The sequence below is a fragment of the Prauserella flavalba genome, from assembly GCF_003202235.1.
GTDB lineage: Bacteria > Actinomycetota > Actinomycetes > Mycobacteriales > Pseudonocardiaceae > Prauserella_A > Prauserella_A flavalba.
In genome coordinates this window covers 1-111,891 of sequence record NZ_MASU01000007.1, presented here as the reverse complement: position 1 = coordinate 111,891, position 111,891 = coordinate 1, and the positions used below count along the sequence as shown (strand labels likewise).

Annotated in this window: 113 protein-coding genes, 1 tRNA gene and 3 pseudogenes (1 of these 117 only partly in view); 62 read left to right on the top strand and 55 right to left on the bottom strand. The window is 71.5% G+C overall.

The annotated features are described in order from the left end of the window. A protein-coding gene (locus BA062_RS19020) for an NAD(P)H-dependent flavin oxidoreductase (RefSeq protein WP_110338573.1) crosses the window boundary here: on the top strand, nt 1-85 show its final stretch. 1,028 nt of this gene lie to the left of the window's left edge; only the last 85 of its 1,113 coding nucleotides appear in the window; its start codon lies beyond the left edge, outside the window; it ends in the stop codon at nt 83-85. Here the strand turns inward: BA062_RS19020 and BA062_RS19015 are convergent. Next, complete coding sequence (locus BA062_RS19015) at nt 72-1,319, bottom strand: APC family permease (RefSeq protein WP_110338571.1); 1,248 nt, start codon at nt 1,317-1,319, stop codon at nt 72-74. The two genes, BA062_RS19020 and BA062_RS19015, sit on opposite strands and share 14 nt — an antisense overlap. Nucleotides 1,320-1,396: 77 nt before the next feature. Between BA062_RS19015 and BA062_RS19010 the strand changes: the two genes are divergently transcribed. Beyond that, nucleotides 1,397-1,870 (top strand): hypothetical protein, encoded by a 474-nt coding sequence (locus BA062_RS19010; RefSeq protein ID WP_245959900.1) that lies wholly within the window; start codon nt 1,397-1,399, stop codon nt 1,868-1,870. Nucleotides 1,871-1,890: 20 nt separating this feature from the next. Further along, nucleotides 1,891-2,364: an SRPBCC family protein gene (locus tag BA062_RS19005; RefSeq protein ID WP_110338567.1), complete on the top strand. Its 474-nt coding sequence runs from the start codon at nt 1,891-1,893 to the stop codon at nt 2,362-2,364. Nucleotides 2,365-2,437: 73 nt separating this feature from the next. Here BA062_RS19005 and BA062_RS19000 read toward each other — a convergent pair whose 3' ends face one another. The 4 genes from BA062_RS19000 to BA062_RS18985 all read right to left on the bottom strand — a co-directional run bounded on the left by BA062_RS19000 (nt 2,438) and on the right by BA062_RS18985 (nt 7,629). Beyond that, nucleotides 2,438-4,102 (bottom strand): fumarate hydratase, encoded by a 1,665-nt coding sequence (locus BA062_RS19000; RefSeq protein WP_110338565.1) that lies wholly within the window; start codon nt 4,100-4,102, stop codon nt 2,438-2,440. A gap of 339 nt (nt 4,103-4,441) precedes the next feature. After that, nucleotides 4,442-5,470, bottom strand: coding sequence for a sigma-70 family RNA polymerase sigma factor (locus BA062_RS18995; protein ID WP_110338563.1), 1,029 nt, complete (start codon nt 5,468-5,470; stop codon nt 4,442-4,444). Between the two features lie 246 nt (nt 5,471-5,716). Next, nucleotides 5,717-6,142: a D-aminoacyl-tRNA deacylase gene (dtd, locus tag BA062_RS18990; RefSeq protein ID WP_110338561.1), complete on the bottom strand. Its 426-nt coding sequence runs from the start codon at nt 6,140-6,142 to the stop codon at nt 5,717-5,719. Continuing rightward, the gene (locus tag BA062_RS18985; protein ID WP_110338559.1) at nt 6,139-7,629 is read right to left on the bottom strand and encodes a DUF7782 domain-containing protein; all 1,491 of its coding nucleotides are present in this window, start codon (nt 7,627-7,629) and stop codon (nt 6,139-6,141) included. The genes dtd and BA062_RS18985 overlap by 4 nt, the downstream gene beginning before the upstream one ends. Nucleotides 7,630-7,701: 72 nt before the next feature. On the opposite strand from BA062_RS18985, the gene BA062_RS18980 reads away from it, so the two are divergent. Both BA062_RS18980 and BA062_RS18975 read left to right on the top strand, forming a co-directional pair. Continuing rightward, entirely contained in the window at nt 7,702-8,976 is a 1,275-nt protein-coding gene (locus BA062_RS18980; protein ID WP_110339056.1) for a M20 family metallopeptidase, read from the top strand. A gap of 40 nt (nt 8,977-9,016) precedes the next feature. Continuing rightward, a complete protein-coding gene (locus BA062_RS18975) occupies nt 9,017-9,331 on the top strand; it encodes a DUF3099 domain-containing protein (RefSeq protein ID WP_110339054.1) in 315 nt (104 codons plus the stop codon). Here the strand turns inward: BA062_RS18975 and BA062_RS18970 are convergent. Both BA062_RS18970 and BA062_RS18965 read right to left on the bottom strand, forming a co-directional pair. Then, nucleotides 9,328-10,200 carry a carbohydrate kinase family protein gene (locus BA062_RS18970; RefSeq protein ID WP_110338557.1) on the bottom strand — a complete coding sequence of 291 codons (873 nt, stop codon included), beginning with the start codon at nt 10,198-10,200 and terminating at the stop codon, nt 9,328-9,330. The genes BA062_RS18975 and BA062_RS18970 overlap by 4 nt on opposite strands. Further along, nucleotides 10,197-11,096 carry a pseudouridine-5'-phosphate glycosidase gene (locus tag BA062_RS18965; RefSeq protein ID WP_245959916.1) on the bottom strand — a complete coding sequence of 300 codons (900 nt, stop codon included), beginning with the start codon at nt 11,094-11,096 and terminating at the stop codon, nt 10,197-10,199. Before BA062_RS18965 ends, BA062_RS18970 begins: the two co-directional genes overlap by 4 nt. Before the next feature lie 121 nt (nt 11,097-11,217). Here BA062_RS18965 and BA062_RS18960 point away from each other — a divergent pair, with 121 nt between their 5' ends. Beyond that, the gene (locus BA062_RS18960) at nt 11,218-11,466 is read left to right on the top strand and encodes a DUF3039 domain-containing protein (RefSeq protein WP_110338553.1); all 249 of its coding nucleotides are present in this window, start codon (nt 11,218-11,220) and stop codon (nt 11,464-11,466) included. On the opposite strand, the gene BA062_RS18955 is transcribed toward BA062_RS18960, so the two are convergent. Beyond that, the gene (locus tag BA062_RS18955; protein WP_110338551.1) at nt 11,433-12,629 is read right to left on the bottom strand and encodes a YihY/virulence factor BrkB family protein; all 1,197 of its coding nucleotides are present in this window, start codon (nt 12,627-12,629) and stop codon (nt 11,433-11,435) included. The genes BA062_RS18960 and BA062_RS18955 overlap by 34 nt on opposite strands. Nucleotides 12,630-12,841: 212 nt before the next feature. Between BA062_RS18955 and BA062_RS18950 the strand changes: the two genes are divergently transcribed. From BA062_RS18950 to BA062_RS18930, 5 genes are all read left to right on the top strand, one after another. Next, a complete protein-coding gene (locus tag BA062_RS18950) occupies nt 12,842-14,602 on the top strand; it encodes a DEAD/DEAH box helicase (protein WP_110338549.1) in 1,761 nt (586 codons plus the stop codon). Between the two features lie 442 nt (nt 14,603-15,044). Further along, nucleotides 15,045-16,178 (top strand): sugar ABC transporter substrate-binding protein, encoded by a 1,134-nt coding sequence (locus BA062_RS18945; protein WP_110338547.1) that lies wholly within the window; start codon nt 15,045-15,047, stop codon nt 16,176-16,178. A gap of 85 nt (nt 16,179-16,263) precedes the next feature. Next, nucleotides 16,264-17,037 carry an ATP-binding cassette domain-containing protein gene (locus BA062_RS18940; protein ID WP_110338545.1) on the top strand — a complete coding sequence of 258 codons (774 nt, stop codon included), beginning with the start codon at nt 16,264-16,266 and terminating at the stop codon, nt 17,035-17,037. A gap of 29 nt (nt 17,038-17,066) precedes the next feature. Further along, nucleotides 17,067-18,488: a sugar ABC transporter permease gene (locus tag BA062_RS18935; protein ID WP_110339052.1), complete on the top strand. Its 1,422-nt coding sequence runs from the start codon at nt 17,067-17,069 to the stop codon at nt 18,486-18,488. Nucleotides 18,489-18,513: 25 nt separating this feature from the next. Next, a complete protein-coding gene (locus tag BA062_RS18930) occupies nt 18,514-19,683 on the top strand; it encodes an ROK family transcriptional regulator (protein WP_110338543.1) in 1,170 nt (389 codons plus the stop codon). Nucleotide 19,684: 1 nt separating this feature from the next. Here BA062_RS18930 and BA062_RS18925 read toward each other — a convergent pair whose 3' ends face one another. Together BA062_RS18925 and BA062_RS18920 are read right to left on the bottom strand one after the other, a co-directional pair. Next, nucleotides 19,685-21,055, bottom strand: coding sequence for a PepSY-associated TM helix domain-containing protein (locus tag BA062_RS18925; protein ID WP_110338541.1), 1,371 nt, complete (start codon nt 21,053-21,055; stop codon nt 19,685-19,687). Nucleotides 21,056-21,192: 137 nt separating this feature from the next. Continuing rightward, nucleotides 21,193-21,372: a DUF7455 domain-containing protein gene (locus BA062_RS18920; protein ID WP_110338539.1), complete on the bottom strand. Its 180-nt coding sequence runs from the start codon at nt 21,370-21,372 to the stop codon at nt 21,193-21,195. 325 nt (nt 21,373-21,697) lie between these two features. Between BA062_RS18920 and BA062_RS18915 the strand changes: the two genes are divergently transcribed. The 3 genes from BA062_RS18915 to BA062_RS18905 are packed head-to-tail and all read left to right on the top strand — an operon-like array spanning nt 21,698 to nt 24,700. Continuing rightward, nucleotides 21,698-22,501 carry an EamA family transporter gene (locus tag BA062_RS18915; RefSeq protein WP_245959899.1) on the top strand — a complete coding sequence of 268 codons (804 nt, stop codon included), beginning with the start codon at nt 21,698-21,700 and terminating at the stop codon, nt 22,499-22,501. A gap of 38 nt (nt 22,502-22,539) precedes the next feature. Then, nucleotides 22,540-23,892 carry a type I glutamate--ammonia ligase gene (locus BA062_RS18910; protein ID WP_110338537.1) on the top strand — a complete coding sequence of 451 codons (1,353 nt, stop codon included), beginning with the start codon at nt 22,540-22,542 and terminating at the stop codon, nt 23,890-23,892. A 4-nt stretch (nt 23,893-23,896) separates the two neighbouring features. Next, entirely contained in the window at nt 23,897-24,700 is an 804-nt protein-coding gene (locus BA062_RS18905) for a DUF6885 family protein (protein ID WP_110338535.1), read from the top strand. Here the strand turns inward: BA062_RS18905 and BA062_RS18900 are convergent. Genes BA062_RS18900 through BA062_RS18890 form a run of 3 tightly spaced genes read right to left on the bottom strand, consistent with a single transcriptional unit; the run spans nt 24,693 to nt 28,013 of the window. After that, a complete protein-coding gene (locus BA062_RS18900) occupies nt 24,693-26,150 on the bottom strand; it encodes an amino acid permease (RefSeq protein ID WP_110338533.1) in 1,458 nt (485 codons plus the stop codon). The genes BA062_RS18905 and BA062_RS18900 overlap by 8 nt on opposite strands. Nucleotides 26,151-26,202: 52 nt before the next feature. Continuing rightward, on the bottom strand, nt 26,203-26,841 hold the full coding sequence (locus BA062_RS18895) for a response regulator (protein WP_110338531.1): 639 nt from the start codon (nt 26,839-26,841) through the stop codon (nt 26,203-26,205). Beyond that, nucleotides 26,838-28,013 (bottom strand): sensor histidine kinase, encoded by a 1,176-nt coding sequence (locus BA062_RS18890; RefSeq protein WP_110338529.1) that lies wholly within the window; start codon nt 28,011-28,013, stop codon nt 26,838-26,840. The genes BA062_RS18895 and BA062_RS18890 overlap by 4 nt, the downstream gene beginning before the upstream one ends. Nucleotides 28,014-28,123: 110 nt before the next feature. On the opposite strand from BA062_RS18890, the gene BA062_RS18885 reads away from it, so the two are divergent. Then, complete coding sequence (locus BA062_RS18885) at nt 28,124-28,330, top strand: hypothetical protein (RefSeq protein ID WP_110338527.1); 207 nt, start codon at nt 28,124-28,126, stop codon at nt 28,328-28,330. Nucleotides 28,331-28,385: 55 nt separating this feature from the next. Here BA062_RS18885 and BA062_RS18880 read toward each other — a convergent pair whose 3' ends face one another. After that, a complete protein-coding gene (locus BA062_RS18880; protein ID WP_110338525.1) occupies nt 28,386-29,795 on the bottom strand; it encodes an RNA polymerase sigma factor in 1,410 nt (469 codons plus the stop codon). A 173-nt stretch (nt 29,796-29,968) separates the two neighbouring features. After that, nucleotides 29,969-30,730 carry a polyphosphate--glucose phosphotransferase gene (gene ppgK / locus BA062_RS18875; protein WP_110338523.1) on the bottom strand — a complete coding sequence of 254 codons (762 nt, stop codon included), beginning with the start codon at nt 30,728-30,730 and terminating at the stop codon, nt 29,969-29,971. A 72-nt stretch (nt 30,731-30,802) separates the two neighbouring features. On the opposite strand from ppgK, the gene BA062_RS18870 reads away from it, so the two are divergent. Beyond that, nucleotides 30,803-31,639, top strand: coding sequence for an inositol monophosphatase family protein (locus BA062_RS18870; RefSeq protein WP_245959898.1), 837 nt, complete (start codon nt 30,803-30,805; stop codon nt 31,637-31,639). Between the two features lie 74 nt (nt 31,640-31,713). Here the strand turns inward: BA062_RS18870 and cei are convergent, their stop codons facing one another. After that, nucleotides 31,714-32,397, bottom strand: coding sequence for an envelope integrity protein Cei (cei, locus tag BA062_RS18865; protein WP_110339046.1), 684 nt, complete (start codon nt 32,395-32,397; stop codon nt 31,714-31,716). A gap of 449 nt (nt 32,398-32,846) precedes the next feature. Here cei and BA062_RS18860 point away from each other — a divergent pair, with 449 nt between their 5' ends. Next, nucleotides 32,847-33,155, top strand: a complete 309-nt coding sequence (locus BA062_RS18860) for a DUF4193 domain-containing protein (RefSeq protein WP_009153915.1) — start codon at nt 32,847-32,849, stop codon at nt 33,153-33,155. A gap of 110 nt (nt 33,156-33,265) precedes the next feature. Here BA062_RS18860 and BA062_RS18855 read toward each other — a convergent pair whose 3' ends face one another. Next, on the bottom strand, nt 33,266-33,760 hold the full coding sequence (locus BA062_RS18855) for a DUF3093 domain-containing protein (RefSeq protein WP_110338521.1): 495 nt from the start codon (nt 33,758-33,760) through the stop codon (nt 33,266-33,268). Nucleotides 33,761-33,784: 24 nt separating this feature from the next. On the opposite strand from BA062_RS18855, the gene dut reads away from it, so the two are divergent. Together dut and BA062_RS18845 are read left to right on the top strand one after the other, a co-directional pair. Next, the gene (gene dut / locus BA062_RS18850) at nt 33,785-34,249 is read left to right on the top strand and encodes a dUTP diphosphatase (RefSeq protein ID WP_110338519.1); all 465 of its coding nucleotides are present in this window, start codon (nt 33,785-33,787) and stop codon (nt 34,247-34,249) included. Further along, nucleotides 34,249-34,938 (top strand): DUF3710 domain-containing protein, encoded by a 690-nt coding sequence (locus BA062_RS18845; protein WP_110338517.1) that lies wholly within the window; start codon nt 34,249-34,251, stop codon nt 34,936-34,938. Before dut ends, BA062_RS18845 begins: the two co-directional genes overlap by 1 nt. A gap of 9 nt (nt 34,939-34,947) precedes the next feature. Here the strand turns inward: BA062_RS18845 and BA062_RS18840 are convergent, their stop codons facing one another. Next, nucleotides 34,948-35,667, bottom strand: a complete 720-nt coding sequence (locus tag BA062_RS18840; protein WP_110338515.1) for an alpha/beta fold hydrolase — start codon at nt 35,665-35,667, stop codon at nt 34,948-34,950. Between the two features lie 116 nt (nt 35,668-35,783). On the opposite strand from BA062_RS18840, the gene BA062_RS18835 reads away from it, so the two are divergent. Both BA062_RS18835 and BA062_RS18830 read left to right on the top strand, forming a co-directional pair. Next, nucleotides 35,784-36,161: an OB-fold nucleic acid binding domain-containing protein gene (locus BA062_RS18835; protein WP_110338513.1), complete on the top strand. Its 378-nt coding sequence runs from the start codon at nt 35,784-35,786 to the stop codon at nt 36,159-36,161. A 16-nt stretch (nt 36,162-36,177) separates the two neighbouring features. Next, complete coding sequence (locus BA062_RS18830; RefSeq protein WP_391361665.1) at nt 36,178-36,930, top strand: DUF3159 domain-containing protein; 753 nt, start codon at nt 36,178-36,180, stop codon at nt 36,928-36,930. Nucleotides 36,931-36,934: 4 nt separating this feature from the next. Here the strand turns inward: BA062_RS18830 and BA062_RS18825 are convergent, their stop codons facing one another. Further along, nucleotides 36,935-37,591: a potassium channel family protein gene (locus BA062_RS18825; RefSeq protein ID WP_110338511.1), complete on the bottom strand. Its 657-nt coding sequence runs from the start codon at nt 37,589-37,591 to the stop codon at nt 36,935-36,937. 167 nt (nt 37,592-37,758) lie between these two features. Next, nucleotides 37,759-38,424 carry a potassium channel family protein gene (locus BA062_RS18820; RefSeq protein ID WP_110339042.1) on the bottom strand — a complete coding sequence of 222 codons (666 nt, stop codon included), beginning with the start codon at nt 38,422-38,424 and terminating at the stop codon, nt 37,759-37,761. Between the two features lie 156 nt (nt 38,425-38,580). Between BA062_RS18820 and BA062_RS18815 the strand changes: the two genes are divergently transcribed. The 3 genes from BA062_RS18815 to BA062_RS18805 are packed head-to-tail and all read left to right on the top strand — an operon-like array spanning nt 38,581 to nt 42,327. Next, nucleotides 38,581-39,036, top strand: a complete 456-nt coding sequence (locus BA062_RS18815; RefSeq protein WP_110338509.1) for a GbsR/MarR family transcriptional regulator — start codon at nt 38,581-38,583, stop codon at nt 39,034-39,036. A gap of 37 nt (nt 39,037-39,073) precedes the next feature. Then, complete coding sequence (locus tag BA062_RS18810; protein ID WP_110338507.1) at nt 39,074-41,137, top strand: APC family permease; 2,064 nt, start codon at nt 39,074-39,076, stop codon at nt 41,135-41,137. After that, nucleotides 41,134-42,327, top strand: coding sequence for a class I SAM-dependent RNA methyltransferase (locus BA062_RS18805; protein WP_110338505.1), 1,194 nt, complete (start codon nt 41,134-41,136; stop codon nt 42,325-42,327). The genes BA062_RS18810 and BA062_RS18805 overlap by 4 nt, the downstream gene beginning before the upstream one ends. On the opposite strand, the gene BA062_RS18800 is transcribed toward BA062_RS18805, so the two are convergent. The 4 genes from BA062_RS18800 to BA062_RS18785 are packed head-to-tail and all read right to left on the bottom strand — an operon-like array spanning nt 42,324 to nt 46,067. Then, nucleotides 42,324-43,340, bottom strand: a complete 1,017-nt coding sequence (locus BA062_RS18800) for an L-idonate 5-dehydrogenase (RefSeq protein WP_245959897.1) — start codon at nt 43,338-43,340, stop codon at nt 42,324-42,326. The genes BA062_RS18805 and BA062_RS18800 overlap by 4 nt on opposite strands. 17 nt (nt 43,341-43,357) lie before the next feature. Next, entirely contained in the window at nt 43,358-44,110 is a 753-nt protein-coding gene (locus BA062_RS18795) for an SDR family oxidoreductase (RefSeq protein ID WP_110338503.1), read from the bottom strand. Nucleotides 44,111-44,122: 12 nt separating this feature from the next. Then, entirely contained in the window at nt 44,123-45,517 is a 1,395-nt protein-coding gene (locus tag BA062_RS18790; protein WP_110338501.1) for a GntP family permease, read from the bottom strand. Nucleotides 45,518-45,557: 40 nt separating this feature from the next. After that, nucleotides 45,558-46,067, bottom strand: a complete 510-nt coding sequence (locus BA062_RS18785; RefSeq protein ID WP_110338499.1) for a gluconokinase — start codon at nt 46,065-46,067, stop codon at nt 45,558-45,560. A 94-nt stretch (nt 46,068-46,161) separates the two neighbouring features. Here BA062_RS18785 and BA062_RS18780 point away from each other — a divergent pair, with 94 nt between their 5' ends. Beyond that, a complete protein-coding gene (locus tag BA062_RS18780; RefSeq protein ID WP_110338497.1) occupies nt 46,162-46,878 on the top strand; it encodes a FadR/GntR family transcriptional regulator in 717 nt (238 codons plus the stop codon). 105 nt (nt 46,879-46,983) lie between these two features. Here BA062_RS18780 and BA062_RS18775 read toward each other — a convergent pair whose 3' ends face one another. From BA062_RS18775 to BA062_RS18760, 4 genes and pseudogenes are all read right to left on the bottom strand, one after another. After that, nucleotides 46,984-47,565, bottom strand: coding sequence for a putative glycolipid-binding domain-containing protein (locus tag BA062_RS18775; RefSeq protein ID WP_110338496.1), 582 nt, complete (start codon nt 47,563-47,565; stop codon nt 46,984-46,986). Between the two features lie 127 nt (nt 47,566-47,692). Beyond that, nucleotides 47,693-49,168, bottom strand: a pseudogene (locus tag BA062_RS18770) (GMC family oxidoreductase); the annotation flags it as partial. A 43-nt stretch (nt 49,169-49,211) separates the two neighbouring features. Continuing rightward, nucleotides 49,212-50,631: pseudogene (locus tag BA062_RS18765) on the bottom strand (APC family permease); the annotation flags it as partial. 15 nt (nt 50,632-50,646) lie between these two features. Further along, on the bottom strand, nt 50,647-52,122 hold the full coding sequence (locus tag BA062_RS18760) for an aldehyde dehydrogenase family protein (RefSeq protein ID WP_110338492.1): 1,476 nt from the start codon (nt 52,120-52,122) through the stop codon (nt 50,647-50,649). Between the two features lie 148 nt (nt 52,123-52,270). Between BA062_RS18760 and dxs the strand changes: the two genes are divergently transcribed. The 4 genes from dxs to BA062_RS18740 all read left to right on the top strand — a co-directional run bounded on the left by dxs (nt 52,271) and on the right by BA062_RS18740 (nt 57,012). Further along, complete coding sequence (dxs, locus tag BA062_RS18755; protein ID WP_110338490.1) at nt 52,271-54,190, top strand: 1-deoxy-D-xylulose-5-phosphate synthase; 1,920 nt, start codon at nt 52,271-52,273, stop codon at nt 54,188-54,190. A 151-nt stretch (nt 54,191-54,341) separates the two neighbouring features. Further along, nucleotides 54,342-55,037, top strand: a complete 696-nt coding sequence (locus BA062_RS18750) for a response regulator transcription factor (RefSeq protein ID WP_110338488.1) — start codon at nt 54,342-54,344, stop codon at nt 55,035-55,037. After that, the gene (locus tag BA062_RS18745; protein WP_110338486.1) at nt 55,034-56,170 is read left to right on the top strand and encodes a sensor histidine kinase; all 1,137 of its coding nucleotides are present in this window, start codon (nt 55,034-55,036) and stop codon (nt 56,168-56,170) included. Before BA062_RS18750 ends, BA062_RS18745 begins: the two co-directional genes overlap by 4 nt. Before the next feature lie 17 nt (nt 56,171-56,187). Then, complete coding sequence (locus BA062_RS18740) at nt 56,188-57,012, top strand: aldo/keto reductase (protein ID WP_110338484.1); 825 nt, start codon at nt 56,188-56,190, stop codon at nt 57,010-57,012. A gap of 89 nt (nt 57,013-57,101) precedes the next feature. On the opposite strand, the gene BA062_RS18735 is transcribed toward BA062_RS18740, so the two are convergent. The 5 genes from BA062_RS18735 to BA062_RS18715 form a co-directional block, all read right to left on the bottom strand. Next, a complete protein-coding gene (locus tag BA062_RS18735; RefSeq protein ID WP_110338482.1) occupies nt 57,102-59,210 on the bottom strand; it encodes a 3-hydroxyacyl-CoA dehydrogenase NAD-binding domain-containing protein in 2,109 nt (702 codons plus the stop codon). Then, nucleotides 59,207-60,397, bottom strand: coding sequence for a thiolase family protein (locus BA062_RS18730; protein WP_110339038.1), 1,191 nt, complete (start codon nt 60,395-60,397; stop codon nt 59,207-59,209). Before BA062_RS18730 ends, BA062_RS18735 begins: the two co-directional genes overlap by 4 nt. Nucleotides 60,398-60,519: 122 nt before the next feature. Next, a complete protein-coding gene (locus BA062_RS18725) occupies nt 60,520-61,761 on the bottom strand; it encodes a ribonuclease D (protein WP_110338480.1) in 1,242 nt (413 codons plus the stop codon). 66 nt (nt 61,762-61,827) lie between these two features. After that, entirely contained in the window at nt 61,828-62,544 is a 717-nt protein-coding gene (locus BA062_RS18720) for a response regulator transcription factor (RefSeq protein WP_110338478.1), read from the bottom strand. Nucleotides 62,545-62,902: 358 nt separating this feature from the next. Continuing rightward, nucleotides 62,903-63,466 (bottom strand): DUF3000 domain-containing protein, encoded by a 564-nt coding sequence (locus tag BA062_RS18715; protein WP_168214017.1) that lies wholly within the window; start codon nt 63,464-63,466, stop codon nt 62,903-62,905. Between the two features lie 87 nt (nt 63,467-63,553). Between BA062_RS18715 and hemE the strand changes: the two genes are divergently transcribed. Genes hemE through BA062_RS18690 form a run of 5 tightly spaced genes read left to right on the top strand, consistent with a single transcriptional unit; the run spans nt 63,554 to nt 67,468 of the window. Beyond that, entirely contained in the window at nt 63,554-64,681 is a 1,128-nt protein-coding gene (hemE, locus tag BA062_RS18710; RefSeq protein WP_110338474.1) for a uroporphyrinogen decarboxylase, read from the top strand. Nucleotides 64,682-64,688: 7 nt separating this feature from the next. Continuing rightward, a complete protein-coding gene (gene hemG / locus BA062_RS18705; RefSeq protein WP_110338472.1) occupies nt 64,689-66,092 on the top strand; it encodes a protoporphyrinogen oxidase in 1,404 nt (467 codons plus the stop codon). A 4-nt stretch (nt 66,093-66,096) separates the two neighbouring features. Continuing rightward, nucleotides 66,097-66,789 (top strand): hydrogen peroxide-dependent heme synthase, encoded by a 693-nt coding sequence (hemQ, locus tag BA062_RS18700; RefSeq protein WP_110338470.1) that lies wholly within the window; start codon nt 66,097-66,099, stop codon nt 66,787-66,789. A gap of 15 nt (nt 66,790-66,804) precedes the next feature. After that, nucleotides 66,805-67,077, top strand: coding sequence for a FitA-like ribbon-helix-helix domain-containing protein (locus tag BA062_RS18695; RefSeq protein WP_245959896.1), 273 nt, complete (start codon nt 66,805-66,807; stop codon nt 67,075-67,077). Next, nucleotides 67,067-67,468 carry a type II toxin-antitoxin system VapC family toxin gene (locus BA062_RS18690; protein WP_245959895.1) on the top strand — a complete coding sequence of 134 codons (402 nt, stop codon included), beginning with the start codon at nt 67,067-67,069 and terminating at the stop codon, nt 67,466-67,468. Before BA062_RS18695 ends, BA062_RS18690 begins: the two co-directional genes overlap by 11 nt. Before the next feature lie 6 nt (nt 67,469-67,474). Here the strand turns inward: BA062_RS18690 and msrB are convergent, their stop codons facing one another. The 4 genes from msrB to BA062_RS18670 all read right to left on the bottom strand — a co-directional run bounded on the left by msrB (nt 67,475) and on the right by BA062_RS18670 (nt 70,575). After that, nucleotides 67,475-67,900, bottom strand: a complete 426-nt coding sequence (msrB, locus tag BA062_RS18685) for a peptide-methionine (R)-S-oxide reductase MsrB (protein WP_110338468.1) — start codon at nt 67,898-67,900, stop codon at nt 67,475-67,477. Nucleotides 67,901-67,910: 10 nt separating this feature from the next. Then, nucleotides 67,911-68,210 carry a hypothetical protein gene (locus BA062_RS18680; protein WP_110338466.1) on the bottom strand — a complete coding sequence of 100 codons (300 nt, stop codon included), beginning with the start codon at nt 68,208-68,210 and terminating at the stop codon, nt 67,911-67,913. Between the two features lie 35 nt (nt 68,211-68,245). Then, nucleotides 68,246-69,781 carry a serine/threonine-protein kinase gene (locus BA062_RS18675; protein WP_110338464.1) on the bottom strand — a complete coding sequence of 512 codons (1,536 nt, stop codon included), beginning with the start codon at nt 69,779-69,781 and terminating at the stop codon, nt 68,246-68,248. Between the two features lie 140 nt (nt 69,782-69,921). Further along, nucleotides 69,922-70,575 (bottom strand): TVP38/TMEM64 family protein, encoded by a 654-nt coding sequence (locus tag BA062_RS18670; protein ID WP_110338462.1) that lies wholly within the window; start codon nt 70,573-70,575, stop codon nt 69,922-69,924. A gap of 70 nt (nt 70,576-70,645) precedes the next feature. Here BA062_RS18670 and ligD point away from each other — a divergent pair, with 70 nt between their 5' ends. Then, on the top strand, nt 70,646-71,662 hold the full coding sequence (ligD, locus tag BA062_RS18665) for a non-homologous end-joining DNA ligase (protein ID WP_110338460.1): 1,017 nt from the start codon (nt 70,646-70,648) through the stop codon (nt 71,660-71,662). Nucleotides 71,663-71,738: 76 nt separating this feature from the next. Here ligD and BA062_RS18660 read toward each other — a convergent pair whose 3' ends face one another. Together BA062_RS18660 and BA062_RS18655 are read right to left on the bottom strand one after the other, a co-directional pair. Next, nucleotides 71,739-72,149 carry a pyridoxamine 5'-phosphate oxidase family protein gene (locus BA062_RS18660; RefSeq protein ID WP_110338458.1) on the bottom strand — a complete coding sequence of 137 codons (411 nt, stop codon included), beginning with the start codon at nt 72,147-72,149 and terminating at the stop codon, nt 71,739-71,741. Between the two features lie 49 nt (nt 72,150-72,198). After that, on the bottom strand, nt 72,199-73,473 hold the full coding sequence (locus tag BA062_RS18655; protein ID WP_110339032.1) for an AMP-binding protein: 1,275 nt from the start codon (nt 73,471-73,473) through the stop codon (nt 72,199-72,201). 57 nt (nt 73,474-73,530) lie between these two features. Here BA062_RS18655 and BA062_RS18650 point away from each other — a divergent pair, with 57 nt between their 5' ends. Then, nucleotides 73,531-74,370: an endonuclease/exonuclease/phosphatase family protein gene (locus tag BA062_RS18650; RefSeq protein ID WP_110339030.1), complete on the top strand. Its 840-nt coding sequence runs from the start codon at nt 73,531-73,533 to the stop codon at nt 74,368-74,370. A gap of 110 nt (nt 74,371-74,480) precedes the next feature. On the opposite strand, the gene BA062_RS18645 is transcribed toward BA062_RS18650, so the two are convergent. From BA062_RS18645 to BA062_RS18630, 4 genes are all read right to left on the bottom strand, one after another. Further along, on the bottom strand, nt 74,481-76,031 hold the full coding sequence (locus BA062_RS18645) for an alpha/beta hydrolase (protein ID WP_245959893.1): 1,551 nt from the start codon (nt 76,029-76,031) through the stop codon (nt 74,481-74,483). 73 nt (nt 76,032-76,104) lie between these two features. Continuing rightward, nucleotides 76,105-77,181 carry an ATP-dependent DNA ligase gene (locus BA062_RS18640; RefSeq protein WP_110338454.1) on the bottom strand — a complete coding sequence of 359 codons (1,077 nt, stop codon included), beginning with the start codon at nt 77,179-77,181 and terminating at the stop codon, nt 76,105-76,107. Between the two features lie 24 nt (nt 77,182-77,205). Beyond that, on the bottom strand, nt 77,206-77,523 hold the full coding sequence (locus BA062_RS18635; RefSeq protein ID WP_110338452.1) for a hypothetical protein: 318 nt from the start codon (nt 77,521-77,523) through the stop codon (nt 77,206-77,208). Between the two features lie 92 nt (nt 77,524-77,615). Further along, nucleotides 77,616-78,386 (bottom strand): pyrimidine reductase family protein, encoded by a 771-nt coding sequence (locus BA062_RS18630; protein WP_110338450.1) that lies wholly within the window; start codon nt 78,384-78,386, stop codon nt 77,616-77,618. A 60-nt stretch (nt 78,387-78,446) separates the two neighbouring features. Between BA062_RS18630 and zapE the strand changes: the two genes are divergently transcribed. Then, nucleotides 78,447-79,478, top strand: coding sequence for a cell division protein ZapE (gene zapE, locus BA062_RS18625; protein WP_110338448.1), 1,032 nt, complete (start codon nt 78,447-78,449; stop codon nt 79,476-79,478). Here zapE and BA062_RS18620 read toward each other — a convergent pair. Beyond that, nucleotides 79,413-80,051 (bottom strand): phosphatase PAP2 family protein, encoded by a 639-nt coding sequence (locus tag BA062_RS18620; RefSeq protein WP_110338446.1) that lies wholly within the window; start codon nt 80,049-80,051, stop codon nt 79,413-79,415. The genes zapE and BA062_RS18620 overlap by 66 nt on opposite strands. A 57-nt stretch (nt 80,052-80,108) precedes the next feature. Here BA062_RS18620 and BA062_RS18615 point away from each other — a divergent pair, with 57 nt between their 5' ends. Further along, on the top strand, nt 80,109-81,722 hold the full coding sequence (locus BA062_RS18615; RefSeq protein ID WP_210406927.1) for an ABC-F family ATP-binding cassette domain-containing protein: 1,614 nt from the start codon (nt 80,109-80,111) through the stop codon (nt 81,720-81,722). A gap of 49 nt (nt 81,723-81,771) precedes the next feature. Here BA062_RS18615 and BA062_RS18610 read toward each other — a convergent pair whose 3' ends face one another. Then, nucleotides 81,772-82,368 (bottom strand): TetR/AcrR family transcriptional regulator, encoded by a 597-nt coding sequence (locus tag BA062_RS18610; RefSeq protein WP_110339028.1) that lies wholly within the window; start codon nt 82,366-82,368, stop codon nt 81,772-81,774. A gap of 160 nt (nt 82,369-82,528) precedes the next feature. Here BA062_RS18610 and BA062_RS18605 point away from each other — a divergent pair, with 160 nt between their 5' ends. Together BA062_RS18605 and BA062_RS18600 are read left to right on the top strand one after the other, a co-directional pair. Then, nucleotides 82,529-83,383, top strand: a complete 855-nt coding sequence (locus BA062_RS18605; protein WP_110338442.1) for an NAD(P)H-binding protein — start codon at nt 82,529-82,531, stop codon at nt 83,381-83,383. A gap of 175 nt (nt 83,384-83,558) precedes the next feature. Beyond that, entirely contained in the window at nt 83,559-84,743 is a 1,185-nt protein-coding gene (locus tag BA062_RS18600) for an integrase core domain-containing protein (protein WP_110338440.1), read from the top strand. A 93-nt stretch (nt 84,744-84,836) separates the two neighbouring features. Here BA062_RS18600 and BA062_RS18595 read toward each other — a convergent pair whose 3' ends face one another. Both BA062_RS18595 and rocD read right to left on the bottom strand, forming a co-directional pair. Next, nucleotides 84,837-86,213: a DUF2252 domain-containing protein gene (locus tag BA062_RS18595; RefSeq protein ID WP_110338438.1), complete on the bottom strand. Its 1,377-nt coding sequence runs from the start codon at nt 86,211-86,213 to the stop codon at nt 84,837-84,839. 16 nt (nt 86,214-86,229) lie between these two features. Next, nucleotides 86,230-87,462, bottom strand: a complete 1,233-nt coding sequence (gene rocD, locus BA062_RS18590) for an ornithine--oxo-acid transaminase (RefSeq protein ID WP_110338436.1) — start codon at nt 87,460-87,462, stop codon at nt 86,230-86,232. 155 nt (nt 87,463-87,617) lie between these two features. Between rocD and BA062_RS18585 the strand changes: the two genes are divergently transcribed. Both BA062_RS18585 and BA062_RS18580 read left to right on the top strand, forming a co-directional pair. Then, entirely contained in the window at nt 87,618-89,696 is a 2,079-nt protein-coding gene (locus BA062_RS18585) for a S9 family peptidase (RefSeq protein ID WP_110338434.1), read from the top strand. After that, nucleotides 89,693-90,643 (top strand): LLM class F420-dependent oxidoreductase, encoded by a 951-nt coding sequence (locus BA062_RS18580; protein WP_110338432.1) that lies wholly within the window; start codon nt 89,693-89,695, stop codon nt 90,641-90,643. The genes BA062_RS18585 and BA062_RS18580 overlap by 4 nt, the downstream gene beginning before the upstream one ends. Here BA062_RS18580 and crcB (BA062_RS18575) read toward each other — a convergent pair. Genes crcB (BA062_RS18575) through crcB (BA062_RS18565) form a run of 3 tightly spaced genes read right to left on the bottom strand, consistent with a single transcriptional unit; the run spans nt 90,640 to nt 91,795 of the window. Then, on the bottom strand, nt 90,640-91,014 hold the full coding sequence (crcB, locus tag BA062_RS18575; protein WP_110338430.1) for a fluoride efflux transporter CrcB: 375 nt from the start codon (nt 91,012-91,014) through the stop codon (nt 90,640-90,642). The genes BA062_RS18580 and crcB (BA062_RS18575) overlap by 4 nt on opposite strands. Next, nucleotides 91,011-91,352: a DUF190 domain-containing protein gene (locus BA062_RS18570; protein WP_110338428.1), complete on the bottom strand. Its 342-nt coding sequence runs from the start codon at nt 91,350-91,352 to the stop codon at nt 91,011-91,013. The genes crcB (BA062_RS18575) and BA062_RS18570 overlap by 4 nt, the downstream gene beginning before the upstream one ends. Continuing rightward, nucleotides 91,352-91,795 carry a fluoride efflux transporter CrcB gene (gene crcB / locus BA062_RS18565; RefSeq protein WP_110339026.1) on the bottom strand — a complete coding sequence of 148 codons (444 nt, stop codon included), beginning with the start codon at nt 91,793-91,795 and terminating at the stop codon, nt 91,352-91,354. The genes BA062_RS18570 and crcB (BA062_RS18565) overlap by 1 nt, the downstream gene beginning before the upstream one ends. Nucleotides 91,796-91,838: 43 nt before the next feature. Here crcB (BA062_RS18565) and BA062_RS18560 point away from each other — a divergent pair, with 43 nt between their 5' ends. After that, the gene (locus BA062_RS18560; RefSeq protein WP_110338426.1) at nt 91,839-93,782 is read left to right on the top strand and encodes an aconitate hydratase; all 1,944 of its coding nucleotides are present in this window, start codon (nt 91,839-91,841) and stop codon (nt 93,780-93,782) included. On the opposite strand, the gene BA062_RS18555 is transcribed toward BA062_RS18560, so the two are convergent. Then, a complete protein-coding gene (locus BA062_RS18555; protein ID WP_110338424.1) occupies nt 93,728-94,735 on the bottom strand; it encodes a GlxA family transcriptional regulator in 1,008 nt (335 codons plus the stop codon). The genes BA062_RS18560 and BA062_RS18555 overlap by 55 nt on opposite strands. Nucleotides 94,736-94,831: 96 nt before the next feature. Between BA062_RS18555 and BA062_RS18550 the strand changes: the two genes are divergently transcribed. From BA062_RS18550 to glsA, 6 genes are all read left to right on the top strand, one after another. Then, nucleotides 94,832-95,512, top strand: a complete 681-nt coding sequence (locus BA062_RS18550) for a DJ-1/PfpI family protein (RefSeq protein ID WP_110338422.1) — start codon at nt 94,832-94,834, stop codon at nt 95,510-95,512. A gap of 159 nt (nt 95,513-95,671) precedes the next feature. Continuing rightward, nucleotides 95,672-96,262 (top strand): MFS transporter, encoded by a 591-nt coding sequence (locus BA062_RS18545; RefSeq protein WP_110338420.1) that lies wholly within the window; start codon nt 95,672-95,674, stop codon nt 96,260-96,262. A gap of 34 nt (nt 96,263-96,296) precedes the next feature. Then, nucleotides 96,297-96,370 (top strand) — tRNA-Pro (locus BA062_RS18540). Between the two features lie 166 nt (nt 96,371-96,536). Beyond that, nucleotides 96,537-97,475, top strand: coding sequence for a DUF5996 family protein (locus BA062_RS18535; RefSeq protein WP_110338418.1), 939 nt, complete (start codon nt 96,537-96,539; stop codon nt 97,473-97,475). Between the two features lie 40 nt (nt 97,476-97,515). Then, nucleotides 97,516-97,980, top strand: a complete 465-nt coding sequence (locus tag BA062_RS18530) for a VOC family protein (RefSeq protein WP_110338416.1) — start codon at nt 97,516-97,518, stop codon at nt 97,978-97,980. Between the two features lie 61 nt (nt 97,981-98,041). Next, a complete protein-coding gene (gene glsA / locus BA062_RS18525) occupies nt 98,042-99,040 on the top strand; it encodes a glutaminase A (protein ID WP_110338414.1) in 999 nt (332 codons plus the stop codon). Nucleotides 99,041-99,066: 26 nt separating this feature from the next. On the opposite strand, the gene BA062_RS18520 is transcribed toward glsA, so the two are convergent. Beyond that, entirely contained in the window at nt 99,067-99,726 is a 660-nt protein-coding gene (locus tag BA062_RS18520) for a DedA family protein (RefSeq protein ID WP_110338412.1), read from the bottom strand. Nucleotides 99,727-99,810: 84 nt separating this feature from the next. Further along, nucleotides 99,811-99,969, bottom strand: a complete 159-nt coding sequence (locus tag BA062_RS39880; RefSeq protein WP_168214016.1) for a hypothetical protein — start codon at nt 99,967-99,969, stop codon at nt 99,811-99,813. Here BA062_RS39880 and BA062_RS18515 point away from each other — a divergent pair. Then, nucleotides 99,946-100,287 carry a hypothetical protein gene (locus BA062_RS18515; RefSeq protein WP_110338410.1) on the top strand — a complete coding sequence of 114 codons (342 nt, stop codon included), beginning with the start codon at nt 99,946-99,948 and terminating at the stop codon, nt 100,285-100,287. The genes BA062_RS39880 and BA062_RS18515 overlap by 24 nt on opposite strands. Nucleotides 100,288-100,499: 212 nt before the next feature. On the opposite strand, the gene BA062_RS18510 is transcribed toward BA062_RS18515, so the two are convergent. After that, on the bottom strand, nt 100,500-100,799 hold the full coding sequence (locus tag BA062_RS18510) for a GNAT family N-acetyltransferase (RefSeq protein ID WP_110338408.1): 300 nt from the start codon (nt 100,797-100,799) through the stop codon (nt 100,500-100,502). Nucleotides 100,800-101,148: 349 nt separating this feature from the next. On the opposite strand from BA062_RS18510, the gene BA062_RS18505 reads away from it, so the two are divergent. From BA062_RS18505 to ribB, 11 genes and pseudogenes are all read left to right on the top strand, one after another. Then, nucleotides 101,149-101,679 (top strand): flavin reductase family protein, encoded by a 531-nt coding sequence (locus BA062_RS18505; RefSeq protein ID WP_110338406.1) that lies wholly within the window; start codon nt 101,149-101,151, stop codon nt 101,677-101,679. Then, complete coding sequence (paaK, locus tag BA062_RS18500; protein WP_110338404.1) at nt 101,676-102,998, top strand: phenylacetate--CoA ligase PaaK; 1,323 nt, start codon at nt 101,676-101,678, stop codon at nt 102,996-102,998. The genes BA062_RS18505 and paaK overlap by 4 nt, the downstream gene beginning before the upstream one ends. A gap of 41 nt (nt 102,999-103,039) precedes the next feature. Next, complete coding sequence (locus BA062_RS18495; RefSeq protein ID WP_245959891.1) at nt 103,040-104,338, top strand: MFS transporter; 1,299 nt, start codon at nt 103,040-103,042, stop codon at nt 104,336-104,338. A gap of 26 nt (nt 104,339-104,364) precedes the next feature. Then, complete coding sequence (locus tag BA062_RS18490) at nt 104,365-104,562, top strand: tautomerase family protein (protein ID WP_110338400.1); 198 nt, start codon at nt 104,365-104,367, stop codon at nt 104,560-104,562. 44 nt (nt 104,563-104,606) lie between these two features. After that, a complete protein-coding gene (locus BA062_RS18485; RefSeq protein WP_110338398.1) occupies nt 104,607-105,749 on the top strand; it encodes an LLM class flavin-dependent oxidoreductase in 1,143 nt (380 codons plus the stop codon). Further along, the gene (locus BA062_RS39875; protein ID WP_168214013.1) at nt 105,749-106,084 is read left to right on the top strand and encodes a hypothetical protein; all 336 of its coding nucleotides are present in this window, start codon (nt 105,749-105,751) and stop codon (nt 106,082-106,084) included. Before BA062_RS18485 ends, BA062_RS39875 begins: the two co-directional genes overlap by 1 nt. Further along, on the top strand, nt 106,081-107,451 hold the full coding sequence (locus BA062_RS18480; protein WP_168214012.1) for an amidase: 1,371 nt from the start codon (nt 106,081-106,083) through the stop codon (nt 107,449-107,451). The genes BA062_RS39875 and BA062_RS18480 overlap by 4 nt, the downstream gene beginning before the upstream one ends. Beyond that, complete coding sequence (locus BA062_RS18475) at nt 107,448-108,911, top strand: aldehyde dehydrogenase family protein (RefSeq protein WP_146240050.1); 1,464 nt, start codon at nt 107,448-107,450, stop codon at nt 108,909-108,911. The genes BA062_RS18480 and BA062_RS18475 overlap by 4 nt, the downstream gene beginning before the upstream one ends. Nucleotides 108,912-108,936: 25 nt before the next feature. Then, the gene (locus BA062_RS18470; RefSeq protein ID WP_110338392.1) at nt 108,937-109,392 is read left to right on the top strand and encodes a YybH family protein; all 456 of its coding nucleotides are present in this window, start codon (nt 108,937-108,939) and stop codon (nt 109,390-109,392) included. 9 nt (nt 109,393-109,401) lie between these two features. Next, on the top strand, nt 109,402-109,995 hold the full coding sequence (locus BA062_RS18465; protein WP_110338389.1) for a TetR/AcrR family transcriptional regulator: 594 nt from the start codon (nt 109,402-109,404) through the stop codon (nt 109,993-109,995). Nucleotides 109,996-110,027: 32 nt separating this feature from the next. After that, a pseudogene (ribB, locus tag BA062_RS18460) lies at nt 110,028-110,645 on the top strand (3,4-dihydroxy-2-butanone-4-phosphate synthase); the annotation flags it as partial. A 120-nt stretch (nt 110,646-110,765) separates the two neighbouring features. On the opposite strand, the gene BA062_RS41340 reads toward ribB, so the two are convergent. Beyond that, nucleotides 110,766-110,993 (bottom strand): Rieske 2Fe-2S domain-containing protein, encoded by a 228-nt coding sequence (locus BA062_RS41340; RefSeq protein WP_210406926.1) that lies wholly within the window; start codon nt 110,991-110,993, stop codon nt 110,766-110,768. A gap of 237 nt (nt 110,994-111,230) precedes the next feature. On the opposite strand from BA062_RS41340, the gene BA062_RS18450 reads away from it, so the two are divergent. Further along, a partial coding sequence (locus BA062_RS18450) for an IS256 family transposase (RefSeq protein WP_425452936.1) occupies nt 111,231-111,891 on the top strand: 661 nt, incomplete at its 3' end.

Below are 111,891 nucleotides of genomic sequence, written 5' to 3'. Positions count from 1 at the left end.
CAGGGCGGTCGCCGACGTGATCGCCGAGCTGACCGGCGACTTCGACGCCGCGGTCACCCGGCTCGACGGCATCAGGTCGGCCTGAGCGCCTGGCGCAGCAGGTAGGCCACGGCGCCGGTCGCGAGCACGAGCGCACCGGCCAGCACCGACGACAACGGAAGGCTGACCGCCAGCACCACACACCCGAGCAGGCCGACGGCCGGCACGAGCCGGCCGCGGCCGAGCGTCCACGCGCTCGCGTTGGCGATCGCGTAGTAGGCGAGGACCGCGAACGAGGAGAAGCCGATCGCGTCGCGCAGGTCGGCGACCGACACGAGCACGGCCACCACCACGCCCACGGCCAGTTCCGCGTGGTGCGGCACCGAGAAGCGCGGGTGCACGGCGGCGAGCGTGCGGGGCAGGTGCCCGTCGCGGGCCATCGCGAGCACCGTCCTCGACACGCCCAGCACCAGGGCCAGCAGCGCGCCGAGCGCGGCCAGTGCGGCACCGGCCCGCACCACCGGGGCCAGCCACGGCCACGACGTCCCGGCCGCCGCCCGCGCCACCGGGTCGGTCGCGGCGGCCAGCGCTGAGGGGCCGAGCACGAGCAGCAGCGCCGACGCCACCGCCGCGTACACCACCAGCACGATTCCGAGCGCGAGCGGCACGGCCCTCGGGATCGTGCGCTGGGGATCGCGTACCTCCTCGCCGAGCGTGGCGATCCGCGCGTAGCCCGCGAACGCGAAGAACAGCAGCCCCGCCGACTCGAGCACCCCGGGTGCGTCCGTGCCGGGGAACGGCGTGAGGCGCTCACCACTCGGGTCGCCGGTCAGCAGCATCGCGGCGACGGCGGCCGCCAGCACCAGCAGGCTCAGCGTCACCAGCACCGTCGCCGCCCCCGTCGAACGCTGCACGCCCCGGTAGTTCAGCGCCGTCACCGCCGCGACGGCGGCGACCGCGACGGCGCTGCGCCACGGCTGCTCCGCCCCCGGCGCGACGTAGACGGCCACGGTCAGCGCCATCGCCGCGCAGCTCGCGGTCTTGCCGACCACGAAGCCCCAGCCTGCCAGGTGCCCCCAGAACGGGCCGAGCCGCTCGCGGCCGTAGACGTAGGTGCCGCCCGAGGCCGGGTAACGGGCGGCCAGCCGCGCGGAGGACGACGCGTTGCAGTACGCCACCACTGCGGCGACGGCGAGCCCGAGCAGCAACCCGCTGCCCGCCGCGCCCGCCGCGGGGGCGAACGCGGCGAACACGCCCGCGCCGATCATCGAGGACAGGCCCACCGCGACGGCGTCGCCCGTGCCGAGCCTGCGGGCCAGCCTGCCCGGTTCAGCGGTCATGCCGTGCAACCTAACGCGTCACCGGTTACGTCTTCCCGACCAGGAGATGACCGATGAGCGGAAAGGGGAGATTCGTCGTGAGGTGGAAAGAGACGATGATCGGCGCCGCCGCGGTGCTGGTGCTCGCCACGGCGTGTGGCCAGCAGCAGGCGACACCGCAGGCACCCGCGGAGTCTCCTCCGGCCTCCCAGGAGCTCACCAAGGTGCCCGGCCGCAAACCGGCCGAACCACCCGCTCAGGACCAGGGCGGATCGGTCCCGGCCGCGCAGATCGACAGCGGCGCGCTGCCCAGGGGCTATCCCGTCGAGGTGTCGGCGGGGGAGGGCGGCACCCTCACGATCACCGGTCAGGAGGGCGGCTGCAGCCAGGCGAGCGCCGAGGTCGGCGAGCAGCGCGGCGACCGCGTCACCGTGACGATGGTGGAGACGAAGCCCGCGGACAAGAACACGATGTGCACGATGGACATGCGCTACCCGCCCATCACCGTCCGCCTCGACGAGCCGCTCGGTGACCGCCTGCTGGTGCTGAAGTACACCCAGCGCACGGAGTGAACACCGTTTAGGGTGGCGCCATGACACGCCGTCAGGTCTCCGTCACCACCACGGTCGCCGCCTCACCCGAGCAGATCTTCGACCTGCTCACCGACCCGGCCAAGCACCCGCTGCTCGACGGCTCCGGGACGGTCCAGGCCGCTCACGCGGGCAACCCGGACCGGCTGGAGCTCGGGTCGAAGTTCGGCATGGACATGAAGATGGGCGCCCCGTACAAAATCAGGAACACCGTGGTCGAGTACGAGAAGAACCGCCTCATCGCGTGGCGGCACTTCAACGGGCACCGCTGGCGCTGGGAGCTCGAACCCGCCGGCGAGGGCAGGACCTCGGTGACGGAGACGTTCGACTGGTCGACGGCGCGCATCCCGTTCCTGATCGAGCTCGCCCGGTTCCCCGCCAAGAACAAGGCCGGCATCCGCAAGACGCTGGACCGCCTGGCGGGCATGTTCGGCGAGAACGGCTCCCAGAGCTCCCAGACCTCCCAGGGTTCCTAGGGTTCCTAGGGCCAGGCTGCAGTGAAGGCCACCTTCACTGCGTTCAACGCAGTGAAGGTGGCCTTCACTGCGGTCAGCGGAACGAGATCTGCAGCACCGGCTCGGAGGTCTCGGCGAAGAAGTCGTTGCCCTTGTCGTCGATGACGATGAAGGCGGGGAACTCCTCGACCTCGATCTTCCAGACGGCCTCCATGCCGAGCTCGGGGTACTCCAGCACCTCGACCTTCTTGATGCAGTCCTGGGCCAGCCGGGCCGCGGGGCCGCCGATCGAGCCGAGGTAGAAGCCGCCGTGCTGCTTGCACGACTGCGTGACCTTGTTGGACCGGTTGCCCTTGGCCAGCATCACCAGCGAGCCGCCCGCGGCCTGGAACTGGTCGACGTAGGAGTCCATGCGGCCCGCCGTCGTCGGCCCGAACGAGCCCGACGCGTAGCCGTCCGGGGTCTTGGCCGGGCCCGCGTAGTACACCGGGTGGTCACGCAGGTACTGCGGCATGTCCTCGCCGGCCTCGAGTCGCTCGGCGATCTTGGCGTGCGCGATGTCGCGCGCCACCACGAGCGGGCCGGTGAGGCTCAGGCGGGTCTTGACCGGCAGCTGCGACAGCTGCTCGCGGATCTCAGCCATCGGCCGGTTCAGGTCGACGGACACGACCTCCTCGGACAGGTCGTCCTCGGTGACCTCCGGCAGGAACCGGGCGGGGTCGCGCTCCAGCTGTTCGATGAACACGCCGTCGGCGGTGATCTTCGCCTTGGCCTGGCGGTCCGCGGAGCACGACACGGCGATGCCGACCGGGCACGACGCGCCGTGGCGGGGCAGGCGGATCACGCGCACGTCGTGGCAGAAGTACTTGCCGCCGAACTGCGCGCCGATGCCGAACTGCCTGGTCATCTCCAGCACCTGCTGCTCGAGGTCCTGGTCGCGGAAGCCGTGGCCCAGCTCGGAGCCCTCGGTGGGCAGGTCGTCGAGGTAGCGCGCGGAGGCGAGCTTGGCGACCTTGAGGTTGAACTCCGCCGACATGCCGCCCACGACGATCGCCAGGTGGTACGGCGGGCACGCGGCCGTGCCGAGGCTGCGCAGCTTCTCGTCGAGGAACTTCGCGAGCCGCTTCGGGTTCAGGACGGCCTTGGTCTCCTGGTAGAGGAACGTCTTGTTGGCGCTGCCGCCGCCCTTGGCCATGAACAGGAACTCGTAAGCCGGGTCCCCTCCGCCATCCTTGTGGTACAGCTCCACCTGAGCGGGCAGGTTCGTGCCGGTGTTGCGCTCCTCCCAGAAGTTCACCGGGGCCATCTGCGAGTACCGCAGGTTGAGCGTCTGGTACGCCTCGAACACGCCCTTCGAGAGAGCCTCCTCGTCGGTGCCGCCCGTGAGCACGCCCTCGCTGCGCTTGCCGATCACGATGGCCGTGCCCGTGTCCTGGCACATCGGCAGCACACCGCCCGCCGAGATGGCGGCGTTGCGCAGCAGGTCCATCGCCACGAACCGGTCGTTGCCGCTGGCCTCGGGGTCATCGACGATCGCGCGCAGCTGGGTCAGGTGCGACGAGCGCAGCAGGTGCTGGATGTCGGTGATCGCGGTGCGGGCCAGCGTGGTCAGGGCCTCGGGCTCGATCTGCAGGAAGCGGCGCTCGCCCGCCTCGACGACGCGCACACCCTCCGTGGTCACCAGGCGGTACTCGGTGTGCGTGTCCTTGCCCAGCGGCAGGACTTCGGTGTGCTGAAACTGGGTGGTGGAAGAGGTCACAGCTCGGGCTCCGTCGCACGTGGTCAGGTCAGGAAAGGCTTCGACCGTACCGCGCGCCGTCACCGGGAGAACGGGACCCGTGCCCGTCCGCGACGCAGATCACCTGCGTGGAGCAGGGAAACACCCTGGAAATGCGGAAGGCCGGGCCCACCCCGACGGACCCGACCTTCCGGGGAAAGCGACCGGCACCGGAGCACCTGCCGCGAAGTCCTGACGCCCTGGGAGACGTGTGGGCGGCGGGGACGTTGCCCCGCCGCGCCCACGACCGTCTCGTGATCCACGTCATAAGTCAACGCGGCCTTCCGGGTGTTCCCGGGTGCCCCGGCGTAACCGTGCTGGTCAGCTGGCGTAGGCCCGCAGGCGGTCGGCCCGCTCACCCTGCCGCAGCTTGGCCATCACCTCGCGCTCGATCTGGCGGACGCGCTCGCGGGAAAGCCCGAAGTGCTTGCCGATCTGGTCGAGTGTGCGCGGCTGGCCGTCGTCGAGGCCGTACCGGAGGCGGATGACGTGCTGCTCGCGGTCGTCGAGCGTCGCGAGCACACGGCGCAGGTCGTCCTGCAGCAGGCCCGAGATCACGGCGCTCTCGGCGTCGGTGGCCTCGGAGTCCTCGATGAAGTCGCCCAGCGGGGCGTCCTCCTCGGTGCCCACCGGCATGTCGAGGCTCACCGGGTCGCGAGCGTGGTCGAGCAGGCTCGACACCTTCTCCGCGGCGATGCCCGACTCGGCGGCCAGCTCCTCGTTGGTGGCCTCACGGCCGAGCTGCTGGTGCAGGTCGCGCTTGATCCTCGCGAGCTTGTTGACCTGCTCGACCAGGTGCACGGGGAGGCGGATGGTGCGGCCCTGGTCGGCCATGCCGCGCGTGATGGCCTGCCGGATCCACCACGTGGCGTAGGTCGAGAACTTGAACCCCTTGGAGTAGTCGAACTTCTCCACCGCCCTGATCAGGCCCAGGTTCCCCTCCTGGATCAGGTCGAGCAGCGGCATCCCCCGGCCGGTGTAGCGCTTCGCGAGCGACACCACGAGCCGCAGGTTGGCCTGCAGCAGGTGGTTCTTCGCCAGCTGGCCGTCGCGGACCAGCGCGGACAGCTCGGCGCGGCGCTCGGCGGAGAGCTCGGTGGTGTCGAGCATGTGCTGGGCGAACACCCCGGCCTCGATCCGCTTGGCGAGGTCGACCTCCTGCGCCGCGGTGAGCAGCGCGGTCTTGCCGATGCCGTTCAGGTACACACGGACGAGGTCCGCGGCGGGGCCCTGTGCGTCGAGGTCGGGCTCCTCGGTGGGAACGGTGGCCACGTCGTCCGCGCGAGCGGCCATCGGGATGTCCCGCTCGCGGATCCCGCGGGCCTCACGTTCGAGAGTCTGGACGGACATTCTGCCTCCCCGGTCAACGGGCTGACGTGTGATGCGGACGCACGCCTGCGTTGCGCGTCGCACCGGAGAGCCTGTGGAACCCACCGGCGCGAGCCCAGCTTGCTGGCTGGACACCCGGATCAACGCCGGTGCGCGTCAAATCGTTCCCGGACCCCGGGCTGTGTTGGGCGCCTCACCTTGAGCAAAGCTGAGGTTTTCCTGAGAACGATGAGAGAGCTGTGGTCAGGGAGGTTTCCGGGACCTGGTCTAAACCTCGACAAGGACGGTGAACGGGCCGTCGTTGACGCTGTGCACGGCCATCATCGCCCCGAACCGCCCGGTGCTCACCGTCGCGCCGCGCTCCCGGAGCCGTTCCACGACCGTGTTCACGAGCTTCTCCGCCGCCTCAGGGCGGGCGGCGGCGGTCCACGATGGACGGCGGCCTTTCCGTGTGTCGCCGTACAAGGTGAACTGGCTGACCACGAGCAGCGGCGCATGCGCGGTCGCGCATGATTCCTCGTCACGGAGAATGCGTAGCTCGTGCAGCTTTCGCGCCATCGTGCCGGCCTGCTCCGGTGTGTCGTCTTTGTGAATTCCCAGCAGTACCAACAGGCCGGGCTCGTCGATCGCGCCGACGACCTCGCCGTCGACGGTCACGCTGGCCTCCGTCACGCGCGCCGCGACCGCCCTCATGCCACCACCTCGAGCATCCCGTGCCGCACCAGCTCGGCCACGATCGGCAGCGCGGCCCGCTCCAGCTCCGCCTCGTCCTCGTCGTGGGCGACCGCCAGCAACCCCAGCAGATCGGCGAGTGGCAGCACGCCGCGGCACCCGGCGAGGAGGGCCGTGGCCAGCTCGTCCAGCTCGTGCTGCCAGCCGGGCCCGTCGGTGCGGTGCAGCCGGGAGATCACGGTCCGCCAGCCCTCGTCGGACGGCTCCTCGATGCGTTCCAGCACCACCGTGTCCGGCACGCGGAACACCGTGTCCGCCAACTGGGACCCGTGGCCCCGCAACCACTCCACCCGGTCCAGCCATGCGGCGGCCTCGCCCCCGAGCGGGTCGTCGTAGGCCTGCCGCAGGTCCTCGCACACGATCGTGGGCGTGCCCTCCGTGCGCCGCAGCGTCACGAACCCGAAGCCGACCCCGGCCACGTCGTTCGCCGCGAACCAGTCGAGCCACGCCTCCGCCTTGGCCCGCCCCTCCGCCGAGCGCGCGTCGATGCCCGCGTCACGCAGCCACGTGCCGACGTACAGCGCGGGCTCCGCGATGTCGCGCTGCACGAACCACGCGTCGGTGCCTTTCGGCAGCCACCGGCTCACCCGGTCGGCCCAGTCCTCGCCCTCCACATGCAGCCACGACGCGAGCAGATGGCCCACCCCGCCCTCGGTCAGGAACGCGGGCAGCTGCCGCACCACCAGCGCGCTCGCGTCGTCACCGGCGAGCCCCGAGTCGCGGTACACGTAGTCGACGCGCGGCGGGCCCACCACGAACGGCGGGTTGCACACGATCTGGTCGAAGCGCCTGCGTGCGACCGGCGCGAACCACTCGCCCTGGACCAGCTCGACGTCCAGCTCGTTCAGCCGGAACGTGCCCTGTGCCAACCGCAGCGCCCTCGCCGAGACGTCCGTCGCCGTGACGCGCTGGGCGTGCCTGCTCCCGTGCAGTGCCTGCACGCCGTTGCCGGTGCCGAGGTCGAGCAGCGTGCCGACGGGACGGCGGCTGGTGGCCCTGATGAGGCTCAGCGACGCGTGCCCGACCCCGAGCACGTGGTCTTCCGGCACGGGGCCGCCGAGCTGGTCGGAGTCGAGGTCGGCCACGACCCACCACGAGCCCTCCTCGTCGCCGTGCGGGCGGACGTCGAGCCCCGCGCGCAGCCGCTCGCCGTCCGCGCGCAGCAGCCCCGCCGCGACCGCGTCCCCAAGGGGCAGCGACCCGAGCGCGGCGGCGACCTCGCGCTCCGGCACCGCCTCGCCGAGCAGGAAAAGCCTGATGAACGTGCCCAGTGCGCCCGCGTCGCGGCTCGCCCGCAGCGCCGGGACCGGCTCGCCGCGCCCGAGCGCGGCGTGCGCCTGGCCGCCGAGCGCCTCCACCACGCCGTCGGCGTCGTACCGGGCCGCGAGGAAGGCGTCACGCAGGCGGGCGCAGAGGTCCGCGGTCAGCTCGGGAAGATCATCGCTCACGGTGTGTCATCGTCCCACGCCGCCGCCCCGCGGCACCCGGCGAGGCGGGGCCCGCCGTGGTCAGATGGACGGATGGGGACCCGACCTGTGGAGCGCGTGCTGTCCGGGCTCGGCGCGCGGCTGCCCGATCTCGAACGCCTGTACGTCGACCTGCACCGCCATCCCGAGCTGTCCTTCCGCGAGACCCGGACCGCGGCGAAGCTCGCGGCCCGGCTGAAGAGCGCGGGCTACGAGGTGCACACCGGGCTCGCCGGCACCGGGGTGCTCGGCGTCCTGCGCAACGGCGACGGCCCGACGGTGCTGCTGCGCGCCGACATCGACGCGCTGCCGGTCGAGGAACGGACCGGGCTGGAGTACGCCAGCACCGAGCGCGCCGCGACCGAGGACGGCAAGGAGGTGCCCGTGATGCACGCGTGCGGGCACGACATGCACGCCACGTGGCTCTCCGGCGCCGCGGCCCTGCTCGCGGAGGCTCGTTCCGCGTGGTCGGGCACGCTGCTCGCGGTGTTCCAGCCGGGGGAGGAGTCCGGGGGCGGCGCGCGGGCGATGGTCGCCGACGGGCTGTTCGAACGGGGCGGCACGCCGGACGTCGTGCTCGGCCAGCACGTCACGCCCGGCCCCGCGGGCTGGGTGCTGACTAGGCCGGGTGTGCTCATGGCGGCCACCGACGCACTGCGCGTCACGCTGCACGGGCGCGGCGGGCACGGCTCCCGGCCGGAGACCACGGTCGACCCGGTGGTGCTCGCGGCGTCGGTGGTGCTGCGGTTGCAGACGGTGGTGTCCCGCGAGCTGGCCGCGACCGAGTCGGCGGTGCTCACCATCGGGTCCGTCCACGCCGGCACCGCGCACAACGTGATCCCCGACGAGGCGACGCTCGAGCTCAACATCCGTACGTTCGACACCCAGGTCCGCTCCCGCGTGCTCGCCGCGATCGAGCGCATCGTGCGCGGTGAGGCGCAGGCCGCGGGCGCGCCGAAGGAGCCCGAGCTCACCGAGCTGGCGTCGTTCCCGGTCACGGCCAACGACGAGAACGCCAACGCACGTCTGACCGCCGCCTTCCGGGAGCACTTCCCGGAGGGCCGCGTGTGGGACGCCCCGCTGGTCACTGGCAGCGAGGACTTCGGCGAGCTGGGCACCGCCGCGGGTGTGCCGTCGGTGTTCTGGCTGGTCGGCGGCCTCGACGAGCGGATGGTGCTCGACGCGATGAGCGCGGGCCGGTTCGAGACCGACGTCCCCTCGAACCATTCGTCCCGGTTCGCTCCCGTGCTCCACCCCACGCTGCGCACGGGTGTCGAGACGCTCGTCGCGGCCGCGCTCACCTGGCTGGTCTCCCCGGGTATCGCCTGAACGGGCGCGGTGGGAGCATGGACGGGTGGAGGTGAGGCCGGTGAACGAGCACGACAGGCATTCTGATCCGGTGCTGATCACCGCGGCGGCGCCTTCCTACGATGACGAGCTGGCCGCGCGCAAGCGCAAGTACATCCTCACGATGGGCCTGCGGTTTCCCTGCCTGATCCTGGCCGGCGTCTTCTACCACACCTGGTGGCTCGCGCTGGCGCTGCTGGTGCTGTCGGTGCCGCTGCCGTGGATCGCGGTGCTGATCGCCAACGACCGGCCGCCGCGCAAGGCCGAGGAGGTCAGCCGCTACCGGCGCGAGGCCAAGCAGCTCGAAGCCCGAGAGCACCGCGTCATCGACGGTTAGGCCGGCGGCTGCGCGCCGACCCTGCTGACCGCCAGCGACCCGAGCCGTACCCCCGCGCGCAAACTGTCCTCTGTGGACTCCCCACGCAGCCACGCGGCGAGCAGGCCCGCGTTGAACGCGTCGCCCGCGCCCGTGCTGTCGACGCACTCGGCGGGCTCGGCGGGCACCGTCACGATCCCGTCGGGTCCGACCCACGCCGCGCCGTCGAGCCCGGTGGTCACCACCACGGCTCCGGCCGTGTCCAGCAGCCGCGTCGCCGACTCGACGCCCTCCTGTCCCGTCAGCGCCCGCAGCTCCACCGCGTTGGGCAGCAGCACGTCCACGCCCCGCACGTCGGCGAGGAACGCCGCGGGGTCGGTGAGCAGGGCCGCCGACTGCGGGTCGACCGAGGTGGTCAGCCCCGCCTCGCGCGCGGCGGTCAGCGCGGCGAGCCCCGCCGGCCGCGAGGACGGGTCGAGCAGCACGTAGCCGGACAGGTGCAGGTGCCGCGCCCCGGTGAGTGCCGCGGCGTCGATGTCGGCGGGGGAGAGGCGGGCGTTGGCGCCGCGGTCGGGCAGCATGCTCCGCTGCCCCCCGGCGTCCACCAGCACCACGACGCAGCACGTCGGCGCCTCGGCATCCACCGCGAACGCGCACTCCACGCCCGCCGCCTCCAGCCCGGCGCGCACGGCGCGGCCGCCGAGGTCGTCCCCGATCCGGCCGACCAGCACCGGCTCGGTGCCGGCCGCACGCAGCCACAGCGCCGTGTTGGCCCCCGCGCCGCCCCCGGTCAGGCGCACCCGGGCCCGCGTGTCGCCGCCGTGCACCACGGGGCCGTCGTGCCTGGCCACCACGTCGAGGCCGGCATCGCCGACGACGACCACCTTCACGAGGCCAGCTCCACCGCCACCTCGGCCGCGAGCCGCACGTTGGCGACCACGAGCTCCTCGTTCGCGTCGAGGCTCGCGCCGCCGCTCGCGGTGTGGAAGTGCTCCAGCAGCACCGGCGTCACGTCGGCTCCGCTCACCGCGCGGGAGGCCACCAGCTCCAGGCCCTCGGCGAGCAGCCGGTCGTGCAGTTCCCTGTCCATTTCGGACTCCGGTGGGATCGGGTTCGCCAGCAGCACCCCGGAGTCGGCGAAGTGGCGGTGCGCCGACACGATGGCGGCCACCTGCGCGGGATCGTCCACCCGGCGCGGCACGGGCAGGCCGGACGAGCGCAGGTAGAAGCTGGGGAACTCGTCCGTGCGGTAGCCCAGCACCGGCACCGAGTTGGTTTCCAGCACCTCCAGCGTCGCGGGGATGTCGAGGATCGACTTCATGCCCGAGCACACCACCAGCACCGGGGTGCGCGCGAGCGCCCCCAGATCGGCCGAGACGTCCCAGGTCACCGAGGCGCCCGGCAGCGGCAGGTGCACGCCGCCCAGGCCGCCGGTGCCGAACACGCCGATCCCGGCGGCGTGCGCGAGCACCGCCGTGCTCGCCACGGTGGTCGCGCCGGAGCCGCCCAGGGCCAGCACGGGGCCGAGGTCACGCAGCGAGAGCTTGTCCAGCCCCGCGTCAGGCGCGCACACGCGCTCGAGCTGGACGGGGGAGAGGCCGACGAGCGCCTGCCCGTCGAGCACCGCGATGGTGGCGGGCACCGCGCCGGCGTCGCGAACGGTCCGTTCGAGCCGGCGCCCGACCTCCAGGTTGCGGCCCGGAGGCAGGCCGTGGGACAGGATGGTGCTCTCGAGCGCGACCACGGCGGTGCCGCCGGCCAGCGCGTCGGCGACCTCGGCGGACATGGCGAGGCGGTGGGGAGCTGGGCTGATCACGGTGAGCATCCTCGCCTACCGGGCGTGGCGGAACCGCCGGTGGGTGGTGATCGGGTCCTCCGGCCACCGGCTCATGCGGCATCATGGATGCGTGAGTACGCAGACTTTGCCTGAGGTGGACACCCGGCCCGAGGGTACCGACACCACCGACGACGACGCGCCGAAGATGTTCCACTACGTGCGCAAGAACAAGATCGCCGAGAGCGCGGTCATGGGCACGCACGTGGTGGCCCTGTGCGGCGAGGTGTTCCCGGTGACGAAGTCGCCGAAGCCCGGCTCGCCCGTGTGCCCGGACTGCAAGAAGATCTACGAGGGCCTGCCGCCCGGCGGCGGCGAGTAGCCCGCGTTCTCGGGCCTGGCCTGGTCGTCCGTTCCCGCCGGGGCGTCGTCCCCGGCGGGACGCTCGGCGGCTTTCTCGGCCTTCTCGGCCTTCTCGGGTTTCGCCGGCTCCTCGTCCTGCCCCGGCTTGCGGGGCCTGCGCAGCGGGATGGTGGTCCGCTGCCACAGGCTCATGCCCTCCTGCTGGCGCATGCGCTCGCTGGCCCGCTCCATCTCCAGCCTGCGCCACCGGCGCCGCTGCCGCCGCGTCATCTTCGCGGGCCACAACTCCTGGATCGCCGAGTTGAAGTAGGCCCCGGCCACGATCGCGAGCCCGATGAAGAACGTGAACAGCAGGAACGCGATGGGCGTCGCCAGCGCGCCGTAGGTGTAGCCCGTGGTCGTGATCCAGCTGATGTAGATCCGCAGGCCGACACTGGACAGCAGGAAGATCACCATCGCCAGCGCGGCACCCGGCAGCCCCCGGTGCCACGGCAGCTTGCGCGGCAGCGACACCTTGTAGAGCGTCGCGAGCGCGAGCACCAGCAGCACCGCGACAGTGGGGTAGTACAGCGTGCCGACCCACATCGCGATGGTCGGCCGCCAGTCCAGTGGGAAGAACTCCGGCAGCAGGTCCGGCCCGATCGCGATGATCGGCAGCCCCACGACCAGCAGCACCAGGCTCGCCAGGTACAGCAGCAGCGCGAAGATCCGCTGCCACACCTCGTTGCGCACGCCGTACTGGTCGTGGGCCACCGTGATCGCGTCGACGAACGACGACATCGCCGACGAGCCCGCCCACAGCGAGATCAGGAAGCCCACGGAGACGATCTCGCCCTTGCCCGTGGTGAGGATGTCGTCGACCGTAGGCTCGATGATCTGGTGCACGACGCTGCCGCTGAAGATCGTCTCCGAGAAGTCGATGATGTTGTCGTGGACCTGCCGGACCACGGTGTCGCCGAACCAGTCGCCGAGGAAGCCCAGGCTGCCCAGCAGGCCCAGGAGCAGCGGCGGGAGTGACAGCGTCTGCCAGAACGCGGCCTCGGCCGACTCGGAGAAGATGTTGCCGTCCCACGCCTTGCCCAGGGTGCGGCTGATCAGGCGAAGGGGTCCCTTGCGCCTGACCCTCGGCTCAGGCGCGTGACCGCCCTCGCCCTCCTGCTTGCCCGGGTCTCGCGTCTCCATCGCGCTTCAAGCATGGTCCATGGGCCGGAATTTGGCGCGCCGGGTCCCCGTGTCGTCGGCGTGCCGCCGGGCTGCGCTGTCGGTGGCGGCGGGTACGCTCGGCTGCGCGCCCTCACCGCGGACCCGGCACGGCAGCCGGGAACGCCTCCCGTGGGGGCCTTCGTGTGTCCGCGAACGGCGCGGGCCGGTCGGCGAGAGGAGTTGGAGCGTCGGTGTCGGATACGGCCCAGGCCCAGCACGGGTTCGCCGCACCCGAACCCCAGCACGACGCCACCGCCCGCCCCCTGCGCGCGTGGCAGCGCAGGGCACTCACGAAGTACCTCACGCAGAAGCCCAAGGACTTCCTCGCCGTGGCGACGCCCGGCGCCGGCAAGACCGTCTTCGGCCTGCGGATCGCCGCCGAGCTGCTCTCCGACCGCACCATCGAGGCGATCACGATCGTCACGCCGACCGAGCACCTCAAGCACCAGTGGGCGATCTCGGCGGCGGCGGCCGGCATCGCCATCGACTCGAACTTCCGCAACACCACGGGCGTCACCTCGTCCGACTACCAGGGCGTCGCCGTCACGTACGCGCAGATCGCCGCCCACCCGAACCTGCACCGGGTGCGCACGGAGAACCGCAAGACGCTGGTGATCCTCGACGAGATCCACCACGCCGGTGACGCCAAGTCGTGGGGCGAGGCCGTGTCGGAGGCGTTCACGCCCGCGGTGCGCAGGCTGGCGCTGACCGGTACGCCCTTCCGCAGCGACGACTCGCCGATCCCGTTCGTCACCTACGAACCCGACGCGGATGGCTCCCTGCGCAGCAAGGCCGACCACTCCTACGGCTACGCCGACGCGCTCGCCGACGGCGTCGTCCGGCCCGTCGTGTTCCTCGCCTACTCGGGGGAGGCGTCGTGGCGGACCAGCGCGGGCGACGAGTTCACGGCCCGGCTCGGTGAGCCGCTGACGGCGGAGCAGACGGCGAGGGCGTGGCGCACCGCGCTCGACCCCGGGGGCGAATGGGTGCCCTCGGTGCTGCAGGCCGCCGACACGCGGCTCACGCAGCTGCGCTCCGCGGGCATCCCGGACGCGGGCGGGCTGGTGATCGCCACCGACCAGGAGTCGGCGAGGGCCTACGCCAAGATCCTCACGCGGATCGCGGGCGAGCCGCCCGTGGTGGTGCTCTCCGACGATCCCAAGGCCACCAAGCGGATCGGCGAGTTCTCCGACTCGGAGGACCGCTGGCTCGTGGCCGTGCGCATGGTGTCGGAGGGCGTCGACGTGCCCCGGCTCGCCGTGGGCGTGTACGCGACGAGCGCGTCGACGCCGCTGTTCTTCGCGCAGGCGATCGGCCGGTTCGTGCGGTCGCGCAAGCAGGGTGAGACGGCGAGCGTGTTCCTGCCGAGCGTTCCGGTGCTGCTGGAGCTGGCGAGCGAGCTGGAGGCCGAGCGCGACCACGTGCTCGGCAAGCCCCACCGCGAGAAGGACGGCTGGGACGACGAGCTGCTCGTCGCCGCCAACCGCACCGAGGACGAGCCCGGCGAGGAGGAGAAGGCGTTCACGTCGCTCGGCGCATCCGCCGAGCTGGACCAGGTGATCTACGACGGGAACTCCTTCGGCACCGCGGTCTTCTCCGGCAGCGACGAGGAGCAGGAGTACCTGGGGCTTCCGGGGCTGCTGGAGCCGGACCAGGTGCGCGCGCTGCTGCGCAAGCGGCAGGAGGAGCAGCTCGCCGACGCCAAGCGGCGCAAGCCGCAGGCCGCGGAGGCGCCTGCCGCCGAGGCGGCGCCGAAGCCGAGGTCGGTGAGCGAGCGGATCCAGTCGCTGCGCAAGGAGCTCAACACCCTCGTCGGCGTCTACCACCACCGCACCCGCAAGCCCCACGGTGCCATCCACAGCGAGCTGCGCCGCATCTGCGGCGGCCCGCCCACCGCGATGGCCACGGTGGAGCAGCTCGAGGAGCGCATCGCCACCCTCCGCAGCTGGTAACCGCCCCGCGAGTCGTGCGTTCCCGTTCGCGAGTCGTGCGTTCCTGCTCGCGAGTCGTGCGTTCCTGCTCGCGAGTCGTGCGTTCCCGTTCGCGAGTCGTGCGTTCCCGTTCGCGAGTCCCCCGCTCTGGCGCGCGAGTTGCCCGCTCGAGCCCGTGAGTTGCCGCTCTGGTGCCCGAGTTGCCCGCTCGGGGGTCGAAACCCGGGTGCCGCGCCGTTCCTGAGCGCACGACTCGCGGTCCGGAGTGCACGACTCGCGGGCTGGAGTGCACGACTCGCGGGTTACCAAACCGTGTCCGCTACGGGTGTTCTTAATCGGTACAGAGGTCTTCCCGGCGCCGGTTCGGCGGGCATATGTTGTCGCCCACAACATTTGCGCGACGTGGCGCCGGCCCTTTCCGGGCCGCCGCTCGTCGGCTGGGAAATCCGGAAAGGTTCTACGGATGCGGACCAAGAGACCTCTTGCATTCGCCGCCGCCGTGCTGGGCGTTACGTTCACGCTCGCGGCTTGCGGTGCCAACACCGGGGGCGGCGACGAGGGCGGCGCGGGCGATACGTCCGCGCAGGAAGAAGCCGCCCCGAACGGCAAGGTCGGCGTGATCCTCCCCGAGACGGCCACCTCGGCCCGCTGGGAGGGCTTCGACAAGCCGATGATCGAGGAGGCGCTGCGCGCCGAGGGGTTCGACCCCGACGTGCAGAACGCCCAGGGTGACGTCCAGAAGTTCACGACGCTGGCCGACGGCATGATCTCCCAGGGCGTGAAGGTGCTCGTGATCGCCTCGATCAACAGCGAGGTCGGCAGCGCGGTCGCGGCCAAGGCCAAGAACGCGGGCATCCCGACCATCGACTACGACCGCCTCAACCTCGGCGGCGGCTCCGACTACTACGTCTCCTTCGACAACGTGAAGGTCGGCGAGCTCCAGGGCGAGGGCCTCGCCAAGGCGCTCGAGGGCAAGCGCGGCGCGCAGGTCATCGAGATCGAGGGCGCCCCCACGGACAACAACGCGACGCTCTTCCACGAGGGCCAGCGCAACGTCCTGCAGCCGCTGTACGACAACGGCACCCTCAAGCTCGTGCAGAGCCAGCCCATCGACGACTGGAACAACCAGAAGGGCGGCACGACCTTCGAGCAGATCCTGACGTCCAACGGCGGCAAGGTCGACGGCGTCGTCGCCGCCAACGACGGGCTCGCGGGCGCGATCATCACGGTGCTCAAGAAGAACGGCATGGCCGGCAAGGTCCCCGTGACCGGCCAGGACGCCACCCCGGACGGCCTCAAGGCCATCCTGCGCGGCGACCAGTACATGACGGTCTTCAAGCCCATCCAGGAGGAGGCCGAGGCGACGGCGAAGCTCGCCGCCGCACTGGCCAAGGGCGACACGGCGGCCGCCGACGCCCTGGCGAAGGACAAGAGCCACGACCCCGAGGGCAACCGCGAGGTCAAGTCCGTGCTGCTGGAGCCCTACCTGATCACGAAGGACGAGGTCAAGCGCGTGATCGACGAGGGCTACGTCAAGGCCAGCGAGGTCTGCACGGGTGATCTGCAGGCGACCTGCTCGGAGCTCGGGATCTCCTGACCCGGCCACCGATCACCGGGGCGGGACGCGCACCCCGACGCCGCGTTCCGCCCCGGCTCCACGGACCAGAACGACAGGGACAAGCATGAGTGAGCCCATCCTGCACATCACCGGCCTGAACAAGAGCTTCGGGCCGGTTCACGTCCTGCACGACATCGACTTCGACGTCCGTGCGGGTGAGGTCACCGCACTGGTCGGTGACAACGGGGCCGGCAAGTCGACGCTCGTCAAGTGCATCGCGGGCATCCACGGAGCCGACTCCGGCACGATCGAGTTCCAGGGCAGGGAAGTGCACATCCGCAGCCCCAAGGATGCCGCGCAGCTCGGCATCGAGGTCGTGTACCAGGACCTCGCTCTGGCCGACAACCTCGACATCGTGCAGAACATGTTCCTCGGCAGGGAGCGCGGCAGCGCGTGGCTGCTCGACGAGGCCAGCATGGAGAAGGCGGCGCGGGAGACCCTCGCGTCGCTGTCGGTGCGCACCGTGAAGTCCGTGCGCACCCCGGTCTCCGCGCTGTCCGGCGGGCAGCGGCAGACGGTGGCCATCGCGAAGTCGGTGCTGTGGGACAGCAAGGTCGTGCTGCTGGACGAGCCGACCGCGGCGCTCGGTGTCGCGCAGACCCGGCAGGTGCTGGACCTGGTCCGCAGGCTCGCCGAGCAGGGGCTCGGCGTGGTGCTGATCAGCCACAACATGGCCGACGTCTTCGAGGTCGCCGACCGCATCGCCGTGCTGTACCTCGGCCGGATGGCCGCGGAGGTCTACACCAAGAACGTCACCCACGGCCAGGTCGTGGAGCTGATCACCGCGGGCCGCTCCGGCGACATCGGACTCGCCCGTCCCGAGCACGCCGTGCTGTGAGCGGCACCGTGAACGAGAAAGAACCCACCATGACTCAGACCCCCACGGCGTCGTCGCCGAACACGGCGATCACCGACTTCGGTATCGACACCACCACCATGTCGACGTCCGAGGCCGTGCGCGACTACTTCTCCCGGCTGCGGGCGGGCCAGCTCGGCTCGCTGCCCGCGCTGCTCGGGCTCGTCGCGCTCGTCATCATGTTCGCCTCGCTGTCCGACGTCTTCCTGTCGCTCAACAACCTCGCGAACCTGCTCGCCCAGGGCGCCGGGCAGACGATCATCGCGATGGGCATCGTGTTCGTGCTGCTGGTCGGCGAGATCGACCTGTCGGCGGGCACGGCCTCCGGCGTCGCGGGCGCGGTGCTCGCGATGCACTTCGCCGAGAACGGGAACCTGCTGGGCGGCATGGGTTCCACCGTCTTCATCCTCTTCCTCGCCGCGCTGGGGCTCGGAGCGGTGCTCGCGATGCTGTTGCGCATCTGGGCCGGTGCCGCGATGTCCGTGCTGGGCATCGTGATCGCGGCGTCGGGCATGTCGGCCAACCCGTGGATCGAGATGCTGCTGGCGTTGTGCACGGGCACGGCGATCGGCTGCATCACCGGCTACCTCGTGTCCCGCATCGGCATGCCGTCCTTTGTGGTCACTCTGGCGCTTTTCCTTGCCTGGCAAGGAGTCATCCTGCAGTTCATCGGCGAGGGCGGGGTGATCGGCATCAGCAGCTCGCCGGTGCTGGACAAGGTCGCGAACGGTAACCTCTCGGTGCTCGGCAGCTGGCTGCTGTGCGTGGTCGCGGTCGGCGGGTTCGCGGCGGCGACGCTCGGCAGGCACTTCACGCGCCTGCGGCGCGGCCTGGTCACGCAGCCCACGTCGATCGTGCTGTTCAAGGTCGGCGGTATCGCGGCGATCGGCATCGCCGCCACCGCGCTGCTGACGATCAACCGCTCGCCCAACGACAACATCGTGATCACCGGTGTGCCGTACGTGGTGCCGATCGTGCTCGGCCTGCTCGTGATCGGGACCTACGTGCTGAACCGGACGCGCTACGGCAGGCACATCTACGCCGTCGGCGGCAACCGCGAGGCGGCACGCCGCGCGGGTGTCAACGTCACGAAGATCCGCGCGAGCGTGTTCGTGGTGTGCTCGTCGGTCGCCGCGCTCGGCGCGATCGTCTACTCGTCGAAGGTCGGCTCGGTGGACCCGCAGGCGGGTGGCCTGAACACCCTGCTGTTCGCCGTCGGTGCGGCCGTGATCGGCGGCGCGTCGCTGTTCGGCGGCCGGGGCCGGGTGTCCGACGCGGTGATCGGTGGGACCGTGCTCGCCGTCGTCGCCAACGGTCTGGGCCTGCTGCGGCAGCCCGCCGCGGTCGTGTCGATCGTGACCGGACTGGTGCTGCTGCTGGCCGCCACCGTCGACGCGCTGTCGCGCCGGCGGGCGGCCTCCGCGACACGATGAGTTCGGGTGATGGAACGATAACGTCGTGACCAGCACACCCGTTTCCCGACCAGACGAGGTGCGCCGGTACAACCGATCGAGCCTGCTCCGCCTCCTCCACGTGGGCGGCCCGGTCACCAGGGCCACCCTGGCGACCGAGCTCGGGCTGAACCGCAGCACCATCAAGACGCTCGTCGACGGCCTCGCCGAGGCGGGCGTGGTCGAGGAACGGGTGCCCCGGCCTGGCCGCGGCGCGGGCAGGCCGTCGCTGCTGGTGCTGCCGCAGCCACAGGCCGCCGTGGTGCTCGCGGTGGACGTCCAGGTGGAGCACGTGGCGATCGCGCTCGTCGGGCTCGGCGGGCTGATCCTCGGCCGTAACAGCTGGAACCTGCACGGCCGCACCGGCGAGCCGGGCGAGGTGATCACCCACGTGCTGGAGTCGACGGCGTGGCTGGCCGCCGACCTCGGCCTGAAGCCCGTCGCGTGCGGCATCTCGGTGCCCGGCGTGGTGCGGCGCTCGGACGGCCAGGTGCACGAGGCCCCGAACCTGCGCTGGTCGGAGGTCGCGCTCGGCGCGCGCATGTCGGCGGGCCTCGGCGTGCCCGTGGTGGTCGGCAACGACGCCGAGCTCGGCGCGCTGGCCGAGCACCTGCGCGGGGCGGCACGCGGCGCGTCGGACGCCGTGTTCGTGTCGGCGGACATCGGCGTCGGCGGGGGAGTGATCGCCCAGGGCTCGTCGCTGCGCGGCTCAGGGGGCTACGTGGGGGAGATCGGCCACATGGTCGTCAACCCCCACGGCCGCGCCTGCTACTGCGGCAACGTGGGGTGCTGGGAGACCGAGGTCGGCGAGGCGGCGCTGCGCAGGGCGCTCGCGCTGCCGCAGGACAGCCCGCGTGGCGCGATCGTCGTCGAGCTGCGCGAGCTGGGGCAGGATGCCGCCGCCTCGCTCGCGCGGCTCGGCGAGTTCGCCGAATGGCTCACGCTCGGCCTGGTCAACGTGGTGAACCTCCTGGGCCCCGAGCTGGTGGTGCTCGGGGACCTGTTCACGGCCCTGCCGCCCGCCCTGCTGGACCGCGTGGGCGAGGAGGTCCGCACCCGCAGCATGGTGAGCCGCGCGGTCGGCGGCGTGCGGATCGAGAAGTCCTCTCTCGGCGCCGACGTCAAGCTGCTCGGCGCCGCCGAGGCCGCCTTCGAAGGCGTTCTCGACAGCGTCTGAGTCAGGCCCGCACCCTCCGCCGCCACGCCAGCAGTACGTCGAGCACCAGGAACGCCACGAGCGAGACGCCCAGCAGCGGCAGGAACCAGCCGATCGTGACCGCGGCGGCGCCGAGCAGCACCAGTCCCCACGGCGGGATCCTCCGCCAGGCACCGCGCGGGAACGGCCTGCCGGCGCCGAACGCGGCGTCCCTCGTGGGCCTGCGCTGCCACCACATGCGGTAGCCGAGCACCACGAGCGTGAGCACGGCGACGCACACGATCGCGAGCACGAGCTGGTTGGGCAGGCCGAACAGCAGGCCCATGTGGGCGTCGATGCCCCAGCGCGCGAACTTGGCCATGAGCGGCCAGTCCTCGAAGCGCTGCACCTCGAGCACCTCGCCGGTGGCCGGATCGATCGCGGCCGCGTCCTGAGCCGAGGGCCAGCTCCGCTCGGTCCGCTGCACGACGTAGACCTCGCCCTCGGCCGACGGCGGCCTGATCTCCACAGGGTCGGCGAGACCGTCGTTGCGCGCCGACGCGAGCACCCGGTCGAGCCCGACGTCGGTGACCGGTGCCGCACCCTCGTGCGCGTGCCCGCTCGCGCCGTGCTCGGCGTGCTCCCCGGCCGAGGCCGACACCGACGGCGTCTGCCACGAGAGCGCCTCCCTGAGCTTGCCGACGTTCTCCCCGGCGAACTGCGACCACGTGAGCCCGGTGGCCGAGAGGAACAGCAGCACCAGCGCCACCCACGTGCCCGTGGCGCCGTGCCAGGACAGCGTGCGCTGCCTGCCCTTCGCCGCGCGGTCGGGCACGAGTCGCCTGCGGCGCCGCCTGCCCCACCACAGCGCCAGCCCGCCGAGCACCACGACCCACAGCCAGCTCGCGGCGAGCTCGCTGTAGACGCGGCCCACGTCGCCGAGGTGCAGACCACGGTGCAGCTGGTCCAGCCACGCGCGCAGCGGCAGCGCCTGCCCCGAGCCGTAGGTCTCCAGCACGCCCCGGACCTCGCCGTCGTGCGGGTTGACGAACACGGTGTGGTGGTAGCTCTCCGCGAGCCCCGGCGTGTCGAAGAGCACCTGTGTGGTGTCGGTCGGCGACGGCGAGGGCCGCACCGAGGCGAGTGTGCTGCCGGGCAGCTCGGCCCGCGCCGCGGCGACCTGCTCGCTCAGCGGCACCGACACCGGCGAGGCCGGGACGTGCAGCTCGTGGTCGTAGATCGCCTCTTCGAGCTGCGGCGCGAAGATGTAGAGCAGGCCCGTCAGCGCGGCGACCAGGATGAACGGGCCGACGAGGATGCCCGCGTAGAAGTGCAGCCGCAGCAGCAGTGGCCGGAGTGTCCAGCGGTTCGGCGGTTCGGCACGCGGGGTCTCGGTCTCGGCCTCGGTCGACATGCCTGACAGGTCGGCGGCCGGCCCGGTCCGGTTCCCGGAACCTCAGGGTGTGGTGCGAGTCACTGTGTTCCGGATAGCCGAACGGGCGGGGACCCTGGTGAGGATCCCCGCCCGTTCTCGCGGCTGATGGTGACGGCTCAGCGCTGGATGTCGGCTTCCAGCTCCTTGAGCTTGGCTTCGTACTCGCGGCCGTGGTGCCCGCAGAACAGCAGCTCGCCGCCGCTGGGGAGTACTGCGCGCATCTGTGCGGCTGCTCCGCAGCGGTCGCAACGGTCCGCGGCGGTCAGTTCGGGGCGGGTGAGCGTCGGTGAAGTCATTGGAGTCTCCCTCCGTCCCGGCATCGGCACGCCGATGCCATCAGTTCAGCCGCGATCACCTCGTCGGGCCGGGTGCCTTCCTCGGTGTTCGCTGCTTCCACTCTTGCAGACGTTTCGCCGCCCGCAAGTGTTCCCGCGTGTGTGGGAGGTGTGTCACGTCGATTTACCCCGGATGTCCTAGATCCATCCCGCCATGCAGGATGCGAACTCCACCCGCACCACGTTTCCCATGGTCAGGCACCATCGTTGCGTGGACATTGCGGCGTCGAAACGGCGGATCGACAGGCTTCCCGCCCCGATCTTGTTCGTTCTCAGCGGAATTTCGATGTACGTCGGCGCGGCGCTCGCGGTGTGGCTTTTCGACGTGGCGTCACCGTCCGGAGTCGCGTGGTTGCGCTGTCTGGGTGCCGCGGTGATCCTCCTGGCGTGGCGCCGCCCCGGCCGTGCGGCGTGGCGGGGCCGTCCGCTGCTGCTCGCGGGCGCGTTCGGGGTCGTGACGGCGGGCATGAACGTCGTGTTCTACGAGGCCATCGCCCGGCTGCCGCTCGGCACGGTCGTCGCGCTGGAGTTCGTGGGACCGGTCGTGGTCGCCGCGTTCGGCTCGCGGGGCCGCCGCGACATCGCGGCGCTGGTGTTCGTCGCGGTCGGCGTGGTCTGCATCGCCGACGTCCAGCTGCGCGGCAGCCCGTCGGGCGTGGCGTTCGCGCTGGCGGCCGCCGCGGCGTGGGCCGGCTACATCGTGCTGGGCAGGAAGGTCGCGCTCGGCGGCAACGGCATCGACAGCCTCGCCGTGGGCTTCGCCGTGGCGACCGCGCTGCTCTCGCCCCTGGCGCTCGGCACGGGCGGCGTCTGGGGTGCGCCGGACCTGCTGGTGATGGGCATCGGTGTCGGGCTGCTCTCCACCGTCGTGCCCTACGTGCTGGACCAGGTGGTGCTGCGGCGCGTCGGGCAGGCCCGGTTCGCGGTGCTGCTGGCGCTGCTGCCGGTGACGGCCACGGTGACCGGCCTGGTGGTGCTCGGGCAGGTCCCCAGCCTGCTGGAGGCGCTCGGCATCCTCGCCGTCGTCGCGGGCGTGGCCCTGCGCTCCCGCGACCCGGACGAGGGCACGGCGGTGCGCGAGCCGCCGTGATGCGTGACCGTGAGCGATCTCACTGGCAGGATGAGCCGATGAGCAAGGCGGCGTCGGCGGCGGCCAAGGACCTCGCGCTCGCCGGAGTGCGCGGCGTCCACCTCGCCTGGGCCGACAACAACGGCATCCCCCGCTCCCGGATCGTGCCCATCGGCGGCCTCGCCGACGCCGCGACGCGAGGCGTGGGCGCGACCACGCTGTTCGCCGTTTTCGACACCCACGACCGCATCACCTACGGCCATCCGGGCCTGAGCACGCCCTCAGCTGACATCCGGCTGTTCCCGGTCCTGGAGCGCCTGCGCAGGCTCGCGGGCCAGCCCTCGCTCGCGTGGGCGCCCGCACGGCAGGTCTCCGCCGACGGCTCGCCGTGGCCGTACTGCCAGCGCGCCGTGCTCGAACGCGTGGTCGCCGACGCGGCGGGCAGGGGCTTCGAGCTGCGCGCCGGGTTCGAGCTGGAGTTCGCCATCGCACCGGCCGGCAGCGCCGACATCGCTTCCTCGCCCGGTCACACGGGACCCGCGTACAGCCCGCACGCGCTGGTCGGCGTCGACGACTTCGTGGCGGGCCTGCTCCACGACTTCGAGGCCAACGGGCTGCCGATCGGCCAGCTGCACGCCGAGTACGGCCTTGCCCAGCTGGAGCTGAGCCTCGCCGCGACCGATCCGGTCTCGGCGGCCGACGACCAGCTGCTCGCCCGGCAGACCATCCACGCCGCCGCCCACGCGCACGGGCTGCGGGCGAGCTTCGCCCCGCTCGTCAGTCCGCAGGCCGCGGGCAACGGCTGGCACGTGCACACCTCGGTGCGGTGCAAGGGCCGCAACCTCCTCGCCGGCCGGGACCGGCCAGGACCCGACGCTGCGGCCTACGTCGCGGGCCTGCTGCGCGACCTGCCCGCGTTGACCGCCGTGACGGCTCCGAGCGTGGTGTCCACCGCCCGGCTGCGACCGGGCTACTTCGCGAGCGCGTTCACGTTCTGGGGCACGGAGAACCGCGAGGCGCCACTGCGGTACGTGCCGGGCACGGAGCTGCTCGGCGACGACCACGCCAACGTCGAGTACAAGCCCTGCGACGCCTCCGCGAACCCGTACCTGGCGCTCGCCGTGCTGTTCACCGCGGGGCTTGCGGGGATCGAGGACGGCCTCGAACCGCCCGCGCCGCTGGCCGGGGACCCCGGCACGTGGAGTTCCGGGGAGCGGCAGGCCGGCGGGGTGAGCAGGCTGCCCGCGTCGCCCGGGGAGCAGGCGACCGCGCTCGCCGCGTGCCCCCGTGTCGCCGGTGTGCTGGGGGCGGAACTGCTCGGCGCGTTCCAGGCCGTGCGCGCGTCCGACGCCGAGTGGGCGGAAGGCAAGCCGTTGCACGAGATCGTCGGCGCTCACCTGTGGCGGTACTGACGCCGTGCCGCTGTCCGACGAGGTGCGCCGGCTGCCCGGCGCGGGAACGGTGCTCGCGCTGGCCGCCGCCGAACGCCCGCAGAAGGACGAGCTGTGCGGCGCCTTCGTGGGTCTGGTCGCGTTGCGTGCGGGCGGAACCGGTGTGACCGACCAGGACGAGGTGGCGCTCGCGGCCGGCACCGTGCTCGCCGAGGGTGCCCCGTCCGGCAGCCTCCCGCCCGGGGAGAAGGGCCGCGCCGACTTCCGGCTCGCCCTGCCCCGGACGCCTGACCCCGCGCGGGCGGGAACGTCCGCGATCGGGGTGGCGCGGGCGATCGAGACGCTCTCCGGGGGCACGCTCGCGGCCGTGCCCGCGCGCGGCGAATGGTCGGCGTCCGTGCTGGCGTGGCTGCTCGGCGGTTTGCGCGAACTGCCGCTCGTCGCCGTCATCGCCAATGTGGACACCGCCGCGTTCGCCGCGCCCGACACCCCGCCGAGGGCGCTGCGCGACTACCTCGACACCGGTCTCGTTCCACTGTGGACGTCGCGCTGGCGGGTCGGCCACTTCGTGTTCGTCGCCGGCGTGCTGCCCGGCGCGGAGGGCACCCTCGTCTCCATAGTGGACACCTATGAGTCGTTGGGCGACAACGGGGTTCACCTGCAGCCGATCGGGCACGTCGCCGCGGCGCTGCGGCGCGAGGGCGGCGCGCCCGGTGGCCTGCTGCTCGTGGTGCCCGCCGCCGCGGCCGAGGCCGTCCGTGCGGTGGTGACCGGGTCGGGGCTGCGTGCCGAGCTGTGGGACAACGGCAGCCCCGCGCCCCTCACCTGAGCGACTTCTCCCGCTCCTCCACGGCCAGCCGCGAGTGCCTGCGCCCGTAGCACAGGTAGATCAGCAGGCCCAGCAGCAGCCACGCGCCGAACCGGATCCACGTCAGTACGTCCAGGTTCAGCATGAGGTAGAAGCACGCGAGCGCGGCCACGACCGGCAGCACGGGGGAGAGCGGCACGCGGAACGGGCGCCGCAGATCGGGCCTGGTGCGGCGCAGCACGGGCACCGCGATCGCCACGATGATCATCGCCGAGAGGGCGCCGATGCTGACCATGTCGGCGAGCTCGCTGATCGGGACGAACGCGGCGAGCAGGGCGATCAGCACCGCACCGCCGATCGTCACGCGGTGCGGGGTTCCCCAGCGCGGGTGCACCCGGCCCAGCGGCTTCGGCAGCAGCCCGTCGCGGCCCATCGCGTAGCCGATCCGGCCGATCGTCACCAGCTCCACCATCATCACCGACGTCAGGCCCGTGATGGCGCCGAGCGAGATGAGCGCGGCCACCCAGTGCTGGCCCACCGAGCCGAACGCGGCGGCCAGCGGTGCGCCCTCGTCGATGTCGGTGAACGGCACCATGCCGGTGAGCACGAGCGACACGCCGAGGTAGAGCAGCGCGCACAGCCCGAGCGCGCCGAGGATGCCGACGCGCAGGTCCTTGCTGGGGTTGCGGGTCTCCTCGCCGAGGTTGGCCAGTGCCTCGAACCCGGTGTAGGCGAAGAACACCACGGCCGCGGCGGTGAGCATCCCGGCGAGGCCGTACACCGACTGCTCCAGTCCGAGCGCGGCCTGCACCACCGGCTGGTGCAGGGTGCTCGTGCCGTCCTCGGCGGGTTGCGCAGGCGGGACGAACGGGGTGAGGTTCGCGGCCTTGACGAAGAAGGCGCCGACACCGATCACCAGCACGCACACGGCGACCTTGACGATCACGAGCGCGTTGGTGACCACGGCTGACTCACGGATGCCGACGACGGCGATCACCGTGAGCACGGCGATGATCACCACCGCGCCGAGGTTCACCACGGCGTCCTCGCCGAACAGCTCCTGCGGCAGGCCGAGCAGGTTCGCCAGGTAACCGGACCAGCCGCGGGACACCACGGCCGCGCCGAGCGCGAACTCCAGCAGCAGGTCCCAGCCGATGATCCACGCGAACACCTCGCCGAGGGTCGCGAACGCGTAGGTGTAGGCACTGCCCGCGGTCGGCACGCTGGAGGCCAGCTCGGCGTAGCAGAGCGCCGCGAGGCCCGCGACCACGGCGCCGATCAGGAACGACAGTGTCACCGACGGGCCCGCGTGGGTCTTCGCCTCGACGCCGGCGAGGGTGAAGATGCCGGTGCCGATGATGATCCCGACTCCGAAGCCGACCAGGTCCCGGCCCTTGAGCCGTCGCTTCAGCTCGCTCTTTTCCTGCCGTTGGAGAACGTCGTCGACGTTCAGCGTCCGGAAAATACCCACCCGCGACACGGTAATTCACGCCGGTGACCGCCGCTCGGCAACGTGATACCGCTCAACCACCCAGCTCGCTGGCCAGCAGCGCGGCCTGGACCCGCGAGTGCAGGTGCAGTTTGGTCAGCACGCGCGACACGTGGGTCTTCACCGTGGTCTCGCCGATGAACAGCTTCGCCGCGATCTCGGCGTTCGACAGCCCCTCGCCGAGACACGCGAGCACCTCGCGCTCCCGGGCGGTGAGGTGCTCCAGGCCCGCGGGCCGAGGCGGTGCGGGCGAGCTCCGGGCGAACGCGCTGATGAGCTTGCGCGTCACCTGCGGGGCCACCACGCCCTCGCCCGCCGCGACCAGCCGCACGGCCTCCACCAGCCGGGGCGCCTCGACCGACTTGAGCAGGAACCCGGCCGCACCGGCCCGCAGGGCGCCGTACACGTACTCGTCGAGGTCGAACGTCGTGAGCACCAGCACCTCGGCCAGGTTCTCGCCGACGAGCCGGCGCGTGGCGGTGATGCCGTCGACGTCGGGCATCCGCACGTCCATGAGCACCACGTCCGGCCTGAGTGCCCGGGCCTGCCGGACCGCCGCGGCGCCGTCGGCGGCCTCACCGACCACTTCGATCCCCTCGGCGCCGGAGAGGATCATCACGATGCCTGCCCTGATCGCGCCGTGATCGTCGGCGACGACGACACGGATACTCATGCCGTGGCCTCCGGCACCGGCAGCGCGGCGTGCACGCGCCAGCCCCGCCCGCCGGGCCCCGCCGCGAACGACCCGCCCACGGCGGCAGCCCGTTCCCGCATGCTCAGCAGCCCGGTCCCGGCCTCGCCCGCACGCGCGGAACCGGTGAGCTCGTTGGTGACCTCCACCGTGAGCACGCCGTCGGCGTGCCGGATCGTGAGCGTCGCGTTCGCGCCGGGCGCGTGCTTGACCGCGTTGGTCAGCGCCTCCTGCGCGATCCGGTACGCGGTGAGGTCCACGGCCGCCGGCAGCGGCGTGGCCGGGTCGAGATCGGTGTGGACGTCGAGCCGCATCCCGCTCGCCCGCGCCGACTCGGTGAGCCGGGAGAGCCCGGCGAGCCTGGCGGGTGCGGTCACCTCCCCGTTGCCGTGGTCCCGCAGCAGCCCGATCATCGTCCGCATCTCCTCCAGCGCGCTCACACTGTTCTCCCGCACCGATGTCAGTACCGTCCTCGCGGCCTGGGGGTCCGTTGTGGACAGAGCGGCCTCCGACTGCAGCGCGATCGCCGACAGGTGGCCGGCGATGACGTCGTGCAGATCCCGTGCCATGCGGGCACGTTCGGCCGCCACGGCGGCGTCGCGGTCCAGCTCGGCGATCCTCGCCAGCTGCGCCGCGTTGGCGCGTTCGGTCTCGGTCAGCTCGCGGTGCCACCGGATGTCGGTACCCCACCACACCGGAATCGCCACGAACGGCGTGTACACCACGATCACGAGCACCGCGATCCGCCAGTCGGGCACGAGCAGCAACGCGATCACCGACGCCGCGAGGGCGCCCACCGCCGTGAGCGTCACCATCGCCCTGCTCAGCCGCCGCGAGCCGTACAGCGTCGCCGCGTACAGCGCGTCCCCGAACGCCAGCAGCATCGGCACCGTGACCCCGAGGGCGGCGTCCACGGCCAGTGGCACGAGCGCCACGCACAGCAGGAGCCCCGGTGCGCGCCTGCGCAGCAACAGCAGCGAGCACAGCACGCCCAGCAGCGCGTACCGTGTCCACATCGGAATGTGCCCACCGCCGAGCAGCGAGTGCAGGCCCGCCGAGTAGAGCACGCCGCCGAGCCCGAAGTAGCCCGCGGCGATCACCGTGTCCTGGCCCCAGCGCGGCAGCCTGCGAAGCGGCTGGAAGTGCGATGGCACGTCACCATCACAGCACACCGCGCCGCAGCCCGGCGTCCTCCCAAGTGATGACGGCGGCCTCGTGCCCTTCGCCGATGCCTCGCCGCGCCCGCCGCCGCAGGCTGGGCCCCATGATCGAGGTTCTCGGAATCCTGCTCGTCGTCCAGGGCGTCGGCGGGCTCGTCAACCGGATCGCCGGCAGCAGCTCGGAGAGCTGGTTCGTGCAGCTGCACACGCTGCCGGACCCGCTGCACGTCCCGGCCAGCATCGCGATGGCCGTGCTCGGCGGGGTGCTCGCGACCATCGGCTCGGCCCGGCGCAAGAAGAACCCCTCGTGAGGGTTCCGGTGCCCGGAACCCTCACGAGGGGTGAGGGGGTCCTGCTGGTGGCGCGTCAGTCCAGGTAGTCGCGCAGCACCTGCGACCGCGACGGGTGCCGCAGCTTCGACATGGTCTTGGACTCGATCTGGCGGATGCGCTCGCGGGTCACGCCGTAGACCTGGCCGATCTCGTCTAAAGTCCTCGGCTGGCCGTCGGTGAGCCCGAACCGCAGCCGCACCACGCCGGCCTCGCGTTCGGACAGGGTCTGCAGCACCGACTGCAGCTGGTCCTGCAGGAGCGTGAACGACACCGCGTCGACCGCCACGACGGCCTCGCTGTCCTCGATGAAGTCACCGAGCTGCGAGTCGCCCTCGTCGCCGATGGTCTGGTCGAGCGAGATCGGCTCGCGGGCGTACTGCTGGATCTCGAGGACCTTCTCCGGGGAGATGTCCATCTCCTTGGCGAGCTCCTCAGGGGTGGGCTCGCGGCCGAGGTCCTGCAGCAGCTCGCGCTGGATCCGGCCCAGCTTGTTGATCACCTCGACCATGTGCACCGGGATACGGATGGTGCGGGCCTGGTCGGCCATCGCGCGGGTGATCGCCTGCCGGATCCACCACGTGGCGTACGTGGAGAACTTGAAACCCTTGGTGTAGTCGAACTTCTCGACCGCGCGGATCAGGCCGAGGTTGCCCTCCTGGATCAGGTCCAGAAACGCCATGCCGCGGCCGGTGTAGCGCTTGGCCAGCGACACCACCAGCCGGAGGTTCGCTTCGAGCAGGTGGCTCTTGGCCCGCTCGCCGTCGCGCACGATCCACTTGAGGTCGCGGCGCATCTGGGTGCTGAGCTTCTCGCCCTCGTCCTCGGCGACCCGCACCCGCTCGGCCGCGTAGAGCCCGGCCTCGATGCGCTTGGCGAGCTCCACCTCCTCCTCGGCGTTGAGCAGCGCGACCTTACCGATCTGCTTGAGGTAGGCGCGGACTGAGTCGGCCGAGGCCGTCAGCTCGGCGTCCTTGCGGGCCTGCCGCAGGGCCTCCGACTCCTCCTCGTCCCAGACGAAGTCGGGGTCGTTCGACGAGCGGGCCTTGGCAGGCGTGCCCGACTCCTCCTCGGCCTCGGACTCCTCGGAGTCCTCCTCCGTCACGGTCGCGTCGACGACGTCGACCTCCACCGCGTCGACGTCGAGGTCCGACAGGTCGACGTCCTCCAGATCGGCGGCGTCGACATCCTCGCTGAACTCGCCGTCCTCGCCCTTGGTCTTCGGCTTGTCCGACTTGGCGCTCTTGCGCGTCCTCGGGGACTTCGCGGGCGCCTTCTTCGCGGCCGACTTCTTCGCCGGGGTCTTCGCACCCGTGGCCGTGCCGTTCGCGGCCGCCGTGCTGTCCTCGGCTGTCGCTTCCTTGGCGGCGCTCGTTGTCTTCGTCGTCCCGCTTCGGGTTGCGGTCTTTGCGGCTGCCACGTACGCCCTTTCACAGCGGTCGATCATGACGAACCGGTACGCATGCGTCCCGGCTGCCTTAGATTCGGGGAACATACCCCGGCCTGCGGTTTTACCTCCCGCAGCCGAGGGCCGTGTTCCATTGTAACGACGATGCGGGCCAGCGTCGCCAGCGATCAACTTTCGCCTGGCGAGCCGGTGTGCCTCCGGGGGCGGCGCGGTCAGTGCTCGATGCCCTCCACGGCGGCCGCCGCCGCGCCCACGATCCCGGCGTTGTTCTGCAACGATGCGACCACGACGCGTGTCCGGATGTCGAGCAGCGGCACCCACTTCTCGGACTTCTTGCTGACGCCGCCGCCCACGATGAACAGGTCGGGCCAGATGAGGTTCTCGAGCACAGTCAGATAACGATCGACGCGCTTGGCCCACTCGGGGTACGACAGGCCCTCGTTGTCCTTCACCGACGCGGCGGCCTTCTTCTCCGCGTCGTGCCCGTCGACCTCCAGGTGGCCGAACTCGGTGTTCGGCACGAGCTTGCCGTCGTGGAACACGGCGCTGCCGATGCCGGTGCCGAACGTCAGCAGCGCGACCACGCCGTGCCGCCCGGCCGGGTCGCCGAAGCGCATCTCGGCCATGCCCGCGGCGTCGGCGTCGTTGAGCATGGCGACGTCGTCGACGTGCCTGCCCAGCCGCTTCGCGAACAGGGCGTCCGCGTCGGTGCCGATCCAGCTCGGGTCGATGTTCGCCGCGGTCTGCGCGACGCCCTTCTTGATGACGGCGGGCAGCGTGATGCCGACTGGGCCGTCCCAGCCGAAGTGGGCCACGATCTCGGCCACGACCTCGGCGACGGCGCCAGGCGTCGCCGGCTGCGGCGTGTCGATCCGCAGCCGGTCGCCGATCAGCTGGCCCTTCTCCAGATCGACAAGGGCGCCCTTGATGCCGCTGCCGCCGATGTCGATGCCGAAACCCCGGGTCGCCGTCATTGGCGTCGTCCCTTCCTATTCGATTCAGAAGCCATTGGCCGAGACTGTAGCCGGGTGTGGTCCCATGGTGGCGTGGGAGCCTTCGAAGCCACCGAACTCGACGCAGCCGAGGCCGCTGCCCTGACCACCGTCGCCGAGCAGGTCGCCGCCGAGGCCGCCGGGCTCGTCCTGCGCGCCCGCGAGTCCATGCTCGCGGGCCGCGCCGTGAGTGTCGACACCAAGACCAGCGCCACCGACGTGGTCACCGCCGTCGACCGCGAGTCGGAGCAGCTCATCCGTACCCGGCTCGCCGAGCTGCGCCCTGGGGAGCCGGTACTGGGCGAGGAGGAGGGTGGCCGGGCGGGCGACGGCGTCACGTGGGTCGTCGACCCGATCGACGGCACCGTCAACTTCCTCTACGGGCTCCCGGAGTTCGCCGTCTCCGTCGCGGCGCAGGTCGGCGGCGTGTCCGTGGCTGGTGCCGTCGTCGAGCCGGTGAGCGGGCGGCGCTGGACCGGCACGCGCGGGGCAGGGTCGTGGCTGGACGGCAGGCCGCTGCGGGTGTCGGAGCCGGAGCGGCTCGATCTGGCGCTGCTCGGCACCGGGTTCGCCTACGTGCCGGAGCGCAGGGCCCGTCAGGCGGAGCTGGTCGCGGGCCTGCTCGGCCACGTGCGCGACATCCGCAGGCCCGGCTCGGCGGCGCTGGACCTGTGCGCGGTGGCGGCAGGCTGGACCGACGCGTACTTCGAGCACGGGCTGCACCGCTGGGACTGGGCGGCGGGCGCCCTGATCGCCGCCGAGGCAGGCGCGGTCGTCTCGCTGCCGGGGGAGGACCCGGAGCTGGGCGTGGACGGCACGCTCGCGGCGGCACCCTCCATCGCCGACGCACTGCGCACCGCCGTCGTCAAATGCGGCGCGGGCGGAGTCTGACCACCCATTGATCGGCCCCCAAGGCCACCTTGGTTGCGTTCAACGCAACCAAGGTGGCCTTGGGGGCCGTTGGCTCAGCAGTGCTCGGGGCGGGTCTGGTCGAGGAGGGCCTGGTCGATGGTCGGGCCCCTGCCGGTCGACTGTTCCGAATCGCCGGTGCCGCGGTTCTGCGCCGACCACGCGTTGAGCCGGTCGAGCACGTCCCGTGCCGCCGTGGTCAGCCGCGCGTCGTTGAACGCGGTGCCGATCGCGAGGTCCACCGTCGCGTCCTGCCGGTTGTCCCGCACCAGCTCGAGGCACGGATCGACCAGCGCGACCGTGCGCGCCGCGCCTTCGCCGTTGGCGCCGTAGCGGATCTGGCCGTGGCAGTTCGCCTCGGCGCTGGCGTAGGCGGGGTCGTTCTCCGGCTCGGCGATCTGCGTGAACCCGAGCCGGCGCATACCCTCCGTGGTCATCGCGGCCTGGCCGCGCGTGCCGCTCGCGTTGAGCACCCGCACCGCCACGCGGTCCGGCGGCGTGGGCTGCGTGGCGTCGAGCGCGTCGTGGGGCTGCGGGGTGTAGGTGACGCCTCCGGTCGGAGTCGGCGACGGCTGACACCGGATCGCCTCTTCGAGGTCGGTGTTCGACGAAATGGCGTTCACCCACACGAACGCCGCCACGAGCCCCAGCACCCCGATCACGATCAGGGCAGGCAGCGGCTTGTACTTCCGGTACGGCTTGACCCGCCCGCTCCGGAAGCCCCCGTTCCCCGACACCACCGCGCCGTCCCTTCCGATCCCCGTCCGCACACGCCTTCGCCAGACACGTCGTTGCTGATCAGCCTAGGCGTTACAGGCTGAGCAGCGGAAAGCCCCATCGGATGGCACCACGCGGGCGCCGTGCGGGCAAGCGAACCATGCCGCCGGCCAGCCGCCCGATACCGCGGTGCACCCCGAATGGGTCACCGTACCGTTCGACCCGGGATTAGCCCTGTTGGGTGACGTATTTCAGGCCTTGGGTGACCTGTTTCGAGTTGGGGTACGCCGTGGGCTACCCTCTCCGGGCTCCGGGCGGGAAGTGAGTGTCTCGGGATAGAGACGACCCTCACTGTCTTTTCGGGCACAAACACGGGCGCTGGAACGTTGACCAGCGGCACGAAGGACTCACGAGCGGCGGGCTCGGGTGTCCGAAGTACTGATATCGAAGCTGATCGCAGGGGTGAAGGACAATGGCGACCGACTACGACGCTCCGCGCCGCAGCGAAGCCGACGAGCTTGCCGAAGACTCGTTGGAGGAGCTCAAGGCGCGGCGCAACGAGACGCAGTCCGGCGTGGTCGACGTGGACGAGGACGCGACCGCCGAGAACTTCGAGCTTCCGGGGGCCGACCTGTCGGGGCTGTCGGGTGAGGACCTGACCGTCAAGGTCGTGCCGAAGCAGGCTGACGAGTTCACCTGTTCGGTGTGCTTCCTGGTGCACCACCGCAGCCGCCTGGCCGAGGAGTCGGGTGGACGGCTGATCTGCCGCGACTGCGCCTGACGGACGACGCAGGCGCCTCGCGCGGGGGTGACGGCACCGGGAGGGGCTGGGGTTCTACGAAAGGGTGGTCGAGCGTGCGCTCGGCCACCCTGTTTCGTACCCGTGAACGCTCAGCCGGCTTCGCCGTGCCCGCGCAGCAGCTCCGCGAGCCGCTCCGGATGCCGCGTGCTGATCAGCCAGTACGGCGTGGGGTCCTCGGGGTCGGTGAGGTGGATCCGCACCATCGTGGGCACCCACCCGCGATGGGCGACGAACGCGGCGGGATCGAGTTCGGGGCCGAGCGCCTTGCGCTTGGCGGCCTTGCCGATCACCTCGACCTCGCCGACGAAACGCAGCGGCAGGTGCGCGTCGCCCACCCACAGCTCCCGCTCGGAGCCGCTGGTGACCGACACGGTGAGCCTGCCCATGCCCAGCAGCAGCACCACCACGACAGGCAGCAGGATCACGTAGGGCAGCCACGCCCGGACACCGGGGTAGCCCATGTGGATCTCGGCGGCCAGCAGCGCCCCGCCGAGCAGCGGCAGGGGCCAGCCCCACCACGACAGGTACAGGCGCTCCGAGTGCGCCAGGGCCGCCTTCGCTCGCGTACGTGTACTACTGCTCACGACGTCAGGGTAGTCTCGCGTGTCGTGTCCAGCGTGCAGGTCCTGCTCTCCCGCCTCGATCCCGGTGTCCCACTCCCCGCCTACGCCAGGCCCGGCGACGCCGGAGCCGACCTGGTGACCACGTCGGACGTGGTCCTGCAGCCGGGGGAGCGGGGCGTCGTGGGCACGGGCATCGCGATCGGGCTCCCGCCCGGCTACGCCGGGTTCGTCCACCCCCGGTCCGGCCTCGCGGCGCGGGTCGGGCTCTCGATCGTCAACACCCCGGGAACCATCGACTCCGGCTACCGGGGCGAGATCAGGGTGTGCCTCGTGAACCACGACCCGAAGGAACCGGTCGAGCTGTCGCGCGGTGACCGGATCGCCCAGCTGGTGGTGCAGCGGGTCGAGCACGCGGAGTTCGTGGAGGTCGCCGAGCTGGAGGGCACGGAACGGGGCGCGGGCGGATACGGTTCGACGGGTGGGCACGCGGCCCTCGGAACGGAGAAGTAGTGGGGATTTTCGGGCGTAAGCGCAAGGCCGGGCGCGCGCGGGACGACGAGTACACCGACGACGCGGCCTACGAAGACCACGACGGCTACGACGGCTACGACGGCTACGCCGACGACACGGACATCGAGGCGGAGGACGACGGTCCCGTCACGGGGCCCTACGACGTCGCCGACGCCCCCGACGACGGGCGCCCGCGCATGGACCTGGGGTCCGTGCGCGTGCCCGTGCCGGACGGCTCGCAGGTGCAGGTCGAGATGGACCAGCAGAGCGGCAACGTCCGCGCGGTGCACATCGTCACCGCCCACGGCCAGGTCACCGTCAGCGCCTACGCGGCGCCCCGCTCGGGCGGGCTGTGGACGGACGTGAGCGCCGAGCTGGCCGAGCAGCTGCGGGCCGATGGTGCGAAGGTGACCTCCGGCCGGGGCGAGTGGGGGACCGAGCTGTCGGCGATCGTCGGCGAGGTGGCGCTGCGGTTCGTCGGCGTGGACGGCCCGCGCTGGATGCTGCGTGGCGTGATCGCGGGCCCGCAGTCGCAGGCCGCGCAGGCGCCGATGGTGCTGCGGGACATCGTGCGGGAGTCGATCGTGGTGCGCGGCGACTCGCCGATGCCGGTGCGCACGCCGCTGCCGATCACGCTGCCCGAGTCCATCGCGGCGCACATCGCCGAGCGGCAGGCCCAGCAGGGCTGAGTCCCACCGTCAGGGCCGGGACGGCCCCGCGGTGAGCGCCCGCAGCCACGCGAGCACCGCGGCCCGGCCGAGCGCCTCGCGGTCGGCGCCGAACGCCGCGAGGCTCGTCTCGCACACGCTGGCCCTGGGCAGCGCGGCCGCCCAGGCGTGCGCCACCGACACGGGGTGCACCGGATCGTCCACGCACGCCGCGATGCCGACGGGGACGTCGAGCGCGCGCAGCCGGTGCAGCTCGGGGGCGCGGTGGGCGGCGGCGGAGCGCAGACTGCCCGCAAGCCCGTCGCCGTGCCTGCGCCACGCCCGGTCGAGCTCCCCGGCGAGCCACGGCGCGACGCCCTGGGTGGACGTGGCCAATGCCGCCTCGAGGCCCTCGCGCTCCACCAACTCGGCCGAGGCCCTCGCCGCGAGGGCGGCGGGCGCCTCTCCGGGGTCGCCGTTCCACGCTGGCAGGGCCACCAGTACCCCCGCACACCGATCCGGGTTGCGCAGCGCCCACTCGGCCGCCAGGTGGGCGCCGAGCGAGATCCCGCCCGCCAGCACGGGTCCCTCCACCGACTCGGCCCACTCGTCGAGCAGACCGAGGCAGCCGGTCACCACCGCGTCGCCGGGTGGCGGGGGCGGGGCCACGAACCCGACACCCAGCGCCCCCAGCGGACCCTCGAAAACGGAACGGACAAAAACCTCGTCCGACCCTGTTCCGGGCAGGACGACGGCGGTTGATCTCGGCATAACGGAGGTCACGTTGCGATACTGGCGGAAGTCGGCTTCCCTTGCTGCGACAGAGCTACGCTGAATACGCACGGGCCAATCAAGTCGGGGGCCCCGGAGCACAGGAGCAGGCGCCTATGTCCGCCAAAGAGGGCGGCTACTTCAGCCGGTTGGTTCGCAAACTGACCAGTGACATCGAGCAGCTGGACGCCGACGACCTTTCCGAGAAGTCAGAGGCCGGTGGCGCACAGCGCGCGTGTGACTGCCGGTCGGGCGAGGAAGTGACCGTGCTGGGCCGGTTACGGAGTGTTGATTTGTGTCCGGCCAGCGAAGCCGCCACTCTGGAGGCGGAGTTGTTCGACGGTACGGACGAGGTCACGCTGGTGTGGCTCGGCCGGCGCCGGATCCCCGGGATCGAGCCGGGGCGCACCATCAAGGTCCGCGGCCGGATGGCCGAACGCAACGGTCAGAAGGTGCTGTACAACCCGTACTACGAACTGTTGCAGACCACCTGAGTGAGAGTTTTCGCGCGTGACTGAGCCCGATCAGCCCGAACGGACCACCGAGGCGAAGGACGCCGCCAAGCAGGGCGCGGAGCCCGAGCGCGAGCCGACGCTGCTTGAGCAGATGGGCGGTGTCTCGGGGCTGATCTACTCGTCGGTCCCGGTGATCGTGTTCGTCCTCGCGAACAGCCTCTTCGGCCTGTCCGTCGCGATCTGGAGCTCACTGGGCAGCGCCGTGCTGATCACGGTACTGCGGGTCGTGCGCAAGGAGCCGTTGCAGCCGGCGATCTCCGGGTTCTTCGGCGTCGCCATCGCCGCGTTCATCGCCTACCGCACGGGCTCGGCCAAGGGCTTCTTCCTGTTCGGCATCTGGGCGAGCCTGGTGTACTGCGCTGCGCTCGTGCTGTCCGTGGCGGTGCGCTGGCCGCTCGCCGGTGTCGTGTGGAGCTACCTCAACGGCAGCGGCATGGCCTGGCGCAAGGACAAGCCCTCCCGCCTCGGTTACGACGTCGCCACGCTCGCGCTCGCCGCGGTGTTCGCGGCCCGGTTCGTGGTGCAGCGCTGGCTGTACGAGGAGGACTACACGGGCTGGCTGGCCTTCGCCAAGATCGCGATGGGCTATCCGCTGTACGGCCTCGCGCTGCTCGTCGTGGTGTGGGCCGTGCGCCGCTCCGACAAGCGGCTCAAGGAGCTGGAGACCGAGGAAGAGCTCACGGACGCCGAGATCGAGGCGCGGCTGCGCGTCAAGTACGGGGAGAGCCCCGCACCCGGCACGCAGTAGCGGCTCAGTACCCGAGCGCCTTGCGCACGTCGGGCTCCACGTCGGCGGCGGCGACGAGCAGCAGCTCGTCACCCGGCTCCAGCGGATCGTCCGGCTGCGGCACGATCACCCGGTCCCCGCGCAGGATCGTCACCAGCGCGGCGTCGCGGGGCAGCGCCAGGTCGCGCACCGGCGTGCCCGCCAGCGGCGTCTCCGACGGCAGCGTGAGCTCCACGAGGTTGGCCTGGCTCTGCCGGAACGTCATGAGCCGCACCAGGTCTCCCACGCTCACGGCCTCCTCGACCATCGCGGCGAGCATCCTCGGCGTCGACACGGCGACGTCCACGCCCCAGCTGTCGTTGAACAGCCACTCGTTGGCCGGGTTGTTGACCCTGGCGACCACGCGGCGCACCGCGAACTCCGTCTTGGCCAGCAGCGACACCACGAGGTTCACCTTGTCGTCGCCGGTCGCGGCGATCACCACGTCGCACAGCTGGATGCCGGACTCCTCGAGCGTCGACACCTCGCACGCGTCACCGAGCACCCAGTCGGCCTGCTCGACCGTGCCCGGCGTGAACTGGCCGGACTGCCGCTCGATGAGCATCACCTGGTGCCCGGCCTCGATCAGCTCCGACGCGATGGACCGGCCCACGGCGCCGGCACCCGCGATCGCGACGCGCATCAGTGTCCTCCGCTGGAAGTCGGTGGCGTGAGTCGGCGGATCCAGGTTTCCGCCGGCAAGACGCCGGTTCGTCCTCGTACTGGACCGTACTCGGGCGGACCGGCGACGCCCCGGGCGGGAAGCGGGGCCGGTGTATCGCGTGGCGAACTACCGTCGGGACACACGGTCTAGCTCTCTTCCTCGGGGCCGCGGGCGGCCACGCTCGTCACGTCCCCGACGGTGCCCGAGTGCGCGGCGACGTACACCGCGTCGTCGGCCTGCAGCACCGTCTTCGCGTCGGGCAGCACGCCGTTGCCGAACCGCATCACGAACGCCACGCGCGCGCCGGTGGCGTCCTCCAGCTCCCGGACGCTGTGCCCGATCCAGTTCTCGTGCAGGGGCAGCTGCAGCAGCGCCACGGTGCCCGTCGGGTCACGCCACGACGCGGCCACGCCCTCCGGCAGCAGGGTGCGCAGGAAGCGGTCGGTGGTCCACGGCACCGTGGCCACGGTGGGGATCCCGAGCCGCTCGTAGACAGCGGCGCGCTTCGGGTCGTAGATGCGCGCGACGACGTGCTCGACGCCGAAGGTCTCGCGGGCCACTCGCGCGGAGATGATGTTGGAATTGTCGCCGCTCGACACGGCCGCGAACGCGCCGGCGTGCTCGATGCCGGCCTCGATCAGCACCTGCCGGTCGAAGCCCATGCCGACCACCTGCTGGCCGTGGAAGTCGCTGCCGAGGCGTCTGAACGCCTCCCGGTCGCGGTCGATGACGGCCACGTCGTTGTCGAGCCGCTCCAGCGCGGCCGCCAGGGACGCGCCGACCCGGCCGCATCCCATGATCACCACGTGCACGTCCGGTGCCTCCTCCAGTGCGTCGGCGACTGCGCAGAACCTACCCCCGGAACCCTCCGCCCACGCGGCGAGGCCGGGAATCCACACTCTCAGCTTTCACGATGTTCGGAAGGTTGGGAAGGTTACGATGGCTGGTGAAGCGAAGAGCGGAGGAGCATGGCGGACGTACGGGACCCGGCCGAACGGATGGCCCTGACCCTGACCCGGCACGGCATGCACCGCATGACCGCGAGGGTGCTGTGCGTGCTGTTGTTCGCCGACCAGGAGACGATCACCGCGGGTGAGATCGCCGAGTGGCTGGACGTCAGTGCGGGCTCGGTCTCGGGCGCGCTCAAGATGCTCGAGGCGATGGGCATGGTGGAACGGGCTCCCGTGCCCGGCAGCCGCCGCGAGCACTACCGGTTCCCGGACGACGCCTGGCCCACACTGATGTCCAGCCAGAACAAGGTGGTGGAGGAGATGCAGGTCGCCGCGGACGCGGGGATCGCGGTCGTGGGCGAGGACAGCCCCGCGGGGCGCAGGCTCACCGAGATGCGGGACTTCTACGCCCACCTCCTGCGGGCACTGCCCGAGCTGATCGAGGACTGGCGCCGCGGCCGGGTCCGGTCCTGATCCAGGTCCTCCTGCCACCGACGATTACGCTCCTGCCGTGTCCAAGTTCGCCACCGCGACGAAACGACTCGTCCTCGGTCGCCCCTTCCGCAGTGATCGCCTGGCGCACACGCTGCTGCCCAAGCGGATCGCGCTGCCGGTGTTCGCGTCCGACCCGATGTCGAGCGTGGCGTACGCGCCCGAGGAGATCCTCCTCGTGCTGTCGGTCGCCGGCGCGTCGGCGTACGTCTACAGCCCCTGGATCGGGCTGCTCGTCGCGCTCGTGATGGTGACGGTCGTCGCCTCGTACCGGCAGAACGTGCGCGCCTACGGTTCCGGCGGCGGCGACTACGAGGTCGCGACGGTCAACCACGGCCCGCGCTGGGGGCTCGTGGTCGGCAGCGCCCTGCTCGTCGACTACATCCTCACCGTCGCGGTGTCCATCGCCTCGGCCGCGGCCAACATCGGCTCCGCCGTGCCGTTCGTCGCCACGCACAAGGTGGAGTTCGCCGTGGTGGCGATCCTGGTGCTGATGGCGATCAACCTGCGCGGTGTCCGCGAGTCCGGCACGGCGTTCGCGATCCCGACCTACGCGTTCGTGTTCGGCATCCTCGGCATGATCGCCTGGGGCGCGTTCCGGACGTTCGTGTTGGGTGAGGAGATGCGGGCGGAGAGCGCGGGCTTCGAACTCGTCGCCGAGGAGCACCACCTGGTCGGGCTCGGGTTCGCGTTCCTCATCCTGCGCGCGTTCTCCTCGGGCAGCGCGGCGCTCACCGGCGTCGAGGCGATCGCCAACGGCGTGCCCGCGTTCCGCAAGCCGAAGGGCCGCAACGCCGCGACGACGCTGCTGATGATGGGCACGCTCGCGGTGACCATGTTCCTCGGACTGCTGTTCCTCGCCGACGCGACCGGCGCGATCATGGCCGAGGACCCCGAGCGCCAGCTCGTCGGCGCGCCCGAGGGCTACGAGCAGAAGACGCTCGTGGCGCAGCTCGCGGGCGCCGTTTTCGCCGGGTTCCCGCTCGGCACGTGGTACGTCATCTTCTTCACCGGGCTGATCCTCGTGCTCGCGGCCAACACGGCGTTCAACGGCTTCCCCGTGCTGGGCTCGATCCTCGCGCAGGACCGGTTCCTGCCGCGCCAGCTGCACACGCGGGGCGACCGGCTGGCGTTCAGCAACGGCATCCTCTTCCTCGCGGGGCTCGCGATCGTGCTCGTGGTGGCTTTCGACGCCGAGGTCACCAAGTTGATCCAGCTCTACATCGTCGGCGTCTTCGTGTCCTTCGTCCTCAGCCAGAGCGGCATGATCCGGCACTGGAACCGCAAGCTGCGCGACGAGACCGATCCGGCGGAACGACGGCGGATGCGCAGGGCACAGTCGATCAACGGCTTCGGCCTGTTCATGACCGCGTCGGTGCTCGTGGTGATCCTCGTGACCAAGTTCCTGGCTGGCGCGTGGATCTCGATCGTCGCGATGGCCGCCATCTACTTCATCATGGGCGCGATCCGCAAGCACTACGACCGGGTGTCCGAGGAACTCAGGGAGATCGAGGACGAGCCGGTGACGCTCCCGGCCCGCAACCACGCGATCGTGCTGGTGTCGCAGCTGCACCGGCCCACGCTGCGCGCGCTCGCCTACGCGAAGGCCACGCGGCCCGACGTGCTCGAGGCCGTCACCGTGAACGTCGACGACGCCGACACCCGCAAGCTCGTCGACGAGTGGCAGCGGCGTGGCTTCTCGATCCCGCTCAAGGTCGTCGAGTCGCCCTACCGGGAGATCACCAGGCCGGTGCTCGACTACGTCAAGCGGATCCGGGGCGACCATCCCCGCAACGTCGTCACGGTGTTCATCCCCGAGTACGTGGTCGGCCGGTGGTGGGAGCAGGTGCTGCACAACCAGAGCGCCCTGCGGCTCAAGGGCAGGCTGCTGTTCCAGTCCAGGGTGATGGTGACGAGCGTGCCGTGGCAGCTGGAGTCGTCGAAGCGGGCGTCGAAACGGGCCGACCGGGCCCGTCCGGTCGCCGGTGACGTCCGGCGCGGCTTCTACGGCCCCGAGCGCACGAGCAACGGGGTGGCCGCGGACCGGCGGCCCGCGAGCAAGGGGCAGGACTCGCCGCGGTGACCGAGAACTGGACGGGCCGCACACTGGAGGTCGAGGTCGGCGCCGTCGCGCACGGCGGGCACTGCGTCGCGCGCGCGGAGGGCCGCGTGGTGTTCGTGCGGCACGCGCTGCCCGGTGAGCTCGTGGTCGCCGAGATCACGGAGGACAAGGGCAAGTCCTTCTGCCGTGCCGATGCCGTGCGCATCCTGCGTCCCTCGCCGGACCGCGTCGAGCCGCCCTGCCCGGTCGCCGGGCCGGGCCTGTGCGGGGGCTGCGACTGGCAGCACGCGAGCGGGGACGCGCAGCGCAGGCTCAAGGCGGGCGTGGTGGCCGAGCAGCTGCGCAGGCTCGCGGGCGTGGAGTGGCCCGTGGAGGTGGAGGCCCTGCCCGGTTCCCTGCTGCGCTGGCGCACCCGCGTGCGTTTCGTCGCGGGCCGCGACGGCAGGCCGGGACTGCGCGCGCACCGCAGCCACCGGGTGATCCCGCTCGAGGACTGCCCGATCACGCTGGAGAAGGCGGCCTCGGCCGGGCTCTCCCGGCGCAAGCGGCCGGGCACGGAGGTCGAGACCACCGAGGACGCCCGTGGCCGCGTGCACGTCGCCGAGGTGCCCCCGGGCGGCAAACCCCGGCAGCTCACGGGAGGCACCGCCGTGGAGCGCGCCGCCGACCGCGACTGGCGGCTCGCCGCGCACGGTTTCTGGCAGGTGCATCCGGAGGCCGCCGACACCTTCGCCCGCGTGGTGGGGGAGTGGGCGCGGGCCTCGCGCGGCGCCACGGTGTGGGACCTCTACGCCGGTGCCGGGCTGTTCGCGTCGGTGCTCGCCGGTCAGGTCGGCCAGGAGGGGCGCGTGCTGGCGATGGAGTCCGGGCGGCGCGCCGTGGCCGATGGCAGGGCGAACCTCGCGGACCTGCCGCAGGTGCGCTGGGAGTGCGCCCGCGTCGAGCACGCGCTGCGGGACGTGTCCGGACGGCCCGAGGTGGTGGTGCTCGACCCGCCGCGCAAGGGTGCGGGCCGCGACGTCGTGGAGTCCATTGTGGAGGCGGAGCCGGAGCGGATCGTCTACGTGGCCTGCGATCCGGCCGCGCTCGCTCGGGACGTCGCGACGTTCTCCGGGCACGGCTACCGGCTGCGCGAGCTGCGCGCGTTCGACGCCTTCCCTATGACCCACCACGTGGAGTGCGTGGCGCTGCTGACGCGGGAGCGAGGCTAGAACCGCAGCAGCACCTTGCCCGACGACGCCGCGTCGCGGGCGGTCGCGAAGGCCGTTTCCGCCTCGCCGAGCGGGAACTCGTGGCTGATCACGGGCTCGGCCACCAGCGAGCCGTCGGCGAGTGCGGCGACCACGCCGGACAGCTCGGCGTGGAAACGGAACGAGCCGGTGACCGTCAGCTCGCGGGTCACCACGAGCCCGGAGGGGAACGGCTGCTCGGGCTTCGGTGGCAGGCCGAGCTGCACGAGGTGCCCGCCGCGGCGCAGCGAGCGCACCGCCGTGGCCAAGCCCGCCGCCGCGCCCGAGGAGTCGATCGCGATGTCGGCGCCGAGGTCCTCCGGCGCTCCGCCGGTGAACGTCGCGGTGGCGCCCAGTTCCCTGGCCAGCCGCAGCGGGCGCTCGTGCAGGTCGGTCACCACGATCTCGCCCGCACCAGCGCGGCGCAGCACCGACACCACGAGCGCCCCGATCGGTCCCGCGCCCACCACGAGCACGCGCCTGCCCGCGACCTCGCCCGCCCGCGACACGGCGTGCCAGGCGACCGAGGCCGGTTCGGCGAGCGCGGCCGTGCGGACGGCGAGCCCCTCGGGCAGCGGCACGAGCCGGGCCGCGTCCACCACGTGCCGCTCGGCGAACGCCCCGTCGGTGTGCGGGAACCGGGCCGCGGAGCCGAGATACGTGGTGTGCGGGCACAGGTTCTGCCGCCCCTCGGCGCAGAACGCGCACGTGCCGCACGGCGTCGCCGGGTGGATCGTCACGGGCGTGCCCTCGGCGGGCCCGGAGCCGTCGGCGGCCGCGACGGCCACGTGGCCGGACACCTCGTGCCCGAGCACCATCGGCCCGCGCAGCACGGACTCGCCCACGGCACCGTGCGCGTGGTAGTGCAGGTCCGAGCCGCACACGCCGCCGTAACCGACGGCCACCACGGCCTCGTGCGGCGCGGGCTCGCGCAGCGTGCGGGTCTCCACCCGCAGGTCGCCCGCCGCGTGTGCCACCAGTGCCCGGTACTCCACGATTTCCTCCCGGAGGATCAGACGACGGCGGTCATGCCACCGTCGACGAACAGCACCTGCCCGTTGACGAACGCCGAGGCGTCCGAGGCGAGGAACACGGCGGGACCGACCAGGTCGGCCACCGCGCCCCACCGGCCGGCCGGGGTGCGCCCGGTGACCCACGCGCTGAACTCCGGATCGGCGACGAGCGCCGAGGTCAGCTCCGTGTCGAAGTAGCCGGGGGCGATGCCGTTGACCTGCAGGCCGTGGCCCGCCCATTCGGCGGTCATGGCCCGCGTGAGGTTGCGCAGCCCGCCCTTCGCCGCGGTGTACGGGGCGATCGAGGGGCGGGCGAGGTCCGTTTGCACCGAGCAGATGTTGATGATCTTGCCGCGGCCTCGGTCGATCATGCCTCGCGCGACGGCCCTGCCGACCACGAACGCGCTCGTGAGGTCGGTGCGCAGCACGGCCTCCCAGTCGGCGAGCGCCAGGTCGAGCATCGGCTGCCGGTGCTGGAAACCCGCGTTGTTGACGAGGATGTCGATGCCGCCGTGCCGGGTGGTGAGCTCCTCGACGGCGCCGGTCACCTGCTCCTCGTCGGTGACGTCGAACGCGACCGCGTCCGCGCCCAGCGTCGCGCGCGCGGACTCCAGCCGCTGCGGGTCCCGGCCGTTGAGCACGACCGTGGCCCCGGCGGCGGCGAGCCCCGCCGCGATCGCGTGGCCGATGCCCCGGCTGCTGCCGGTGACCAGCGCGACCCGCCCGGTGAGGTCGAACAGCTTGTGCGACAAGGGTTTCTCCCGTTATGCGAGGACGAACAGCACCGACGACAGCGCGAAGCCCATGAGACCGATCGTGGTCTGCATGACCGTCCACGTCTTGAGCGTCGTCTTCACGTCCATGCCGAAGAACCGGCCGACGAGCCAGAACCCGGAGTCGTTGACGTGGCCCGCGGTCACCGAGCCCGCCGCCAGCGCGAGCACCAGCGCGGTCAGCTCGACGCCGTTGAACGACCCGCCGAGCACGAGCGGCTGCACGAGGCCCGCCGCGGTGGTGAGCGCGACCGTCGCGGAGCCCTGCGCGATGCGCAGCACGGTGGCGATCAGGTACGCGGCGACGATCACGGGCAGGCCCAGGTCGGACATCGCGTCGGACAGCGCGTCCCCGATCCCGCTGGCGCGCAGCACGCCACCGAACATGCCGCCCGCGCCGGTGATGAGGATGATCGAGCACACCGGGCCGAGCGCCGAGTCGACGAGCTTCTCCAGCGTCTCCTTGCCTCGGCCGCGGCGCGTGCCGAGCACGTACATCGCGACGAACACCGTGATCAGCAGCGCGATCGGGGTCGAGCCGATGGCCCTGGCGACCTGGAACCAGCCCGCGTCCTCGTCGAGCCAGCCCGCCGAGCCCGCGGTGTTCAGCCCGGTGTCGGCGAAGATCAGCACGAGCGGCAGGAGCAGCAGCCCCACGACGGTGCCCGGCTTCGGCGGGTTCTCGTCGCGCTCGTCGTCGTCCCCCTGCTCGCCGCCTGCGAGGATGCCCGGCACCGGAAGGACGATGTTCTTGCCCGCCCACAGCCCGAAGAGGTAGCTGGTGACGAACCAGGTGGGGATGGCGATGAGAAGGCCGAACAGGATGACGAGGCCGACGTCGGCGCCGAGCAGGCCGCTGGCGGCGACCGGGCCGGGGTGCGGCGGGACGTAGATGTGCATCACCGAGAACGCGCCCGCCGCGGGCAGGCCGTAGCGCAGCACGCCGCCGCCGAGGCGCCTGGCGACCGAGAAGACGATCGGCAGCATCACGACGAGCCCGGCGTCGAAGAAGATCGGGAAGCCGAAGATGAGCGACGCGATGCCGAGCGCGAGTGGGGCCCGCTGTTCGCCGAAGCGGCGGATCAGTGAGTCGGTGAGTGCCTGTGCGCCGCCGCTCACTTCGACGAGCCTGCCGAGGATCGCACCGAGACCCACCAGCAGGGCGACACTCGCGAGCGTCGAGCCGAACCCGTCGGTGAGGGTGTCGATCACCGAGCCGGCCGGGATGCCGGTGGCGAACGCCGTGGCGGCGCTGACGGTGACCAGAGCCAGGAAGGCGTGGATCTTCAGCTTGATGATGAGGAAGAGCAGCACGGCGATCGCGCCCGCGGCGATCCCCAGCAGGGGACCCGCGCCGAGTGTCTGGGTCCACTCGTCGGTGTTCATACGTCAGCTCCGTTGCTATCCGGTGTCGCGGTGGGGCGGGTCACGGGTGCAGGCCGAGCCGTGTCAGCGCGGTGACGGTGACCTGCTCGGGACCCTGGGTGACGTCGACGGTCACGCCGTCCTCGTCGGGGGAGAGCGGCTCGAGATCGGCGAACTGCGAGCCGAGGAGCGAGGGCGGCATGAAGTGGCCGGAGCGCTCGGCCAGCCGGGCACCCACGGTCTCGGTGGTGCCGCAGAGGTGGACGAACCGCACGCGTGCCGTGGCCCCGCGCAGGATGTCGCGGTAGGCGCGCTTGAGCGCGGAGCACGTCACGACGGCGTTCTCGCCCGCCGCGGCGCGCTCGCTGATCCAGTCCCGGATGGCCCGCAGCCACGGTGCCCGGTCGGCGTCGCTGAGCGGCGTGCCCGCCGTCATCTTCTCGATGTTGGCCGGGGGGTGGAACTCGTCCGCCTCGGCCATGCGCCAGCCGAGCCGGGTGGCGATGAGCTCGGCGACGGTGGTCTTGCCCGCACCGGACACCCCCATCACCACCAGGCACGTGGACGCCATGACCGCTCCTCGTCGAAAGGTACTATCTTTGGGGCGGAAAGATAACACCATTGGTGGAGCCGGGAAAGAGGGCCCTCCCGGATAGGCTTTGCGCGTGGGAGTCGGGGACGAACCGGGTGCCGAGTCGAGGCACAGTCCGGTGCTGGACAAGATCGGACGCGAGATCACCTGCGGTGAGCTGCCCGCCGGTCACGTCCTCACGCTCGACCGCATCCAGGAGCGGTTCGGCGTCTCGCGCACGGTCGCCCGCGAGACGATGCGGATCCTGGAGTCGATGGGGCTGGTCACGTCGCGGCGCCGCGTGGGCATCACCGTGCAGCCGCGCGACTCGTGGAACGTCTTCGATCCCAGGGTGATCTGGTGGCGCCTGTCCGGGTCGGGGCGGGACGCCCAGCTGCGGTCGCTCACCGAACTGCGGATCGCGATCGAACCGCTCGCGGCGTCCGCGGCGGCGCGCAGCGCGTCGGCGGCGGAGCGCGAGCGGGTGCTGGCCGTCGCGGGGCAGATGCGCGGGCTCGGCGAGGCGGGCAAACTCGACGAGTTCCTCGAGCTCGACATCGCCTTCCACCGGCTGCTGCTGGAGGCGAGCGGCAACGAGATGTTCGGCGCGCTAGCCGACGTGGTCGCCGTGGTGCTGCGTGGCCGGACCCAGCTCGGCCTCATGCCGCACCAGCCCGTTCCCGAGGCGCTGGCCCTGCACGAGGAGGTGGCCCGCGCCGTCGCGAGCGGGCGCGCCGCCGACGCCGAGGACGGCATGCGCGAGCTGCTCGCCGAGGTCCGCGACGCGATGCTCCCCCTCTGGCAACGCTGACCCACTGCGCGAGTCGTGCGTTCCCGACCGCGAGTCGTGCGTTCGGGACCGCGAGTCGTGCGTTCGGGACCGCGAGTCGTGCGTTCGGGACCGCGAGTCGTGCGTTCAGGCCGTGCGCGCGGCGATGCCGGGGTAGGACAGGACGAGCCCCGACTCGTCGTAGACCAGGGTGCAGGTGAACTCGAAGGCGCGAGCGGAGTAGTCGTACCGCTGCCGCCTGCCGTTGTCGACGAGGTGCTCGTAATCCTGCTCCAGCCGTTCGACGGTGAGGTCCTCCGCGCGCACGTACGCCGCCGGTGCCGACGCCCGCCGTCCCGGCGGCAGCGCGAGGCGGTGCACCGGCAGCGTGTTGGTCATCGCCGAGGACTCCAGGTCGACGTCGAGGCAGCCGTCCAGGTCACCCGCCTCGGCGCCGTCGACCCACCAGTGCCCCTCGCCGTCGGCCTCGAGCACCGTCGTGCGCGTGCCCGTGGCCCACCGCGCGGTGACGACAGCCCGGCGCGTCGTCCAGGTGCGGTCCACCGCGATGTCGTAGCCGACGATCCAGGGCACGTCGTGCTCGACGGCCGTGGTGCAGCCGCGCAGGTGGTACCCCTCGGCGCCGGGCTCGAAGTAGGCGACCTCGAACCCGGATCGCGCACCCTCGTGGGACCAGGCGGCGCTCGCGGGCGGCGCGGCGAAGGACATACCGCAACGGTAGCCGCGAACGCACGACTCGCGGTCCCGAACGCACGACTCGCCGTCCGGAAGGGGGAACTCGCGAACGGGAGCGCACGACTCGCGAACGGGAGCGCACGACTCGCGGAGGCGTGGCTCAGCGGCGGGCGTCCTCGGCGACCATGTCCGCGCACTTCTCGCCGATCGCCATCGTGGTGATGCACGGGTTCACCGCCACGAGGAACGGCATCGCGGAGCCGTCGGCCACGCGCAGGCCGTCGACGCCGCGGACGCGCAGCCGCTCGTCGAGCGGCGCGAGCGGGTCGCTCGCGGGACCCATCTTCACCGTGCACGAGGGGTGGTAGACGGTGTTGTGGGTCTTGCGCAGGTAGTCGGCGATCTCGTCGTCGCTCGTCGTGTCGATACCCGGTGCGAGCTCAGGACCGGCCCACTCCGCCATCGCCGGCTGCGACACGATCTCGCGCGCCAGCCGGATGCCGTACGTCATCACCCGCAGGTCGTGCGGGTCGGTGAAGTACCGGGGGTCGACCTTCGGCTTGTCGCGGAAGTCCCTCGTGCGCAGGCGGACCGTGCCGGTGGAGCGCGAGCGCGTGACGTTCGGCGTCAGGCAGAAGCCGTTCTCCGTCGTCGGGTAACCGTGCCGCAGCGTGTTCAGGTCGAACGGCACCGCGCCGTAGTGGAACATCAGGTCCGGCCGGTCCAGCCCCGGCTCCGTGGTGGTGAAGATGCCGATCTCCCACCACTGCGTGGAATCGGTGACCATCGGCCTGCGCGCCTCCCACTGGATCACGCCCTCGGGGTGGTCCTGCAGGTTCTCGCCGACGCCGGGGGCGTCCACGAGCACGTCGATGCCGAGGCCGGTGAGATGCTCCGCGGGACCGATGCCCGAGAGCATCAGCAGCTTGGGCGTGTCGATCGCGCCCGTGCTCACGATCACCTCGCGCCGCGCCACGACGGTCTCGCTGTGCAGCAGGTCCTCGGTGAGCACCTCCACGCCGGTGCAGCGCAGCCCGTCGAACGTGAGCCGCTTGGCCCGCACCCCGGTACGAACCTCCAGATTGGACCGTTTACCGAGAATGGGGTGCAGGTACGACACCGACGCCGACGAGCGCGTGCCGTCCTCGCGCGCGTTGATCTGGAACCAGTTCGCGCCGTGGGTGACAGTGGTGCCCGAGTTGAACTCCGTGCGCGGGATCCCCGCCTGCGCGCACGCCTCCAGCAGCGCGACGCCCGCGGGGTCCGTCGGCGGCACCGAGCGGATCGTCACCGGGCCGGACCGGCCGTGGTGCTCTCCGGGCCCGTCGTTGGTCTCGAGCCGCTGGTACAGCGGGAAGACGTCGGCCGCCGACCAGCCCGGAAGGCCGAGCGAGGCCCACTCGTCGAGATCCTCCGCCGGTGCCCAGAACGCGATGCACGAGTTGTGCGACGAGCAGCCGCCCAGCACCTTCGCCCTCGCGTGCCGCAGGAACGAGTTGCCGGACTCCTGCGGCTCCACGAGATAGTCCCAGTCGTAGCCGGACTCCAGCAGCGCCATCCAACGGTTCAGCTGCAACACCGCCGGGTCGTCCACATCGGACGGTCCGGCTTCGATCAGGCACACGTGTCTCCGGGGTCGCTGTGGTCCGCATCGAGTGCCCGGCCGGGCAGTATGCCGCTGCCGCGGCGACGATGCCGATGAACAGCACCGCGCCCCACTGCAGGTACCAGTGGTACGGCGGTTCCGCGTTGTAGACGTCGCGGCGCGGCCAGGCCAGGTTCACGACCATGCCGGCGCCCCACAGGACGCCGAGGACGTTGACAGGCAGGCCCCAGCGGCCGAGCGAGAAGTAGCCCTGGCCCACATCGGGTGGCGGCCACTGCCCGCGCAGCCGCTTGCCGAGCATCGGCACCGTCACCAGCAGGTACGCCAGGTAGATCATGACGATGCCGATGCTGGTGATCACGGTGAAGATCTGCGGCTGGCCGACGTTGACCACCAGGATCACCACCGCGAGCACGCCGGTGACGAGCGCGGGCACCACCGGGGTCTTGTGCTTCGGGTCCACTGTGGCCAGAACGCGGCCCGCGGGAAGGTTGTTGTCCCTCGCCATCGCGAACATCATCCGGATCGCCGCCGACTGCACGGCCAGGTTGCACACCGTGATCGCGATGACCACCGACCACAGCAGCGCCGTGCCGAGCCCGCCGCCGAGGGTGTCGAGCACGATGAACTGCAGCCCGCCCTCGGCGATGCGCGGGTCGGCGATGTCGCCCACCGCCATGAGCGCGAACAGCAGGATCAGCCCGCCGATCACGAACGACGCGACGAGCGCGCGCAGGATCGCGCGGGGCGCGTTGCGCCGGGGGGTCGTGCGACTCCTCGCCGAGCGAGCTGGCCGTGTCGAAGCCGTACATCACGTAGGTGGAGGCGAGCGCGGCGACGAGGAACGCGCCGAGGTAGCCGCCCGCGTAGCCCTCGCCCGTGCCCTGGGTGTCGAGCACCACGTCCGGTCCGCGCGTGATGTTCGCCGCCAGCAGGACGATCAGCAGCACCGCGGCGACCAGCTCGATGAACACGCCCGCGCTGTTGATACGCGCCATGAGCTTGACGCCGTAGGCGTTGACGGCGGTGGTGAACACGATGAGCGCCGTGCCGAGGATCACCGCGTTGAGCGCGTCGTCGTCGGCGAACTGGAAGAACGACGAGATCTGCGGCAGCGTGATCTGATAGGCCAGCGCCACCGCCGCGATCGTCACGATCGACGCGGTGAGCATCATCCAGCCCGCCAGCCACGCCACGTGCCTGCTGCCGAGCCGTTTGGACCAGTTGTAGATCGAGCCGGCGACGGGGTAGTACGCGGCCAGCTCGGCGAAGGAGAGCGCCACCATGAGCTGGCCCGCGAACACCATCGGCCACGACCACCAGTAGGCGGGCCCGCCGAAGCCGAAACCGAAGTAGAACAGCTGGAAGGTACCGGTCAGGATCGAGATGTAGCTGATGCCTGCCGCGAAGGTGTGGAAGTTGCCGAGCGACCTCGAAAGCTGAGGTTTGTAGCCGAAACCGGCGAGTCCGTCGTCGACCCGGTCAACGCTCATGCCCTTTCTCCTCCGTCAGGAATCTCCTGAGAACCAGCGCTGCGGCGCGGGCCGCAGGTTCTGATAGATGTGCTTGACCTCCTGGTACTCGGCCAGCCCCGTCGGCCCGAGCTCCCGCCCGAAGCCGGACTGCTTGAACCCGCCCCACTCCGCCTGCGGCAGGTACGGGTGGAAGTCGTTGATCCAGACCGTGCCGTGCCGCAGCCTGCCCGCCACGCGCTGCGCGCGGGAGGCGTCGGACGTGAACACCGCGCCCGCGAGCCCGTAGTGGGTGTCGTTGGCGATGCGCACGGCGTCGTCCTCGTCGGTGAACGTCTCCACCGTGAGCACCGGTCCGAACGACTCCTCCCTGACCGCGGTGCTGCCCTGTGCCACGCCGTCGAGCACGGTCGGCAGGTAGTAGAAGCCGTCCGCCAGCTTCTCGTCGTCCGGCCTGCGGCCGCCGGTGCGCAGCACGGCGCCCTCGGCGAGCGCAGTGGCGACGTAGCGTTCCACCTTCTCGCGGTGTGCCGCCGAGATGAGCGGCCCGGTCTCGGCCTCGGGGTCGAACGGGCCGCCGAGCCGGATCAGCTCCGCCCGGCGCACCACCTCGTCGACGAAGGCGTCGTGGATCTCCTCCTGCACGATCAGCCGCGAGCCCGCGGAGCACACCTGGCCCGAGTGCAGGAAGATCGCCGTGAGCGCGTAGTCCACGGCCGTCTCGAAGTCCGCGTCGGCGAACACGACGTTCGGGTTCTTGCCACCCAGCTCGAGTGCGACCTTTTTCACGGTCGCGGCGGCGGAGGCCGCGATCACCCTGCCGGTGGCCAGGCCTCCCGTGAACGAGACGAGGTCCACGTCGGGGTGCTCCGCGAGCGGCGCGCCCGCCGCCGCGCCCGCGCCCAGCACGAGGTTGCCCACCCCGGCGGGCAGCCCGGCCTCGGTCAGGATCCGCATGAGCAGGATGGCCGTGTGGGGGGTCAGCTCACTCGGCTTCAGGACGAAGGTGTTACCCGCCGCGAGCGCGGGTGCGACCTTCCACGCCGTCTGCAGCAACGGGTAGTTCCACGGGGTGATGAGCCCGCACACGCCGACGGGCTCGTGCACGATCCGGCTGACCGCGTCCGCGTCGCCCGTGTCCACGACGCGGCCCGCGTCCTGGCCTGCGAGCTTGCCGTAGTAGCGGAAACAGGCCGCGATGTCGGCCATGTCGTACTCGCTCTCCACCAGGCGCTTGCCCGTGTCGAGCGACTCGGCCCTGGCGAAGGCGTCCCGGTCGCGGTCGAGCAGGTCGGCCACGCGCAGCAGGAGGTCGCCCCGCTGCCAGGACGGGGTCGAGGACCAGGCGCCGTCGTCGAACGCCGCCCTGGCCGCCGCGATCGCGCGCTCGGTGTCCTCCCCGGTGCCTTCGTCCACAGTGGCGACGAGGGAACCGTCGGCGGGACAACGGATCTCCCGCGTGCCACCCCCGGCCGCGCCGACCCACTCGCCACCGATGAAGAAGTCCGCCATCGCTCGTCTCTCCGTAGTCCCGACAATGGTTCACGACCGTACCTTTGTCGTGGTGATGGATCCACCCGGTCGAGGCCGAGTTCATCGTGGCGTGCCTCTCCTAGACTAGGCGGACGAGGTATCGAACCTACGGCGAGCGAGGTGGAGCGTGACGTTGCTGGAGTCCGTGCACGGGCCGGCCGACCTCAAGCGATTGGATCACGGGCAACTGGGCGTGCTGGCCGGGGAGATCAGGCAGTTCCTTGTCGAGAAGGTGTGCAGGACCGGCGGTCACCTGGGGCCCAACCTGGGGGTTGTCGAGCTGACGCTGGCGCTGCACCGCGTCTTCGACTCGCCGCGTGACTCGATCCTGTTCGACGTCGGCCACCAGGCCTATGTGCACAAGATCGTCACCGGCCGCCACGATGGTTTCGACCAGCTGCGCCAGCAGGGTGGCATCGCGGGTTACCCGGCGCGTGCGGAGAGCGACCACGATCACATCGAGAACAGTCACGCCTCCACGGCCCTGTCCTACGCGGACGGTCTCGCCAAGGCCTACCGCCTCGCGGGTGGCGGACGGCACGTCGTGGCGGTGGTCGGTGACGGCGCGCTCACCGGCGGCATGTGCTGGGAGGCGCTCAACAACATCGCCGCCAACCCCGACCATCCCGTCGTGATCGTCGTCAACGACAACGGCCGGTCGTACTCGCCGACGATCGGCGGCCTCGCCGAGCACCTCGCCGCGCTGCGCCTGCGGCCCGGCTACGAGCGGATCCTCGACGGCGGGCGGGAGCTGCTGCAGCACACGCCCGTGGTCGGCAAGCCGCTCTACACGGCGCTGCACGCCGCGAAGGCCGGCATCAAGGACGCGCTCAGCCCGCAGGTGATGTTCTCCGACCTCGGCCTCAAGTACTTCGGCCCCGTCGACGGTCACGATGTCGCCGCGCTGGAGAAGGCGCTGCACAACGCGAAGACGTTCGGCGGGCCGGTGATCGTGCACGCGGTCACCGAGAAGGGCCACGGCTACCCGCCCGCGGTGAACCACGAGGCCGACCAGATGCACCAGACCGACCCGATCGACCCGCAGACGGGCCTGCCACCGAAGAAGGGGCCGAGCTGGACCTCGGTGTTCTCCGACGAGCTGGCCCGCATCGGCGCCGAGCGGGAGGACGTCGTCGCGATCACGGCGGCGATGCTGCGCTCGACCGGGCTGCACAAGTTCGCCGACGCCTACCCGGACCGCTGGTACGACGTCGGCATCGCCGAGCAGCACGCGGTCACCTCGGCGGCCGGCCTCGCGATGGGCGGGCTGCACCCCGTGGTGGCGATCTACTCGACGTTCCTCAACCGCGCGTTCGACCAGGTGCTGATGGACGTCGCGCTGCACCGGCAGCCCGTGACGCTCGTGCTCGACCGCGCGGGCATCACCGGCCCCGACGGGCCCAGCCACCACGGCATGTGGGACCTGTCGCTGCTCGGCATGGTGCCGGGCATGAAGGTCGCCGCCCCGCGGGACGCCGAGACGCTGCGGGAGGAGCTGCGCGAGGCGGTCGCCGTCTCCGACGGGCCCACCGCGCTGCGCTTCTCGCGCGGCGGCGTGGTGGAGTCGGTGCCCGCGCAGGAGCGGATCGGCACGGTCGACGTGCTGCGCAAGGGCGCCAGCGAGGACGTGCTGCTGGTGGTGGTGGGGGCCTTCGCGAAGCTCGGGCTCGCCGCGGCCGACCGGCTGGCCGACCAGGGCATCGGCGTGACCGTCGTCGACCCGAGGTGGGTCGTGCCGGTGCCGGAGGAGCTGGTCGAGCTGGCCGCCCGGCACCGGCTCGTGGTCACGGTCGAGGACAGCGGCCGCCACGGCGGGTTCGGCTCTGCGCTGGCCGCCGCGTTCCGCGACGCCGACTGCGATGTTCCGTTGCGTGATCTCGGTGTGCCGCAACGGTTCCTGGCACACGGCACGCGGGACGAGGTGCTCGCCGGCATCGGGCTCACGGCACAGGACGTCGCACGCAGGGTCACCGAGTGGGCCTCGACCCGCCTCGGCGAACCGCACGCCGCCAGCACCGTGGAGACCACGGACTCGACGCCGGACTGAGTTTCCGAACCGCAGTGAAGGCCACCTTCACTGCGTTCAACGCAGTGAAGGTGGCCTTCACTGCAGCTGGGTGCACCTGGCTCGCCATCCCTAGAATTCCAACCGGGTCTTCACACAGGAAGCTCTCAGAAATCTATGACACGGTGTTGACGTGCGGGTATTGGTAGTTGAGGACGAGGCGCCGCTCGCCGAGGCGATCGCGCGCGGCCTGCGCCGGGAGGGCATGGCCGTCGACGTCGCCTTCACGGGGGACGAGGGCCACGAGAAGGCGACCATCACGCGGTACGACGTCGTGCTGCTCGACCGGGACCTGCCCGGCATGTCGGGTGACGACCTGTGCAAGGAGATCGTCACGTCGGGGGAGCTCACCCGGGTGCTCATGCTCACCGCCAGCGGCGCGGTGTCCGACCGGGTCGAGGGCCTGTCGCTGGGCGCGGACGACTACCTCGCGAAGCCCTTCGCGTTCCCCGAGCTGGTGGCGCGCGTGCGCGCACTGGGCAGGCGGGCCACCCCGGCCACGCCGCCGGTACTCACCGCGGGTGACGTCGAGCTCGACCCCTCGCGGCGCACCGTGCGCAGGGGCGGCGAGCTGGTGGAGCTGACGCGCAAGGAGTTCGGCGTGCTGGAGGTCCTGCTCTCCGCGGGCGGCGCCGTGGTCAGCAGCGAGGACCTCCTCGAACGCGTGTGGGACGAGAACGCCGACCCCTTCACCACCACGGTGCGCGTCACGGTGATGACGCTGCGCAAGAAGCTGGGGGAGCCGGGCATCATCGACACGGTCGTCGGCTCCGGTTACCGGGTGCCGGGCGCGGGCTCGAGTGCGGAGTCTGGTTCGCTCGCGGAGTGATCCGCCGTACGGGACTCCCGGTGCGCAGCCTGCGCGCCCGTATCACCGTGCTCGCCACCGTGCTCGCCGCGGTCGTGAGCCTCGTCCTGCTGTGGCTCGCGTGGACGCTCGTCGGTGACGCCGTCGCCGCGGTGCCGCAGCTGCCGCCCGGCACGATCGTCCGGGTCGACGGCGCCGACATCGAGGCGTCGCTGCTGGCCGACCACCTCAGAGAGCACGCGCGGGAACGCGTGCTGATCGCAGGGGCGGTCGCGTTCTGCTTCGTGGTGGCCGCCGCGGGGATCCTCGCGTGGACGTTCACCTCGCGGGTGCTGCGGCCGCTGCGGGAGATCACCGACACCGCGACGCGCCTCTCGGTGGAGTCGATGGGGGAGCGCATCGGCGAACTGTCCACTCGCGACGAGCTGGCCGAGCTGGCCCACACGTTCGACGCGATGCTCGACCGGCTCCAGGCCGCGTTCGAGGCGCAGCGCCACTTCGTCGCCAACGCGAGCCACGAGCTGCGCACCCCGCTGTCGGTGATCCGCACCGAGCTGGACGTCACACTGTCCGACGAGCACGCCGACGAGGCCGAGCTGCGGCGCATGGCCGGGGTCGTGCGCGACGCCACCGAACGCGCGGAGCAGCTCGTCGGCTCGCTGCTGCTGCTCGCGCGCACCGACGGCGCGGGGCTGGTGCTCACCGAGCCGGTGGACCTGGCCGCGGTGGCCGACACGGCGTGGCGGGCCGTGCGCAGCGAAGCCGAGGGGCGGGGCCTGCGGGCGGAGTTCAACCTCGCGCCCGCCGTCACGACCGGCGACGCCGCACTGCTGGAGAGGGTGGCGGGCAACCTGCTGGAGAACGCCGTGCGGCACAACGTCGACGGCGGGTGGCTGGAGGTCGCCACCGAGCAGGGGCCACGGCGGGTGACGCTGCGGGTCCGCTCGTCGGGACCGCTGATCGACCCCGCGACCGTCGGCGAGCTGTTCGAGCCGTTCCGCAGGGCGGGGGTCGCGCGCACCGCGCGGTCGGGCGCCGGTCTCGGGCTCTCGATCGTGCGCGCCGCCGTGCAGGCACACGGCGGCGCGGTCAGCGCCGAGCCGGTGGTCGGCGGTGGGCTCTCCGTCACCGTCCACCTGCCCGCGTCACCGTAGCGGGTTACGGTCGGGGCATGGTTTCCGAAGTCGAGCTCAACAACGGCGTCCGCATTCCCCAGCTCGGATTCGGGGTCTACAAGATCCCGGACTCCGACGTCGCGAGCGCGGTGCACACGGCGTTCGAGGCCGGGTACCGCAGCATCGACACGGCGACGCTGTACCGCAACGAGCGCGGGGTGGGCCAGGCCGTGCGGGAGTCCGGGCTGCCGCGCCGGGACGTGTTCGTCACCACGAAGCTGTGGAACACCGAGCACGGCTACGACGAGGCGCTGCGCGCGTTAGAGGGCAGTCTGGGCGAGCTCGGGCTCGACTACGTCGACCTGTACCTCATCCACTGGCCGGTGCCGAGCCGGGATCGCTACGTCGACACGTGGCGGGCGCTGGAGAAGATCGCCTCCGACGGCCGGGCCCGCGCGATCGGCGTCTCCAACTTCCAGGTGCCGCACCTGCGAAGGCTCATCGACGAGACCGGCGTCGTCCCGGCGGTGAACCAGATCGAGCTGCACCCGTGGCTGCAGCAGCCGGAGCTGCGGGCGTTCCACGAGGAGCACGGGATCGCGACCGAGGCGTGGAGCCCTATCGCGCGGGGTGGCGAACGGCTCTCCGGCAACGAGGTGATCTCCACGGTCGCGCGCAAGCACGGCAAGACCCCGGCGCAGGTGGTGCTGCGCTGGCACCTCGAACTCGGGCACATCGCGATCCCGAAGTCGGTGACGCCGGAGCGCATCGAGCAGAACATCGACGTCTTCGACTTCGAGTTCGACGAGCAGGACGTCGCCGGCTTCGCGACGCTGGAGGCCGGCGACCGCCTTGGCCCGCACCCCGACACCCTCAGCTAACCGTATAACGCCCTATACGTTTCGGCCCCCAAGGCCACCTTTGTTGCGTTGAGCGCAGCAAAGGTGGCCTTGGGGGCCGTTTCAGAGGCTCAGGAGGCGGGGACCGAGGCGACGCCCGGGGCCAGGAACGGCTTGCCGTTCACCCGCTCCGAGACGCCCGTGCGGTCCAGGTAGGGCGTGATGCCGCCCAGCCAGAACGGCCAGCCCGCGCCGAGGATCAGGCACAGGTCGATGTCCTGGGCTTCCGCGACCACGCCCTCGTCGAGCATGATCCGCACCTCCTCGGCAAGCGCGCCGAGCGCCCGCTCGCGCACCTGCTCGGCCGTGGACGGCGCGTCGCCCCGCTGCCAGAGCGCGGCGACTTCGGGGTCGACGGTCCGGTTGCCCGAGGAGTCCCACCGCCACACGGCCGACTTGCCCGCCTTCACGAACCGCTCGAGGTTCTCGCTCACCCCGAACCGGCCGGGGAACGCGCCGTGCATGGTCTTCGCCACGTGCAGCGCCACCGGCGGGCCGACGAGCTGCAGGAGCGTCAGCGGTGACATCGGCAGGCCGAGCGGGTCGAGCGCGGAGTCGGCGACCTCGAACGGCGTGCCCTCGTCCACCGCGGCCAGCACCTCGCCGAGGAAGCGGGTGAGCAACCGGTTCACCACGAACGCCGGCGCGTCCTTCACCAGCACGCTCGACTTCTTCAGCTGCTTGCCCACGGCGAACGCGGTCGCCAGCGCGGCGTCGTCGGTGCGCTCGCCGCGCACGATCTCCAGCAGCGGCAGCACGGCCACCGGGTTGAAGAAGTGGAACCCGACCACGCGCTCGGGTTGCTTCAGCTCGGCCGCCATCGCGGTGACCGACAGCGACGAGGTGTTGGTCGCGAGGATCGCCTCGGGGCCGACGTGCTCCTCCACCTCGGCGAACACGGTCCGCTTGACGCCCAGCTCCTCGAACACGGCCTCGATCACGAAGTCCGCGTCGGCGAACGCCGCCTTGTCCAGCGAACCGGACACCAGCGCAGTCAGCCGGTTCGCCTCGTCCGGCGAGATCCGCTTCTTCGCCAGCAGCTTGCCGATCTCGTCGTGCACAGAGGACACTCCCTTGTCGACCCGTTCCTGGTCGATGTCGGTGAGCACCACGGGAACCTTGAGCCTGCGCACGAACAGCAGCGCCAGCTGGCTCGCCATCAGTCCCGCGCCGACGATGCCGACCTTGTTCACCGGCCGTGCCAGCGACTTGTCCGGCGCGCCCGCGGGCCGCTTCGCGCGCTTGTTCACGAGGTTGAACGAGTACAGCCCCGCGCGCAGCGGGTCGGTCAGCAGCAGCTCGGCGAGTGCGTCGGTCTCCGCGGCGAACCCGGTGTCGAGATCCGCCGTGCGGGCCAGCTCCAACAGCTCCAGCGCCTTGGCGGCGCCGGCCGAGGCGCCCTTCGTCTTACCGTCCACAAGGGACTTCGCGCGCGCCAGCGCGGCGTCCCACGCCTCGCCGCGGTCGATCGCCGGCCGCGTGGGCGTGACCTCGCCGCGCACCACCTTCGCCAGCCACAGCAGCGACTGCTCCAGGAAGTCGGCAGAGCCGAGCAGCTGGTCGGCGATGCCGAGCTTCGCCGCCTCCGCCGGCTTGAGCATCCGGTTCTGGTTGAGCGCGTTCTCGATCAGCACCGTCACGGCGGCGTCGGCGCCGATCAGGTTCGGCAGCAGCTGCGTACCGCCCCAGCCGGGGAAAAGGCCGAGAAACACCTCCGGTAGCGACAGCGCGGCGGCGTTGTCGGACAGCGTGCGGTAGTGGCACGACAGCGCGAGCTCCAGGCCGCCGCCCATCGCCGCGCCGTTGACGAACGCGAACGTCGGGATCCTCGACTCGGTGAACCGGCGGAACACGTCGTGCCCCGCCTGGGCGATCAGCCGGGCCACCTCCGGGTCGGCGACCCGTTCGATGCCCGAGAGGTCGGCGCCGACGGCGAACACGAACGGCTTGCCGGTGACCGCGATCGCGGCGGGCTCGGCGGCGATCGCCTCGTCCAGCGCGGCGTTCAGGCTCACCAGGCCCTGCGGCCCGAACGTCGAGGGCCGGGTGTGGTCGTGCCCGTTGTCGATCGTGATCAGCGCGACCGGCGCCGCCAGCCCCGGCACGGGCACCAGCCGGGTCACCGCATGCGTGACCACCTCGTCGGGAAAGGCGAGCTCGGCCTGCTCCTGGGTAATCACTTGGTCCCCTCCCAGTTCGGGTTCTCCCAGATGACGGTGCCGCCCATGCCGATGCCGATGCACATCGTCGTGAGCCCGTACCGGACGTCGGGCCGCTCGGCGAACTGGCGCGAGAGCTGCGTCATGAGCCGCACCCCCGACGACGCCAGCGGGTGACCGCACGCGATCGCACCGCCCCACTGGTTGACCCGCGGGTCGTCCTCGGAGATGCCGAAGTGGTCGAGGAACGCGAGCACCTGCACGGCGAACGCCTCGTTGATCTCGAACAGCCCGATGTCGCCGATCGACAGGCCCGCCCTGGCGAGCGCCTTCTCGGTCGCCGGCACCGGCCCGACGCCCATGACCTCGGGCTCGACCCCGGCGAAGGCGTAGCCGACCAGCCGCATGCCGACGGGCAGGCCCAGCTCGCGGGCGATCGACTCCTCCGCGAGCAGCGCGCCGGTGGCGCCGTCGTTGAGGCCCGCCGCGTTGCCCGCGGTGACCCTGCCGTGCGGGCGGAACGGCGTCTTCAGCCCGGCGAGGCCCTCCATCGTCGTACCGGGGCGGGGCGGCTCGTCCTCGGTCACCAGGCCCCAGCCCAGCTCGGGGTGCCGCGTCGCGACGGGCACCAGGTCGGGACCGATCCTGCCGGTCTTCACCGCGTCGGCGAAGCGCTCCTGGCTGCGCACGGCGTAGGCGTCGCAGCGCTCCCTGGTGATCGCGGGGAAGCGGTCGTGCACGTTCTCGGCGGTCTGGCCCATCACCAGCGCGGAAGGGTCGACGAGCTTGTCGGCGAGAAACCGGGGGTTCGGGTCCACGCCCTCGCCCATCGGGTGCCTGCCCATGTGCTCGACGCCGCCGGCGATCGCGACGTCGTAGGCGCCGAAGCCGATGCCGCTCGCGGTGGTGGTCACGGCGGTCATCGCACCGGCGCACATGCGGTCGATCGCGAAGCCCGGCACGGACTTGGGCAGCCCGGCCAGCAGGGCGGCGGTGCGGCCGATCGTCAGGCCCTGGTCGCCGATCTGCGTGGTCGCGGCGATCGCGACCTCGTCGACGCGCTCTGGCGGCAGCTCGGGGTGCCGCCGCAGCAGTTCGCGGATGACCTTGACGACGAGGTCGTCGGCCCGCGTGTGGGCGTAGACGCCCTTGTCGCCTGCCTTGCCGAAGGGGGTTCGGACCCCTTCGACGAAGGCCACGGTGCGCACGGATGCGGCCACGGATGCTCCTTGGTGCGGAAGATCGAGGTAACTCGGATAGCCGCACCCTAACCCTGGTTACCGCCCGGTAACCAGGGTGGTTCCCCTGTCGAGTGGCTCACAGCCACTGGTCAGGCGGTGGCGTGCAACGCCTTGCTGATCTCGGCGGCGGTCAGTTCCACCTGCCACGGGCGGGCACCGTTTTCGCGCAGCACCTGCGCGACGCCCTCCGGAGAGCGGTCCTCCGGTGGCCGCCAGCACGTCCGCCGCAGCAGGTCGGGCAGCAGCAGGTTCTCCACCGGCAACCGGTGGTGCTCGGCGAGGCTCGTCAGCGCGGCCCGTGCCGCCGCGAGCCGGGCGGCCGCGTCCGGGTCCTTGTCGGCCCACCGGTTGGGCGGGGGAGGGCCGTCGTTGGACACCGACGGGCTCGGCAGCTCCGAGGCGGGCAGCATCCGTGCCGCCTGGAGGTGCCGCAGCCAGTTGTTGGTGTAGCGCCGCTGCACCCGCCCGCCGAACACGGGCAGCGCCTGCAGGTCCGCACTCGTGCGCGGGTCGGCGAGGACGGCGTTGATGATCGCGCTGTCCGGCAGTACCCGGCTCGGCGCGCGGTCGCGCTTGCGGGCCTGCTCGTCACGCGCCTCCCACAGCGCGCGCACGGCGGCGAGGCCTTTGGCCGTGCGGATCTTGTGAATGCCGGAGGTCCGCCGCCACGGCTCGGCCCTCGGCGCGGGCGGAGGTGCGGTGCGGACGGCCTCGAACTCCTGGCGGGCCCAGTCGAGCTTGCCCTGCGCGGACAGCTCGGCCTCCAGCTTGTCCCGCAGCGGCACGAGCAGCTCGACGTCGAGGGCGGCGTAGTTGAGCCAGTCGGTGGGCAGCGGCCGCTTCGACCAGTCGGCGGCGCTGTGGCCCTTCTCCAGCTGGTAGCCGAGCAGCATCTCGACCAGCGTGCCCAGCGCGACGCGCTCGTAGCCGGCGAGCCTGCCGGCCAGCTCGGTATCGAACAGCGACGGCGGGCGCAGGTCCAGCTCGGCGAGGCACGGCAGGTCCTGGGAGGCGGCGTGCAGCACCCATTCGGCACCGCTGAGCACCTCGGCCAGCGGCTTGAGCTCGTCCCGCAGCGGGATGGGATCGATGAGGAAGGTGCCGGCGCCCTCGCGTCGCACCTGCACCAGGTAGGCCTTGGGCCAGTACCGGTACCCGGAGGCCCGCTCGGTGTCGACGGCGATCGAGCCGCTGCCGGCAGCCAGGAGGTCGCACGCCTCACGCAGCGCGGCGACGTCGGAAATGACCGGAGGCGTGCCCCCGGCCGGTTCCGTCAGCGGTATGGGCGCAGACTCCTCCGGCACCTCGGAGGCGTGATCTGCGTTTTCCACAAGAATGAACCCTACGGGACGAGCTCACCGCGCCTGGTTCGCCCGTCCCGTAGGGACGCCCTGCGCCTAGCGGATGACGCCGGCCCGCATGGCCAGCGCCACCATCTGTGCCCGGTCGCCGGTGCCGAGCTTGCGCCCGATCCGCGACAGGTGCGACTTCACCGTGAGCGCGGAGAGGCTCAGCTCCTCACCGATCTCCTTGTTGGACTGGCCGTCCGCGACCAGCTGGAGCACCTCGACCTCGCGCGCCGACAGCTCACGCGGGGTGTTGTCGGTGCCCGCGACCCTGGTGCCGGTGGCCAGCACAGGGGCCACGCTCGGGTCGGCGTAGACGCCGCCCTCGAGAACCCTGCGCACGCCGTCGGTGACCACCACGGGCGACGCGGACTTCAGCAGGTAGGCCTGTGCCCCCGCCTGGAACGCCGAACGGACCGCGTAGGGGTCGTCCGACGAGGCGAGCACCACAACCCTGGGCCAGCCATTGCTGCGGAGCTCGGTGACCAGTTCGATGCCGCTGCCGTCCGGCAGTCCGAGATCGAGGATCGCCAGGTCGCACGGCCCGGTGGCCGCCGCCCTCGCCCTCGCCTCGGCCACCGTCGCGGCCTCGTGCACCGTTCCAGCGCCCATCTGCGCCAGTCGTGCGGCAATCGCCTCCCTCAACAGTGGGTGGTCATCGACCACCAGCACGGAAAACAACTCTTCCCGCGGATGCGGAACCATGCTCGCCGGCAAGGCACCGGCTGGCGTGGAACGAACGGCCTGCGAAAAGCCGACGGCAGCCACGTCACTACCTCCCTGGAGTCGGTCGTGCCCCCCGACCGGCACCGGGACTTTCGGCCAATCAGCCGCGCCAGCTTTAGACCGAAAGTGGTGTCGTCGGATGCACTCTAGCCGCCCGAGTGGGTCAGTGGGGGGATCGAACGGGTATCTATCCCGATCGGGTAGTTACTCGCCGCCGCCGCTGTAGCACGTTCGGGTCAATACACGGCGAGTGGTTAACGAAGCGCGCTCCGTCGGCGATGTACTAGGTTTGCGGAGGTCAAACGGCTCGTGCAGACGTCGCGTGCACGCCCTTCGCGGGGCCGGCGGTGCGACAGGAAGTATCGCGGGAGGCCGGAACGAACCCCGGCCGGGGGTCGCGCTACGACGTCTGGCGCTGTTCGAACAGCGTTACTCCGACTGGAGGAAGGCCGGCGTAGCTCGCGACGAGCTGACAGAACGCCTCGCCGTGCGGGCGCAGCTCCGCGCTCGTCGGCGTCCACGACGCCCGCAGCTCCAGATCGTCGGTCCGCGAGGGGCCCGCGATGTCGCCGAAGCGCGCCGAGGACGTCTCGGTGACCGTGCCGCCCAGCGCCGTCCAGGAGGCTCCCGAGGACTCCAGCGCGTCGGTGAGCCACGACCAGCCGACCGCGGGCAGGAACGGGTCGGTGGCCAGCTCCCGGTCCAGCCCCGCCCGCACGTACACGACAAGCCGGAAGACGCCGTCCCAGGCCTCCTGGCCCTCGGGATCGTGCAGCAGGACGAGCCGCCCCGACGCCAGCACGTCACCGGGCCCGGTGGTCTCGCAGCCCAGCGCGTAGGACCACGGCGCGAGCCGCTGCGGCGCCCTGATCGGCTCGAGGCTCACCTCCGGCCGGGGACGCACCGATTGCAGCGCTGCGACGGCGTCTCGGAACTCCTCCGGCGCCTGCGTCATGGCGGTCACCGCCCGACTGTAGAGCGCGCCCCGCCGGGGCCGGGCCAGGACGCGCCGACAACCGGCTCTCTATCAGGTCATGGCACGATAACGATGATGACAGTGCCTTCCTCGCCTCCCTCACCTCCGTCGCCTCCGTCGCCCCCAGCGTGCCCTCCGGTCTCGCGCGGGAACGCGCGCTCGGCGCGCCGGGATCTCGCCGACGCCCCGCTGCTCGTCGCGGCGCGCGGCGGCCGCCCCTCGCGGGTGCCCGTGTGGTTCATGCGCCAGGCGGGCCGGTCGCTGCCCGAATACCGCGCCCTGCGCGAGGGCGTGTCCATGCTGCGGGCGTGTGCCGATCCGGAGATGCTCGCCGAGATCACCCTCCAGCCGGTGCGCAGGCACGGCGTCGACGCCGCGATCCTCTTCAGTGACATCGTGGTGCCGCTGCACGCCGCTGGGATGGAGATCGACATCGTGCCCGGCACGGGTCCGGTGGTGGCCGCGCCGGTGCGCACCGCGGAGGCCGTCGCGGCGCTGCCCTCGCTCGACCCCGCCCAGGTCTCGCCCGTCACCGACGGGATCGGGCTACTGCTGGAGCGGCTCGGCGACACCCCGCTGATCGGGTTCGCCGGGGCGCCCTTCACGCTCGCGTCCTACCTCATCGAGGGCGGGCCCAGCCGCAACCACGAGCACACCAAGGCGCTCATGCACGCCGAGCCGCGCCTGTGGCACGAGCTGGCCGGCAGGCTCGCCGACATCACGCTCGCCTTCCTGACGGCTCAGCTCGACGCCGGGGTCGACGCGATCCAGCTGTTCGACTCGTGGGCGGGCGCGCTCTCGCCGAAGGACTACCGAGAGTTCGTGCTGCCGCACTCGGCGAAGGTGCTCGCGGGTGTCGGGGAGTACGGCGTGCCCCGCATCCACTTCGGCGTCGGCACCGGCGAGCTGCTCACGGCGATGCGCGACGCGGGCGCCGACGTGGTCGGTGTCGACTGGCGGGTGCCGCTCGACGAGGCCGTCCGCAGGCTCGCGGTACCCGGCGGGCCCGCGCCCGTGGTGCAGGGCAACCTCGACCCCGCGCTGCTCATGTCGTCGTGGCCGGTGATCGAGGCCGAGGTCCGGCGCATCGTCGCCGAGGGGCGCGCCGCGGGCGGGCACATCTTCAACCTGGGTCACGGCGTGCTGCCCGACACCGACCCCGAGGTGCTCACGCGCGTCGTGGAGCTGGTGCACAGCCTGTGAGGACAGCGTGAGGGTCGTCGTCGTCGGGGGAGGGATCTCCGGGCTGACCGCCGCCTACCGGCTGCGCCGGCGGCTCGGCGACACCGCCACGATCACCGTGTGCGAGGCGGCGTCCGTGCTCGGCGGCAAGCTCCGCACGGTGGAGCTGGCGGGCCACCCGTTCGACGTCGGCGCCGAGGCGTTCCTCGCGCGCAGGCCCGAGGGGCTCGCGCTGGTCCGCGAGGCGGGCCTGGCCGACGAGCTGAACCATCCGGCGGCCGCCTCGGCCACCGTGCGGGCCGGGGGCAGAACCCTGCCGCTGCCGCGCGGCACGCTCATGGGGGTGCCCGCGCGCGGCGACGCCGTGGCCGGCGTGCTGTCGGAGGAGGGCAGTGGGCGTGTCGAGGCGGAGTCACGCCTGCCGGGGCTCACGCTGCCGGACGGCGACGTGCCGCTCGGCCGGCTGCTGCGGGAGCGCTTCGGCGACGAGCTGGTGGACCGGCTCGTGGACCCGCTGCTCGGCGGTGTCTACGCAGGGGGAGCCGACGGGCTGGGTCTGCGGGCGACCATGCCGGCGCTCGCGGCCGCCGTCGACGCGGGAGCCACGTCGCTCACCGAGGCCGCCGCGTCCCAGCTGCCTGCCAACCCGAGCACGGCACCCGTGTTCGCCACGCTCACCGGCGGGCTCGGCACGCTCGTCGACCGCCTAGCCAAGGAGGCCGCCGCCGACGTCCGGCTCGGTGTTCCCGTGCGGGCGCTGCGCCGCCTGCCGGAGGGCGGCTGGCGGCTCACGCTCGGCGCCGCCGCGGCGGCTCACGCACCCGCCGACGCGGAGCTGGACGCCGACGCCGTGGTGCTGGCCGTGCCCGCGCCCGCCGCGAGCAGGCTCCTCGCCGACGTCGCGCCCGCCGCGGCGGACGCGCTCGCCGGGATCGAACTGGCCTCGATGGCGGTGGTGGGCCTCGCGCTGCCGCCGGGAACGGAGCTGCCGCCCGCGTCCGGGCTGCTCATCGGCGAGCGGGAACGCCGCGCGGACGGCACGCCGTTCGCGGCCAAGGCGTTCACCTTCTCCGCCCGGAAGTGGCCGCACCACGCGGTCGAGGGCGCTCCGGTGCTCATCCGGGGCTCGGTGGGCCGCTTCGGCGAGACCGAGCGCCTGCGCGCGACCGACGAGGAGCTCCTGCGGCTGGTGCGGGACGACCTCGCCGAGCTGACCGGGGTCACCGCCGAACCCGTCGACGCGGTCGTGCAGCGGTGGGGCGGCGGGCTGCCGCAGTACGGGGTCGGCCATCTCGACCGGGTCGCCCGCGTCGAACGCGCGGTGGCGGACCTGCCGGGCCTCGCGGTGGCGGGCGCCGCGCTGCACGGCGTTGGCGTGCCCGCCTGTATCGCCACCGCGGACGCCGCCGTCCGGCGCCTGGTGGGAAACTAGGGGCATGGCGCGCCTGAACTACCAAGAACTCAACGACACCATCCGCTACACCGCCTGGTCGGTCTTCAAGGTCGACGCGGGCAGGCTGCCCGAGGACCGGGGCCCCTCCGCGCAGGAGACCACCGCCTACCTCGACGCGCTCGAGGGCAAGGGCGTGGTCGTGCGCGGGGTGTACGACGTCGCGGGCCTGCGGGCCGACGCCGACTACATGATCTGGTGGCACGCCGAGGAGATCGAGCAGGTCCAGGCCGCCTACACCGGCTTCCGCCGCACCCCGCTCGGCCGGGTCTCCTCGCCGGTGTGGAGCCAGGTGGCGCTGCATCGGCCCGCCGAGTTCAACAAGAGCCACATCCCGGCGTTCCTGGCGGGCGAAGAGGCACGCAAGTACGTGTGCGTGTACCCGTTCGTCCGCTCCTACGAGTGGTACCTGCTGCCCGACGAGGAGCGGCGCAAGATGCTCGCCGACCACGGCAAGGAGGCGCGTGGCTACCCGGACGTGCGGGCCAACACGGTCGCGTCGTTCGCGCTCGGCGACTACGAGTGGATCCTGGCGTTCGAGGCCGACGAGCTGCACCGGATCGTCGACCTGATGCGGCACCTGCGCGGCACCGAGGCGCGCCGGCACGTACGGGAGGAGATCCCGTTCTACACGGGCACGCGCGTCGAGCCCGGCGAGCTCGTCCGCAACCTGCCATAGCGCTAAACTAGCGCTATGGCGACGATCCAGATCCGCAACGTCCGGGACGAGGACTACCAGGCGTTGCGGGAGGCCGCGGAGGCCGAGGGCAAGTCGCTGCAGGCCTACATGCAGGAGCAGGCCTCGGTGCTCGCCCGGCGCGCGAAGAAGAAGGCCGCGTTCGACGCGGCCCGCTCCGCGCTGGCCACCGACACGGGGACCGGGGTGACCACCGAGAGCGTCCTCGCCGACCTCGACGCGATCCGCGGTCCCTGGCCGGGCGAGGAATCCGCCGCCCGTGGCCGATGAGCTGGTGGTCGACGCGTCGGCGATGGTGAAGGCGCTGACCGGAGCCGACGCGACGGCACAGCTGCTGGCCGAGAGGTTGAGCGTCGCTGAACTGCACGCACCGCATCTGCTCGACGCGGAGGTGGGCGACGTCGTCCGGCGAAGGGCCCTGCACGGGGCGCTCGGCGAGGAGGTCGCGGCCGCGGCACTCTGGTCGCTGGACGCCCTGCTCGACGCCCGCTACCCGCATGCGGGACCACTCGCCCGCGCCGCCTGGGAGCTACGAGACCGGATCCGCTTCTACGACGCGCTCTACGTCGCACTGGCCGCACGGCTCGAACTGCCCCTGCTCACGGCCGACGCCCGGCTCGCGCGCGCCCACGGCCTGCCGTGCGCGGTCGAGGTGGTCTGAGCCGGGCTACGCCTCGGCGGGCACCAGGCGCAGGGCGATCGAGTTGATGCAGTAGCGCTGGTCGGTGGGCGTGCCGTAACCCTCGCCCTCGAAGACGTGGCCGAGGTGGCTGTGGCACGTCGCGCACAGCACCTCCACGCGCACCATGCCCAGCGACCGGTCCTCGCGCAGGATCACGGCGTCGGTGTCGGCCGGGTCGTAGAACGACGGCCAGCCGCAGTGGCTCTCGAACTTCGTGTCGCTGCGGAACAGTTCGGCGCCGCACGCGCGGCACTCGTAGACGCCCGTGGTCGTGGTGTCGGTGTACTCGCCGGTGAAGGGCCGCTCCGTGGCCGCCTGGCGGAGCACCGCGTACTCCTCGGGGCTCAGCTGGGCGCGCCATTCCTGGTCGGTCTTCTGGACGCGAGGGGAGGTTCCGGCGGCGTGTTCCATGCCTTCCAGGCTACCTGGCGAGCCAGTCCAGCAGGTTGCCCAGCGTGTCCCACGCGGTGACGAGCACACCCACCAGGATCAGGCACACCACCAGCACGGCGACCAGCCAGCGCAGGCCGCCCGCGCGGTTGCTGCCCTCGGCGAACTCGGACACGCCGCGCAGCGAGCCCTCGATCGTGAACGCGGGCTCGCAGTGCTCCATGCGGTCGAGGTGGGCGGCGAAGGCCTGGGCCTCGGGGTCGTCCGGGTCCAGGCCGATGAGCTCGTCGTCGAAACGCGAGCTGTGCCGGGAGGCCTGGTCATCGGGCATGGCTCCACGGTAAGGCACGCGGGGCCGGAAGCCCATCAGCCCGAGGAGCTGTTGTCCGGCCGAGTGTTGCCGTCGATCAGCAGGGTGCCGCCGGAGTCGATCACGCGCATCGTCATGACCTGCGGCCCATTGCCGATGTCGACGGTGAGCTGCATGTCGACCGAACCGTCGGGGTTGTTCGCTCGCTTGTACGCGCTGATGCCGCGGAACGAGGAGACCGTGTTCTCCTCCCAGTACTCGGCGAACTCTTCGGGGTCGTTGTCGTAGGCGGCCTTGCCCGCCGGCGTGAGCCGGTTCCAGGAGCCCGCGGGGTTGCTGTAGAAGGCTTCGATGACCTGGCCCGCCGCACCCCACTGCACCGGGCCACCGGTGTGCGCGGCCTGCGACGGGGAGGTCGGGGAACTGGGCGAGCTCCGCGTGGAGGTCTGCGGGTTCCGGGTCTCGCCGTTGCCGCCTGCGTTGGGTGTCTCGTCGTTGCCGCTCGACGTGAGCACGATGGCCAGTACCGCCGCGATGACGAGCACTGCCGCACCGATCGCCCCGAACACGAGCGGCCTGCGTCTCGAGCCGGTGCCCGCGGGCTCGCGTGGCGGGGGCACCGGGGTGCCCGCCGTGGTCGGGTTGCGCGGCGGGCCGCTGGGAGCCTGGTTGCGCTGCCACGGCGGCGTGACGGGCGCCGAAGCCGGCGTCACCGGCTTCGGACCGCCCTGCTGCGCCAGGCCCAGCGGGGGAGAGACCAGGGTCGCGCCGAGGGCCTTGCCGTTGCTCTCGCCCGCGGCGAGCGCGGCGAGCCGGTCGCGCGCCTCGGCCATGCTGGGCCGTTCCTCCGGCTCGGCCCGCAGCAGGCTCATGAGCAAGGCCGTCGCCGGGCCGGAACGGGTCGGCGGGTTGAGCTTGCCGCTGGCCGCGGCGTACAGCAGGGCGAGCTGGTTGGTGCTGTCGCCGTAGGGAGGCAGCCCCTCGATGGAGTGGTACAGCGTCGCGCCCAGCGAGAAGACGTCGGAGGCGGGCTTCGGGTCGGCGCCCCGCGCGAGCTCGGGAGCCAGGTAGGCGGGCGTGCCGCCGATCAGGCCGGTCTGGGTGAGCGTGAGGTCGCCGCTGGCCCGCGAGATGCCGAAGTCCATGATCTTGGCGACGCCGTTGTCGTCGATGAGGATGTTGCCCGGTTTGATGTCCCGATGCACGATCCCCGCACGATGCGCCGCCACCAGCGCCGCGGCCACCTGCTCGCCGATCCTCGCCACCTCGGCGACCGGCAGCGTGCCGCGCTCGGCCAGAATCGCGGAGAGGCTCTGTGAGGGCAGGTACTCCATGACGAGACACGGATCACCCTCGTGCTCGGCGATGTCGAACACCACGATCGCGTTGGGGTGCTGGAAACGCGCGGCGTTCTTCGCCTCGCGCATGGCGCGCTGGCGGACGACGGCCCGCTCGGACTCGCTCAGCCCCGGCTGCGTCAGGATCTGCTTGACGGCGACCGAACGCTCCAAACGCTCATCGATCGCCCGCCAGACGATGCCCATGGCACCGCTGCCGATGTGCTCAACGAGGCGATAGTGGCCTGCGATCAACTGACCGGTGTCGATGACGCCTACTCCTCGGCTACTTCTCGCGATCGTGAATGGACCCAGCGCGATGATCCGGTTCGCGCCCCGACCGAGTGTAGCGGTGCCCACTCGATGACCCGCGTGAACCGCCGATGCGCGGCGGATCAGTTCAGCGCGCGTTCAGGTTCCGCGGGATGCGGCTGTGCCGGTCCTGTCGTGCGGATGACGCGCAGCAACCCTAGCGCGCCCAGCCCGGCGAAGACCACATAGCAGGCAAGCAAAAGCGGCGGCGTGGTGCCGGTGAGGGCGTCCCCGAGCACCACGACCGCGACGGTGCCGGGAAAACTGCCCAGCGCGGTGCCCAGCAGGTAGGGGCGCAACCGGATCGAGGACACGCCGCAGCAATAACTGAACGGCGCAAAGGGAATCACGGGAATCAACCGCAGCGACGCGACGGCGAGCACGCCACCGCCCGCGAGCCGGTCGTTGACCGCGCGGACAGGTGTGCGGTGCAGGTTCCGGGACACCGCCTCCCGGCCGAGGCCCCTGGCCAGCAGGAAACCGAGCAGCCCCGAGATCACGGTGGCCGTGAGCGCGACCACGATGCCCACCACCTCGCCCAGCAGCAGGCCCGCGGCCAGGTTGAACACCGTGCGCGGTATGGGAATCACGGTGAACGCCGCGTACGCCAGGAGGAACAGCACCACCGCGGCGGTGCCCGCGTCCTCGGCCATCGCGCGCAGCTCGGCGGGGCTGGGGACCGGCAGGGTGAGCGCCGCCACCACGAACACCACGACCAGGACGAGTCCGATGATCATCTTGGTTCTGCCTGCCACCTCTTCACGGTAGTGCACACCCGCGGACCGCCCGCGCGGCTAGGCTGCGGGGGTGGCCAGACACGGCGAAGCGGTCGAGTACCAGGTCGGCGCGCACACGGTGCGGGTGTCCAATCCGGACAAGGTGTATTTCCCCGAGCGTGGCATCACCAAGCGCCAGGTCGTGGAGTACTACCTCGCGGTGGCCGATCCGCTGCTGCTGGCCATCGGCGACCGGCCGACCACGCTGAAACGCTTCGTCGACGGCGTCGCGGGTGAGCCCTTCTACGCCAAGCGCCTGCCGAAGGGCGCCCCGGAGTGGGTCGCGACGGCGCGCGTCACGTTCCCGTCGGGCCGCACGGCCGACCAGGTGTGCCCCACCGAGCCCGCCGTGCTCGCGTGGGCGGCGAACCTCGGCACCCTCGACTTCCACCCGTGGCCGGTGCGCAGCGCCGACACCGACCACCCCGACGAGCTGCGCATCGACGTCGACCCGCCGGACACCGCCGGGTACGCCGACGCCGTCCACGTCGCGGGCGTGGTGCGGGAGGTGCTGGCCGACGCCGGCCTCACCGGCTACCCGAAGACCTCGGGTGGGCGTGGCGTGCACGTGCTCGTCCGCATCCGGCCGGACTGGGACTTCGTCGACGTGCGGCACGCGGTGATCGCGCTCGGCAGGGAGGTGGAGCGGCGCACGCCGGACCGGGCGACGATCGCGTGGTGGAAGGAGGAGCGCGGTGGCCGCGTGTTCCTGGACTACAACCAGGCGGCACGCGACCGCACGGTCGCCTCGGCGTGGTCCGTGCGCGGCACACCGCGCGCGACCGTCTCGATGCCGCTGACCTGGGCGGAGCTGGCCGAGGCGGATCCGGACGACTTCGACGTGCTGACCGTGCCGGGCCTGCTCGCCGAGCGCGGCAACCCGCACGAGGGCATCGACGGCGAGGCGTTCGGGATCGGGGAACTGCTCGAGTGGTACGCGCGTGACCAGCGGGACCACGGCCTCGGCGACCTGCCCTACCCACCGGACCACCCCAAGATGGCGGGGGAGCCGAGGCGCGTCCAGCCCAGCAGGGCACGCCCGGAGTGACCGCTCACGCCGTGCCGACCGCCCCCAAGGCCACCTTTGTTGCGTTCAACGCAACAAAGGTGGCCTTGGGAGGCGTTCAGGGGGTGCCGTTGCGCAGCGCGTAGCCGCTCACGAACTCCGGAGGGATCCGGATGAGCGCCCCCGGCCGCAGGCCCGACCACGGCCGCAGCAGCAGCTCGCAGCGCTCGGCGGCGCTTCCGCTCACCAGCTCGGCCTTGCCCGTGACGCTCACGCTCCAGCCGAGGTGGTCCTCCGGGCTGATGACCCCGGCCTCGTACGCCACGATCTGTCCCACGGCGGAGTTGAGCTCGGAGCCGGAGTGGCTGCGGATGATCACGTCGCCCTCGTCGAGCACGTGGGTGGCGGGCCGGATCGCGGGCAGCGCGTGGAGGGTGAAGGCGACCCGACCGAACGACACGGTGCCGAGAAGCCGCAGGGCGGCTGACGTGCTCAGCTCGTCGATGCGCCGGATGTCGGCGTCGCTCATCAGAGCAGTATTCGGCCCGCCCCGCGGGCGTCCCTAGGGCACAAAGTCCTCAGGTGCCCTGGTGGTCGTTCACCCGGCCAAGGCACCGGAACGCGCCGTCACCGGTGAGCACGCCGAGGTCGCCGGTCGCGAACCAGCCGTCGCCGGTGAGCCGTGGCGGCCCGTGCTCCGGATGCCCGAGGTAGGCGTCGGCGACGCCGTAGCCGCGGAACTGCAGCTCACCCTGCTCGCCGCCGGGCAGCGGCCGCCCCGACACCGGGTCGGTCACGCGGACCTCGACCTCCGGCGACACCGGCCTGCCGCCCGCGTGCCACCGCGCCGGCGCGGGTGCGTCACCCGGCCAGAGCGCCGGGGGCACGAGCACGTCCGCGGAACCGTAGACGCCGGTGCTGACGACGCCGAGCTCCTTCTCAGCCCAGCCGGCGGCCTCCGGGTCACCACCCGTCGCCCCGAGCACGCCCAGCCAGCGCCACGTCGGCAGTGCGCGATGCCTGCGATGCCACGCGTCGGCGAGCCGCCGCGCGGTGCCGTCGTCGGCGACGAGCTGGGTGGCCCCGAAGCGGGCCATGTCGTCGAGCAGCGTGTCCTCGTCGCAGCCCGGCTCCAGCAGGCAGCCGGCACCGCCCGCGAGCGCGGCGAAGGCGAAGCAGAAGCCGGGCACGCCCGTCAGCGGTCTCGTGCACGCCATCAGGTCGTTGTCGCGGATGCCGAGCGCCTCGGCCACGGCGAGGGAGTGCCGCACGATCGCCGACTCGCGGTGGGCGGCGAGCCCCGGCGCGAACGCCACGGCCAGCTCGTCGCCACTGGTCTTCGGCATCGGCATGCCCGCCGTCGTCGCGCTCGGCAGCCACGCCCCGCCGCCGACGTCCCACGGCGAGGGGTCGATGGGCGCCCTCCCGTTCGGGCCCGCGATCACGGCCACCGCGGGCACGGGCGCTTCCGCGGCCGCGACGGCCTCGCGCAGCGCCGCGACCAGCCCGTCGCCGTCCTCGCCCGCAGGGAGCGCGACGACCCTCGGCCTCGCCCGGCCCAGCACCGACGCCGCGGCGTCCGGCTCGGTGCGCGGGTCGAGGCCTACGACGTGGGCGCCGAGCGACGCGGCCGCGATGTGCCAGTCCAGGACATCGGACCAATTGGGCAGCCACGCGACCACGCCGTCACCACGGCCGACGCCCGCCGTCGCGAGATCGGCGCGCAGCTGTAGCGTGCGCCGCCACAGCTCGGAGCGGCTCACGTGAACGGGCTGTCCGGGATCGGCGTCGATCGCGATGAGTGCGTGCGGGTCGCGCTTGGTCAGGCCAGCGAGCAACGACAGAAGATTCACCGCGGGCCAGCGAAACATCCCCCACGGTCCGCGTCAAGTGGCAGTAAGTTGATCGCCATGCGAGGCCGCCGCATGATCGTCATCGCACTGGCCGTGGTATTGCTCGCGGCCCCCATTGCGGGCGCGCGCCAGGACCCGGCGCTGCGGGTGCTGAGCTTCAACGTGCACGCGGGCATCGGCGCGGACGGCACGTTCGACCTGGCGAGGACCGCCGAGGCCATCCGGGCGACCGGGGCCGACGTGGTGGGCCTGCAGGAGGTGGACGTGCACTGGTCGGCCCGCAGCGGCTACGCCGACGAGGCCCGCGAGCTGGCGCGGCTCACCGGCCTGCGCGTGTACTTCGCGCCGATCTACGACCTGGAGCCGGAGCGGGGGCACGAGCAGCGGCGCCGCTATGGCGTGGCGGTGCTCAGCAGGCATCCGATCGTGGCCGCCGCGAACCATTCGCTCACCCGCCTGTCCACCGTCGAGCCGGATCCGGTGCCGGAGCTCGCGCCCGGCTTCGCCGAGGTGGTGGTGTCGGTGCGTGGTGAGCCCGTGCACGTCTACACCACCCACCTCGACCACCGGCCCGATCCCGCGGTGCGGGCGGCCCAGGTGCGCGAGATGGTCGCCGTCCTCGACCGGGCGCCCCCGGGGACGCGGCAGGTGCTGACGGGCGACCTCAACGCGGAGCCGGACGCCCCCGAGCTGGCGCCGCTGTTCGCCCGCGTCACCGACGCGTGGCGGGCCGCGCCGGGCACGGGGGAGGGTCACACCCACCCGGCGCCGGAGCCGACGTCCCGGATCGACTACGTGACCTTCTCCGGCCCGCTGCGCGCCACGCACGCCTCGGTTCCGGCGACGGAGGCCTCCGACCACCGCCCTGTGCTGGTGGAGCTGACCGAGCCGGCCTGACCGCACTGAGCCCACCCGCCCGCAGTGAAGGCCACCATGCCTGCGCCAGCCCGTCCGCAGTGCAGTGAAGGCCACCTTCACTGCGCGTGGCTCAGCGGCTGGGTGGGTGGTCAGGCCGGGCAGAGGGTGCCGTCCCTCGGCACCTTGCCGTCGGCGAGGAACGCGCGCACGGCCTCGGCCACGCACGGCGAGCCGAGTGCGCCGTGGCCCGCGCCCTGCCACGCGATCCGCACCGCGCTCGGGATCTGCTCCGCCGCGCGGATCGTGCCCTGCTCGGGCGTCACCGGGTCGGTCGCGGTGCTCACCACGACCATCGGCGGGGCGCCGTCGGCACCGATCTCGGGCAGCGCCTCGCGGCGGCTGGGCCACGGGCTGCACCACGTGAGCTCCTGTGCCACCAGCGCGCCGAACACCGGGTGCTTCGTGCCGAGCTCCCCGGTGACCCGGGCCAGCTGGTCGGCGGGCAGCCGGGTCGAGGTGTCGTTGCAGAGTGTGGCGAGCGCGCCGTCGAGCCGGGCCGCGGCGACGTCGCTCTCCAGCAGGTACGGCTCGACGAACGCCGTCAGCGGGCCCCCGTCCCCGCCCTTGGCCGCGGCGACGGCGTCGGCGAGCTTGGGCCAGCGCTCCCGGTCGGCGAGCCCCGTGAGCACCGCCCGCAGGGCCAGCGCCCGGCCGAGCGTCACACCGCTGCCGGTCACCAGCGGAGCACCGGCGAGCTCGTCGGCGAGCGATGTCACGGCGCCGCGTGCGTCGCCCCCGAGCGGGCAGCCCCGGCTCGCGCAGTCCTCGGCGAAGGCGTCGAGCGTCGCCTCGGCTCCGCCCGCGACGCCGTCGAGCACCGCGGCGAGATCGGCCGAGGGGTCGGGCACCCCGTCGAGCACCACCCGGCCGACCCGGTCCGGGTAGCGCGCTCCGTAGATCGCGACGACCTTCGAGCCCTCGCCGTGCCCGAGCGCGCTGAGCCGGTCGAGGCCCAGCTGCTGGCGCAGCTCGTCGAGATCGCCCGCCGCGCGCCAGCTGTCGAGCGCGCTCTGCTCGTCCTCCAGGTTGATGGCGCACTGCTGGCCCGCGGTGCGGGCAGCGTCCAGCGCGGGCTCGACGCCCTGCGCCGGGTCGTGGCCGAGCAGGGCGGCGCGCACCTCGCTGGGGATGCAGCGCACCGCGTCGGAGTCGCCGGTGCCCCTGCGGTCGATGCCGATGAGATGGAACTTCCGCAGCAACGCGTCGGGCAACTGCGCGGCGAGCCGGGCGGCGTAGAGGGTTCCTGGCTCGCCGTCGACGTCGTTGACCACCGCGAGCGGGATGGGTCCCGTGCCGACCTTCAGCAGCGCCATCCGCGTGATGCCGCGGCGGGGCAGGTCGGGCGCGTCGAGGGTCGTCGTGATGCGCGCGCACGAGAAGTCCAGCGTGCCGGGCACCTGCCGGCCGCCGAGCCGGGCACGCGTCTCCTCGCCGCAGTCGGACCACGCGATGTCGCTCGCTCCGGGTTCCTCCAGATCCGGCAACGGAGCCTGCCGCGGTGTGGTCGGCTGCTCGGAGGGCGGCGGGCCGTCGTTCTCGACCACCGCGGGCCGCGTGGACGGCCCCGCCGTGCACCCGGCGAGGATCAGTCCCCCGGCCAGCGCGACGGTCAGACGACGGGCACGACCACGGCGCGGCACTGGTTCGGTCCTCACTTCCCCTGGCTGGAGCCCTGCGACGGTCAACCCTCGCATGCGGGCGGTGAGGGGGACGTTAGCGGGTTCGCCTGACCTCGCCGTGGAAGACGGCGTCGAGGTCGTAGCGCGCCGGTTCGTCGAGCTGGGCGTAGTCGCACGACGCGGCGTCGCGGTCGGGCCGCCAGCGCGCGAACTGGGCGGTGTGCCGGAACCGCGCGGGGTGGCCGCCCTCGGTGTGCTCGTAGCCGACCTCGACCACGCGCTCGGGCCGCAACGGCACCCACGGCTGCTCGTTCGGGCGCCAGCGGTTGACCCCGCCGGGCAGGCGCTGGTGCTCCACCACCGCGTCGCCGAGCCACGGGTGCGGGCCCTCGGTGATCAGCGGTGTCAGCTCGGCCGCCAGTTCCTTGCGCCGCTGCGCGGGGAACGCGCCGACCACGCCGACGTGATGCAGTACGCCCGCGTCGTCGTGCAGCCCCAGCAACAGCGAGCCCACCGACTCGCCGGGTGCGGTGTCGACGTGCCAGCGCAGCCCCGCGACGACGCAGTCGGCCGTGCGGGAGTGCTTGTACTTGACCATCGAGCGCTTGCCGGGCACGTACGGCTCGGCGAGCGGCTTGCCGATCACGCCGTCGAGCCCGGCGCCCTCGAACAGCTCGAACCAGTGCCGCGCCGTGGCGGGGTCGGTGGTCGCGGGGGTGCGCCGGATGTCCTCGCCCGCCAGCTCCGTCAGCGCCTGCCTGCGCGCGCTCGTCGGCTCCTCCAGCAACGCACGGTCGCCGATCGCGAGCACGTCGAAGGCGATGAAGCTCGCCGGGGTCTGCTCGGCGAGGAGGTTGATGCGGCTGGCCGCGGGGTGGATCCGCTCGGTGAGCGCGTCGAAGTCGAGCCTGCCGCCGCGGCCGACCACGAGCTCGCCGTCGAGCACGACGCGGTCGGGCAGAGTCTCGGCCAGCTCGGCGAGCACCTCGGGGAAGTACCGGTTCAGCGGTTTGAGCGAGCGCGACTGGAGGGTCAGCTCGCCGCCGTCGCGGAAGACGAGGCAGCGGAAGCCGTCCCACTTCGGCTCGAACAACAGCTCCGCGGAGTCCGGGATCCGCTTGGCCGCCTTGGCGAGCATGGGTTTGACGGGCGGTGTCACCGGCAGGGGCATGTGCTCACCGTACGCGGTTCCGGCTCAGCGCGGCGGCAACTCGCCCGCATCGTCCACAGTGGAGACGACGCCGGCGACCTCCACGTTCACCGCCATGTCCCCGGCGACGGAGCGCACCAGCTCGCGCAGCCGGGCCGTCACCTCGGGCAGCGGCCGGTCCAGGTACAGCACCACACCGAGCACCACCGGGCCGGTGGGGCTGGCCACGCGCACGCCCGCCACCTTCCCGCCGGGTACGTACGTGGCGACGAGGCCGAGCGATCCCGCGTCGAGCCGGGCCACGGCCGGATCGGCGCTCACCGCGTGCGCGATCCGGTGCGCGAGCTCCGCGACCGTGGTCATGTGCGCCTCTCCCTTCGCCGGGGCCGTTCCGAGATGGAACCCCGCGAGCTCGCTCGCGGGGGCCCCGGCGCGCCCGGGATCGCCCGAACGGGTCAGTGCTCGCCGGTGACCCGGCGGTAACGGAGCATCGTGAACCCGTCCTCGTGGAGTAACGAGGCGAGCTCCATCCGGCGCGGCACGTCGCTCGCGCGCCCGGTCACGATGCGGTCCGCGCCCGCACCGGCCAGCAGCGGTGCGAGCGTGAGGCACAGCTGGTCCACGAGGTCCTCGGCGACGAGTGTGGCGAACAGGTGCGGCCCGCCCTCGCAGTTGACGCGGTAGAGCCCGCGCGCGGCCAGCACGTCCAGCGCGGCCTTGACGTCCACGCCGTGTTCCCCGGCGACCACGACCTCCGCCCCGGCGTCGGCGAGCGCGGCCCTGCGGTCGGCGGGCGCGGCCTCGGTGGTGAGGATGATCGGCGGCACGGTCGTGTCGGTGACGATCAGGTCGCCAGGCTCGATCGTGCAGCGTCCGGTGACCACGGCGATGGGCGGCACGTCGGCGAGGCCGAGCCGCCGCCTGCGCGCGACGCGCTGCTCCCCGGCTCGCGCGCCGCGGTAGTTCTCCGCCTTGACGGTGCCCGCGCCCACCAGCACCACGTCGGCGAGGTCGCGGCCGAGCGCGAAGATCCGCTTGTCGGCGGGGTGGGACAGGCCCTCGGAGCGGTCGGACACGGTCACGGCGCCGTCGGCGGAGGACACGAAGTTGGCCTGCACCCACGGCCTGGTCAGCCCCTCTGGATAGGCGTAGAGGCGTTCCAGGTCCGCGTCGGTCAGCGGGCCGGACGAGGTCGGGTCGGCTGGTACGGGCCACAACTGGTGCACGAATCACATCCCAGCACGGTGAACGGGGCCAGGCCATCCGGGGCGGTTAACCTGGCTCTCATGCCTGCCGGGAAGCTCACCGAACGCCAGCCCGAGATCGGCGCCGACGAGCTGATCACCACGCTCGTGCCGCCGCCTCGGTTCGACGGCGTCCGCTTCTCGACCTACGTGCCCAACCCCGGCGAGCCCAGCCAGGCCGCCGCGGTGGAGTCATGCTCGGCGTTCGCGCGGCGCGTCGGTGAGGACCGGCCGAAGGCAGGCTGGCGGTCGTTGTTCGGCAAGAAGCCCGAGCCGGGCAAGCCGGGGCTCTACCTCGACGGCGGCTTCGGCGTCGGCAAGACCCACCTGCTGGCCTCCATCTGGCACGCCGTGCCCGGCCCCAAGTCCTACGGCACGTTCGTGGAGCTGACGCACGTGGTGGGCGCGCTCGGGTTCGCGGAGGCGGTGCGGCGGCTCTCGGAGCACCGGCTGCTCGCGATCGACGAGTTCGAGCTCGACGACCCGGGCGACACGATGCTGGTCAACCGGCTCCTGCGCGAGCTGACCGAGGCCGGTGTGTACGTGGCGGCGACGTCCAACACGCTGCCCGACAAGCTCGGGGAGGGCCGGTTCGCCGCGGAGGACTTCCTGCGGGAGATCCAGGCGCTGTCGGCCAAGTTCGGCGTGGTGCGGGTGGACGGCCCCGACTACCGGCACCGGGGGCTGCCCGATCCGCCCGAGCCGCTCGCCGACGAGGAGCTGATCGCGTCGGCCGAGGCACGGCCCGGCTCGACACTCGACGACTTCGACGCGCTGTGCGACCACCTCGCGCGGCTGCACCCCTCCCGCTACGGCAGGCTCGTCGACGGCGTCTCCGCCGTGCACCTGCGCGGCGTGCGCCCTGCCGACGACCAGTCGATCGCGCTGCGGCTCGTGGCCTTCGCCGACCGGCTCTACGACCGGGCGGTCCCCGTGCTCGTGTCCGGCGAGTCGCTCGGCGGGCTGTTCCCCGAGGAGATGCTCGCGGGCGGCTACCGCAAGAAGTACCTACGCGCCGTCAGCAGGCTCACGGCGCTCGCTCGCGACGCCGCGACGTCGCCGGTGTCGGGCTGAGGCGGCTCCGGCCGAGGCGAGCCCGAGCGTCACCGCGACGGCGAACGCCGCGCCGCCGGCCACGTCGGTGAGGTAGTGGTACCCGAGGCCGACCATGCCGGTCCCGGCGAGCGCGGTGAGCAGCGCGCCCACGACGACCGCCGCGAGCCGGCGGGCACCGGGCGCCGCGAGCAGTGCCAGCAGGGTCAGGACCGTCACCAGGCTGACCGTGTGCCCGCTCGGGTAGGCCAGGTGGTCGTCGTAGTAGCGGCCGAACGCGGGTTTGAGCATCCACGTGTTGACCGAGATCGCCACCGTGGGCGCGGCCACCACGAGCGCCACCAGGCCCCAGCGCCCGCGGACCGCCGCGACGGCCGCCAGAACGGCGAGCGCCGTGAGCACCACGGGGAACTCGCTCGGCAGCACGAACGCGGTCAGCAGGCCGTGGCCGAACGCGGACTCCACGCCCCGCTCGACGGCGGCGTCGAACGCCCCCGGCGAGCGCTCCCCGGCGAAGGGCAGGCCGAGCACGAGCGTGAACACCGCGCAGGCGGCGGCGAGCAGCGGGACGTGACGGGGAGGCACGGCGTCCATGCTGCCCGACGCGGCGCGTGGAATTTCGGTCGCGGGCGCGCGGGGCGATCGGCGACGATGCGACGCGTGGGATTTCTGGAGGCGAGCGGGCTGGCGTACCGCCTTGACAACGGCAGGGAACTGTTCCGCGACGTGTCGTTCCGGGTGGGGGCCGGTGACGTCGTGGCGCTCGTCGGCGACAACGGGGCGGGCAAGACCACCCTGCTGCGGATCCTCGCCGCGGAGCTGCCGCCACGCGCGGGTGGTGCGACGGCGCAGGGCGGGCTCGCTGTCATGCCGCAGTTCATCGGTTCGGTCCGCGACGACCGCACGGTGCGGGACCTCCTGCTGGCCGTGGCCCCGCGCGCGGTGAGGGACGCGGCCGCGAGCCTCGACGCGGCCGAGCTCGCGCTCATGGACGACGACCGCGCCGATGACGAGAAGACCCAGCTGCGCTACGCCGACGCGCTCACGGCGTGGGGCGAGGCCGGTGGCTACCAGGCCGAGGTCCTGTGGGACACGGTGACGGTCGCCGCGCTCGGCGCGCCGTTCGACATCGCCAGGTTCCGGGAGGTCCGCACGCTCTCCGGCGGCGAGCAGAAACGGCTGGTGCTGGAGGCATTGCTGCGCGGGCCCGAGCAGGTGCTGCTGCTCGACGAGCCGGACAACTACCTCGACGTGCCCGGGAAGCGCTGGCTCGAGGAGCGGCTCATCGACACCGGCAAGGCCGTGCTCCTGGTCAGCCACGACCGGGAGCTGCTCGCCCGCGCGGCCACGCATATCGTCACCGTCGAGGGCGGCACGGCCTGGGTGCACGGCGGCGGGTTCCGTGACTGGCACGAGGCGCGGCTCGCGAGGGCCGAGCGGATGGCCGAGCTGCGCAGGCGCTGGGACGAGAAGCACGAGCAGCTCAGGGAGCTGGTGCGCTCGCTGCAGCGCGCCGCGACGATGAGCGACGTCATGGCCGGCCGCTACAAGGCGGCACAGACGCGCCTGCGCAGGTTCGAGGAGGAGGGCGCGCCGCCGCTGCCGCCGAAGGAGCAGCGCGTCAAGCCGAGGCTGCGCGGCGGGCGAACCGGCATCAGGGCCATCACGTGCGAGTCGCTGGAGCTGACGGGGCTCATGGCGCCGTTCGACCTGGAGGTGTTCTTCGGCGACCGGGTGTGCGTGCTGGGTGCGAACGGCTCCGGCAAGAGCCACTTCCTGCGCCTGCTGGCGGGGGACCCCGTGCGGCACGCTGGCACGTACCGGCTCGGTGCCCGGGTGGTGCCCGGGTTGTTCGCGCAGACCCACCAGCATCCCGAATGGGAGGGCCGCACGCTGCTCGACGTGCTGCATCGCGGCGAGGGCGGGCGTCAGGGCATGGACCGTGGCACGGCTACGGCGGCGCTGAGCCGCTACGGCCTCGCCGCGTCGGCCGAGCAGCGGTTCGAGACGCTCTCCGGCGGCCAGCAGGCGCGGTTCCAGGTGCTGCTGCTGGAGCTGTCGGGGGCGACGCTGCTGCTGCTCGACGAGCCGACCGACAACCTCGACCTCGTGTCGGCGGAGGCGTTGCAGCAGGCGCTGGAGGAGTACACGGGCACGGTGGTGGCGGTGACCCACGACCGCTGGTTCGCCGGGTCCTTCGACCGGTTCCTGCGCTTCGAGCAGGACGGCACTGTCGCCGAGGTCGCGAGCGTCTCCGTGGGCTAGCGCGTTTCCTGCGGTGACGCGGGACGCCAGCGCAGGGACGCTGTCATCGTCAGCCAGAAGCGGACGAGTGCCCGCGGATTCCGTCCAGGAGGTATCTGGTGCGGCGGTCGTAGTCGTCCCGGGGAGGCCGCGTGCCGTGCTTGAGGGCGAGGGCGTTGTCGACGACGAGTGCGTGGAGGTCGCCCGCCGTGAACTCCGGCCGCAGCGCACCGGAGGCCCTCGCCGCGGCGATGAGCTCTTCGTTGGCCTCGTTTCCGGCCCGGCAGATCTCCATGAGCTGCTGGGAGTGCGGAAATGTCTGCAACAGGACGTCGTTGACGGCGGGCTGGCGGTACTGGAGGTCGCGGATCGCGGTGAGGTAGTACGTGATCCGCTCGCCGATGTCGTCGAGGGTCCGAGTGTGGCGGATGACGGCGAACAGCTCATTCGCGACGAGCTCTTCGATGACGGCCTCGATGAGGCCGATCCGGCCTCCGAACCGATTGAAAATCGTGGCCTTACTCACCCCTGCTGCCTTGGCGACCTCCTCCAGCGGCACCGTCAGGCCCCGCCCCTGGAAGGCGCCGATCGCGGCGGAACGGATCTGCTCGACATTGCGCCGGGCGTCGGCGCGCAGCCGGGATCCCGAAGACGCCGCATCGGCCATGACCCTCACCGTCTCTTCCTGTCGCTCACCCATCGCAATTTGACTCGTCGGGTCAGCTTACCTACGATCGCCGACAGCAGAGAACTTGACCTGAGTGGTCAACTTACGATTCCGCCCACCACCGAGACGGACACCGTGGGCAGTCAGGAAGGTCAAGAACATGATCGTTGTCACCGGCGCTACCGGTGGGCTGGGCGGCGCCATCGTCGAGCACCTCCTCAAGCGCCTGCCCGCCGGCCAGATCGGTGTCAGTGTCCGCGACGTCGGCAAGGCACAGCACTTCGCCGACCGCGGCGTGCGCGTGCGGCAGGGCTCCTACGAGGACCCGGCCGCGCTGCGTGACTCATTCGCCGGTGCCCGGCAGGTCCTTCTCGTGTCCGGCAACGACCCGGCCGCCGACATGGTCGGCCTGCATCGCAATGCCATCGAAGCCGCGGTCGAGGCGGGCGCCCGGCGGATCCTCTACACGAGCCAGCAGGGCGCCGTCCCCGGCAACCCATACCGGCCGTCGGACATCCACGTCGCCACCGAGGCGATGCTCGGCGAGTCGGGAGTCGACTGGACCGCATTGCGCAACGGCGCCTACGGCCCGCTCGATCAGGTTCTCGGCCCGTGGCAGCAGACCGGCGTGATCGCCCAGCCGGAAGACGGCCCCGTCCCGTACACCGACCGTGCCGACATCGCCGAGGCCATTGCGGTCATCCTCGCCGGTGACCGCTCCTTCGATGGTCCCGTCACCCTCACCGCGTCGGCCGCCGTCACCTTCGACGATTTCACCAGGATCGCTTCTGCTCTCACCGGTCGCACCATCAAGCGCATCCTCCTGGACGACGAACAGTGGATCGCCGACCAGCTCGCGATCGGTGTGCCGGAGCAGTTGGCCCGGCTCTTGCTGACCTGGTACCAGGCAGCCCGCGCGGGCTACTTCGCCGACGCCGGCCCTCTGCTGGCCGAACTCCTCGGCCGCGAGCCCCGCACCGCCGCTGACCGGCTCGCAGCCCACCTCGCCGCCTGACGCTGCTCCACTGCCCAGCTCGCGTCCCGGACTGCAGTGAAGGCCACCTTCACTGCGTTCAACGCAGTGTTGAGTCTCAGCTGATATGACACAGTTTGTGTCTCTCGGCATGTGACACACCCGGGTTGGGTGATCTTCGGGGTCTGTCGCTTGAGCAGCGTTGTGGTTGCTGACCATGATGCGGAAGCGGGCGAAGATGCTGCTGATGGACGCGACGTTGGTGGTCCAGCCGAAGCTGGAGAACGTGTCGGAGTGGTGCCGGGTCAACGGTGTCGATCGGCGCACGTTTTATCGGCACCGTGCCCGGATCCTGGCCGAGGGGCAGTGGCGGGAGCGGTCCCGGCGGCCGAAGACCTCCCCGCAGGCCACGCCGGAACCGGTGGTGGCCGAGATCGTGCGGCTGCGCGCTGAGCTGGCCCCGGACAACGGCGCTGACCCGATCGGTGACGCGCTGCAGGTGCTGGCCGTCGAGCAGGACTGGGACAAGCGGGGCTGGCGGGTGCCCGCGCGGGCCACGATCAACCGGATCCTGGCCCGCGCCGGTCTGCTGGACACCAATCCCCGTAAACGGCCCAAGGCATCCCTGCGCCGCTTCGCCTATGCCCGGCCGCGGGACTGCTACCAGATCGACGCCACCGAGATCACCCTCGCCGGGGGCCCCACGGTGGTGGTCTTCGAGGTGCTGGATGACTGCACCCGGCTGCTGCTGGCCTGCCACGCCGCGCCGGCCGAGACCGCCGCAGCCGCGGTCGCCGCGATCAGCGCCGCCGTCGCCGAGTTCGGGGCACCGGGGATCGTGCTGTCCGACAACGGAACCGCCTTCACCTCACGGCACCGCCTCAACGCCAAGCCCTCAGTGTTCACCACCACCGTCACCGGCTGGGGCAGCAGGCTCATCCACTCCAGCCCCTATCACCCGCAAACCTGCGGCAAAGTCGAACGCCACCACCAGACCCTCAAACGCTGGCTCGCCCACCAACCCGCCCAGCCCAGAACCCTGGCCGAGCTACAGACCCTGCTCGACACCTACCGCGAGCACTACAACACCCGCCGCCACAGCGCGCTGGGCCGCCGCACCCCGCACGACACCTGGAGCACCGCCACCCACCTCGGCGGACCCCAGCACCTGCCCGTCCAAGACGACGCCACCATCCACCAGCTCAAAGTCAGCGCCCAAGGCACCATCAACCTCGGCCGTCGCCACCGCATCCGCGTCGGCACCGCCCACGCCACACAGACCATCACCATCGTCGCCGACCACGACCGGGCCACCGCCTACACCAGCAACGGCGACCCAATCGGCTACATCCACCTCGACCACACCAAGACCTACCAGGGCACACTCACCCCAGCCGCCTAACCTGTGTCACAACAACCGAGACAACCCTGCGACAGATCTACCGAGACAACACACTGCGTTCAACGCAGTGAAGGTGGCCTTCACTGCGGACGGTCAGTCCTCGTGCTCCGCTTCCAGTTTGCCTGCGCGGACGGCGGCGACCAGTTCGGCGTGGTCGGCCTCCGTCTGGTCCGCGTAGCGCACGGCGTAGCGGCCCACCGCCTCGTCCATGTCCTCGTCGTCGGAGAAGTACCCCGCCAGCAGTCTCGGGTCGATCGACCGCGCGTGCGCCCGCGCCAGCAGCGCGCCCGCGAGCCTGCCGTAGTCGTCGAGGTGGTCGCCCTTGAGTCCGGTCGGGTCGATGTCGCCCTTGAGATTCCGGAACTGCCGCACGATGAACGGCCTGCCCTCGATCGTCGTCCAGCCCAGCAGGATGTCGGTCTCCGCCTGCACGAGCCGGGCGCCGTGCACGATACGGCGCCCCTCGTGCCCGGCGGGCTCGACGTCCAGATATTCCTCCAAAGCGGACGGACGGGCCTCCTTGAGCTGCAGCACGAGCACCTCGTCGCCGTTGCCGTGCAACAGCGCGATGTAACAGCGCCAGCCGACGCTGCCCGTGCCGACGACCCGGAAGGCCACATCGGACACCGTGTAGCGGGCGATCAGGTCGCGCCGCGACTCACGCAGGGTGTCCACATAGGATTCCAGCCCGTCGATCACGGCCTCGGCGGTGCGCTCGCCGACCCGCGTCCGCACGGGCGGGTCCTCGACGAAGCGCAGCCGCCGCAGCCCGCTCTCGTGCTCGTACTCCTGCGTACCCTTCGCCGCGACCTTCGCGCTCGTGTTCTTGCGGGCCTTGGCGGCGGCGCGCTCGAAGTCGTCGATCAGCTCGTCGGCCTTCGCCCTGGCCACCACCGACGCGTCGGGCAGCGCGTTCCACGACCGCAGGAACGGCAGCTCCGCGAGCCCGCGCACGACGCGGCGGTAGGACTTCACCACGTCCTCGGCGGACTCCAGGCACTGCTTCTCCGGCACGCCGCCCTCCCGGCCCGCCAGCACGAGGCTCGCCGCGAGGCGCTTGAGATCCCATTCCCACGGCCCCGGCACCGTCTCGTCGAAGTCGTTGATGTCCATCACGATCTCGCCGTCCGGCGTGCCGTACAGGCCGAAGTTCGCGGCGTGCGCGTCGCCGCACAGCTGCGCGGTGAGCCCGCTCGCCGGGGTGCCGGCCAGGTCGGCGGCCATCAGCCCGGCCGCGCCGCGGAAGAACGAGAACGGCGAGGCGGTCATCCGGCCGATGCGCAGCGGCAGCAGCCGCGGCAGCCGCCCGGCGTTGCTCGCTTCGACGTAGGCGAGCACGCCGGGCCTGCGCGGGTTCACGGGGTCGTGGTCGTGGGAGCCGGGTGGCACGGCGTCGCGCAGCGCCTTGCCCCTGGCCAGGACGTCCTCGGAGCTCACGGGGGTGCGAAGGTCGATCCCGTTTCGGGTCATGTCCCCATCTTGCCGGTCAGCGCACCCGCACGACCGTCTCGATCGCGTCGATGCCCTGGTCGAGCTCGTCACGGCTGATCACGAGCGGGGGAGCGACACGCAGGGTCGCGCCGTGCGTCTCCTTGCACAGCACGCCGCGGGCCATGAGGGCCTCCGAGGCCGCTCGCCCGCTGAGCCCGCCGGGAGCGAGGTCGACCCCGGCCCACAGGCCTCGTCCCCGCACCTCGCTCACGCCGTGGCCCACGAGCTCGCCGAGCCGCGCGTGCAGGTGCGCCCCGAGCGTCGCCGCCCGCTCCTGGAACTCGCCGGTCTCCAGCAGCCGCACCACGGCCCTGCCCACCGCGCACGCGAGCGGGTTGCCGCCGAAGGTGGAGCCGTGCTCGCCGGGCCGAAGCACCCCGAGCACGTCAGCGCGGCCCGCGACCGCCGACACCGGCACGATGCCGCCGCCGAGCGCCTTGCCGAGCGTGTAGAGGTCGGCGCGCACGCCCTCGTGGTCGAGCGCGAGCACCGGTCCCGTGCGTGCGAGCCCGGACTGGATCTCGTCGGCGATCAGCAGGGCGCCCGCCTCGTCGCACAGCTCACGCGCCCGCCCGAGGTAGCCGGGCGGCGGCACGATCACGCCGGCCTCGCCCTGGACGGGCTCCAGCAGCACCGCCGCGGTGCGCTCGGTGATCGCGGCAGCCAGCGCGGCCTCGTCGCCGTAGGGCACCACGACGAAGCCGGGCGTGAACGGGCCGAAGTCCGCCCGGGCGGTCTCGTCGGTGGAGAACGACACGATCGTGGTGGTGCGGCCGTGGAAGTTCGACGCGGCCACCACGATCTCCGCGGTGCCGTCCGGGATGCCCTTGACGCGGTAGGCCCACTTGCGCGCGACCTTGAGCGCCGACTCCACCGCCTCGGCGCCGGAGTTCATCGGCAGCACCTTCTCGGTGCCGGTGAGCGTGGCGAGCTCCTGGCAGAAGCGGCCCAGCTGGTCGTGGTGGAACGCGCGCGAGGTGAGCGTGACCCGGCCGAGCTGCTCGATCGCGGCGGCCACGAGCGCGGGGTGGCGGTGGCCGAAGTTGAGCGCGGAGTAGCCGGAGAGGAAGTCGAGGTAACGCCTGCCGTCGACGTCGGTGACCCACGGGCCCTCCGCCTCGGCGATCACGACGGGCAGCGGGTGGTAGTTGTGGGTGCTCCACCGCTCGTCGAGCGCGATCAGGTCGGCGGTCGTGGTGCTGGTGGTGCCGTCGGCGAAGGTCGTCATACGTTCAGATTAGGTCGAACCAGGCGGTGACATCAGCCGCATAAACGTCTCACAATGTTCGGTTCGTTGCGCATATCGGCGCCGAGACACGCGAATCGTTGCATCGCGCTCCGGTGTTGGCGTGACCGCGACCCCTTCTGCAAGAGTGGGGCCTCGTGACAGACGATCTCTCGTTCCTTCGCGCGCAGGCGCGGACGCAGCGGTTCACCCTCGGCGCGCCGAAGGAGTTCCGGGTCTCTCCGGACGGCTCCCGGCTGCTGTTCCTGCGCGCCGAGTCCGGCGTCGACCGGCGCAACAGCCTCTGGCAGCTCGATCTGCGCTCGGCGGCCGAGGCCAAGATCGTCGACGCCGCGGAGCTGCTGCCCGGTGAGGAGGACCTGCCGCCCGAGGAGCGCGCGAGGCGGGAACGGGCGAGGGAGACCTCCGGTGGCGTCGTCGGCTACGCGGCCGACGCGGCGTTCACCGTCGTCGCCTTCTCGCTCTCCGGCAGGCTCCACACCACCGACCTGCGCACGGGCGAGACCAGGGTGCTCGTCGACGGTGCGGTGGTCGACCCGAGGCCCGACCCCACGGGCACGCACGTCGCCTACGTCGCCGACCGGCGCCTGCACGTCATCGACCTCGGCACGGGCGACGATCGGCTGCTGGTGGACGAGGAGGGCGAGGACATCGCGTGGGGCCTCGCGGAGTTCATCGCCGCCGAGGAGATGGGCCGCGTCCGCGGCTACTGGTGGGCCCCCGACGGGCGTTCCCTGCTCGTCGAGCGGACCGACCGCTCGGCCGTGCCGCGCTGGCACATCGCCGACCCGGTGCACCCCGACGCCCCCGTCAACACGGTCGCCTACCCGGCCGCGGGCACCACCAACGTCGAGGTCTCGCTGTCGTTTCTCGGCCTGGACGGCAGCCGGGTCGACGTCGAGCGCGGCGACTGGGAGTACCTCGTCGCCGTGCACTGGTCGGCGGGCGGCGCGCCGCTGATCACCGTGCAGCCGCGCGACCAGAAGCGCCTCGAGGTCTACGCCGTCGACCCGGCCGACGGCTCGACGAGCCTCGTGCACGCCGAGAGCGACCCGGACTGGGTGGAGATCGTCGCGGGTGTGCCCGCCTGGACCACCGACGGCAGGCTCGTGCACGTGAGCGCCGCCGACGGCGCCTACCGGCTGCTGCTCGACGGCAAGCCCGTGACCGATCCGGGCCTGCAGGTGCGCTCGGTGCTCGACGTCGGCGGCGAGGTGCTGTTCAGCGCCTCCGAAGACGACCCGACGCAGATCCACGTCTACCGCACGGAGAACGGCTCCGTCCGTCGTCTGTCCACCGTGGACGGTGTGCACATCGGCGCGGGAAACACCGAGATCACGGTGCTCTCGTCGTGGAGCCTCACCCACAGCGGCCCGGAGGTCTCGGTGCTGCGGGACGGCGAGCCGATCGCGAAGGTGGCGTCCCGCACGGTGGATCCCGGGATCGAGCCCAACCTGACGTGGCTCACCGTGGGGGAGCGGGGTCTGCGCGCGGCGTTGCTGCTGCCGACGGGGTACCAGCAGGGCAGCGCCAAGCTGCCGGTGCTGCTCGACCCGTACGGCGGTCCGCACGCCCAGCGCGTGCTCCAGAGCCGCAACGCGTTTCTCACCTCGCAGTGGCTGGCCGACCAGGGGTTCGCCGTACTCGTGGCCGACGGTCGCGGCACGCCGGGACGCGGGCCGGCGTGGGAGCGGGAGATCGCGGGCAGGCTCGCCGAGGTCACGCTCGCCGACCAGGTCGACGCGCTGCGCGCCGTCGCGGCCGACCACCCCGACCTGGACCTCGGCCGGGTCGCCATCCGGGGCTGGTCCTACGGCGGCTACCTTTCCGCGCTCGCGGTGCTGCGCAGGCCGGACGTGTTCCACGCTGCCGTCGCGGGCGCCCCCGTGACCGACTGGTCCCTGTACGACACGCACTACACCGAGCGCTACCTCGGGCGCCCGCAGGACGAGCCCGAGAGCTACGAGCGCAACTCGCTGCTGGCCGACGCCCCGAACCTGCGCCGCGCGCTGCTGATCGTGCACGGCCTTGCCGACGACAACGTGTTCGTCGCACACGCGCTGCGGCTGTCCGCGGAGCTACTGGCCGCGGGCAGGGCGCACACGTTCCTCCCGCTGGCGGGCGCGACGCACATGACGCCGCAGGCCGAGGAGGTCGCGGAGAACCTGATGCTCACGCAGGTCGAGTGGATCAAGAACGCGCTGGAGGCACGATGAGGCGCTGGGGATTGACCGTTCCGCTGACGGGGGTGCCGCTGCCGCAGCATCGCGAGCTGATCGAGCGGCTGCCCGACCTCGGCTACACCGACGCGTGGTCGGCCGAGACCGCGGGCACCGACGCGTTCTCGCCGCTGCTGCTGGCTTCGCAGTGGGCGCCGCGGCTGCGGCTGGGCACGGCGATCGTCCCGGTCTACACGCGCGGTCCCGGCGTGATCGCGATGAGCGCGGCCACGCTGGCCGAGTGCGCGCCCGGGAAGTTCGTGCTCGGCATCGGCGCGTCATCGCCGGTGATCGTGGAGAACTGGAACGCGGGCGCGTTCACCGAGCCCTACGCCCGCACGCGCGACACCCTGCGGTTCCTGCGCGCGGCGCTGGCGGGGGAGAAGGTGACCGAGGAGTATCCGACGTTCTCGGTGAGCCGGTTCCGCCTGGAACGGCCCGCCGACCCGGCGCCGCCGATCATGCTCGCCGCGCTGCGTCCGGGCATGCTGCGGCTCGCGGCGCGCGAGGCCGACGGCGCGATCACGAACTGGTTCGCGCCCGCGGACGTGCCGAAGGTGCGTGCCGAGGTGGGCCCCGACCTGGAGCTGGTGGCGCGGATCTTCGTGTGTCCCACCGAGGACGCCGACGCCGCGCGCAAGCTCGGCCGCCTGCTGATCAGCAGCTATCTCACGGTGCCGGTGTACCGGGCGTTCCACGACTGGCTGGGCCGGGGCGAGGTGCTGGCGCCCATGCACGAGGCGTGGGCGGCCGGGGACCGCAAGAAGGCCAACGCGGTGATTCCCGACGAGGTGGTGGACGAGCTGATCGTGCACGGCAGCCCCGAGCGGTGCCGCGAGACGCTGCAGTCCTATGTGGACAACGGGCTCACCACGCCGGTGATCTCGCTGCTGCCCACCGGCGGTGACCCGCTGGAGCAGGTGGAGGCGCTCGCGCCGCGTTAGCTCCACAGTGCGGTGCCGAGCACGAGCCCAGCCGCGGCCGCACCGAACCCGGCGAAAACCGTGATCGCCACGTTCGCGACAGCGTAGAGCCTGGCCCGGGCGGTGACCAGCCGCACGGTCTCGTAGCCGAACGTGGAGAACGTGGTGAGCGCGCCGCAGAGTCCGGTGCCGACCAGCGCCTGCACGGCACCGGGTTCCCCGCCGGACAGCGCCCAGCCCGCCAGCACGCCGAGCACGCCCGAACCGGCGACGTTGACGGTGAGCGTGCCCCACGGGAACACGGAGTCGTGGGCACGCTGCACCCGCCGGTCGGTGAGATAGCGCAGCACGGCTCCGGCCGCGCCGCCCAGCATCACCCACAGGGCCGTCATGGGGCCTGCCTGCCTGTGTAGCGAACCACCTCGACCTCGTCGAGGGTCACCAGTCCCTCCTCGATCAGCTCGTCGAGCTGCGGAAGGAAACGCCGCACGCGGTCCTCCTCGTCGACGATCACGACGGCGACCGGCAGGTCCTCCGACAGCGACAGCAGCCGGCTCGTGTGGATCAGCGAGCTCGCCCCGTAGCCCTCGATGCCGCGCAGCACGGACGCACCGGCGAGGCCCGCGTCCCGCGCCCTGCGCACGATCTCGTGATACAGCGGCTGGTGGTGCCACGTGTCGTCCTCGCCCAGATACACGGTGAGCCGCAGCGCGCGGCCGGACAGTCGCATCAGACGCCTCCTGCCTGTTTCTGCCGGACGGGCCCGCGCCTGCCGGTGCGCCGCAGGAGCCGCCGGGTCACCAGCATGCCCACCGCCACCGCGGCGAGCGAGCACACCACCGAGCCCGCCGCGTAGAGCAGGGCGATCCCGGGTCTGCCGTGCCGCACGGACTCGATGGCGTCGAGGACATAGGTCGAGAACGTGGTGAAGCCGCCCAGCAGTCCCACCCCGACGAAGGGCCGCAGCAGGCGGTGCGGCTGCGCGGTCTGCGTGATCACGACCATGAGCATGCCGATGAGCAGGCAGCCGGCCACGTTGACCAGCAGGGTCGACACGGCGAACCCGCCGGGCGGGTGGGGGAGCGCGACCCCGAGCCCGTACCGGGCGAGGCTGCCGAGCGCGCCGCCCGCGGCGATCGCGAGCAGCACGTCGGCGCGGTGCGTGGCTGCCATCCCACCATGATTGCCGACGCGCCGCTGCGGGTAGCCCTGGCCCATGGGGAAGACCGTCGCGCAGCAGCTCATCGCCGATCACCTGGTGAGTGGCGAGATGGTGCCGGGGGAGGAGATCGGGCTCCGGATCGACCAGACGCTCACCCAGGACGCCACGGGCACGCTCGTGATGCAGGAGCTGGAGGCGCTCGGCCTCGACCGGGCGCGCACCGAGGTGAGCGTGCAGTACGTCGACCACAACCTGTTGCAGGCCGATGAGAAGAACGCCGAGGACCACGCGTTCCTGCGCTCGGCGTGCCGGCGCTACGGGCTGTGGTTCTCCAAACCGGGCAACGGTGTCTCCCACCCCACGCACATGCAGCGTTTCGGCGTGCCCGGAAAGAGCATGGTCGGCTCCGATTCGCACACGTGCGCGGCCGGCTCGCTGGGGATGCTCGCGATGGGAGTCGGCGGACTCGAGGCGGCACTGGCGATCGCCGGGGAGCCGGTGTACCTGCGGATGCCTGAGATCTGGGGCGTGCGCCTGACCGGTGAGCTGCCGCCGTGGGTGTCGGCGAAGGACGTGGTGCTGGAGATGTTGCGCCGCCACGGCGTCAAGGGCGGGCTGAATCGGATCATCGAGTACCACGGCCCCGGCGTGGCGACGCTGTCTGCGATGGACCGGCACGTGATCGCCAACATGGGCGCCGAGCTCGGGGCGACCACGACGGTGTTCCCCTCCGACGACGCGGTGCGCGCGTTCCTGCGCGCCGAGGGCCGCGAGGACGATTTCACCGAGCTGGTGGCCGATCCGGACGCCGCCTACGACGTCACCGACGAGATCGAACTGTCCACACTGGAGCCATTGATCGCGCGACCGTCCTCACCGGACAACGTGGTGCCCGTGCGGGAGGTGGCGGGCATCGAGGTGGGCCAGGTCGTGATCGGCTCGTCGGCGAACCCGGGCCTGCGCGACTTCGCGATCGCCACGCATCTGGTGCGGGGCAGGCAGACCGACGCCGCCGTGAGTTTCGACGTCAACCCGTCGTCGCGGGAGATCTTCGCCGACCTCACCAAACGCGGCGACACGTTCGACCTGATCTCCGCGGGCGCGCGCATCCACCAGGCGGGCTGCCTCGGCTGCATCGGTATGGGCCAGGCACCGGCCGTCGGGCACAACTCACTGCGGACGTTCCCAAGGAACTTCCCCGGCCGCTCGGGCACGCGTGAGGACGCGGTGTGGCTGTGCTCGCCGGAGACCGCGGCCGCGTCGGCGCTGACGGGCGTCATCACCGACCCGAGGGAGCTGGCCGCCGCGCTGGGGCTGGAGTGGCCGGACCTGGGGCTGCCCGAGCGGGCGTCGGTGAACACCGACATGCTGGTGCCGCCGCTGCCGCCCGGGCAGGCCGCGACGGAGAAGCTCGTCAAGGGGCCCAACATCTCGGCTCTGCCGGACTTCCCGCCGCTGCCGGAGCGCATCGAGGCTCCCGTGCTGCTGAAGGTGGGCGACAACGTGTCGACCGACGAGATCTCGCCCGCGGGGGCGAGGGCGCTGCCGTTCCGGTCCAACGTGCCCAAGCTGGCGGAGTTCACGTTCACGCAGATCGACGAGACCTACCCCGAGCGGGCCCGCAGGGCCGAAGGGCACGTGGTGGTGGGCGGCGACAACTACGGGCAGGGCTCGTCGCGCGAGCACGCGGCCATCACGCCCCGGCACCTCGGGCTCAAGGCCGTGATCGCGAAGTCCTTCGCCCGGATCCACTGGCAGAACCTGGCGAACTTCGGGATTCTCGCGCTCGAGTTCCGCGACCCCGCCGACTACGACCGTGTGGAGCAGGGCGACACGATCGTGCTCGACGGCCTGCGCGAGCAGCTGCCCGGCGGCCCAGGGCTGTCCGTGCGCAACGAGACCAAGGGTGAGAACTACGCCCTGCGCCACCGGCTTTCGGAGCGTCAGGTGGAGGCGGTGCTCGCGGGCGGGCGGATCCCGCTGCTGGCACGGTCCTGACGGCGATGCGCGCGCCGGTACGCCGACGGTGCCGTGTCGTAGTGGTCGAGGAACGCCTGCCGGAGTGTTTCGGTGGAGCCGAACCCGCACCGGCGGGCGACGGCCGACAGCGGTAGCTCGCTGGCGGTGAGCAGCTGCGCCGCGGCCTCGGTGCGCATGGCGCGGAGGTAGCGGCTCGGCGAGGTCCCGAGGTGCTCGGCGAACAGGCGGGTGAGCTGGCGTTCGCTCACGCCCACGGTGGCGGCGAGCGCGGGCGTGCTCAGGTCCGCGGCGAGCGAGGCGGCGATGTGCGCGGTCGCCTGGTGCACCACCCGGTGGGCAGGCGACGGCGCTGCGGTCAGGAACATGCTGACCTGCGCCTGGTTGCCGGGCCGCTGGAGGTAGGTCACCAGGTGGCGGGCGACCTCGCGGGCGATGTCCGGCCCGTGGTCCTCCTCGACCAGTGCCAGCGCCAGGTCGAGCGCACTCGTGACACCGGCCGAGGTGTAGACGTTGCCGTCCCGGATGAACAACGGCGCGGGTTCGACGGTCACGCCGGGGTAGCCGTCGGCGAGCCGGGAAGCCCAGAACCAGTGGGTGGTCGCGCGCCGCCCGGTCAGCAGCCCCGCGGCCGCGAGCACCGTGGACCCCGTGCAGACCGAGGTGACCCTGCGGGACGCGGTGGCCAGCCTGCGCAGGTGCGTGGTCAGGCGCACGTCGGCGGCGGCCGCCTCGTGCCCGAGCCCGCCCGCGACGACGAGCGTGTCGAGCGGGCCGGAGAGGCGGTCGAGCCGGTCGTGCACCGCCAGCGTCAGCCCGGAGGTGCTGCGCACGGGCTTGCCGTCGATGCTGGCGAGGCGGATGTCGTACCCGGGCGTGACCCCGAGCCGGTTCACCGCGTCGAAGACGTCCGAGGGGCAGGCGATGTCGAGCAGCGCGGCGTCCTCGTAACCGATGATCACCACGCGCCTCATGCGCTGGAGGCTAGCAGCACCTGGCCGACGGACACGGTTCGCAGGAATCCGGACATCGCGGCTCGCCGGGCCCCGTGCGGTCGCCACTGTGACGTCATGGAGAAGAAGACGATCGCGTTCGTTCTGTACCCGGGGCTGACGCCGCTCGATCTGGTGGGCCCGCTGCAGGTGCTCTCCGTGCTGCCCGGCTACGAGGTGGTGGTGGTCGGACAGACCCGCGAGCCGGTGGCCACGGACACGCCGGTGCGGCTCGCGGCGAGCCACACGTTCGCCGAGGTTCCTGACCCCGCGGTGGTGCTGGTGCCGGGTGGGATGGCGCCGACGATCAAGGCGATGACGGACGAGACGCTGCTGTCCTACCTCCGGCGGGCGGCGGCGAACGCGGACGTAGTGGGCTCGGTGTGCACGGGCTCGCTGATCCTGGGGGCCGCGGGCCTGCTGGAAGGCCGTCAGGCGACCACGCACTGGGCGTTTCTGGAGCAGCTCGCCGCGCTGGACGCGAAGCCGGTGCGCCGCCGCTGGGTGCAGGACGGCCGCGTGTTCACGGCCGCGGGCGTCTCGGCGGGCATCGACCTGGCGCTGCATCTGGTGCGCACGCTGGCGGGCGAGGACGTGGCGAGGCAGGTGCAGTTCGGCATCGAGTACGACCCCGAGCCGCCGTTCGGCCCGCTCGACTGGGCGGCCGCACCGCACGAGTTCTGGGCGCCCCTGCGGCGCACGGCGCTGGACGAGGGGCTCGCCGGCAGCCCGGAGCTGTCGGCACGCCTGCTCGGATGACCGCGCGCGGGCGGGTGTACGGCCTGCTCGCGGGGCTCTACGTCGGACGGTGGCTCGCGCCGAGCTTCCTCGGCGGCGGGGGACTGCCCGCGATCCTGCGGGAACGGGGCCTGTCGCTGGAGCCGCTCGGCCCCTTCCAGGCGTTGTTCCTGCTCGCAGGTGCTGACGTTCCGGGAACCGCGTGCGCGGGCGACGGCCGCACCGAGCGACCTGGTGACGCTGTTGCGCCGCCCGCGAGTCGCGCGGTGGGCGTTCGTGCCGCTGCCACTGATGTGGCTGGGAGCGGGCGGATCGTTCATGCTGCTCACGCCCATGCTGATCGACGCGGGCTGGTCGCTGTCCCGGCTGGGACTGGTGAACACCGTGCTGGGCAACGTCGCGGCGATCGCCGGCGGCCTCGCGGCGGGTGTCGCGCTGACGCGGATATCGCGCCGCACGGCGCTGCTGGTGCTGAGCTTCGCGCAGGTCGTCGTGGTGGCGTCGCTGTTCCCCTTGGCGTCGGGCAACGCGCCGCTCCCGGGCACGGCGACGCTGGTGTGCCTGCTGCACGCCTGCTACGCGGCCGCGGTGACGGTGACGACGGCGGCGTCGCTGGGCGTGGGCTCCCTGGCGGTCGCGGCGGCGGGCAAGCTCGGCTACCCGGCGGTCCTCGGCGCGGTCGTGACCTTCCTCGCCCTGGGAGCCCTGGCGGTTGCCGTGCTGTTCCAGGAGGCCAGACCCGCTGTGAGGGGGATGGAAGGGGCAAGGTAGAGTACTGCCATCGCCTTCGAGAGAAGGTGATGGCCGGGCTGTGGCGCAGTTTGGTAGCGCACTTGACTGGGGGTCAAGGGGTCGCAGGTTCAAATCCTGTCAGCCCGACGGTCGTGACAGAGCCCCTGACCTCGCAATCCTTCGAGGTCAGGGGCTCTTCGCATCTCATGCCGGTGATCATGGCGACGATCTACTGCGATTGCGTGCGCGTGCCCTGTGGCGGAGGGTGAAACAGTGGTCGGTGCCGGGTCGATGGCCGGCGGAGGGAGCCCGCGTGCGTGAACAGCACACCGCGAGCACGGCGTGGCCGTCGTTGCGGGTCGCGGACTGGACGGACACTCGCGAGACCCTGCACATGTGGACCCAGGTCGTGGGCAAGCTCCGGCTGGCGCACGCCCCGCTGCTCAACCACTGGTGGCAGGTCACGCTGTATGTCAGTCCCCGAGGACTGACCACGGGCACCGTGCCGCACCGGGGCGGGGTGTTCGACGTCGAGTTCGACTTCGTCGACCATCGGCTGCGCGTCCGCAGCAGCGACGGGGCCGGTCGCAGCATCGCGCTACGGGCCATGCCGGTGGCCGAGTTCTACGGCCGGACCCTCGATGCGCTCGGCGAACTGGGCATCGAGGCGTCGATCCAGGCGCGACCGAACGAGGTGGATCCGGCGATCCCGTTCGCCGAGGACCTCGAGCACGCCTCCTACGACCCGCAGGCCGCGCACCTGTTCTGGCGGCAGCTGTTGGCCGCCCACCGCGTCATCGGCGAGTTCCGGTCGCACTTCGTGGGCAAGGTCAGCCCCGTGCACTTCTTCTGGGGCGCGATGGACCTCGCCTGCACCCGCTTCTCCGGGCGTCCCGCTCCACCCCACCCGGGCGGCGTCCCGAACTGCGGCGACTGGGTGATGGTGGAGGGCTACTCCCACGAGCTGTCCAGCTGCGGATTCTGGCCTGGCGGCGGCGAGGAGGGCGCCTTCTACGCCTACGCCTATCCCGAACCCGACGGCTTCGCGACCCACTCCGTCGGCCCGGAGGGCACCTACTACAGCGACGCCAACGGCCAGTTCCTCCTGCCCTACGAAACCGTGCGCCGCGCGCCCGATCCCCACCGGGCACTGACCGAGTTCCTTCACACCACCTACGAAGCGGCCGCCGAACACGGCGGCTGGGACCGCGCGAACCTGGAAGACGACCCCGCCCGGTGGAACGACCGGTGAACACCGTTGCGCCGGGCGAGACGACGAAAGGACGGCACCGATGGTCGATCGCGACGCCCTTCCGGCGCCCGAGCACGGGCTGATCGTGACGCACTTCCTGACCGTGCGGGACGTGTCCGCCTCCCGAGCCTTCTACGCCGGCATCCTCGGCGGCGAGGTCGTGCTAGAGGAGAACCCCGCCATCGTCAAGGTCGCCAACACCTGGATCATCATGAATCCCGGCGGAGGCCCGACCCCGGACAAGCCCGGCATCACCCTGCGGCCACCCGAACCCGGCGACCCGGTCTCGGCGTTCCTGAACGTGCGGGTGGCCGACATCGCCGCGTTCTACGCCGGCGCCGTGGCCAAGGGCGCCCGGTTCGTCACCGAACCCATCGACCGCAAGGCCGAGATCCGCTGCTACCTCCGCGACCCGGACGGCTACCTCATCGAAGTCGGTCAGGCCACCGGCATGCTCGAGGGCATCTTTGCCGACCCGCCACCCGACGGGAGTCGTCCGGGATAGCCGCGGGCGCAGGTCAGATGTCCCGCTCGCAAACCCGGAAACTCAGGTGAGGAGGAGACCGATGGTGACGCGAGCCGAGCGTGACCTGGTTCAGGAGCAACTGGAGTACCTGCACCGCCGCCACCTTTCGATCGGTGATGACCACGTCGCGAGCTTCTATCCGCCGGAGATGGAGGCACAGCGCCACTTGTTCGGCGTCGCGGGCACCAATGTGGACGGAACGCAGTGGTCGGTCGGCGACTGTGCACATCGGTTCCCCCTGCAGTCGATCTCCAAGGTGTTCACCTATGCGCTCGCGCTGGAGGACAACGGCCGCGAGGCGACGCTGAACCGTGTCGGCGTGGAGCCCTCCGGCGACCCGTTCAACTCGATCACCTTCGACGAGGCGCGCAACCGCCCGCACAACCCGATGGTCAACGCGGGCGCACTGGTCGCGGCGAACCTGGTGCGCGGGCGCGACCCAGCCGAGAAGGTCGAGCGGCTCGTCGACCGGCTGCGCACCTACGCCGGGAATCCCGACCTCCACGTCGACAAGGAGATCTTCGAGCGGGAGATGGTGTCCAACGACCGCAATCTCGCGCTGAGCTACCTGATGCGCAGCCTGGGGATGATCGACGGCGACATCGAGGACAACATCGTGGTCTATCTGTCCGCCTGCTCGGTGCAGGTCACCGCGGTCGAGCTGAGCGTGATGGGCACGACCCTCGCCAACGGCGGAGTGAACCCGCACAGCGGAAGCCGGGCACTGGGCCGGCAGCACGTCCGCGACGTCATCAGCGTCATGTCCACCTGCGGGATGTACAACGCCGCCGGCGAATGGGCCTACGACGTGGGCATTCCCGCGAAGAGTGGCGTCTCGGGCGGGATCGTCACCGCCATCCCCAACTACTTCGGGCTCGGGTTGTTCTCCCCGGGCCTGGACGTGTACGGCAACAGCGTGCGCGGGATCGGCCTGTGCCGGGAGCTGTCCGCGCGGTTCGGTCTGCACATGTTCGCCGGCCCCACCGAGTCCCGGTTCGGGCGGGTGGCACAACCCTCGCAGCAACAGCCTGACTCCTGAGGCCCGAACGCCGCCCCGGTGTGCGGCTATGCCCGGCGCCCCGGGGTGCGGGCGCGGTCCCTGAGGCGCTTGACCACGAACAGGGTTGCCGCGACGACAGCGAGGACGATCACCACGAGCTGGAACACGCTCGCGTACCGTCCCACCAGGTGCCAGTTGGCGCCGAGGGCGTAGCCGGCGACCACGAAGACCGAGTTCCAGAGCAGGCTGCCGGCCGTGGTCAGCCCGAGGAAAGTCCAGAACGGCATCTTCTGGACCCCCGCAGGCAGCGAGACGAGGCTGCGCACCAGCGGCACCATCCGCCCCAGGAACACCGCCTTGGTGCCGTGCCTGGCGAACCACTCCTCGGCCTTGTCGACGTCCGCGGGCCTGAGCAGCGGCAGCTTGCAGACGAGCCACCGGGTGCGCTCGCGGCCGAGCAGCCGCCCCAGGTAGAAGACGATGATCGCGCCGAGCACCGACCCGGCGGTGGTCCACAGCAACACCTCGACGAGTGACAACGTGCCGTTGGCGGCGCTGAACCCGGCCACCGGCAGCACCAGCTCGCTCGGCAGCGGCGGGAACACGTTGTCCACGCACACCGCGACCGCCGCGCCCGGTCCCCCGAGCGTGTCCATCAGCTCGACGACCCACCCGGCGATGCCACCGGGTTCACCGGCGTCGGAGCGGGCCAGCTGCACGGTCATGCCCGGCCATCCGTGGTGAGCATCGGGTCGTGTGCGGCACGACCCACCTGTCACACTCCACCCTCGTCCACCCCCGCGCGCCGGTCAACGCCGGGAACGGGAAAGCTCCCCGGCGGCGTCGGTCGCGATCTCGATCACGCGGGCCGCGAGCGGCGAGTGGGTGCGTCCGGCCTGCCAGAGCAGGAAGGCCTCGCGCGGGCTCGGCGCCGGCCGCAGCTCGTGGAGGTCGAGGGCCTCGCCCACCTCGCCGCCCCTCGAACCCCCGGCCGCGACGCGTTCTCCCTCGCCGATCGCGCGGTCACGGAAGGCATCCTGAGCGCCGCCGGTTACTACGGACCCGACAGCACGGCCGCCTACCACGCCGCGTTCCGTCTGTACGAACCGCGAACGCTCTTCGGCGGTCTGGACGCGGCGACCGCCGAAGACGCCCACCGTCGCCTGCACGCCATGATCGCCGCCACGACACCGCCGATGCGTGTGCTTCGACTCCCGCGCCTGGCTGGTCTCGGCGCACCGGCGGTGAACCCGGGGCAGACCGGAACGGGCACCGAACCCGCGTAGTTCGTCGCTCATTTGCTGGACGCAACGGTGCGCGGTGGGGTGCTGAGCGCGGCGGCGGCGTCCGCGAAGCGGGCCAACGCCGTGACCACGACGGCTCGGACGTCCTCGTCGAGCCGGTCGAGCACGGCGGCGAGCGTCCAGCGGCGGTGCTCGTTCAGCCGGTCGACCAGCTGACGGCCCTTGGCGGTAGGTGCGAGTAGTCTCCCGCCGGTTCAGCGGGTTCTGCGCTTTTGCAGCAGGCCGAGCGCAGTCAGGCGGTCGCAGGCCCTCGGGCTGTCCGTGGCGTTACTGGGCCCGAGCATGGCCTTTGTCCTGTCGACCAGCAACACCGCTCTTTTGACGCCGGCCGCCGCGAACCGCGTCAGCGCGTTGCGGACCAGGTATTCCGCGATCCCGGTGCGCCGGTGAGCTGGATGGGTCGCGACCACCTCGATGAAACCGGTGAGTTGTGCGCCGTCGTCCTCGAGCTCGACGATCCGGCTCAGCAGCACCCCGATCTTGAACGTGGCCAGGCCGCTCGGCGCCTGATCGCGACGGTGATCCGCTCGTGGATCGCCTCGCGGAGCGTTCCTGCCCGTGTGGGCGCCGTCTTCATCCGGGCCTGGACAGCATAGGCTAGCAAGCGCTAGCCTATGTACTAGCGGTCGCTAGCTCGCCTCTGCTGGTGCGATCAGGAGTCGTTCCGCAGGGAGACAACAACAGATCCACCCAGGGCGTGTCTGAGAGTCCTCTGCCGTGCGAAGCCGGCACGGGATTGTCAGACACGACCTAGCCACCGGTTCCAGATCGGACGCCTTGGACCAGGCGTCGTCGGCCGGCGTACGAGGCAGGTCCCACCCCACACAGCAGGAGCACTGCGCCATGAATGTGACGCGTCAGGATGATCGCATCGATCCCGCCACGTTCTTGTCGATCATGAGTGCCTTTCCAGCCGGAATAGCAGTCATCACCACACTCAACGAAAACGCACAGCCGGTGGGGCTCACCACCACCGCGTTGTGCAGCGTGTCCGCGGACCCACCGGCCTTGCTGGTGTGCGTCGACCGCGCCAGCCGGACACTCCCGTCGCTGTTGTCCCGCAAAGAGTTCGTGGTCAACTTCCTACGGGAATCCGGAAGCGCCACGTCAATCCTGTTCGCCTCGAAGAAGGACGACAAGTTCAGCGCGGTCCGCTGGCGCCCGAGGCCGGGCGGACTGCCGATCCTCACCGAGGATTCCCTGGCCTGGGCGGACTGTTCCCTTCTGGAAGCGGTTCCCGTTGGTGACCACGTCGTGCTCATCGCGCAGGTGCGAGAAGGAGACGTGTCTCCTCCTGCCCACGAGCCACTCGTCTACTTCCAGCGCCGCTTCGGAACATGGACGCCCCTCGTGGACGGCGAGGAGAAACCATGACGACGATCGACCGCGCCCTGGACCCGGGCGAACGCCTCGACGTGGATGAGCTGCGGGCCCTGCAGCTCCAGCGTCTGCGATGGACACTCGGCCACGCCTACACCAACGTCCCCGCCTACACCCGGAAGTTCGACGAAGCAGGCGTGCGCCCGCAAGACCTGCGAAGCCTTGAAGATCTCGCGCAGTTCCCGTTCACCGTGAAGTCGGACCTGCGGGACAACTACCCGTTCGGCATGTTCGCGGTGCCCGTGGACCGGCTCAGCCGCATCCATGCCTCCAGCGGCACCACCGGTCAGCCGACCGTGGTCGGCTACACCGCCCGCGACATCGACACCTGGGCCGGCCTAGTCGCCAGGTCGATCCGGGCGGCAGGAGGCCGACCGGGGCACAAGGTGCACATCGCCTACGGCTACGGCCTGTTCACGGGTGGACTCGGCGCCCATTACGGCGCAGAAAAGCTCGGCTGCACCGTGATCCCGGCCTCGGGAGGCATGACGGCTAGACAGGTCCAGGTCATCTCCGACCTCCGCCCGGAGGTGATCATGGTGACCCCGTCGTACATGCTGACCCTGCTCGACGAGTTCGAGCGGCAAGGCATCGACCCGCGATCGAGCTCACTCCAGGTGGGCATCTTCGGCGCCGAGCCGTGGACCGAGCAGATGCGCCGCGAGATCGAGGAGCGACTGGGCATCGACGCGGTCGACATCTACGGCCTTTCCGAGGTGATCGGCCCCGGCGTGGCACAGGAATGCGTGGAGACCAAGGACGGCCTCCACATCTGGGAGGACCACTTCTACCCGGAGGTCATCGACCCTGTCGAGGGGCGGGTGCTCACCGACGGGGAACCGGGTGAGCTGGTGGTCACCTCACTCACGAAACAGGCGTTCCCGGTCATCCGGTACCGCACCCGGGATCTCACCAGGCTGCTGCCCGGGACGGCGCGGCCAGGCCTGCGCCGGATGGAGAAGGTCACCGGGCGCACCGATGACCTGATCATCCTCCGGGGAGTCAACGTCTTCCCGAGCCAGGTGGAGGAGATCGTGCTCCGCACTGGCGACCTCTCCCCGCATTTCCAGCTCGTGCTCACCACCGAGGGCCGGCTCGACCGCATGACCGTGCGTGTCGAGGCACGACCGGGGACCTCCACCGAGCACCGCCACACCGCGGCAACCACGCTCGCCGCCCGCGTCAAGGACGGAATCGGCGTCACCGTCGACGTCGACGTCACCGAACCCGACACCCTCGGCCGCTCGGCCGGGAAGATCCAGCGCGTCGTCGACCGCCGCGCAACGCCCGCGACCGCCCAGGAGTACCGATGAACGCTACTTCGTCCGGGACAGCCCCCCGTCCGGTCCGGCCGATGAAGGTCGCGATGGCGAGCCTGATCGGCACCGCGATCGAATGGTATGACTACTTCGTCTACGGCCTGGCCGCTGCGATGGTCTTCGGTCCGTTGTTCTTCCCTGCCTTCTCGTCGGTGACCGGGACCCTGGCCGCCTTCGCGACCTTCTCGGTCGGGTTCATCGCGCGGCCGCTGGGCGGGATCGTCATGGGCCACTTCGGCGACCGGATCGGCCGCAAGTCCATGCTGGTGACCTCGCTGCTGATGATGGGCATCGCCACCGTCGGTGTCGGCCTGCTGCCCACCTATGAAGCGATCGGAGCCTGGGCACCCGTACTGCTGGTGACGCTGCGGCTGATCCAGGGCCTCGGGGTCGGTGGCGAATGGGGTGGCGCGGTGCTGATGGCGGTGGAACACGCACCGCCGAACCGGAAGGGTTTCTACGGCAGTTTCGCCCAGATGGGCGTGCCGGCGGGCCTGATCCTCGCCAACGTCGCCTTTCTCGGGGTGACCGCGGGCGTCAGCGACAGCGCGTTCCTGACCTGGGGTTGGCGGGTCCCGTTCCTGTTCAGCGCCGTGCTGGTGGTCGTCGGGGTGGTCATCCGCTTCGCCATCACCGAGAGCCCCGACTTCGAGCGGGAGAAGCAGTCCAGCGGCACCGAACGCCTGCCGATAGTCGCCGTGCTCAGGCACAACGCCCGAGCGGTCGCGCTGGGAGCCGGTGCTTTCATCGGGATCAACGCCGTCGGGTACATCTACATGGCCTACCTGCTGGCGTATTCGGACGAGGCGCTGAACGTCGACCGGAGTCTGGTTCTGACCTTCATCCTGCTGGGCTCGTGCGTCTGGCTGGTCACGGTTCCCACGGCGTCGGCGCTGTCCGACCGGTTCGGCAGGCGGACGGTGCTCCTCTACGGTTCGGGCGGTCTCACCGTCACAGCAGCGGCCCTGTTCCCGCTCGTCGACACCGGCAGGCCCCTTGTCATCCTAATCGCTCTGCTCGTCACCGGAATCGCGATGGGTACGGTCTACGGCCCGCTGGCGGCGTTGTACACCGAACTGTTCCCCGTACGCATCCGCTACAGCGGCGCCTCGCTGGCCTACCAGATCGGCGCGCTGCTCGGCGGGGGTCTCGCGCCGACCGTCGCGTCCAGCCTCTACGCCAGCTGGCGGTCGTCGCTGCCGATCACGGTGTACTTGACCGCCACGACGCTCATCAGCCTCGGCTGTGTGGCCGCCGTTCGCCGCCGCCACATCCGTGACTCGACGCCCGAGAGTCGGTTGTCGACGATCCAGAAACCAGGGAAGGCGATCTGAATCGCCTGGAAGGAGAAGGAAAGACAGTGCCTTTGATCGAGGTCAAGCTTTTCGAAGGACGCCTCACGGAGGAGCGGGAGTCCCAGCTGATCGACTCCCTGACCGACGCGATCACGGATGTGCTGGGGGACTCGGTCCGCGCGCAGACGTGGGTGGTCCTCGAAGAGGTACCCGCTCGTCGCTGGGGCATCGGCGGATCCGCCGGAACCGCTCCCGTGCCCTAGCGACAGGCGATCGGACGACAACCCGCCAAGACCAGGAGCAGCTCGTGATCAAGTTCTATCTGATGTTCAACCCTTTCAGCTGGGAACGGATGGACAAGCCCATCAAGCTCGGAGGCCGGCGCACCGACCGCTACCAGCACATGCTGGAGCAGCTCGCGGCTCATGCCGAGCTCGCCGACCGCGCCGGATTCGAAGGCGTCTTCTTCAGCGAACAGCACGGGAACATCGAAGGCATTCCGGAAGTCACCGCGAACCCGGTACTCCTGGACCTTTTCGTCGCGTCCCGAACCGAACGGCTCAAGGTCGGCCAGCTCGGGATGACCCTGCCGGTGTCCAACCCGCTGCTGGTGGCCGACCAGATCGCGCAGCTCGACCAGCTGACGGGCGGACGCGCTCTGGCCGGTTTCTCCCGAGGGAACACCCCGCGCTGGGCCGACCAGTACGGCCAGCACATCCCGATGCGCGCCACCCGGTCGGACAAGTCGGAAGCCGACGAACGCAACCTGCGGGCCCTGCAGGAATGCTGGCAGATCATCAAACTGGCCTGGACACAGGACGTGTTCAGCTTCGACGGCGAGTTCTGGAAGTTCCCCGTGCCCGGCACGAAATGGCCGTACCCCCACACCAAGACCTGGGGCGCCGGGGTCGACGAGGACGACAACCTGCTCGGCGTCAGCATCGCGCCCGGGCCGTACCAGACGCCGCACCCTCGGGTGTTCGCTCCGATGTCGGGCCGGTCCGCGACCGTGCGGTTCTGGGCCCGCGAGGGAGCGACGATCATGTGCCTGACTCCCAGGGAGGATCTTGTCAAGGGCATGCTCGAGGTCTACGCCGACGAGGCGCATCAGGCCGGGCGGACACCGCGGCGCGGGGAAGGGATCATCGCCGGCGGCACGCTGTCCATCGCCGCCGACGAGGCGACCGCCCGCAAGCGCGCCGACCTGATGTCCGAGTGGGATTCCCTGGTGTACAGCGTCGCGCCGTACCACCTTCCGCATCCGATGGCGTTCAACGGCACACCCGCCCAGATCGTCGACCAGATCGGCCGGATCCACAGCGAGCTGGGGGTCGACGAGTTCATCCTGACCGACTACTTCCCGGCTCCGCACGGCTCCGAGGTCAGCCTCGAAATGCTGCAGCTGTTCGCCGAGGAGGTCCTACCGGCGTTCCAGGGGAAGGAGTCCTGATGCGCGTGGCGATCGACGAGCACCACGGGTCGTTGCGTTTGAGGCTGCTCGACCCGGACGATTTCAGTGCTTTCGCCGTGGTCCTGGCCGACGACGTCGACCTGGCGCGGGCGGAGAGGGAGGTGCCCCAGGTGCGTTTCGCCGGCAGCAGCCACGCCTGGGTGGATCCGGACTGGCTCCGTGCCGCCGGTGGTTACGACACCGGCTCGCGGGCGGAGAACCTGGCACGCATGCTCCGCTACGCCGACACCAAGGGCTGGCTCCACCCCACGTCGGGGGAGGTGGCCGCCCACGTGGTCCGGCAACCCGTCCGCGCACCGGGGACGTCGACGTGACGGAGCACCTCACGCGGCTGGGCCTGCGCGAGCAGATCGACGCCATCACGAGCGGGCAGGTGGGAGTGCGGTCGCTGGCCGCGGCCACTATCGACCGGGTGCGGCGGTCGAACCCCTGGTTGAACGCCGCCTGCGCGATGTTCGACGCGGAGGCCCGCTCGAATGCGGGTTCAGGAGGCAGGCTGGCGGGGGTGCCGGTGGCCGTGAAGGACACCTTCGCACTGCCCTGGTACGCACCGAGGGACGCGACCCCCGTGGCATATCGGCGGCCGGGCGCGGGCGCCAGCGGAGTGTTCCGGCGGTTGCACGACGCGGGCGGCACGGTCGCCTTCGCGACCAACATGCACCAGCTGGGCTTCGGCACGACGGGACACGTCTCGGCGTACGGCCCGTGCCGCAATCCCTGGGACGCCGCGCGTTGCCCCGGTGGGTCGTCCAGTGGATCGGCGGTGGCCGTGGCCGCCCGGCTGGTGCCGCTCGCGATCGGCACCGACGCGGTCGGCTCGGTGCGCATCCCCGCGTCGTACTGCGGGGTGACCGGGCTCAAGCCGACCTGGGGAGCGGTGCCCTCGGACGGCTGTGCCAGCGCGTCGTCCATGATGGCGATCGGTCCCATCACCAGGGACGCCGCCGACTGCCGTCTCGCCACCGAGGTGCTGTTGGCGAAGTCGCTGCCACCGGGAACCCGTCGCCCCCGCATCGGGCTTCCCGTGGAGGCCTACTGGAGCGACGTCGACCCGGGCGTGCTGGCCGCCTGTCGCCGCGCGATCGAGCTCCTCGGCGAGGCCGGTTGCGAGATCGTCGAGATCACCCTTTCCGGATCCGTCGACCTCGCGCGAACCGCCGCGACCGTACTCGGCGCGGAACGGCTGGCCCGCATGACGCCCCATTGGAGGAGGACCGTGCTTCCCACGCTTCACCCGACGATCCAGCGGTCCTTGGAAGCCTCGATGGCCGTACCCGAACACGAGGTCGGGCGGGCCAGGGCTGCTCGGCAGGCCATGCGCGACGAGCTCGAAGCCACGTTCGAGCGTGTCGACCTCGTCGCCTGGCCCACCGTTCCCATCTCTCCGCCGGCGCTCGACCGGCCACGGGCGGCGCTGCCCTCCGGTACGGTGTCCGCCGACCTGGCCGCGATGCGGACGACCGGTCTCGCCAACCTCACGGGCGTACCGGCGATCACGGTCCCCTGCGGGCTGGACCGTGATGGCCTGCCCGTCGGGCTGATGTTCCACGCCCCGTGGCACCGGGAGGACCTCCTCCTCGACACCGCGGAGCTGGTCGAACGGGTCACCGAGCGGCGGTGGGTCGACCGGGAGCCGAACGCGGCGGCGACGCCCGCGACCGCACAGCGGGTGAGCCGATGACCACGACGTCTCCGGTGTCGCGGCCCTTCGTCGAAGGGCACGCCGTCGAGCCGGGCAGCGGGGTGGTCACCGTGTTGCGTGAACCCGCCACCGGCGAACCGCTCGGCCAGGTCCTGCTCGCCGACGAAACGTGCGTCGACTCGGCGGTGCTGGCGGCGCGGCGCGCGCTCGACGGCCCGTGGCGGCGCACGTCGCCCGTGACGCGCTCCCGGTTGCTGCACAGGCTTGCCGACGAGCTGGAGAGCCGGCACGACGCCCTCTCGCTGCTCGAAGCGCGCAACGTGGGCAAGGCGATCACCTCGGTCCGCGCAGAGGTTTCGCACGCTGTCAACACGTTCCGGTATTTCGCGGCGGCCACCGCGGCCATCGAGGGTAAGTCGTCGCGACCCAACGGCGCGCTGGCGTTCCAGTCTTTCCGCGAACCGGTGGGCGTGGTGGCCCAGATCGTGCCGTGGAACTACCCGCTCCTGATGGCCGCCTGGAAGGTGGCGCCGGCACTGGCCGCGGGCTGCACGGTCGTGCTCAAACCGGATCCGGCCACACCGTTGACCGCGCTGCGGCTCGCTGAGCTGGCACTCGTCGCCGGCATCCCGCCCGGAGTGCTGAACGTGGTACCGGCCGACGGGCCACATGTGGGCTCCCACCTGGTCCGCCACGCCGGTGTCGACAGGGTGGCGTTCACCGGTTCGACGGTGACCGGCGGCGAGATCATGAGGCTGGCCGCCGACCCGGTCAAACGGGTCTCGCTCGAGCTCGGCGGCAAGAGCCCGACGGTCGTGTTCGCCGACGCGGATCTCGACGACGCGGTGGCAGGCGCGGTCTGGGGTGCGTTCACCTGCGCGGGACAGAGTTGCGAAGCCCGGTCGCGCGTGCTCGTCGAGGACGAGGTGTTCGACCGGTTTCTGGAGCGTTTCCTCGACCGGTCGCGAATCCTGCGCGTGGGCGATCCCCTCGACCCGGACACGGTGGTGGGCTCACTGATCTCCACCGCCCACCGCGAGCGGGTTCACGGTTTCGTCGAACGGGGCCGGGCCGCCGGTGCCCAGGTCCTGCTCGGCGGTGAGGTCCCGCAAGGGGCGGGCGCGTTCTACCCACTCACGGTGGTCCTTGCGCCGAGGGACGCCGAGATCGTGCGGGACGAGGTCTTCGGCCCGGTCGTGACCGTCCAGCCGTTCCGCGACGAAGACGAGGCGGTCAGCCTCGCCAACGACACGAAGTACGGGCTGTTCGCGACGCTCTGGACTCGTGATCCCGGCCGGGCCCAGCGCATCGCGGCGGGCGTCACGGCGGGAACGGTCGGGATCAACCACCCCTACACCACCTTCCCTGGCGTGCCCTTCGGCGGATTCAAGCAATCCGGGTTCGGCCGCGAGTTCGCGTTGGAGACGCTCTCCGAGTACCTCGAGAGCAAGAGCGTCCTGACCTGGACGAGCCGGCGCCCGGCCAACCCTTTTCGTTGACACGACAACACACTGAGGAGTGACGATGACAGCGACGAAGCCCATGACCGGAAGCGAGGAAGAGGCCGTCACCGCCGTGATGCGGAGCTTTTCGCGAGCGGTCGGCACATTCGACGCGGACCTGATGGTCTCCTTGTGGGACCCCGAGGCCGAGACGATCGTGTACCAGCCCGAGGAGCTGCACCACGCGATCTACAGCCGCGATGCCCTGCACAGCTACATCCGGAACCTTCCCCACGTCATCCGCGGCCTGTACGACACCCGGGTCGTGGACCGCAAGCTCGAAGTGTGCGGGGAGTTCGCCCACGCCTACGTTCGGTTCTGGTGCCGCATCGAACGGCCCGACGACGAGCCCGTGGACGGGCAGGTCCGCCAGACCTACCTGCTGCGGAAGCGCCCGAGCGGCTGGTTCTTCGTGCAATATCATGAGTCCCGCCAGGTGCCGGGATTCGCGACACCGCCGAGCCGAACGGAAATGTGAACGACCATAATGCGATCGGAACGAGGACAGCGCGACACCCCTCGCCGTCGTGATCTCATCGAGATCGCGACGGACCTCATCAGCGAGATCGGCTACGAACAGACCACCGTCCGCATGATCGCCGATCGGATGGGAATCAAGAGCGGCAGCCTCTATTCCCACATCTCCAGCAAGGAGGATGTTCTCTACAAGATCATCCTCGACGTCGCGGACGACTTTCTGGAGCGGGCCGACCGCGCGACAGAAGGCGTCCACGACCCCGAGGAGAGGCTGCGAGCCCTGTGCCGGTCGCATCTGGAGATGATCCGGGACCGTCGTCCAGCCGTGCGCGTCTACTTCGACGAATGGCGCAAACTCGGCGACGCCAACCAGGCCGAGGTGATCCGGCTCCGGGAACGATACGAGGACGGCTTTCGCCTCGCGATCGCCGACGGGATCGAAACCAAGGCGTTCGACGCCGACCCGCAGTTGGGTGCGCGGGTGCTGCTGTCCACGTTGAACTGGGCGCCGTCCTGGTACGTCGCGGACGGGAAACTGAGCCCGCGCGAGGTGGCCGACCAGCTCTTGGAGGTCATCCTGCGCGGGCTGTACACACGCGGATAGGCGGGGTTGTACCCCGCGCCCAGGAGGAGTTGATGATGTTCCGCGGCGACGGCATCGCACAGGCGATCCTGGATATCGAGAAGGGCCGACCCGTCGTCGTCGTTGACGACGGCGACCGCGACGATGAAGGCGATCTGGTGTTCGCGGCGGCAGCGGCGACCCCGGAACTCGTCGCGTTCGCGGTCCGCCACACGTCCGGGTTCGTCTGCACCGCACTGCCCGCCCAGGTCGCGGACCGGCTGCGGCTTCCACCGATGACGGCCGTCAACCAGAACGTCCGCGGAACGGACCACGCGGTCACCGTGGACGCGCGCGACGGGGTGACCACTGGGATCTCCGCCCGAGACAGGGCTCGCACGATCAGGTTGCTCGCCGATCCCGGCGCGTCGCCGCACTCCTTCGCCCGCCCTGGTCATGTCGTGCCGCTGCGTGCCTGCCCGGGTGGTGTGCTCCGCAGACCGGGGCACACGGAAGCGGCCGTCGACCTGGCGAGGTTGGCGGGGTGCGCCCCGGTGGCGGCGTTGAGCCGGATCGTCTCACCGACCGACGACCGCGGCATGGCTCGCCTCGACGAGCTCACCGTGTTCGCGAAGGACCACGACCTCAGGTTGATCACCATCTCCGACCTCGTGGACCACCTGAGGAGGACCAGCCCACCGAAAGCACCTGGCGACGACCCGCATCATCGTCGACTCGGGACCCTCACGTGCGACTGCGGTCGAGCCGGTCTGCTGGCACGACCCAACTACGTCGCATCGTGACGGTGACGCCTAGGGCGTGTCTGATAATCCTCTGCCGGCAACGGGATTGTCAGACACGACCCAGGGCAGCTGGGGGCACTGGAAGCTCTTTGGGACACCGCTCATCTCCCGGCACGGCGTCGCGCCTCGATGACTACAGCGATTGAAGACCGCGTGCACCTTGCCGGCGCGGTCACCGGTAACGAGGAACGATCGTGGTCCTATTTGGACAGACGAGAAGGAGTTCGGGTCCGGCAACTGTGACTAGTGTGCCAGGTGGACCCACGATCGGCCTCCGAAGACCATCACTGAACTCACGCCGTCATCGACGTCGAGCCGGGACTGTGTCGTGAACGGTGTTTCTGGCCCGACACGCCGGGCTGAGGTCCGGCGGGATGGGCACTGTGAGTGATGGCATCTGACGCCGTGGGCGCAGAGAAGGAGATCAGGAAGTCGGAATCCGGGTTGTCGCCGGAGCAGGCCGCTGCGGCGGCGATGGTGGCCGAGGCGCGGCACCGTGGGCTGGAGCTGACCGGCCCGGACGGGCTGTTGAAACTCTTCACGAAGAACGTGCTGGAAACAGCGCTGAACGAGGAGATGACCGACCACCTCGGACACGAGAAGAACCGTGTCGATTCGGATCGGGAGTCCACAAATATTCGGAACGGAACGCGGAAGAAGACCGTGGTTTCGGATGCTGTCGGCGAGGTCGAGATCGACGTTCCACGTGACCGGGAATCCACATTCGAGCCAACGATCGTCAAGAAGCGCCAGCGTCGCCTGCGGGACGTGGACGAGGTCGTGCTGTCGCTGTACGCGAAGGGCATGACAACTGGGGAGATCTCGGCTCATTTCTCGGAAATCTACGGGGCCTCGGTGAGCAAAGAAACGATCTCCCGGATCACCGACAAGGTGATCGCCGAGATGCAGGACTGGGCCTCACGGCCCTTGGAGTCGGTGTACGCGGCGGTGTTCGTGGACGCCATCGTGGTCAAGGTTCGTGACGGCCAGGTCGCGAACCGGCCCTTCTACGCGGCCATCGGCGTCACCGCCGACGGCCACAGGGACGTCCTGAGGCTGTGGGCCGGTACCGGCGGCGAGGGCGCGAAGTTCTGGATGAGCGTCCTGGTCGACCTGAAAAACCGCGGCGTCCGAG

Bases quoted from the DNA above. Each gene is read 5' to 3' on its own strand.
- BA062_RS19015 (WP_110338571.1), bottom strand. From the start codon at position 1,319: ATGACCGCTGAACCGGGCAGGCTGGCCCGCAGGCTCGGCACGGGCGAC.
- BA062_RS19005 (WP_110338567.1), top strand. From the start codon at position 1,891: ATGACACGCCGTCAGGTCTCCGTCACCACCACGGTCGCCGCCTCACCC.
- BA062_RS18995 (WP_110338563.1), bottom strand. From the start codon at position 5,470: ATGTCCGTCCAGACTCTCGAACGTGAGGCCCGCGGGATCCGCGAGCGG.
- dtd (WP_110338561.1), bottom strand. From the start codon at position 6,142: ATGAGGGCGGTCGCGGCGCGCGTGACGGAGGCCAGCGTGACCGTCGAC.
- BA062_RS18980 (WP_110339056.1), top strand. From the start codon at position 7,702: ATGGGGACCCGACCTGTGGAGCGCGTGCTGTCCGGGCTCGGCGCGCGG.
- BA062_RS18965 (WP_245959916.1), bottom strand. From the start codon at position 11,096: ATGTCCGCCGAGGTCGCCGACGCGCTGGCCGGCGGCACCGCCGTGGTC.
- BA062_RS18955 (WP_110338551.1), bottom strand. From the start codon at position 12,629: ATGGAGACGCGAGACCCGGGCAAGCAGGAGGGCGAGGGCGGTCACGCG.
- BA062_RS18945 (WP_110338547.1), top strand. From the start codon at position 15,045: ATGCGGACCAAGAGACCTCTTGCATTCGCCGCCGCCGTGCTGGGCGTT.
- BA062_RS18940 (WP_110338545.1), top strand. From the start codon at position 16,264: ATGAGTGAGCCCATCCTGCACATCACCGGCCTGAACAAGAGCTTCGGG.
- BA062_RS18935 (WP_110339052.1), top strand. From the start codon at position 17,067: ATGACTCAGACCCCCACGGCGTCGTCGCCGAACACGGCGATCACCGAC.
- BA062_RS18925 (WP_110338541.1), bottom strand. From the start codon at position 21,055: ATGTCGACCGAGGCCGAGACCGAGACCCCGCGTGCCGAACCGCCGAAC.
- BA062_RS18920 (WP_110338539.1), bottom strand. From the start codon at position 21,372: ATGACTTCACCGACGCTCACCCGCCCCGAACTGACCGCCGCGGACCGT.
- BA062_RS18915 (WP_245959899.1), top strand. From the start codon at position 21,698: ATGTACGTCGGCGCGGCGCTCGCGGTGTGGCTTTTCGACGTGGCGTCA.
- BA062_RS18910 (WP_110338537.1), top strand. From the start codon at position 22,540: ATGAGCAAGGCGGCGTCGGCGGCGGCCAAGGACCTCGCGCTCGCCGGA.
- BA062_RS18895 (WP_110338531.1), bottom strand. From the start codon at position 26,841: ATGAGTATCCGTGTCGTCGTCGCCGACGATCACGGCGCGATCAGGGCA.
- BA062_RS18885 (WP_110338527.1), top strand. From the start codon at position 28,124: ATGATCGAGGTTCTCGGAATCCTGCTCGTCGTCCAGGGCGTCGGCGGG.
- BA062_RS18880 (WP_110338525.1), bottom strand. From the start codon at position 29,795: ATGATCGACCGCTGTGAAAGGGCGTACGTGGCAGCCGCAAAGACCGCA.
- ppgK (WP_110338523.1), bottom strand. From the start codon at position 30,730: ATGACGGCGACCCGGGGTTTCGGCATCGACATCGGCGGCAGCGGCATC.
- BA062_RS18860 (WP_009153915.1), top strand. From the start codon at position 32,847: ATGGCGACCGACTACGACGCTCCGCGCCGCAGCGAAGCCGACGAGCTT.
- BA062_RS18840 (WP_110338515.1), bottom strand. From the start codon at position 35,667: ATGCCGAGATCAACCGCCGTCGTCCTGCCCGGAACAGGGTCGGACGAG.
- BA062_RS18835 (WP_110338513.1), top strand. From the start codon at position 35,784: ATGTCCGCCAAAGAGGGCGGCTACTTCAGCCGGTTGGTTCGCAAACTG.
- BA062_RS18825 (WP_110338511.1), bottom strand. From the start codon at position 37,591: ATGCGCGTCGCGATCGCGGGTGCCGGCGCCGTGGGCCGGTCCATCGCG.
- BA062_RS18815 (WP_110338509.1), top strand. From the start codon at position 38,581: ATGGCGGACGTACGGGACCCGGCCGAACGGATGGCCCTGACCCTGACC.
- BA062_RS18790 (WP_110338501.1), bottom strand. From the start codon at position 45,517: ATGAACACCGACGAGTGGACCCAGACACTCGGCGCGGGTCCCCTGCTG.
- BA062_RS18785 (WP_110338499.1), bottom strand. From the start codon at position 46,067: ATGGCGTCCACGTGCCTGGTGGTGATGGGGGTGTCCGGTGCGGGCAAG.
- BA062_RS18775 (WP_110338496.1), bottom strand. From the start codon at position 47,565: ATGTCCTTCGCCGCGCCGCCCGCGAGCGCCGCCTGGTCCCACGAGGGT.
- BA062_RS18760 (WP_110338492.1), bottom strand. From the start codon at position 52,122: ATGGCGGACTTCTTCATCGGTGGCGAGTGGGTCGGCGCGGCCGGGGGT.
- BA062_RS18740 (WP_110338484.1), top strand. From the start codon at position 56,188: ATGGTTTCCGAAGTCGAGCTCAACAACGGCGTCCGCATTCCCCAGCTC.
- hemE (WP_110338474.1), top strand. From the start codon at position 63,554: ATGACAGTGCCTTCCTCGCCTCCCTCACCTCCGTCGCCTCCGTCGCCC.
- hemQ (WP_110338470.1), top strand. From the start codon at position 66,097: ATGGCGCGCCTGAACTACCAAGAACTCAACGACACCATCCGCTACACC.
- BA062_RS18695 (WP_245959896.1), top strand. From the start codon at position 66,805: ATGGCGACGATCCAGATCCGCAACGTCCGGGACGAGGACTACCAGGCG.
- msrB (WP_110338468.1), bottom strand. From the start codon at position 67,900: ATGGAACACGCCGCCGGAACCTCCCCTCGCGTCCAGAAGACCGACCAG.
- BA062_RS18680 (WP_110338466.1), bottom strand. From the start codon at position 68,210: ATGCCCGATGACCAGGCCTCCCGGCACAGCTCGCGTTTCGACGACGAG.
- BA062_RS18670 (WP_110338462.1), bottom strand. From the start codon at position 70,575: ATGATCATCGGACTCGTCCTGGTCGTGGTGTTCGTGGTGGCGGCGCTC.
- BA062_RS18660 (WP_110338458.1), bottom strand. From the start codon at position 72,149: ATGAGCGACGCCGACATCCGGCGCATCGACGAGCTGAGCACGTCAGCC.
- BA062_RS18650 (WP_110339030.1), top strand. From the start codon at position 73,531: ATGCGAGGCCGCCGCATGATCGTCATCGCACTGGCCGTGGTATTGCTC.
- BA062_RS18640 (WP_110338454.1), bottom strand. From the start codon at position 77,181: ATGCCCCTGCCGGTGACACCGCCCGTCAAACCCATGCTCGCCAAGGCG.
- BA062_RS18635 (WP_110338452.1), bottom strand. From the start codon at position 77,523: ATGACCACGGTCGCGGAGCTCGCGCACCGGATCGCGCACGCGGTGAGC.
- zapE (WP_110338448.1), top strand. From the start codon at position 78,447: ATGCCTGCCGGGAAGCTCACCGAACGCCAGCCCGAGATCGGCGCCGAC.
- BA062_RS18620 (WP_110338446.1), bottom strand. From the start codon at position 80,051: ATGGACGCCGTGCCTCCCCGTCACGTCCCGCTGCTCGCCGCCGCCTGC.
- BA062_RS18615 (WP_210406927.1), top strand. From the start codon at position 80,109: ATGCGACGCGTGGGATTTCTGGAGGCGAGCGGGCTGGCGTACCGCCTT.
- BA062_RS18610 (WP_110339028.1), bottom strand. From the start codon at position 82,368: ATGGCCGATGCGGCGTCTTCGGGATCCCGGCTGCGCGCCGACGCCCGG.
- BA062_RS18605 (WP_110338442.1), top strand. From the start codon at position 82,529: ATGATCGTTGTCACCGGCGCTACCGGTGGGCTGGGCGGCGCCATCGTC.
- BA062_RS18600 (WP_110338440.1), top strand. From the start codon at position 83,559: ATGATGCGGAAGCGGGCGAAGATGCTGCTGATGGACGCGACGTTGGTG.
- BA062_RS18595 (WP_110338438.1), bottom strand. From the start codon at position 86,213: ATGACCCGAAACGGGATCGACCTTCGCACCCCCGTGAGCTCCGAGGAC.
- rocD (WP_110338436.1), bottom strand. From the start codon at position 87,462: ATGACGACCTTCGCCGACGGCACCACCAGCACCACGACCGCCGACCTG.
- BA062_RS18580 (WP_110338432.1), top strand. From the start codon at position 89,693: ATGAGGCGCTGGGGATTGACCGTTCCGCTGACGGGGGTGCCGCTGCCG.
- crcB (WP_110338430.1), bottom strand. From the start codon at position 91,014: ATGACGGCCCTGTGGGTGATGCTGGGCGGCGCGGCCGGAGCCGTGCTG.
- BA062_RS18570 (WP_110338428.1), bottom strand. From the start codon at position 91,352: ATGCGACTGTCCGGCCGCGCGCTGCGGCTCACCGTGTATCTGGGCGAG.
- crcB (WP_110339026.1), bottom strand. From the start codon at position 91,795: ATGGCAGCCACGCACCGCGCCGACGTGCTGCTCGCGATCGCCGCGGGC.
- BA062_RS18560 (WP_110338426.1), top strand. From the start codon at position 91,839: ATGGGGAAGACCGTCGCGCAGCAGCTCATCGCCGATCACCTGGTGAGT.
- BA062_RS18555 (WP_110338424.1), bottom strand. From the start codon at position 94,735: ATGAGGCGCGTGGTGATCATCGGTTACGAGGACGCCGCGCTGCTCGAC.
- BA062_RS18550 (WP_110338422.1), top strand. From the start codon at position 94,832: ATGGAGAAGAAGACGATCGCGTTCGTTCTGTACCCGGGGCTGACGCCG.
- BA062_RS18530 (WP_110338416.1), top strand. From the start codon at position 97,516: ATGGTCGATCGCGACGCCCTTCCGGCGCCCGAGCACGGGCTGATCGTG.
- glsA (WP_110338414.1), top strand. From the start codon at position 98,042: ATGGTGACGCGAGCCGAGCGTGACCTGGTTCAGGAGCAACTGGAGTAC.
- BA062_RS18520 (WP_110338412.1), bottom strand. From the start codon at position 99,726: ATGACCGTGCAGCTGGCCCGCTCCGACGCCGGTGAACCCGGTGGCATC.
- BA062_RS18505 (WP_110338406.1), top strand. From the start codon at position 101,149: ATGAATGTGACGCGTCAGGATGATCGCATCGATCCCGCCACGTTCTTG.
- paaK (WP_110338404.1), top strand. From the start codon at position 101,676: ATGACGACGATCGACCGCGCCCTGGACCCGGGCGAACGCCTCGACGTG.
- BA062_RS18495 (WP_245959891.1), top strand. From the start codon at position 103,040: ATGAAGGTCGCGATGGCGAGCCTGATCGGCACCGCGATCGAATGGTAT.
- BA062_RS39875 (WP_168214013.1), top strand. From the start codon at position 105,749: ATGCGCGTGGCGATCGACGAGCACCACGGGTCGTTGCGTTTGAGGCTG.
- BA062_RS18475 (WP_146240050.1), top strand. From the start codon at position 107,448: ATGACCACGACGTCTCCGGTGTCGCGGCCCTTCGTCGAAGGGCACGCC.
- BA062_RS18470 (WP_110338392.1), top strand. From the start codon at position 108,937: ATGACAGCGACGAAGCCCATGACCGGAAGCGAGGAAGAGGCCGTCACC.
- BA062_RS18465 (WP_110338389.1), top strand. From the start codon at position 109,402: ATGCGATCGGAACGAGGACAGCGCGACACCCCTCGCCGTCGTGATCTC.